Source organism: Streptomyces sp. NPDC057877 (genome assembly GCF_042796855.1).
Taxonomy (GTDB): Bacteria; Actinomycetota; Actinomycetes; order Streptomycetales; family Streptomycetaceae; genus Streptomyces.
Genome location: NZ_JBHVMS010000003.1, coordinates 507,245 through 620,996 on the forward strand (window position 1 = coordinate 507,245; position 113,752 = coordinate 620,996).

The 113,752-nt window shown below is 69.4% G+C and carries 103 protein-coding genes, 3 tRNA genes, 1 pseudogene and 1 riboswitch (2 of these 108 cut by a window edge); of the genes and pseudogenes, 51 read left to right on the top strand and 56 right to left on the bottom strand.

The annotated features are described in order from the left end of the window. On the top strand, positions 1 to 542 hold the end of the coding sequence (locus ACFVQG_RS10075) for an FtsX-like permease family protein (RefSeq protein ID WP_383378963.1). It extends 2,011 nt beyond the left edge of the window; only the last 542 of its 2,553 coding nucleotides appear in the window; its start codon lies off the left edge, out of view; the stop codon is at positions 540 to 542. Between the two features lie 88 nt (positions 543 to 630). On the opposite strand, the gene ACFVQG_RS10080 is transcribed toward ACFVQG_RS10075, so the two are convergent. After that, a tRNA-Leu gene (locus ACFVQG_RS10080) sits at positions 631 to 717 on the bottom strand. A 469-nt stretch (positions 718 to 1,186) separates the two neighbouring features. Here ACFVQG_RS10080 and ACFVQG_RS10085 point away from each other — a divergent pair. From ACFVQG_RS10085 to pknB, 6 genes are all read left to right on the top strand, one after another. Further along, complete coding sequence (locus ACFVQG_RS10085; RefSeq protein ID WP_383378965.1) at positions 1,187 to 2,032, top strand: FhaA domain-containing protein; 846 nt, start codon at positions 1,187 to 1,189, stop codon at positions 2,030 to 2,032. A 10-nt stretch (positions 2,033 to 2,042) separates the two neighbouring features. Beyond that, positions 2,043 to 2,558: an FHA domain-containing protein gene (locus ACFVQG_RS10090; protein ID WP_383378969.1), complete on the top strand. Its 516-nt coding sequence runs from the start codon at positions 2,043 to 2,045 to the stop codon at positions 2,556 to 2,558. Between the two features lie 140 nt (positions 2,559 to 2,698). Next, positions 2,699 to 4,222 (top strand): Stp1/IreP family PP2C-type Ser/Thr phosphatase, encoded by a 1,524-nt coding sequence (locus ACFVQG_RS10095; protein WP_383379759.1) that lies wholly within the window; start codon positions 2,699 to 2,701, stop codon positions 4,220 to 4,222. A 26-nt stretch (positions 4,223 to 4,248) separates the two neighbouring features. After that, complete coding sequence (locus ACFVQG_RS10100; protein ID WP_383378973.1) at positions 4,249 to 5,685, top strand: FtsW/RodA/SpoVE family cell cycle protein; 1,437 nt, start codon at positions 4,249 to 4,251, stop codon at positions 5,683 to 5,685. Further along, complete coding sequence (locus ACFVQG_RS10105; protein WP_383378977.1) at positions 5,682 to 7,154, top strand: peptidoglycan D,D-transpeptidase FtsI family protein; 1,473 nt, start codon at positions 5,682 to 5,684, stop codon at positions 7,152 to 7,154. The genes ACFVQG_RS10100 and ACFVQG_RS10105 overlap by 4 nt, the downstream gene beginning before the upstream one ends. 173 nt (positions 7,155 to 7,327) lie before the next feature. Beyond that, a complete protein-coding gene (pknB, locus tag ACFVQG_RS10110; RefSeq protein WP_383378980.1) occupies positions 7,328 to 9,310 on the top strand; it encodes a Stk1 family PASTA domain-containing Ser/Thr kinase in 1,983 nt (660 codons plus the stop codon). Between the two features lie 64 nt (positions 9,311 to 9,374). Here pknB and ACFVQG_RS10115 read toward each other — a convergent pair whose 3' ends face one another. The 6 genes from ACFVQG_RS10115 to ACFVQG_RS10140 are packed head-to-tail and all read right to left on the bottom strand — an operon-like array spanning position 9,375 to position 13,649. After that, positions 9,375 to 10,127 (bottom strand): class E sortase, encoded by a 753-nt coding sequence (locus ACFVQG_RS10115; RefSeq protein WP_383378983.1) that lies wholly within the window; start codon positions 10,125 to 10,127, stop codon positions 9,375 to 9,377. Between the two features lie 15 nt (positions 10,128 to 10,142). After that, positions 10,143 to 11,315 carry a class E sortase gene (locus tag ACFVQG_RS10120; protein WP_383378985.1) on the bottom strand — a complete coding sequence of 391 codons (1,173 nt, stop codon included), beginning with the start codon at positions 11,313 to 11,315 and terminating at the stop codon, positions 10,143 to 10,145. Beyond that, on the bottom strand, positions 11,312 to 11,950 hold the full coding sequence (locus ACFVQG_RS10125) for an aminodeoxychorismate/anthranilate synthase component II (protein WP_383378988.1): 639 nt from the start codon (positions 11,948 to 11,950) through the stop codon (positions 11,312 to 11,314). Before ACFVQG_RS10125 ends, ACFVQG_RS10120 begins: the two co-directional genes overlap by 4 nt. Beyond that, positions 11,947 to 12,108 (bottom strand): hypothetical protein, encoded by a 162-nt coding sequence (locus ACFVQG_RS10130; RefSeq protein WP_383378991.1) that lies wholly within the window; start codon positions 12,106 to 12,108, stop codon positions 11,947 to 11,949. Before ACFVQG_RS10130 ends, ACFVQG_RS10125 begins: the two co-directional genes overlap by 4 nt. Before the next feature lie 52 nt (positions 12,109 to 12,160). Next, positions 12,161 to 12,847, bottom strand: coding sequence for a class E sortase (locus tag ACFVQG_RS10135; protein ID WP_383378993.1), 687 nt, complete (start codon positions 12,845 to 12,847; stop codon positions 12,161 to 12,163). A gap of 19 nt (positions 12,848 to 12,866) precedes the next feature. After that, positions 12,867 to 13,649, bottom strand: a complete 783-nt coding sequence (locus ACFVQG_RS10140) for a DUF881 domain-containing protein (RefSeq protein WP_383378996.1) — start codon at positions 13,647 to 13,649, stop codon at positions 12,867 to 12,869. A 141-nt stretch (positions 13,650 to 13,790) separates the two neighbouring features. Here ACFVQG_RS10140 and crgA point away from each other — a divergent pair, with 141 nt between their 5' ends. After that, on the top strand, positions 13,791 to 14,045 hold the full coding sequence (gene crgA / locus ACFVQG_RS10145; protein WP_383378999.1) for a cell division protein CrgA: 255 nt from the start codon (positions 13,791 to 13,793) through the stop codon (positions 14,043 to 14,045). Positions 14,046 to 14,364: 319 nt separating this feature from the next. On the opposite strand, the gene ACFVQG_RS10150 is transcribed toward crgA, so the two are convergent. Further along, entirely contained in the window at positions 14,365 to 15,252 is an 888-nt protein-coding gene (locus ACFVQG_RS10150) for a rhomboid family intramembrane serine protease (RefSeq protein WP_383379001.1), read from the bottom strand. 286 nt (positions 15,253 to 15,538) lie between these two features. After that, entirely contained in the window at positions 15,539 to 16,072 is a 534-nt protein-coding gene (locus ACFVQG_RS10155; protein WP_383379004.1) for a peptidylprolyl isomerase, read from the bottom strand. Between the two features lie 317 nt (positions 16,073 to 16,389). Between ACFVQG_RS10155 and ACFVQG_RS10160 the strand changes: the two genes are divergently transcribed. Next, complete coding sequence (locus ACFVQG_RS10160; RefSeq protein WP_383379008.1) at positions 16,390 to 17,097, top strand: DUF5324 family protein; 708 nt, start codon at positions 16,390 to 16,392, stop codon at positions 17,095 to 17,097. A gap of 64 nt (positions 17,098 to 17,161) precedes the next feature. Here the strand turns inward: ACFVQG_RS10160 and ACFVQG_RS10165 are convergent. Then, a tRNA-Ala gene (locus ACFVQG_RS10165) sits at positions 17,162 to 17,234 on the bottom strand. A gap of 180 nt (positions 17,235 to 17,414) precedes the next feature. On the opposite strand from ACFVQG_RS10165, the gene ACFVQG_RS10170 reads away from it, so the two are divergent. Next, positions 17,415 to 17,963, top strand: coding sequence for a helix-turn-helix domain-containing protein (locus tag ACFVQG_RS10170; RefSeq protein ID WP_383379011.1), 549 nt, complete (start codon positions 17,415 to 17,417; stop codon positions 17,961 to 17,963). 106 nt (positions 17,964 to 18,069) lie between these two features. Next, positions 18,070 to 19,815: a serine/threonine-protein kinase gene (locus ACFVQG_RS10175; protein WP_383379014.1), complete on the top strand. Its 1,746-nt coding sequence runs from the start codon at positions 18,070 to 18,072 to the stop codon at positions 19,813 to 19,815. 13 nt (positions 19,816 to 19,828) lie between these two features. Here the strand turns inward: ACFVQG_RS10175 and ACFVQG_RS10180 are convergent, their stop codons facing one another. Together ACFVQG_RS10180 and ACFVQG_RS10185 are read right to left on the bottom strand one after the other, a co-directional pair. Next, the gene (locus ACFVQG_RS10180; protein ID WP_383379017.1) at positions 19,829 to 21,100 is read right to left on the bottom strand and encodes a hypothetical protein; all 1,272 of its coding nucleotides are present in this window, start codon (positions 21,098 to 21,100) and stop codon (positions 19,829 to 19,831) included. Between the two features lie 203 nt (positions 21,101 to 21,303). Beyond that, the gene (locus ACFVQG_RS10185; protein WP_003999697.1) at positions 21,304 to 21,432 is read right to left on the bottom strand and encodes a DLW-39 family protein; all 129 of its coding nucleotides are present in this window, start codon (positions 21,430 to 21,432) and stop codon (positions 21,304 to 21,306) included. A 260-nt stretch (positions 21,433 to 21,692) separates the two neighbouring features. Between ACFVQG_RS10185 and ACFVQG_RS10190 the strand changes: the two genes are divergently transcribed. After that, positions 21,693 to 22,073: a DUF6344 domain-containing protein gene (locus ACFVQG_RS10190; RefSeq protein WP_383379019.1), complete on the top strand. Its 381-nt coding sequence runs from the start codon at positions 21,693 to 21,695 to the stop codon at positions 22,071 to 22,073. Positions 22,074 to 22,336: 263 nt separating this feature from the next. After that, positions 22,337 to 23,329, top strand: a complete 993-nt coding sequence (locus ACFVQG_RS10195) for a hypothetical protein (protein WP_383379022.1) — start codon at positions 22,337 to 22,339, stop codon at positions 23,327 to 23,329. Between the two features lie 14 nt (positions 23,330 to 23,343). Here ACFVQG_RS10195 and ACFVQG_RS10200 read toward each other — a convergent pair whose 3' ends face one another. From ACFVQG_RS10200 to dnaA, 10 genes are all read right to left on the bottom strand, one after another. Beyond that, positions 23,344 to 23,757 (bottom strand): Imm10 family immunity protein, encoded by a 414-nt coding sequence (locus ACFVQG_RS10200; RefSeq protein WP_383379024.1) that lies wholly within the window; start codon positions 23,755 to 23,757, stop codon positions 23,344 to 23,346. 68 nt (positions 23,758 to 23,825) lie between these two features. Beyond that, positions 23,826 to 23,902, bottom strand: a tRNA-Ile gene (locus ACFVQG_RS10205). Between the two features lie 88 nt (positions 23,903 to 23,990). After that, positions 23,991 to 24,803, bottom strand: a complete 813-nt coding sequence (locus ACFVQG_RS10210; RefSeq protein ID WP_383379026.1) for a DUF3566 domain-containing protein — start codon at positions 24,801 to 24,803, stop codon at positions 23,991 to 23,993. A gap of 18 nt (positions 24,804 to 24,821) precedes the next feature. Continuing rightward, on the bottom strand, positions 24,822 to 27,416 hold the full coding sequence (gene gyrA / locus ACFVQG_RS10215) for a DNA gyrase subunit A (protein WP_383379029.1): 2,595 nt from the start codon (positions 27,414 to 27,416) through the stop codon (positions 24,822 to 24,824). A gap of 42 nt (positions 27,417 to 27,458) precedes the next feature. Continuing rightward, positions 27,459 to 29,519: a DNA topoisomerase (ATP-hydrolyzing) subunit B gene (gene gyrB, locus ACFVQG_RS10220; protein WP_383379031.1), complete on the bottom strand. Its 2,061-nt coding sequence runs from the start codon at positions 29,517 to 29,519 to the stop codon at positions 27,459 to 27,461. A 430-nt stretch (positions 29,520 to 29,949) separates the two neighbouring features. Then, positions 29,950 to 30,504, bottom strand: coding sequence for a DUF721 domain-containing protein (locus ACFVQG_RS10225; protein WP_383379034.1), 555 nt, complete (start codon positions 30,502 to 30,504; stop codon positions 29,950 to 29,952). Further along, positions 30,501 to 31,622, bottom strand: coding sequence for a DNA replication/repair protein RecF (gene recF / locus ACFVQG_RS10230; protein WP_383379036.1), 1,122 nt, complete (start codon positions 31,620 to 31,622; stop codon positions 30,501 to 30,503). The genes ACFVQG_RS10225 and recF overlap by 4 nt, the downstream gene beginning before the upstream one ends. A gap of 86 nt (positions 31,623 to 31,708) precedes the next feature. Next, positions 31,709 to 32,584: a phosphogluconate dehydrogenase (NAD(+)-dependent, decarboxylating) gene (gene gnd / locus ACFVQG_RS10235; protein ID WP_383379039.1), complete on the bottom strand. Its 876-nt coding sequence runs from the start codon at positions 32,582 to 32,584 to the stop codon at positions 31,709 to 31,711. 174 nt (positions 32,585 to 32,758) lie between these two features. Beyond that, positions 32,759 to 33,889 carry a DNA polymerase III subunit beta gene (dnaN, locus tag ACFVQG_RS10240; RefSeq protein ID WP_383379042.1) on the bottom strand — a complete coding sequence of 377 codons (1,131 nt, stop codon included), beginning with the start codon at positions 33,887 to 33,889 and terminating at the stop codon, positions 32,759 to 32,761. An 896-nt stretch (positions 33,890 to 34,785) separates the two neighbouring features. After that, a complete protein-coding gene (gene dnaA / locus ACFVQG_RS10245) occupies positions 34,786 to 36,657 on the bottom strand; it encodes a chromosomal replication initiator protein DnaA (protein ID WP_383379044.1) in 1,872 nt (623 codons plus the stop codon). 395 nt (positions 36,658 to 37,052) lie between these two features. Between dnaA and rpmH the strand changes: the two genes are divergently transcribed. The 9 genes from rpmH (at position 37,053) to ACFVQG_RS10290 (ending at position 44,029) form a co-directional block, all read left to right on the top strand. After that, positions 37,053 to 37,190 (top strand): 50S ribosomal protein L34, encoded by a 138-nt coding sequence (rpmH, locus tag ACFVQG_RS10250; RefSeq protein ID WP_003956500.1) that lies wholly within the window; start codon positions 37,053 to 37,055, stop codon positions 37,188 to 37,190. Between the two features lie 21 nt (positions 37,191 to 37,211). Then, a complete protein-coding gene (gene rnpA, locus ACFVQG_RS10255; protein WP_383379047.1) occupies positions 37,212 to 37,583 on the top strand; it encodes a ribonuclease P protein component in 372 nt (123 codons plus the stop codon). Then, on the top strand, positions 37,580 to 37,942 hold the full coding sequence (gene yidD / locus ACFVQG_RS10260) for a membrane protein insertion efficiency factor YidD (protein ID WP_360225122.1): 363 nt from the start codon (positions 37,580 to 37,582) through the stop codon (positions 37,940 to 37,942). The genes rnpA and yidD overlap by 4 nt, the downstream gene beginning before the upstream one ends. A gap of 3 nt (positions 37,943 to 37,945) precedes the next feature. Continuing rightward, positions 37,946 to 39,247 carry a membrane protein insertase YidC gene (gene yidC / locus ACFVQG_RS10265; RefSeq protein WP_383379050.1) on the top strand — a complete coding sequence of 434 codons (1,302 nt, stop codon included), beginning with the start codon at positions 37,946 to 37,948 and terminating at the stop codon, positions 39,245 to 39,247. A gap of 15 nt (positions 39,248 to 39,262) precedes the next feature. Beyond that, the gene (locus tag ACFVQG_RS10270; RefSeq protein WP_383379055.1) at positions 39,263 to 39,775 is read left to right on the top strand and encodes a protein jag; all 513 of its coding nucleotides are present in this window, start codon (positions 39,263 to 39,265) and stop codon (positions 39,773 to 39,775) included. Positions 39,776 to 39,890: 115 nt separating this feature from the next. Further along, a complete protein-coding gene (gene rsmG, locus ACFVQG_RS10275; protein ID WP_383379058.1) occupies positions 39,891 to 40,607 on the top strand; it encodes a 16S rRNA (guanine(527)-N(7))-methyltransferase RsmG in 717 nt (238 codons plus the stop codon). Between the two features lie 340 nt (positions 40,608 to 40,947). Next, positions 40,948 to 42,021: a ParA family protein gene (locus tag ACFVQG_RS10280; protein WP_383379762.1), complete on the top strand. Its 1,074-nt coding sequence runs from the start codon at positions 40,948 to 40,950 to the stop codon at positions 42,019 to 42,021. After that, entirely contained in the window at positions 42,018 to 43,118 is a 1,101-nt protein-coding gene (locus ACFVQG_RS10285) for a ParB/RepB/Spo0J family partition protein (protein ID WP_383379060.1), read from the top strand. Before ACFVQG_RS10280 ends, ACFVQG_RS10285 begins: the two co-directional genes overlap by 4 nt. A gap of 293 nt (positions 43,119 to 43,411) precedes the next feature. Next, complete coding sequence (locus tag ACFVQG_RS10290) at positions 43,412 to 44,029, top strand: GNAT family N-acetyltransferase (RefSeq protein ID WP_383379063.1); 618 nt, start codon at positions 43,412 to 43,414, stop codon at positions 44,027 to 44,029. Positions 44,030 to 44,110: 81 nt separating this feature from the next. Here the strand turns inward: ACFVQG_RS10290 and trxA are convergent, their stop codons facing one another. The 7 genes from trxA to ACFVQG_RS10325 all read right to left on the bottom strand — a co-directional run bounded on the left by trxA (position 44,111) and on the right by ACFVQG_RS10325 (position 54,014). Next, a complete protein-coding gene (trxA, locus tag ACFVQG_RS10295; RefSeq protein ID WP_383379066.1) occupies positions 44,111 to 44,443 on the bottom strand; it encodes a thioredoxin in 333 nt (110 codons plus the stop codon). 40 nt (positions 44,444 to 44,483) lie between these two features. Next, complete coding sequence (gene trxB / locus ACFVQG_RS10300; RefSeq protein WP_383379069.1) at positions 44,484 to 45,452, bottom strand: thioredoxin-disulfide reductase; 969 nt, start codon at positions 45,450 to 45,452, stop codon at positions 44,484 to 44,486. Between the two features lie 181 nt (positions 45,453 to 45,633). Beyond that, positions 45,634 to 46,554: an anti-sigma factor family protein gene (locus ACFVQG_RS10305; protein ID WP_383379072.1), complete on the bottom strand. Its 921-nt coding sequence runs from the start codon at positions 46,552 to 46,554 to the stop codon at positions 45,634 to 45,636. Then, on the bottom strand, positions 46,551 to 47,276 hold the full coding sequence (gene sigM, locus ACFVQG_RS10310; RefSeq protein WP_383379076.1) for an RNA polymerase sigma factor SigM: 726 nt from the start codon (positions 47,274 to 47,276) through the stop codon (positions 46,551 to 46,553). Before sigM ends, ACFVQG_RS10305 begins: the two co-directional genes overlap by 4 nt. Positions 47,277 to 47,300: 24 nt before the next feature. Further along, positions 47,301 to 49,025 (bottom strand): protein kinase family protein, encoded by a 1,725-nt coding sequence (locus ACFVQG_RS10315; protein ID WP_383379079.1) that lies wholly within the window; start codon positions 49,023 to 49,025, stop codon positions 47,301 to 47,303. Between the two features lie 137 nt (positions 49,026 to 49,162). Beyond that, a complete protein-coding gene (murJ, locus tag ACFVQG_RS10320) occupies positions 49,163 to 51,520 on the bottom strand; it encodes a murein biosynthesis integral membrane protein MurJ (protein WP_383379082.1) in 2,358 nt (785 codons plus the stop codon). Positions 51,521 to 51,566: 46 nt separating this feature from the next. Beyond that, entirely contained in the window at positions 51,567 to 54,014 is a 2,448-nt protein-coding gene (locus tag ACFVQG_RS10325) for a DUF6049 family protein (RefSeq protein ID WP_383379085.1), read from the bottom strand. A gap of 211 nt (positions 54,015 to 54,225) precedes the next feature. Here ACFVQG_RS10325 and ACFVQG_RS10330 point away from each other — a divergent pair, with 211 nt between their 5' ends. Next, a complete protein-coding gene (locus ACFVQG_RS10330) occupies positions 54,226 to 55,668 on the top strand; it encodes a CCA tRNA nucleotidyltransferase (RefSeq protein WP_383379090.1) in 1,443 nt (480 codons plus the stop codon). A gap of 113 nt (positions 55,669 to 55,781) precedes the next feature. Here ACFVQG_RS10330 and ACFVQG_RS10335 read toward each other — a convergent pair whose 3' ends face one another. From ACFVQG_RS10335 to ACFVQG_RS10350, 4 genes are all read right to left on the bottom strand, one after another. After that, entirely contained in the window at positions 55,782 to 56,291 is a 510-nt protein-coding gene (locus tag ACFVQG_RS10335) for a hypothetical protein (RefSeq protein ID WP_383379097.1), read from the bottom strand. A 124-nt stretch (positions 56,292 to 56,415) separates the two neighbouring features. Further along, entirely contained in the window at positions 56,416 to 57,678 is a 1,263-nt protein-coding gene (locus ACFVQG_RS10340; RefSeq protein ID WP_383379100.1) for an MFS transporter, read from the bottom strand. A gap of 115 nt (positions 57,679 to 57,793) precedes the next feature. Continuing rightward, on the bottom strand, positions 57,794 to 58,876 hold the full coding sequence (locus ACFVQG_RS10345) for an inositol-3-phosphate synthase (RefSeq protein ID WP_383379103.1): 1,083 nt from the start codon (positions 58,874 to 58,876) through the stop codon (positions 57,794 to 57,796). A 45-nt stretch (positions 58,877 to 58,921) separates the two neighbouring features. Continuing rightward, a complete protein-coding gene (locus ACFVQG_RS10350) occupies positions 58,922 to 59,599 on the bottom strand; it encodes a helix-turn-helix transcriptional regulator (RefSeq protein WP_383379106.1) in 678 nt (225 codons plus the stop codon). A gap of 375 nt (positions 59,600 to 59,974) precedes the next feature. On the opposite strand from ACFVQG_RS10350, the gene ACFVQG_RS10355 reads away from it, so the two are divergent. Both ACFVQG_RS10355 and ACFVQG_RS10360 read left to right on the top strand, forming a co-directional pair. Then, positions 59,975 to 62,671 (top strand): transglycosylase domain-containing protein, encoded by a 2,697-nt coding sequence (locus ACFVQG_RS10355; protein ID WP_383379109.1) that lies wholly within the window; start codon positions 59,975 to 59,977, stop codon positions 62,669 to 62,671. 207 nt (positions 62,672 to 62,878) lie between these two features. Then, positions 62,879 to 64,396, top strand: a complete 1,518-nt coding sequence (locus tag ACFVQG_RS10360) for a glycosyltransferase family 87 protein (protein ID WP_383379765.1) — start codon at positions 62,879 to 62,881, stop codon at positions 64,394 to 64,396. Positions 64,397 to 64,449: 53 nt separating this feature from the next. Here the strand turns inward: ACFVQG_RS10360 and ACFVQG_RS10365 are convergent, their stop codons facing one another. The 3 genes from ACFVQG_RS10365 to ACFVQG_RS10375 all read right to left on the bottom strand — a co-directional run bounded on the left by ACFVQG_RS10365 (position 64,450) and on the right by ACFVQG_RS10375 (position 67,195). After that, on the bottom strand, positions 64,450 to 65,481 hold the full coding sequence (locus ACFVQG_RS10365) for an alanine racemase (protein ID WP_383379112.1): 1,032 nt from the start codon (positions 65,479 to 65,481) through the stop codon (positions 64,450 to 64,452). A gap of 92 nt (positions 65,482 to 65,573) precedes the next feature. Further along, positions 65,574 to 66,695 carry a peptidoglycan bridge formation glycyltransferase FemX gene (gene femX / locus ACFVQG_RS10370; protein ID WP_383379115.1) on the bottom strand — a complete coding sequence of 374 codons (1,122 nt, stop codon included), beginning with the start codon at positions 66,693 to 66,695 and terminating at the stop codon, positions 65,574 to 65,576. Positions 66,696 to 66,880: 185 nt separating this feature from the next. After that, a complete protein-coding gene (locus ACFVQG_RS10375; RefSeq protein WP_383379118.1) occupies positions 66,881 to 67,195 on the bottom strand; it encodes a hypothetical protein in 315 nt (104 codons plus the stop codon). 295 nt (positions 67,196 to 67,490) lie between these two features. Between ACFVQG_RS10375 and rpsF the strand changes: the two genes are divergently transcribed. The 4 genes from rpsF (at position 67,491) to rplI (ending at position 69,209) form a co-directional block, all read left to right on the top strand. After that, positions 67,491 to 67,781, top strand: a complete 291-nt coding sequence (rpsF, locus tag ACFVQG_RS10380) for a 30S ribosomal protein S6 (RefSeq protein WP_003991486.1) — start codon at positions 67,491 to 67,493, stop codon at positions 67,779 to 67,781. Between the two features lie 72 nt (positions 67,782 to 67,853). After that, on the top strand, positions 67,854 to 68,435 hold the full coding sequence (locus ACFVQG_RS10385) for a single-stranded DNA-binding protein (RefSeq protein WP_383379121.1): 582 nt from the start codon (positions 67,854 to 67,856) through the stop codon (positions 68,433 to 68,435). A gap of 72 nt (positions 68,436 to 68,507) precedes the next feature. Then, on the top strand, positions 68,508 to 68,744 hold the full coding sequence (rpsR, locus tag ACFVQG_RS10390; protein WP_003949403.1) for a 30S ribosomal protein S18: 237 nt from the start codon (positions 68,508 to 68,510) through the stop codon (positions 68,742 to 68,744). An 18-nt stretch (positions 68,745 to 68,762) separates the two neighbouring features. Beyond that, positions 68,763 to 69,209: a 50S ribosomal protein L9 gene (rplI, locus tag ACFVQG_RS10395; protein ID WP_383379124.1), complete on the top strand. Its 447-nt coding sequence runs from the start codon at positions 68,763 to 68,765 to the stop codon at positions 69,207 to 69,209. A gap of 87 nt (positions 69,210 to 69,296) precedes the next feature. Here rplI and ACFVQG_RS10400 read toward each other — a convergent pair whose 3' ends face one another. Next, positions 69,297 to 70,634 carry an MATE family efflux transporter gene (locus ACFVQG_RS10400; protein WP_383379127.1) on the bottom strand — a complete coding sequence of 446 codons (1,338 nt, stop codon included), beginning with the start codon at positions 70,632 to 70,634 and terminating at the stop codon, positions 69,297 to 69,299. Positions 70,635 to 71,094: 460 nt separating this feature from the next. On the opposite strand from ACFVQG_RS10400, the gene dnaB reads away from it, so the two are divergent. The 4 genes and pseudogenes from dnaB to ACFVQG_RS10420 all read left to right on the top strand — a co-directional run bounded on the left by dnaB (position 71,095) and on the right by ACFVQG_RS10420 (position 74,937). Beyond that, complete coding sequence (gene dnaB, locus ACFVQG_RS10405) at positions 71,095 to 72,573, top strand: replicative DNA helicase (protein ID WP_383379130.1); 1,479 nt, start codon at positions 71,095 to 71,097, stop codon at positions 72,571 to 72,573. A 6-nt stretch (positions 72,574 to 72,579) separates the two neighbouring features. After that, positions 72,580 to 73,101 (top strand): annotated as a pseudogene (locus ACFVQG_RS10410) (M15 family metallopeptidase); the annotation flags it as partial. Beyond that, positions 73,052 to 73,480, top strand: coding sequence for a VOC family protein (locus ACFVQG_RS10415; RefSeq protein ID WP_383379133.1), 429 nt, complete (start codon positions 73,052 to 73,054; stop codon positions 73,478 to 73,480). The pseudogene ACFVQG_RS10410 and the gene ACFVQG_RS10415, both read left to right, overlap by 50 nt. Positions 73,481 to 73,551: 71 nt before the next feature. Beyond that, on the top strand, positions 73,552 to 74,937 hold the full coding sequence (locus tag ACFVQG_RS10420; RefSeq protein ID WP_383379138.1) for a serine hydrolase domain-containing protein: 1,386 nt from the start codon (positions 73,552 to 73,554) through the stop codon (positions 74,935 to 74,937). 81 nt (positions 74,938 to 75,018) lie between these two features. Here ACFVQG_RS10420 and ACFVQG_RS10425 read toward each other — a convergent pair whose 3' ends face one another. Together ACFVQG_RS10425 and ACFVQG_RS10430 are read right to left on the bottom strand one after the other, a co-directional pair. Continuing rightward, entirely contained in the window at positions 75,019 to 75,471 is a 453-nt protein-coding gene (locus tag ACFVQG_RS10425) for a GNAT family N-acetyltransferase (protein WP_383379141.1), read from the bottom strand. Positions 75,472 to 75,480: 9 nt separating this feature from the next. Beyond that, the gene (locus tag ACFVQG_RS10430) at positions 75,481 to 75,939 is read right to left on the bottom strand and encodes a MarR family winged helix-turn-helix transcriptional regulator (RefSeq protein ID WP_383379144.1); all 459 of its coding nucleotides are present in this window, start codon (positions 75,937 to 75,939) and stop codon (positions 75,481 to 75,483) included. A 142-nt stretch (positions 75,940 to 76,081) separates the two neighbouring features. Between ACFVQG_RS10430 and ACFVQG_RS10435 the strand changes: the two genes are divergently transcribed. Beyond that, positions 76,082 to 77,290 carry an MFS transporter gene (locus ACFVQG_RS10435; protein WP_383379147.1) on the top strand — a complete coding sequence of 403 codons (1,209 nt, stop codon included), beginning with the start codon at positions 76,082 to 76,084 and terminating at the stop codon, positions 77,288 to 77,290. Positions 77,291 to 77,395: 105 nt separating this feature from the next. Next, positions 77,396 to 77,815, top strand: a complete 420-nt coding sequence (locus ACFVQG_RS10440) for a heme-binding protein (protein ID WP_383379150.1) — start codon at positions 77,396 to 77,398, stop codon at positions 77,813 to 77,815. A 66-nt stretch (positions 77,816 to 77,881) separates the two neighbouring features. Here ACFVQG_RS10440 and ACFVQG_RS10445 read toward each other — a convergent pair whose 3' ends face one another. Continuing rightward, positions 77,882 to 78,748 carry a GNAT family N-acetyltransferase gene (locus tag ACFVQG_RS10445; RefSeq protein ID WP_383379153.1) on the bottom strand — a complete coding sequence of 289 codons (867 nt, stop codon included), beginning with the start codon at positions 78,746 to 78,748 and terminating at the stop codon, positions 77,882 to 77,884. A 343-nt stretch (positions 78,749 to 79,091) separates the two neighbouring features. Between ACFVQG_RS10445 and ACFVQG_RS10450 the strand changes: the two genes are divergently transcribed. After that, positions 79,092 to 80,270, top strand: coding sequence for a globin domain-containing protein (locus tag ACFVQG_RS10450; protein ID WP_383379156.1), 1,179 nt, complete (start codon positions 79,092 to 79,094; stop codon positions 80,268 to 80,270). Between the two features lie 17 nt (positions 80,271 to 80,287). Here ACFVQG_RS10450 and ACFVQG_RS10455 read toward each other — a convergent pair whose 3' ends face one another. From ACFVQG_RS10455 to ACFVQG_RS10475, 5 genes are all read right to left on the bottom strand, one after another. Beyond that, complete coding sequence (locus ACFVQG_RS10455) at positions 80,288 to 80,770, bottom strand: NUDIX domain-containing protein (protein WP_383379159.1); 483 nt, start codon at positions 80,768 to 80,770, stop codon at positions 80,288 to 80,290. A gap of 99 nt (positions 80,771 to 80,869) precedes the next feature. After that, positions 80,870 to 81,775, bottom strand: coding sequence for a LysR family transcriptional regulator (locus ACFVQG_RS10460; protein WP_383379162.1), 906 nt, complete (start codon positions 81,773 to 81,775; stop codon positions 80,870 to 80,872). 237 nt (positions 81,776 to 82,012) lie between these two features. Next, on the bottom strand, positions 82,013 to 83,209 hold the full coding sequence (locus ACFVQG_RS10465) for a cystathionine gamma-lyase (protein ID WP_383379165.1): 1,197 nt from the start codon (positions 83,207 to 83,209) through the stop codon (positions 82,013 to 82,015). Beyond that, positions 83,206 to 83,700: a low molecular weight protein-tyrosine-phosphatase gene (locus ACFVQG_RS10470; RefSeq protein ID WP_383379168.1), complete on the bottom strand. Its 495-nt coding sequence runs from the start codon at positions 83,698 to 83,700 to the stop codon at positions 83,206 to 83,208. Before ACFVQG_RS10470 ends, ACFVQG_RS10465 begins: the two co-directional genes overlap by 4 nt. A gap of 4 nt (positions 83,701 to 83,704) precedes the next feature. After that, entirely contained in the window at positions 83,705 to 84,082 is a 378-nt protein-coding gene (locus ACFVQG_RS10475) for a phage holin family protein (protein WP_383379171.1), read from the bottom strand. Between the two features lie 59 nt (positions 84,083 to 84,141). On the opposite strand from ACFVQG_RS10475, the gene ACFVQG_RS10480 reads away from it, so the two are divergent. The 4 genes from ACFVQG_RS10480 to ACFVQG_RS10495 all read left to right on the top strand — a co-directional run bounded on the left by ACFVQG_RS10480 (position 84,142) and on the right by ACFVQG_RS10495 (position 86,669). Then, complete coding sequence (locus ACFVQG_RS10480) at positions 84,142 to 84,459, top strand: cupin domain-containing protein (RefSeq protein WP_383379174.1); 318 nt, start codon at positions 84,142 to 84,144, stop codon at positions 84,457 to 84,459. Between the two features lie 178 nt (positions 84,460 to 84,637). Then, positions 84,638 to 84,850, top strand: a complete 213-nt coding sequence (locus ACFVQG_RS10485) for a DUF5326 family protein (protein ID WP_381610272.1) — start codon at positions 84,638 to 84,640, stop codon at positions 84,848 to 84,850. A 542-nt stretch (positions 84,851 to 85,392) separates the two neighbouring features. Then, positions 85,393 to 86,127, top strand: coding sequence for an IclR family transcriptional regulator (locus tag ACFVQG_RS10490; protein ID WP_383379768.1), 735 nt, complete (start codon positions 85,393 to 85,395; stop codon positions 86,125 to 86,127). A 98-nt stretch (positions 86,128 to 86,225) separates the two neighbouring features. Continuing rightward, on the top strand, positions 86,226 to 86,669 hold the full coding sequence (locus ACFVQG_RS10495) for an SsgA family sporulation/cell division regulator (RefSeq protein WP_383379178.1): 444 nt from the start codon (positions 86,226 to 86,228) through the stop codon (positions 86,667 to 86,669). Positions 86,670 to 86,780: 111 nt separating this feature from the next. On the opposite strand, the gene ACFVQG_RS10500 is transcribed toward ACFVQG_RS10495, so the two are convergent. Next, positions 86,781 to 88,598 carry a YibE/F family protein gene (locus ACFVQG_RS10500; RefSeq protein WP_383379181.1) on the bottom strand — a complete coding sequence of 606 codons (1,818 nt, stop codon included), beginning with the start codon at positions 88,596 to 88,598 and terminating at the stop codon, positions 86,781 to 86,783. 71 nt (positions 88,599 to 88,669) lie between these two features. Then, a riboswitch (TPP riboswitch) is annotated at positions 88,670 to 88,860 on the top strand. Between ACFVQG_RS10500 and thiC the strand changes: the two genes are divergently transcribed. Continuing rightward, on the top strand, positions 88,853 to 90,664 hold the full coding sequence (gene thiC / locus ACFVQG_RS10505) for a phosphomethylpyrimidine synthase ThiC (protein WP_383379184.1): 1,812 nt from the start codon (positions 88,853 to 88,855) through the stop codon (positions 90,662 to 90,664). Its footprint overlaps the riboswitch before it by 8 nt. A gap of 45 nt (positions 90,665 to 90,709) precedes the next feature. On the opposite strand, the gene ACFVQG_RS10510 is transcribed toward thiC, so the two are convergent. After that, positions 90,710 to 91,195 carry a hypothetical protein gene (locus tag ACFVQG_RS10510; protein WP_383379187.1) on the bottom strand — a complete coding sequence of 162 codons (486 nt, stop codon included), beginning with the start codon at positions 91,193 to 91,195 and terminating at the stop codon, positions 90,710 to 90,712. Between the two features lie 154 nt (positions 91,196 to 91,349). Here ACFVQG_RS10510 and ACFVQG_RS10515 point away from each other — a divergent pair, with 154 nt between their 5' ends. Then, on the top strand, positions 91,350 to 91,514 hold the full coding sequence (locus tag ACFVQG_RS10515; protein ID WP_383379813.1) for a thiamine biosynthesis protein ThiC: 165 nt from the start codon (positions 91,350 to 91,352) through the stop codon (positions 91,512 to 91,514). 91 nt (positions 91,515 to 91,605) lie between these two features. Here the strand turns inward: ACFVQG_RS10515 and ACFVQG_RS10520 are convergent, their stop codons facing one another. The 3 genes from ACFVQG_RS10520 to ACFVQG_RS10530 form a co-directional block, all read right to left on the bottom strand. Next, positions 91,606 to 92,463 carry a hypothetical protein gene (locus ACFVQG_RS10520; protein ID WP_383379190.1) on the bottom strand — a complete coding sequence of 286 codons (858 nt, stop codon included), beginning with the start codon at positions 92,461 to 92,463 and terminating at the stop codon, positions 91,606 to 91,608. Between the two features lie 201 nt (positions 92,464 to 92,664). Next, positions 92,665 to 93,765 carry a metallophosphoesterase family protein gene (locus ACFVQG_RS10525; RefSeq protein ID WP_383379193.1) on the bottom strand — a complete coding sequence of 367 codons (1,101 nt, stop codon included), beginning with the start codon at positions 93,763 to 93,765 and terminating at the stop codon, positions 92,665 to 92,667. 336 nt (positions 93,766 to 94,101) lie between these two features. Continuing rightward, on the bottom strand, positions 94,102 to 95,217 hold the full coding sequence (locus ACFVQG_RS10530; RefSeq protein WP_383379196.1) for a LacI family DNA-binding transcriptional regulator: 1,116 nt from the start codon (positions 95,215 to 95,217) through the stop codon (positions 94,102 to 94,104). Positions 95,218 to 95,648: 431 nt separating this feature from the next. Between ACFVQG_RS10530 and hisC the strand changes: the two genes are divergently transcribed. From hisC to ACFVQG_RS10555, 5 genes are all read left to right on the top strand, one after another. Beyond that, positions 95,649 to 96,734 carry a histidinol-phosphate transaminase gene (gene hisC / locus ACFVQG_RS10535; protein WP_383379199.1) on the top strand — a complete coding sequence of 362 codons (1,086 nt, stop codon included), beginning with the start codon at positions 95,649 to 95,651 and terminating at the stop codon, positions 96,732 to 96,734. A 370-nt stretch (positions 96,735 to 97,104) separates the two neighbouring features. Then, positions 97,105 to 98,610, top strand: a complete 1,506-nt coding sequence (locus ACFVQG_RS10540; RefSeq protein ID WP_383379202.1) for a cytochrome ubiquinol oxidase subunit I — start codon at positions 97,105 to 97,107, stop codon at positions 98,608 to 98,610. A 20-nt stretch (positions 98,611 to 98,630) separates the two neighbouring features. Next, positions 98,631 to 99,668 carry a cytochrome d ubiquinol oxidase subunit II gene (gene cydB, locus ACFVQG_RS10545; RefSeq protein WP_383379205.1) on the top strand — a complete coding sequence of 346 codons (1,038 nt, stop codon included), beginning with the start codon at positions 98,631 to 98,633 and terminating at the stop codon, positions 99,666 to 99,668. A gap of 12 nt (positions 99,669 to 99,680) precedes the next feature. Next, positions 99,681 to 103,205, top strand: a complete 3,525-nt coding sequence (gene cydD / locus ACFVQG_RS10550; RefSeq protein WP_383379208.1) for a thiol reductant ABC exporter subunit CydD — start codon at positions 99,681 to 99,683, stop codon at positions 103,203 to 103,205. 111 nt (positions 103,206 to 103,316) lie between these two features. Then, positions 103,317 to 104,369: a peptidoglycan DD-metalloendopeptidase family protein gene (locus ACFVQG_RS10555; RefSeq protein ID WP_383379211.1), complete on the top strand. Its 1,053-nt coding sequence runs from the start codon at positions 103,317 to 103,319 to the stop codon at positions 104,367 to 104,369. Positions 104,370 to 104,380: 11 nt separating this feature from the next. Here ACFVQG_RS10555 and ACFVQG_RS10560 read toward each other — a convergent pair whose 3' ends face one another. The 6 genes from ACFVQG_RS10560 to ACFVQG_RS10585 form a co-directional block, all read right to left on the bottom strand. Then, positions 104,381 to 105,268 (bottom strand): Cof-type HAD-IIB family hydrolase, encoded by an 888-nt coding sequence (locus ACFVQG_RS10560; RefSeq protein WP_383379214.1) that lies wholly within the window; start codon positions 105,266 to 105,268, stop codon positions 104,381 to 104,383. 72 nt (positions 105,269 to 105,340) lie between these two features. Beyond that, on the bottom strand, positions 105,341 to 106,243 hold the full coding sequence (locus ACFVQG_RS10565; protein WP_383379216.1) for an LLM class flavin-dependent oxidoreductase: 903 nt from the start codon (positions 106,241 to 106,243) through the stop codon (positions 105,341 to 105,343). Positions 106,244 to 106,305: 62 nt separating this feature from the next. Then, positions 106,306 to 106,767 (bottom strand): hypothetical protein, encoded by a 462-nt coding sequence (locus ACFVQG_RS10570; protein ID WP_383379219.1) that lies wholly within the window; start codon positions 106,765 to 106,767, stop codon positions 106,306 to 106,308. 21 nt (positions 106,768 to 106,788) lie between these two features. Next, positions 106,789 to 107,349 (bottom strand): RNA 2'-phosphotransferase, encoded by a 561-nt coding sequence (locus tag ACFVQG_RS10575; RefSeq protein WP_383379222.1) that lies wholly within the window; start codon positions 107,347 to 107,349, stop codon positions 106,789 to 106,791. 143 nt (positions 107,350 to 107,492) lie between these two features. After that, complete coding sequence (locus ACFVQG_RS10580; protein ID WP_383379225.1) at positions 107,493 to 109,250, bottom strand: SDR family oxidoreductase; 1,758 nt, start codon at positions 109,248 to 109,250, stop codon at positions 107,493 to 107,495. Next, on the bottom strand, positions 109,247 to 110,095 hold the full coding sequence (locus ACFVQG_RS10585; protein WP_383379771.1) for a M24 family metallopeptidase: 849 nt from the start codon (positions 110,093 to 110,095) through the stop codon (positions 109,247 to 109,249). The genes ACFVQG_RS10580 and ACFVQG_RS10585 overlap by 4 nt, the downstream gene beginning before the upstream one ends. Positions 110,096 to 110,328: 233 nt before the next feature. On the opposite strand from ACFVQG_RS10585, the gene ACFVQG_RS10590 reads away from it, so the two are divergent. The 4 genes in view from ACFVQG_RS10590 to ACFVQG_RS10605 are tightly spaced (at most 10 nt apart) and all read left to right on the top strand, a layout consistent with a single transcriptional unit that may run on beyond the window. Further along, positions 110,329 to 111,306: an ABC transporter ATP-binding protein gene (locus tag ACFVQG_RS10590; protein ID WP_383379774.1), complete on the top strand. Its 978-nt coding sequence runs from the start codon at positions 110,329 to 110,331 to the stop codon at positions 111,304 to 111,306. Beyond that, a complete protein-coding gene (locus tag ACFVQG_RS10595) occupies positions 111,296 to 112,207 on the top strand; it encodes an ABC transporter permease (protein WP_383379228.1) in 912 nt (303 codons plus the stop codon). Before ACFVQG_RS10590 ends, ACFVQG_RS10595 begins: the two co-directional genes overlap by 11 nt. Next, positions 112,204 to 113,115 (top strand): ABC transporter ATP-binding protein, encoded by a 912-nt coding sequence (locus tag ACFVQG_RS10600; protein WP_383379231.1) that lies wholly within the window; start codon positions 112,204 to 112,206, stop codon positions 113,113 to 113,115. The genes ACFVQG_RS10595 and ACFVQG_RS10600 overlap by 4 nt, the downstream gene beginning before the upstream one ends. 10 nt (positions 113,116 to 113,125) lie before the next feature. Beyond that, a protein-coding gene (locus ACFVQG_RS10605) for an ABC transporter permease (RefSeq protein WP_383379234.1) crosses the window boundary here: on the top strand, positions 113,126 to 113,752 show its 5' portion. It continues 93 nt past the right edge of the window; only the first 627 of its 720 coding nucleotides appear in the window; it begins with the start codon at positions 113,126 to 113,128; its stop codon lies beyond the right edge, outside the window.

Here is a 113,752-nt window from a genome sequence, read left to right on the forward strand (position 1 = left end):
GCGCGCCCATCGACCGCGTCGACGTGACCCTCGCCCCGGGCGCCGACCCGGCCACCGTGGCGGCGGCGCTGCGCACGGCGGTCGACGGCACCGGCGCCCGCGTCCTCACCGAGGAGGAGTGGACACGGGACAGCCGCCCGGGCACCGACCGCACCACCCGCCTGGGCTTCCTGCTGGTCCTCGGCATCGCCCTGCTCTACACCGGCATCTCGGTGGCCAACACCATGGTCATGGCCACCTCGGACCGCGTCCGCGACCTCACCGCCCTGCGGCTGGCGGGCGCCACGCGCGGGCAGGTGCTCCGGCTGGTCTGCGCCGAGGCGCTCACGGTGGTGGCGGTGGGGGCGCTGCTGGGCCTGCTGACCGCCGTACTGAACCTGCTCGGCATGGGAGCCGCGCTCGCGGCCCTCTCGGTGCCCACCGTCCCGCACCTCCCCTGGCAGGCGCTCGGCGCCACCACGGCGGCCTGCGCCGTCCTCGCGGTGCTCGCCACCCTCGCCGCCACGGCGCTCGCCCTGCGCGGCACCAGGACCGCCGCCTGAGACTTTGTTCACAGCGCAAGCATCCGGAGAGGCGGGCCCGGACACACGGAACGGGCGGCATCGTCGTCACGATGCCGCCCGTTCCGGATGGTGCGCGAGGGGGGAGTTGAACCCCCACGCCCTTGCGGGCACTGGAACCTGAATCCAGCGCGTCTGCCTATTCCGCCACCCGCGCATTGGGTGTGTCCTCTGGTCCCTTGCCCCTTGGGGCCCGGCGCCTTCCGACACGCAGAACATTAGCACGCTGGCCGGGGTGGATTCACATCCCTTTCCCCGGGCAGAGGACCCCCAACCCGGCACCCCGCGCCACTCCGCACGACACCGCTCCTCCAGAACTCTTCCGTCACGTATCAACCTCGTACCGAGACAGCCCGTCTCCCCAGGAGCCGTACGGAGTCCACAGTCCGGTGCGGGACACTGGTCTTCGGCCGCCTCTACGATCCTTGCCAGGACGACGTCCAAAGAGGAGTTCGAAGGGGGTCTCCGGAGGGAACTTCGGAGGCGTCGACACCCGTCGACCGGGCCGACAGGGGGAACCAGCCGATTCACCGGCGCGTGGATACGATCAGTAAGCAGTACCGGGTAAGCAGTAGCGACACCCGCAGCGGCAAGGGCAACGGCGGCGACGACGGAGGAGGTGCCCCATGGGAGTCCTGAAGAAGTTCGAGCAGCGTCTCGAAGGTCTGGTCAACGGCACCTTCGCCAAGGTGTTCAAGTCCGAGGTGCAGCCCGTGGAGATCGCGGGAGCACTCCAGCGCGAGTGCGACAACAACGCCACCATCTGGAACCGGGACCGCACCGTCGTGCCCAACGACTTCATCGTGGAGCTGAGCACCCCCGACTTCGAGCGGCTCAGCCCCTACTCCGGGCAGCTCGGCGACGAGCTGGCCGGGATGGTGCGCGACTACGCCAAGCAGCAGCGGTACACCTTCATGGGCCCCATCAAGGTGCACCTGGAGAAGGCCGACGACCTCGACACGGGCCTGTACCGGGTCCGCAGCCGTACCCTCGCCTCCTCCAGCAGCCAGGCCCCCGGCGGCCCCGCCGCCGCCCCACCGCAGGCCGGACAGCGGCCCGGCGGCTACGGCTACCCGCCGCAGCCCGCCACGGCCCCGCCCCCCATGCCGTCCGCGCCCCCGCCCGGCGGCGGCTACGGCTACCCGCCGCCCGCCGCCCCGCAGCGCCCCGCCGCCGCCGCGCCGGGTTCCCGCACCAGACACTGGATCGAGATCAACGGCACCCGCCATCAGATCTCCCGCGCGACGCTGGTGCTGGGCCGCAGCACCGAGGCCGACGTGCGGATCGACGACCCCGGCGTGAGCCGACGGCACTGCGAGATCCGGACCGGAACGCCCTCGACGATCCAGGATCTCGGGTCCACCAACGGCATCGTGGTGGACGGGCAGCACACCACCCGCGCTACGCTCCGCGACGGCTCGCGGATCGTCGTGGGCAGTACCACCGTTATCTATAGGCAAGCCGAAGGGTGATCCGGGGGCAATGTCAGAGCTGACCCTCACGGTCATGCGGCTGGGTTTCCTGGCCGTACTGTGGCTGTTCGTGATCGTGGCCGTGCAGGTCATCCGCAGCGATCTGTTCGGTACGCGTGTCACGCAGCGCGGCTCGCGGCGCGACGCGGGGCGCGCGCAGCAGCCCGCGCGCCAGGCCGCCGCGCCTCCGCCCCAGCGGCAGCAGCCCGCGGGCGGCCGTGGGCGCCGTGGCGCCCCCACCAAGCTGGTGGTGACCGAAGGCACGCTGACCGGCACCACCGTCGCGCTCCAGGGCCAGACCATCACCCTGGGCCGGGCGCATGACAGCACCATCGTGCTGGACGACGACTACGCCTCCAGCAGGCATGCCAGGATCTATCCGGACCGGGACGGCCAGTGGATCGTCGAGGACCTCGGCTCCACCAATGGCACGTATCTCGACCGGACGCGGCTGACGACCCCCACACCGATCTCGCCGGGTGCTCCGATCCGCATCGGCAAGACCGTCATCGAGCTGCGGAAGTAGTGCTACATCATGAATGAGCGCGAGCGGAGCGAGCACGCAGCGGCGGTCCACACCCGGGGCCCCGGCGCGCTCCCGACCGGAGGGTGGGCAGTGTGGCTCGACACGATCGGCTGTACCCGGAGCCGACGGGCGAGGTGCGCATGAGTCTGTCACTGCGCTTCGCCGCCGGTTCGCACAAAGGCATGATCCGGGAGGGCAACGAGGACTCCGGATACGCCGGTCCGCGCCTGCTCGCCATCGCCGACGGCATGGGTGGCGCGGCGGCCGGTGAGGTCGCCTCCTCCGAGGCGATCTCCACCATCGTCGCCCTCGACGACGACATCCCCGGCTCCGACGTCCTCACCTCCCTCGGGACGGCCGTGCAGCGGGCCAACGACCAACTGCGGCAGATGGTCGAGGAGGACCCGACCCTGGAGGGCATGGGCACCACGCTCACCGCCCTGCTGTGGACCGGCCAGCGGCTCGGTCTCGTCCATGTCGGCGACTCGCGCGCGTACCTGCTGCGCGACGGGGTGCTCACCCAGATCACGCAGGACCACACCTGGGTGCAGCGGCTCGTCGACGAGGGCCGGATCACCGAGGAAGAGGCCACCACCCACCCGCAGCGGTCGCTGCTGATGCGCGCGCTGGGCAGCGGCGACCACGTCGAGCCCGATCTGTCGATCCGCGAGGTCAGGGCGGGCGACCGGTATCTGATCTGCTCCGACGGCCTCTCCGGCGTCGTGTCCCACCAGACCCTGGAGGACACCCTCGCCAGCTACCAGGGCCCGCAGGAGACCGTGCAGGACCTGATCCAGCTCGCGCTGCGCGGCGGCGGCCCCGACAACATCACCGTCATCGTCGCCGACGTCCTCGACCTCGACACCGGCGACACCCTCGCCGGACAGCTGTCCGACACCCCGGTGGTGGTCGGCGCGGTCGCGGAGAACCAGAACCAGCTGAGCGACAACGGCATCATGCAGACCCCGGCGGGCCGCGCCTCCGGCCTCGGCCGCCAGGGCCAGGGCGGTGGCGGCGGCGAGTTCGGCCCGCCCGGCTCCGGCGACACCACCGGCTACGTCCCGGCGGGCGGCTTCGGCGGCTACGGCGACGACGACTTCGTCAAGCCCAGCGGCGGCCGCAGGTGGCTCAAGCGGTCCTTCTACGGCGTCCTCGCGCTGGCCGTCGTGGGCGGCGGTCTGTACGGCGGCTACCGCTGGACGCAGACCCAGTACTACGTCGGCGTCAACGGCGAGCACGTCGCCCTGTACCGGGGCATCAGCCAGGACCTGGCCTGGGTGTCGCTGTCGGAGGTGGAGAAGGACCACCCCGACATCGAACTCAAGTACCTGCCGCCGTACCAGCAGAAGCTGGTCAAGGACACCCTGGCCGAGGGCAGCCTGAAGAACGCGCAGGCCAAGATCGACGAACTGGCCGTGCAGGCCTCCGCGTGCGAGAAGGAGGCCAAGCGGCGCGAGGCCGAGAGCGAGAACAACTCCAGCACCGGCGAGGGCGAGGCAGGCGGCACCACGGGAACCACCCCGGCCTCCTTCACGTCCAAGGCGTCACCGAGCCCGTCCACGACCCCGTCCCCCTCCCCGTCCGCGACCACGCCCACTCCCAACCCCGGCCCGAGCCTGTCGGAGGAAGAGCAGAAGGTCGTCTCGCTGTGCGGTAAGCAGTAGGCAGCCGTGAGAGGCCCCGTCACACGATGAGCAGTTCACCCAACACGTCGACGCACCACACGTCCACGATCGGCGCGATCGGCGCGCCCAGCCGCCGCAACACCGAACTGGCGCTGCTGGTGTTCGCGGTCGTCATCCCGGTCTTCGCGTACGCCAACGTGGGCCTGGCCATCAACGACGAGGTGCCCGCCGGGCTGCTGAGCTACGGCCTCGGCCTCGGTCTCCTCGCGGGCGTCGGCCATCTCGTCGTCCGCAAGTTCGCCCCGTACGCGGATCCGCTGCTGCTGCCGCTGGCCACGCTGCTCAACGGGCTCGGCCTGGTCGCCATCTGGCGGCTCGACCAGTCCAAGCTGCTCCAGTCCATCGACCAGGCGGGCGGCGCCGCGCCCCGCCAGCTGCTCTACACGGCGATGGGCATCACGCTGTTCGTCGTGGTGCTGATCTTCCTCAAGGACCACCGCGTCCTGCAGCGCTACACCTACATCTCCATGCTGGGCGCCCTGGTCCTGCTGCTGCTCCCGCTGGTGCCGGGCCTCGGCACGGGCTTCTACGGCGCCAAGATCTGGATCCAGGTCGGCTCCTTCACCATCCAGCCCGGTGAGTTCGCCAAGATCGTCCTCGCCGTCTTCTTCGCGGGCTACCTGATGGTGAAGCGCGACGCGCTCGCGCTGGCCAGCCGCCGCTTCATGGGCCTGTACCTGCCGCGCGGCCGCGACCTCGGACCGATCCTGGTCGTCTGGGGCATCTCGATCCTCATCCTGGTCTTCGAGACCGACCTCGGTACGTCGCTGCTGTTCTTCGGAATGTTCGTCATCATGCTGTACGTCGCCACCGAGCGGACCAGCTGGATCGTCTTCGGTCTGCTGATGTCCGCGGTCGGCGCCGTCGGCGTGGCCTCCTTCGAGCCGCACATCCAGCAGCGCGTGGACGCCTGGCTCGACCCGATGCGCGAGTACACGCTCTCCCGCGAGGGCGTCGCCGGCCACTCCGAGCAGGCCATGCAGGCGCTGTGGGCGTTCGGCTCCGGCGGCACCCTCGGCACCGGCTGGGGCCAGGGCCACTCCGAGCTGATCCGGTTCGCCGCCAACTCCGACTTCATCCTGGCCACCTTCGCCGAGGAACTGGGCCTGGCCGGCGTCATGGCGCTGCTGCTGCTCTACGCCCTCATCGCCGAGCGCGGCGTGCGCACCGCCCTCGCCGCCCGCGACCCCTTCGGCAAGCTGCTCGCCATCGGCCTCTCCGGCGCCTTCGCCCTGCAGGTGTTCGTCGTCGCGGGCGGTGTGATGGGCCTCATCCCGCTGACCGGTATGACCATGCCGTTCCTGGCGTACGGCGGTTCGTCGGTGATCGCCAACTGGGCGCTGATCGGCATCCTGCTGAGAATCAGCGACACCGCGCGCCGTCCCGCCCCGTCCCCGGCTCCCAACCCGGACGCCGAGATGACGCAGGTGGTCCGCTCGTGAACAAGCCGCTGCGCCGCGTCGCGGTCTTCTGCGGGCTGCTCGTACTGACCCTGCTGCTCCGCGACAACTGGCTCCAGTACGCCCGCTCCGACGAGCTGGCCACGGACACCGCCAACCGCCGCGTCGCCATCGAGCGGTACGCCACCCCCCGCGGCGACATCATCGTCGGCGGCAAGGCGATCACCGGCTCCAAGCGGGCGGAGGGCGGCGACTTCGAGTACGTCCGCACCTACAGGGACGGCGCCATGTGGGCGCCGGTCACCGGCTACGCCTCCCAGGCCTTCGGCACCAACCAGCTGGAGAACCTCGAGGACCCCATCCTCACCGGCAAGGACGACCGCCTCTTCTTCCGCAACACCCTCGACATGGTGACCGGCAAGAAGAAGGAGGGCGGCAACGTCGTCACCACCCTCAACGCCGCCGCGCAGAAGGCCGCGTACGAGGGCCTCGCGCAGCGCGGCAAGGGCGCGGTGGTGGCGCTCGACCCGGCCACCGGCGCGATCCTGGCGCTGGCCTCCTACCCGTCGTACGACCCCTCGACGATCGCCGGATACTCCGCGGACGACGAGAAGGCCTGGAACAGGCTCCAGAAGAAGAACAACGCCGACGACCCGATGCTCAACCGGGCGCTGCGCGAGACCTACCCGCCGGGCTCCACCTTCAAGGTGGTCACCGCGGCGGCGGCGCTGGAGCACGGCCTGTACGACGGCGCGGACGCCAAGACGGACACCCCGCTGCCGTGGGTGATGCCGGGCACCACCACCGAACTGCCGAACGAGGGCAACATCCCCTGCGAGAACGCCACGCTGCGGGTGGCGCTCCAGTACTCCTGCAACACCGTCTTCGGCAAGGTCGGCTCGGACCTCGGCAACGACAAGATGCTCCAGACGGCCAAGTCCTTCGGGTTCACCTCCGAGCAGTTCACGCCGGTCCGCTCGACGGCGTCCGTGTTCTCCGACGACATGAACAAGTCGCAGACCGCGCTGTCGTCGATCGGCCAGTTCAACACCGCCGCGACCCCGCTGCAGATGGCGATGGTGGCCTCGGCGGTGGCCAACGACGGCAGGCTCATGAAGCCGTACATGGTCGACAAGCTCCAGGCGTCCAACGTCGACACCCTCGCGCAGACCGAGCCGGAGGAACTGAGCCGCCCGCTCTCCTCGGAGAACGCGCAGATCCTCCAGTCGATGATGGAGACCGTCGTCGAGGACGGCACCGGCCGCAACGCGGCGATCGACGGGGTCACCGTCGGCGGCAAGACCGGTACCGCCCAGCACGGCGTCGACAACAGCGAGAAGCCGTACGCCTGGTTCGTCTCGTACGCCAAGACCGACGACGGCGGCTCACCGGTCGCCGTCGCCGTGGTCGTCGAGGACGAGAACGCCAACCGTGACGACATCTCCGGCGGCGGCCTCGCGGCGCCGATCGCGAAGAGCGTGATGGAGGCGGTCATCAACAGCAGGCAGTGAGACGCCCGTCACGTCGGCTTCACAACGGCGCACGTTGCGATACCGGTCCTGTATCGAGTGACGGGCTTGGCCGAGTCCCACAAATAGACCCGGGTACGGTAGGCCCGGACGGGCAGCCTCCGACCGCACGGCCCGTGCCGGTCGGATCCGACGGAGAGGGCTGGTAGGAAGCTATGGAAGAGCCGCGTCGCCTCGGCGGCCGGTACGAGCTGGGCCATGTGCTCGGCCGTGGTGGCATGGCCGAGGTCTACCTCGCGCATGACTCCCGGCTCGGTCGCACGGTGGCGGTGAAGACGCTGCGCGCGGACCTCGCGCGCGACCCGTCCTTCCAGGCCCGGTTCCGCCGGGAGGCCCAGTCGGCCGCCTCGCTCAACCACCCCGCGATCGTGGCGGTCTACGACACGGGCGAGGACTACATCGACGGGGTCTCGATCCCGTACATCGTCATGGAGTACGTCGACGGGTCCACTCTGCGTGAGCTGCTGCACTCCGGCCGCAAGCTGCTGCCGGAGCGGTCGATGGAGATGACCATCGGCATCCTCCAGGGCCTGGAGTACGCCCACCGCAACGGCATCGTGCACCGCGACATCAAACCGGCGAACGTCATGCTGACGCGCACCGGCCAGGTCAAGGTGATGGACTTCGGCATCGCCCGCGCCATGGGCGACTCCGGGATGACGATGACCCAGACCGCGGCCGTCATCGGCACCGCCCAGTACCTCTCCCCCGAGCAGGCCAAGGGCGAGCAGGTCGACGCCCGCTCCGACCTGTACTCCACGGGCTGTCTGCTGTACGAGCTGCTGACCGTCCGGCCGCCGTTCGTCGGTGACTCCCCGGTCGCGGTCGCCTACCAGCACGTCCGCGAGGAACCGCAGTCGCCCAGCGTCTTCGACCCCGAGATCACGCCCGAGATGGACGCGATCGTGCTGAAGGCGCTGGTCAAGGACCCGAACTACCGTTACCAGTCGGCCGACGAGATGCGCGCCGACATCGAGGCGTGCCTGGACGGCCAGCCGGTCGCGGCCACCGCCGCGATGGGCGCGGTGGCCTACGGCGGCTACGGCGACGACAAGCCGACCACGGCCCTGCGCGCGGACTCGGGCGCCGCCACCACCATGCTGCCCCCGATGAACCCGGACGACGGCGGCTACGGCTACGACGAGCGTCCCGACCGGCGCCGCCAGAAGAAGTCCAACACCTCGACGGTCCTGCTGGTCGTCGCGGCGGTGCTGGTGCTGGTGGGCGCGATCCTGATCGGGCGGTGGGCGTTCGGCGACAAAGGCGTGGGCAACGACAAGACCGCTGTGCCCAACTTCGTCGGGCTGTCCCAGGAGGACGCCCAGAAGCAGGCGGAGAACGGCGACCTGACGCTGGAGATCGCCAAGAAGCCCTGTGAGGAACAGAAGAAGGGCTTCGTCTGCGATCAGGACCCGGTGGGCGGCACGACCGTCGACAAGAACACCGTCGTGAACGTGACGGTGTCGACGGGCGCCCCCAAGGTCGCCGTACCGAACGTGATCGACAAGGACGTGGACGCGGCCACGACGATCCTCCAGGACAAGGGCTTCAAGGTCGAGACCAAGACGACCGAGTCCTCCCAGGAGCCGGGCACCGTCCTCAGCCAGGATCCGGACCCCGGTACCGAGCTGGAGAAGAGTTCCACGGTGACCCTCGAGGTCGCCAAGGAAGAGGCCAAGGAGACCGTTCCGGACGTCACCGGTCAGACCTGCGAGCAGGCGCTGGCGCGGATGCAGGAGAACGGCCTCACCGGTTCGTGCGTGGACGAGGCGACCCAGGACGACAACCTGAACGGCAAGGTCATCCGGACGACGCCGACGGCCAACTCCTCCGTCGACAAGGGCTCCAGCGTGACGATCTTCGTCGGCAAGAAGGAGCAGAAGAAGACCGCGGTGCCGGATGTGCGCGGGCGCTCGGTGGCGGAGGCCAAGCAGCTCCTCGGCCAGTCCGGGTTCACCCAGATCCAGTTCGCGCCGAACAGCGACCAGAGCGACACGGCGATCGTCACCGACCAGAACCCGAAGAACGGTGAGGTCGACAACCCCGCGGCCACGGTGATCACCCTGACGACCGTCGGGTTCGGCCAGAACAACGGCGGGAGCAACGGCGGCTTCCTCGGCGGCGGCGACGGCGACTGAGCCACCGCCCGGACAGCACTGAGCCCCGGCACCCTGTTCAGGGTGCCGGGGCTCTCGCGTGGTGTTACCGCAGCTCCGCGGGCGGTGTCCGCCGGTCGTCCACCTCGTCGACGCGGACCAGCTCGCCCCAGACGACGTACCGGTACCGGCTGGTGTAGATCGGCGTGCAGGTGGTCAGCGTGATGTACTTGCCCGCCTTCTTCCTGCCGGATTCCTTCGGTACGGCGTCCAGGACCCGGACGTTGTACTTCGAGGTCTCGGGCAGGGTGGCGTACACCTTGTAGACGTACCACTTGTCCTTCGTCTCGAAGACGATCGGGTCGCCCTTCCCCAGCTTGTGGATGTTGTGGAACTCCGCGCCGTGACCGTCGCGGTGGGCGGCGAGGGAGAAGTTGCCGTTCTTGTCCGAGGTGGGGAGGGTTGCCTTGACCGGGTCGGTGTAGTACCCGGCGACGCCGTCGTTGAGGACGTCGTTCGAGGTGCCCTTCTTGACGAGGATCTCGTCGCTGTTCATCGCGGGCACGTGCAGGAAGCCGATGCCGTCCTTGGTGTCGAGCCCGACGGGGCCCTCGGGCGCGGCGGAGTCGTCGGACGCGGCCCAGTTGTCGCGGACCTTGTCGCCCTCCTGGTCCGCCTTGCGGTCGGCGACCACATTGGTCCACCACAGGGAGTAGACGACGAAGAGACCGAGCACCAGGCCCGCGGTGATGAGGAGTTCACCGAGGACGCTGACCGCCTTGGCGATCCGGCCGGGACGGCGGCGCCGGGGCGCGGGGGCCGCGGGCTGATCTTGGGGGTCTTCGGTGGTCGCTGCCACTGCTGTCCTCTGCCTCTACTCGACGAGCGCATCCGGCTTTCCCTTGCTGCGCGGGCGTTCTTCGACCATCTTGCCCCAGACGATCATGCGGTACTTGCTGGTGAACTCCGGTGTGCAGGTCGTCAGCGTGATGTAGCGGCCCGGCTCGGTGAAGCCGCCGTCCTTGGGCACGGGGTCGAGCACGCTGATGTTGCTCGGCGAGGTCACCGGCAGGATCGAGGCCATCTTGTAGACGTAGTACGTGTCCTGCGTCTCTACGACGATGGGGTCCCCCGGCGAGAGCTTGTTGATGTACCGGAAGGGCTCGCCATGGGTGTTGCGATGGCCCGCGAGGCCGAAGTTGCCGGTCTTGTCGCCGGGCATCGCGGTCTTCAGCGGCTCCTCGCCGTAGTGGCCGACCATGCCCCGGTCGAGCACCTTCTTGCTGCTGATGCCCTCCGCGATCGGCACCGAGACGTCGAGCTTGGGGATGCGCAGGATGGCGAAGCCCTGCCCCGGCTCGAAGGCCCCGGGCTTGCGCTCGCCGCTCTCCCACTGCTCCTGGAGGTCGCTGGCCTCCTTACCGGCCTGCGCGTGCGCCCGTACGTTGGTCCACCACAGCTGGTAGGTGACGAACAGCAGCATCAGCACGCCGGTGGTGATGAACACCTCACCGATCGCGCGGCTGGCGATGACCCCGGCGCTGGGCTTGCGGGCCCGGGCGAGGCGGCGGGCCTCGACGCGGGAGAGGGGGGCGCCGTCCTGCTTCTGCTCCTCCGGCGGCTGGGCGCCGCCCGCATGACGCCGGTGGCGGCGCTTGGCGGCCTTTCTGCGGGCCGCTCGGCCGCCGGGGGCAGGTGCGGGTGCCGGTGTGGCGGATGAGGCCTCAGAGGCGGATGTGGCCGCCTCGGGAGGGTCGGGTATGCGCAGCGCCACGGTCTCGTCGTCGAGCGGTGGCTCCGGCGCGTACGGCGTCTCCTCGACCGGCACGACCGGTTCGACCGGCACGACCGGTTCGACCGGCACGACCTGCTCGACCGGCACGACCGGCTCGACCGGCTGTTGATACGGCGCCGGGTACGGCTCCTGCGGCGCGGCGGCGTAGGCCCCGGCCTGTGGGTCGTACCACTCCTCGAACGTGCCCGGCTCCCCGTACGACTGCTGCCCGTACGGGGAGTCGGTCTCGCGCTCGGGGCGCAGTGCGGTCACGCCGTGGCCCTGCCCACCACCGGGGCGAGCCCCGCCGATCTGGCGACCGCGCCGTGGTCCCCGCACTCCGTCAGCCAGTTGGCCAGCATCCGGTGGCCGTGCTCGGTCAGCACCGACTCGGGGTGGAACTGCACGCCCTCGACGGGGAGTTCGCGGTGTCTGAGGCCCATGATGATGCCGTCGTGGGTGCGGGCGGTGACCTCCAGCTCGGCCGGGACGGTGGGCGGCTCGGCGGCCAGGGAGTGGTAGCGGGTCGCGGTGAAGGGCGAGGGCAGGCCGGTGAAGACGCCCTTGCCCTCGTGCTCGACCAGCGAGGTCTTGCCGTGCAGCAGCTCGGGCGCGCGGTCCACCACGCCGCCGTAGGCGACCTGCATGGACTGCATGCCGAGGCAGACGCCGAAGACGGGGACGCCGGTCGCCGCGCAGTGCCGGACCATGTCGATGCAGACACCGGCCTGCTCGGGGGCGCCGGGGCCGGGGGACAGCAGCACTCCGTCGAAGCCGTCGTTGGCGTGGGCCGTCGACACCTCGTCGTTGCGCAGTACCTCGCACTCGGCGCCGAGCTGGTAGAGGTACTGGACCAGGTTGAAGACGAAGCTGTCGTAGTTGTCCACGACGAGAATGCGCGCGCTCACTGGTTGTCCACCGTCACATCGTTGAAGGGAAGCAGCGGTTCGGCCCACGGGAAGACGTACTGGAAGAGGACGTAGACCACGGCCAGGACCAGTACGAGTGAAACCAGGGCTTTCACCCAGCCGTTTCCCGGCAGATGCCGCCAGATCCAGCCGTACATGCCGTCCCTTCCGTCGCACCACGGCACCACACTCACGCCGTACCGCACCAGACTAACGGCGCAGCGCCCGAGGTTTCCCGGCCTCCACGGGCTGTGTGGAGTCCAGATGCGCCCAGACGATCAGCCGGTGGCTGTGGCCCCACTCCGGTTCACAGGTGGTCAGCGTGAGATACCGGCCCGGCCGCTGGTACCCCGACTTGCGGGGCACGGGATCGATCACCGCGACATCGGTGGGCACCGTCTTGTACGGCCCCTGGTCGATCCGGTACGTGAACCAGGTCGTGCCGTCGGTCAGCACCACCGCGTCGCCGCGGCGCAGCCGGGGGAAGTCCTTGAAGGGGTCGCCGTGGGTGCGGCGATGGCCCGCGACGGAGAAGTTGCCCTTCTGCCCGAGCTGGGCGGTACCGGCGTAGTGGCCGAGCCCCTTCTTCAGGGTGGCGGTGTCGGTGCCTTCGAGCACGGGCTTGTTCCACGTGAAACCAAGACGCGGGATGTACATGATCGCGAAGGGCTTGCCCTGCCGGTACGGCTCCGGCTCGGGTGGGCTGGTGGCGCCGGGTGCGGGGGGCCGCTGCACTACGGCTCCCTGGGCCCACTGTTCCTGGAGCAGCTCGATCTGGTCGTCCATGGCCGAGTCGGCTTTCACACCGGTCCAGAACAGGACATAGCCGACGAACAGCACGATGATCGCGCCCACGGTGATACACAGCTCGCTGACGGTTCTGACGATCAAGCGCACCGGCACCGGCCCCCAGCCGCTACTGCTCCAACGGCTCCGCGTACTGCAAATCCACTGTGCCCGAGTAGCCGGGAAGAGTCACCGCCCCGTCGTCCTCCACTTTCCAGCCGAGGCCGTAGACATTGACGTACACCATGTAGTTCTGGATCGCCGGAGACGCCGCGAGCGCGTCCTTCAGCTTCCCCGGGTCGCCCACGGCGGTGATCTTGTACGGCGGTGAGTAGACGCGGCCCTGGAGGATCAGGGTGTTGCCGACGCAGCGTACGGCGCTGGTGCTGATCAGCCGCTGGTCCATGACCTTGATGCCCTGGGCGCCGCCCTCCCACAGGGCGTTCACCACGGCCTGGAGGTCCTGCTGGTGGATGACGAGATAGTCGGGCTCGGGCTCGGGGTAGCCGGGGAGCTTGGCGGTGGCGTTCGGCGGGGCGTCGTCGAGGGTGACGGTGATCGCCTCGCCCTTGAGATTCTCCGTACCGGCGTTCTCCTCCAGGGCGCCGAGCCTTTTCTCGTCCGCCTCGGTGATGCCGGTGTCCCGCTCGCCCAGCGACTCGACGTCGTCGCGCAGGGCCGCGTTGGACTCCTCCAGCTCTCCGTTGTTGTGGCTGCGCTCATGGATCAGGTCGGAGAGCTTCAGCAGGGAGGCGTCCGTGCGGATGTTGGTGCCCTTGGCCGTGTTGAAGCTGGTGAAGAAGATGAGCCCCGCGAGCGCGAAGACGCCCACCGTGAGCACACGGACGGGCCGGAATCCCCCTCTGCGTTCAGGGCTGGATCCGGTGCGGGGGGAGTCGGCAGAATTGCTCAACGTACCCTTATCTCCTTCGGCGCCACGGAAGCACTACGCTAACGGACACCCGGGGGAGCGCTCAGTGTCCCCTTGTACGCTGCCCCGAGCCCGACCCAGTTACCTGCGCGGCCACGCAGCGCATCGACAGGAGAGACCCTCGTGCCGAAGTCACGTATCCGCAAGAAGGCCGACTACACGCCGCCGCCGTCCAAGCAGGCGACCGCGATCAAACTGACCAATCGGGCTTGGGTCGCGCCCGTCATGCTGGCGATGTTCCTGATCGGGCTGGCCTGGATCGTCGTCTTCTATGTGACGGACGGTTCGCTGCCCATCGATTCGCTGGGCAACTGGAACATCGTGGTCGGCTTCGGCTTCATCGCGGCGGGATTCGGCGTCTCGACGCAGTGGAAGTAGCGCGGCGGAACTAGCTCTGCCCAGGGCTATCCGCTGAGTTATCCACAGGTCGGGGGAATTTCCACACCTCACCTGGGGAAAAGACGACGATCTGTGGATAACTCATCGAGGGTTGACGCCGGTACGACTGACACACCGGCTTCGGACGTTCGTTCGACTCACCTGGAGCCCCCTCCTGACCTGCGGAAACACGGGTCGGTGACAGGGGGCACAGTTGTTCTGGCGTGACCACGCACACTGTGCACAAGATCCGGCACAGGCTGTGGACAACGGGACTTCAGCGGGGGTCAACGGGCCTTCGGCGGGGGTCAGCGGGCCTTCAGGTGAGCTGGAGCGTCCGCAGGATTGTCATGCCTACGACTATCAGCAGCACCAGGGCACAGGTCCCGTACTGCACCAGCGCCCGCCGCTCACGCGGGGCGTGCACCATGGCGTAGCCCACGATGACACCGGCGATCAGGCCGCCGATATGGGCCTGCCAGGCGATGTTGAACGACGGGTTGAAGGTGAAGATCAGGTTGATCGCCAGCAGGGCGATCACCGGGCGCATGTCGTACCGGAGGCGGCGCATCAGCACGGCGGTCGCGCCGAAGAGACCGAAGATGGCACCGGAGGCACCGAGCGAGGCCGTGGACGGGGACTCCAGCAGATACGTCAGCGCGCTGCCCGCGAGACCCGAGACCAGGTACAGCGTCAGGTAGCGGGCCCGCCCGAGGGCCGCCTCCAGGGGGCCGCCGAGCCACCACAGGCTGAGCATGTTGAAGGCGATGTGCCAGATCTCCACGTGCGCGAACATCGAGGTGAACAGGCGGTACCACTCGCCCTCCGCGACACCCTCCGTGGGCCCCCAGGGCGCGGGCGGCCACTCACCGATGAGGACGAACTGGTCACGCAGGGACGACGAGGACCGCAGGGCGATGAACACCGCGACGTTGATCACCAGCAGGATCTTGGTCACCAGGCGGGGATCGGCGACCACCGTGCCCCCGGCCAGGGTGCGCGGCCGGGACGCGCTCGGCGCGGCTCCCGAACCGGAGCCTCCGCGGACACATTCGGGGCACTGGAAGCCCACCGAGGCGCTGATCATGCACTCCGGGCAGATGGGACGGTCACAGCGGGTGCAGCGCACGCCGGTCTCGCGGCCCGGGTGCCGATAGCAGGAGGGCACGCTCTGAGCGTCCGGTGAACCGCTTGCGGCCTGCTCCATGAGATCCCCTCTGAGGTCGTCCGGGACTCGTCGCCCGGCACAGTGCCATGCCCCGCCCATCTTTACGGATGAGCGGGGCATTTGGTTCCCAGCGGGACGCTTCGGCCCCGGGCGGGGATGGTCCGGGCTTCCGACCGCCTCGGATGTGCGGGTTCAGGCCCGGCGGCGCAGGCCTGACGGCCTCGGACCTGCTGCCTCACTGACGGCCCCGGACCTGTTGCCTCACAGACGGCTTCAGACCTGCTGCCTTACCTGCGGTCTGAGACCTGCTGCCTTACCTGCGGTCTCAGACCTGGCGGCTCTCGATGACGACCGACTCGATGACGACGTCCTTGAGCGGGCGGTCCGTGCGCGGGTTGGTCTGCGCGGTCGCGATGGTGTCGACCACCTTCTGGCTGGCCGCGTCGGTGACCTCGCCGAAGATGGTGTGCTTGCGGTTCAGCCACGCCGTGGGGGCGACGGTGACGAAGAACTGCGAGCCGTTGGTGCCCGGACCGGCGTTGGCCATCGCCAGCAGGTAGGGCTTGTCGAAGCGCAGGTCCGGGTGGAACTCGTCCTCGAACTGGTATCCGGGGCCACCCGTGCCGTTGCCCAGCGGGTCACCGCCCTGGATCATGAAACCGCTGATCACCCGGTGGAAGACCGTGCCGTCGTAGAGCTTGTCCGTGGACTTCTGGCCGGTGGCCGGGTTGGTCCACTCCCGCTCGCCCTTGGCGAGCTCGACAAAGTTCTTGACCGTCTTCGGCGCGTGCTCCGGGAACAGCCGGACGTCGATGTCGCCGTGGTTGGTCTTCAGGGTGGCGTAGAGCTGCTCAGCCACGATCTGCCTTCCGTTGTCCTCTGTGACCCCCCGATCCTCGCACGACCGGTCGCCCGGAGTCGCCCGCCGCCCGATGACCGACCTCCTTACGGGCGCGTCGCTTGCGGAAAACCGGCCGAGTGGACCCAGGACACGGGCGCGCGGCGACAATCCGTGGCATTGTCGACGACAAGCTCCCGTTGCCCCATATTCATCCGCTATTGCAGTTGATTGTGACCCGGATGCCCGCCCGCGCATGCCCCGTCACCCACCGGCAGGCATGATCCGTAAAAGGGTGGAAAGTCGAAATACCGTACGCCACCGAGGAGGAGGATCCCGTGACCCGCATGGACAGCGTGCGCGCCGCGACCGGCTCGGCAAAGGACAGCGTGCTGCACGCCGCGGAAGTGGTGGCGCCCTACGCCGACACGGCCAAGGACAGGGCCGCACACTACGCACAGGAGGCACGCGTACGGCTCGCGCCCAAGATGACGCAGGCCACCGAACAGGCCCGCCTTCAGTACGAGGCCCATCTCGTCCCCCGGCTGGACCAGGCCCGGTCCCATGTACCGCCGAAGGTCGACCTGGCCGCGCACGAGGCCGCCGCCCGCACCCGAAAGGCGGCCCGGCAGGCCGCCGTCTACTCCAGGCCGAGGATCGAACAGGCGGTGGCCGCGGCCGGGCCCGTCCGCGACGAGGCGGCCTCACGCAGCGCCGCCGCCCTCGCCGCACTGCGCGGTCAGGTCACGCCCAGGGAGATCGAGAAGCTGGTCCGCAAGCACGAGCGCCGGGCCAAGGCCGGACGCGCCGCCAGGGCGCTGCTCGTCCTGGGCGCCCTGGCGGGCGGCGCCTTCGCCGCCTGGAAGTGGTGGGACAAGCAGGCCAACCCCGACTGGCTGGTCGAGCCGCCCGCCGCCACCGAGGTCCCCGAGTCGGGCCGCCTGACGTCTGTCGACGGCAGCGGCCAGTCCGACCTCGACCCCGAGGTCCAGGCCAAGGAGGCCAAGGAGGCCGAGGACGCCACCAACCGCGAAGACCGCGGCTGACGCCCCACAGAAAAGCCCTCCGAACCGCGTTCCCGCAGTTCGGAGGGCTTTTTCCGGTGCTCTGTGGAGCCTAGGGGAGTCGAACCCCTGACATCTGCCATGCAAAGACAGCGCTCTACCAACTGAGCTAAGGCCCCGGAAGGGAAACATCCCGCCGGAAGAACCGCTATCCGGTGGACGCCGCAGACCAGAGTACCGGGTCCTCCCCGGGATCTCGCAAAAGGATTAGGGGTCCCCGCGAACGACCACTCTCCGTAAGATGCTCGGCGTGGTTCGCGGCAGCGAAGCACGTCTTGGGGAAGCGATGGGGAGACGCAATGGACGCCGCACAGCAGGAAGCCACCGCAAGAGCGCGGGAACTGCAGCGGAACTGGTACGGGGAGCCGTTGGGGGCGCTCTTCCGTAAGCTCATAGACGACCTGGGCCTCAACCAGGCTCGTCTTGCGGGGGTACTGGGACTGTCCGCACCGATGTTGTCGCAGCTGATGAGCGGTCAGCGCGCGAAGATCGGCAACCCGGCAGTCGTGCAGCGGGTACAGCTGTTGCAGGAACTGGCCGCGCAGGTCGCCGACGGCAGCGTCAGCGCCGGCGAGGCCACCGACCGCATGGAGGAGATCAAGAAGTCCCAGGGGGGCTCGGTGCTGAACACCACCACGCAGACGACGAACAGCTCGGGGGCGCCCACCGTCAAGCGTGTGGTCCGTGAGATTCAGTCACTGCTGCGCTCGGTCGCCGCCGCGGGCGACATCATCGACGCCGCGGACACCCTCGCCCCGACCCACCCGGAACTGGCAGAGTTCCTCCGGGTCTACGGCGCGGGCCGCACCTCCGACGCGGTCGCGCACTACCAAGCGCACCAGAGCTGAGCCCACGGCCCGGTCGCCGTGGGGGAACGGCCGCCGGGCCTACGCCGGACCCGGCCCCGGACCAGGGTGAATCCGGGGAGACCAGGGGGAGGAGCAGCGCGCAGCGATGGGTGAGGTGTTCGCCGGCCGGTACGAACTGGTCGACCCGATCGGACGCGGAGGCGTCGGCGCCGTCTGGCGCGCCTGGGACCACCGCCGTCGCCGCTATGTGGCCGCGAAGGTCCTTCAGCAGAGCGACGCGCACTCGCTGCTGCGCTTCGTCCGCGAGCAGGCGCTGCGCATCGACCACCCCCATGTGCTCGCGCCCGCCAGCTGGGCCGCCGATGACGACAAGGTCCTGTTCACCATGGACCTGGTGGCCGGTGGTTCGCTGGTCCATCTCGTCGGGGACTACGGCCCCCTGCCACCGCCTTTCGTCTGCACCCTCCTTGACCAACTGCTGGCCGGACTGGCCGCGGTCCACGCGGAAGACGTCGTCCACCGCGACATCAAGCCCGCCAACGTGCTCCTCGAGGCCACCGGCACCGGCCGCCCGCGGCTGCGGCTGTCCGACTTCGGCATCGCGATGCGGCTCGGCGAACCCCGCCTGACCGAGACCAACCTGGTGGTGGGAACCCCCGGCTATCTCGCGCCCGAACAGATGATGGGCCACGAACCGGACTTCCCCGCCGACCTGTTCGCCGTCGGCCTGGTCGCGCTGTACCTCCTGGAGGGTGCCAAGCCGGACGCCAAGGCGCTCATCCAGTACTTCGCGGAACACGGCACCCCGGGCGCGCCCCAGGGCATCCCCGAGCCCCTCTGGCAGGTCGTGGCCACCCTGCTGCAACCGGACCCACAGGCTCGCTTCCGCACCGCCACGGGAGCGCGCAAGGCGCTCGCTGCCGCCGCCGAACTCCTGCCGGAGCCGGGCCCCGACGACGAGCAGATCGAGGTCTTCGACCAACTCGGCCCGCTTCCGGCGGGGTTCGGTCCTGGTGGGCCGCTGAAGAGGGCGCCCGGCGTGGCGCCGGAGCTTGGGGGACGGGCCGGTACGGGGGGCGGTGCTTCTGGTGAGGGGGAGGTGGGCTCCCGGTCGGGGGCGGGGGCCGGGATGGGGACGGGTGTGCCGCCTGGCGCGGGCACCGGTGCAGGTGCCGCGGGTACGGAGGTAGGCGCGGGTCCAGGAGTAGGCAGGAGCCCGGCTTCCGGGGCTGCTCTGGCGGCGGATCCTCGGACTCCCCGGCCGAGCGCTCCCCCTCAGCAGCCTCAGCAGCCTCAGCAGCCTCAGCAGCCTCAGCAGCCTCAGCAGCCGCCGAGTGTGTCGGACACCGGCAGCTTCCACTTGCCGCCACCGCCACCGCGGAACGCTCCCCCCGTCCCTCAGACGCCCACGCCACCGCCGTACGAACCCGCACAGCCCTACTCGCGGATAGAGAGACAGGGACAGGCACAGGCGGAGCAGCGCCTGCCACGCCCGCAGGATCCGTCCTTCCATGCCCATACCCCTCCTCCGCACGCCCCGGCTCACGACCCGACGACACAAGCGATGCGGCATCGCGCTGATGCCTCTACTGCTTCGTACACCGCTCAGGACCCGCAGGTTCCCAATCCGGCGGAACCACTTTCCTGGCCCCCGTCCCGCCCCCAAGCCGACAGCAGGCACCACCCAGACCACCCAGACCGCAAAGAACGCCCAGATCACCTGGCGCACCCAGACCACCTAGACCGCCTAGACCGCCCGGACCGCCGAAACCGCCGCCGAGGCCGTCGCGCCGCCCGCCGCCCCGGCCCGCCCGCCAAGGTGGCGATCCCGCTCCTGCTCCTGGCCCTGGCCTGCTATGCCGTCGGCTTCTGGGCGCTGACCCGCATCTGACGCGAAGGGCCGACTACGCCGAGGCCCCCCGGCGCCGCGCCGTCACCGTCCACACCCCGAGCCCGCCCAGCAACAAGGTCCCGCCTCCGATCCCGCCCACGGCGAGCACCGTCATGGCGACACCGCCCCCGTCGCCCTCCGCACCACCGCCATCGCCGCTACCGCCCACCGCACCGGAGCCACCCCCCGCAACGACCTCGAAAAGCCCCTCCGGCACCGGCTCCCCGGCATAGCCAGGCCCGTCCTGAGCAGCCCCCTCGACCCCCACCCGCAGCGTCAGCCCGAACGGCCCGTCGCCGAAGTCGTCCGCCACCCGGGAGGCGAGGTGCACGGCGAGGTAGTAGGAACCGGCGAACCGCATCCCGCTCACCTCACCGGCGACGGCGTGCCGGTTGGCGTGGTCCACGGGCGGCAGTGGACCGATCGCGGCCGACTTCTGCCTGCCGTTGTAACTGACGCTCCTCTCCTCGACCGGCCCGCGAGCGGGGTTGTAGAGGGAGATGTCCAACGCGCCGATGGAGAAGCCGGAGCCGTCCGGTGCTGCCGCGCTGTCGAGTTCGGCGGTGGCGTGCAGTTGCTGGCCCCAGTCGACAGGCACCTTGTAGAAGATCGTCTGTCCGGGGGCGATCTCGGTGGACCAGGCGCCGTGGCCGATCGCGGTCGCCGTGGCGAAGCCCTCGCCGCCCGCCCGGCGTCCGGTCCGCCCCGTGGGCGGCTCCGGGGAGGCGGAGTCCCATTCCCCGGGCGCCTCGGTGGCCTCGCTGGAGGTCAGTCCCGGCTCGGTGACGGGGGCCAGCTCCAGGTCCCAGACGTCCGACGCCGAGACCGCCGTATCGGTCCGCTCGACCACCACGTAGTACGTCCCCTCGCCCTGGCACCGGGACGAGCCGGAGGACGACACCTCGCGCATGCCCCACACCGCGACCGGGTGCGGGCTGCGGGCGGCGCCGAAGGTCGCGCTGTCGAGAGGGGAGCAGGAGACACCGTCCGCGTCCTGGAGGGAGACCTGGAGCCGGTCGGTGGGCGAGAGTGTGGCGCCGGGGCCGGGTACGGCGGTGGCGGAGACGTACGCGTTCTCGGTGGCGCCGAGTTCGAGTCGGAAGTAGGCCGTCCCGCTGCGGAGCGTGCTCTTGAAGGTCTTGCCGGGCACCAGGAGCGCGGCGTCGGTGGTGCCGGTGGCCGCCGGGACGTCCAGGGCGTCCGGGGCGAAGGCGTATCCGCGCGGTGCGCTGGGGACGGCCGACACGGCCTGCGTAGGCAGCGTCGCGGCGGCACAGAGCGCCACGGCCCCCACGAGGGCCCCACGCGCGCGTGCCGATGAGCTACCACGCCCCGCCCCCGCGCGCCACCGCTGTGTACGTCGACCCATCACGCGCCACCCCTCGTCGTCACCGCGCCCGTTCCGACCGTGGCCCATCCTGCCGCACACGCAAAACCCCGACCGTAGTGACGGCCGGGGTCTGTCTGTTCAGTATCGGATGTCGATGCTCACGAACCCGTGGGCACGGAGTCAGTCGCCTCCGTCCACAGATCCTGCTCGGCGCGATCCGCCTGGATCTGGCGGTACACGAGGAGCCCGCCGATGGCGGCCAGTGCGACCAGGAGAAGCTTCTTCACCGCGCGACCTCGTCTTTCCTTGACGTAGGGGACCTCTGGCGCCCGACTATACACACCGGCCGATATCGGCCGGTGACCTGCGCCGGACCCTCAACTCGGGCCTCCCACCGCGTACATCTCCGCGAATTTCCGGCCCTGCACCCATCCGAGTGGTGTTCATCGGAACATCGACGCGCCACGGGCGCAGGTCCACCACTTCGCGGCCCACATACACATCATGAGGAAAGTACGCAAATCGCCCAACCCGAAAGTGAGGGGCCATGGCCCGCACCAAGGTCATGAAGCTGTGGAACGTCCTCGTCACCGCCTTCATCACGCTGTTCACGGCGCTCGGACTCATCACCACGACCACCGCCGCCGCGGTACCGCAGAGCGAGCCGACGCGCAACAGCGCCGCGGACCACACGCCCCCGACGGCGACACCGGGTACGACGCCCGCCTGGGTCTGGTCCCACGCGAGAGCGCTGCCCCCCACGATGAAGCAGCGCATCCGCGCGGAGGCCCACGGAAAGACCCCGAGCTGCCGCCACCTCCCCGTCCCCGACAGGGACGCGGAAGCCGCCCAGGAGGCCGGACACCCCTGCGAGGACGAGACGGCCCCCGAGGATCCCGAACCAGCGGCATCCCCGCTCCACCGCTGACCCTCCCAGGCCCCTCCTGCCCCACCCGTCACCACCGTCGTCACGGCGATCTTGCGTACAGCACTTCCTGCCACCCTGCACGACGTTCACGACCCGAAGGCCCGGCCCGGCGCACCCCGCCGAAGCCGGGCCGTCGGCATGCGGCCCTCACACCCCTGTACTCCCTCACACCCCTGTGCTCCCTCACCCTCGCGCATTCGATAACACGTTCGATATCGTGAAGAATGAGAAGCTGGAGAAGGAAGCACAGGGAGGTGGACGGCATGACATCCGAAGCATCGACGGTGATGCACGTACGCGGCCCCGACCACCTGCCCGAGGACACCTACCGCCAGTTCCTGGAGCAGCTCGCCGAACTGTCCCCGGTCGTCCAGGCCCTGCCCCCGAGCGCGGCCCTGGTGGAACTGAAGGGCGCGCTGCGCTACCACGGCACGAACGCGCGGGGCCTCGGCGAGATCCTGCGGATTCGCACGGTCTCCCGCCTGGGCGTGGACGTGCGGGTCGGCATCGGCCCGTCCATCACGGTCGCGGCCACCGCTTCCGCCCAGGTCCCGCTCCCCGGCGGCGTCCTCACCGTCTCCCCCGGCGAGGTCACCGACTGGCTCGCCCCGCTGCCCGTCGAGGCCCTGCACGGCATCGGCCCCCGCCAGGCCGAGGCGCTGCGCGACTACGGCATTCACCGCGTCGGCCTGCTCGCCGCCGTGCCCGCGGCCACCGTGCAGCGTCTGCTGGGCGGCCGTGCCGGACGCCTGGCCGCCGACCGCGCGCGTGGCGTCGACCCACGCCCGGTCACGCCCCGCGCGCTGCCCGCCTCCGCGACCGTCACCCACGCCTTCCCCCGCCACACCCTCGACGGCGCCGAGGTCCGCGCGGCGCTCCTCGGCCTGGTGGGTCAGCTGGGCCACGACCTGCGCCACACGCACCAGTCGGCAGGCGCCCTGACCCTCACCCTGCGCTTCCCCGACGGCACCGACTGGACCAAGTCCCGACGCCTCACCCAGCCGTCCGCGCACGACGACGACCTGCGCACCACGGCCTACCGCCTGATCGACGCCGCGGGCCTGCAGCGCGCCCGCGTCACCGCCCTCGCCCTGCGCGCCGACGACCTCCTCGACGCCGCCCGCACCCCCGAGCAGCTCACCCTCGACGACGCCCGCGAGGCCCGCCTGACCGCCGAGGAGACCACCGACCGCATCCGCGAGCGGTTCGGCCCCCACACCATCGGCCCGGCCACGACCTTCCGCCACGCCTCCTGAGCGACGCCGGGGCGCTACCCGACGGTGAGTCCCGGACGGGCATCCGCTCGCCCGTACCCCAAGATCCGCGGCAACACCTCACGCAGGCGCGCCACGTCCTCCACCGGCGCCCGAAGCACGACCTCGATGACGTCGTCCTCCAAGCCCAGTTCGTCCAGCGACGCGGGATCCAAGGTCACCCGCAACACCTCCCGCCCCCACTCCACCGCGCGCACGCAGCCGTAGGCGGTGTCCTGGTCCGGCGTCACGAGGCAGTACGAGTCCATCCCCAGCGCTATCGCCTGCGCATCGGGCTCCCCAAAACCGCACATGAAGTGCAGAGAGAAACCCTCCTCGTCCTCCGACTCGGCCACACCCGCCTGCACGCACGCTTCCTGGTCCGGGTCATCGATCCCCCAGGCGATCCGCGCGATGAACCTGTACGCCATGCACGTTTTCTAACAGACGCCACTGACAACAAAGACCCCCAGCCGATACCGGCTGAGGGTCTTTTCGCTGGTGGGGCTAACAGGATTTGAACCTGTGGCCTCATCCTTATCAGGGATGCGCTCTAACCAACTGAGCTATAGCCCCGCCGCGCTCTGCGGTGTACGTCCCGCGCGCTGACTCCTGAAGATTAGCGCACGACCGGGGCAGTCCCAAAATCGATAGTCGCCGGGCCTCACTCGTCCTCGGCGAGGGTCAGCTCCACGCCGCCGACGAAGCCGGCGGAGAGGTTGTAGATGAACGCGCCGAGGGTCGCGAGGGCCGTCGCGAGGACGACATCGATGACCGCGATGATGGCCGTGAACATCAGGACGTTGGGCAGCGACAGGAAGGCCTGGAGGTCGAAGCCGTTGGATTCGTTGGAGCCGGTGGCCTCGGAGATCGTGCCGCCGACCGTCGAGAAGACCCCCATGGCGTCCATGACCATCCACAGCACGGCCGAGGCGACGATCGTGCAGATGCCCAGGGCGATGGAGAGCAGGAAGCTCACCTTCATCACCGACCACGGGTCGGCCTTGGCCACCCGCAGCCGCGCCTTGCGGACGCGCGGAGTGGTGCGCGCGCCGGTGCGCGGGCGGCGCACGCCCCCGGGGGCCGCAGGGGCTGCCGGGGCTCCGGCGACCGCTGTCTGCGCACCCTGCGCGCCACCGCCCTGCGGGGCGTAGGCCTGCGGCGGGTGGTAAGGCCCGGCGGGCTGCTGCGGCTGCCGCTCTCCGGGGAGCGGAGAAGCCGTCTGCTGGGACGCGGCCGGCGGCTGCGTCTGGCCGCCGGGGGCGGCCGGGCCCGCTCCAGCGGCGTACTGCTGGGTCTGCGGACCTCGGGTGTCCGTCACAGTTCCCCCCTGGGATCCATGCGTCTGTTGTGCGTACGAGGATGATGCCGACTCGCTGTCACGCGTGGCGGTGCCACGGGCGCCGCCGTCCGTCTCCGTGCCGGTCGTAGAACCGGTGGACGTTCCGGTCGATCCGGCGCCCGTGGCTCCGCTCACGCTGACTCACTCCTCGTGCTACTCGGCCGGGGGCACCTCGCCCTCGTCCGTGCCGGTGGTCTCGGGCACGTCGGTGGTCTCGTCGACGGCCACGTCACCGTCGACCTCCTCCGCCTCGCGTCCCGCCTCGGCGTTGCGTGCGATGCCGACGACGGCATCACGCTTGCCCAGATTGATCAGTTGGACGCCCATGGTGTCACGGCCCGTCTCCCTGACCTCGTTGACTCGCGTACGAATCACACCGCCGCCCAGCGTGATGGCGAGGATCTCGTCGGTCTCCTCGACCACCAGCGCGCCGACGAGCGATCCACGGTCCTCGACGATCTTGGCGGCCTTGATGCCGAGGCCGCCGCGACCCTGGACGCGGTACTCGTCGACAGCGGTCCGCTTCGCGTACCCACCGTCGGTAGCAGTGAACACGAACGTACCGGGTCGAACAACATTCATCGAGAGCAGCTCGTCGCCCTCGCGGAAACTCATGCCCTTGACGCCCGAGGTCGCACGGCCCATGGGGCGCAGCGTGTCGTCCGTCGCGGTGAACCTGATCGACTGTGCCTTTCGGCTGATCAGAAGCAGATCGTCATCAGGCGAGACGAGTTCGGCTCCGATCAGTTCGTCGTCGGTTCCGTCCTCCCGCTCCCGCAGATTGATCGCGATCACGCCACCGGAACGCGGCGAATCGTAATCCTTCAGCGGCGTCTTCTTGACCAGGCCCGCCTTCGTGGCGAGCACCAGGTACGGCGCCGCCTCGTAGTCGCGGATCGCAAGGATCTCGGCGATCGCCTCGTCCGGCTGGAAGGCCAGCAGGTTGGCGACGTGCTGGCCGCGCGCGTCCCGTCCGGCGTCGGGCAGCTCGTAGGCCTTGGCGCGGTAGACGCGGCCCTTGTTGGTGAAGAACAGCAGCCAGTGGTGGGTCGTGGAGACGAAGAAGTGGTCGACGATGTCGTCTTCCTTCAGCTTCGCACCGCGTACGCCCTTGCCGCCGCGCTTCTGCGCCCGGTAGTCGTCCGTCTTGGTGCGCTTGACGTAGCCCCCGCGCGTGACGGTGACGACGATGTCCTCCTCGGCGATGAGGTCCTCGATGGACATGTCACCGTCGTAGGGGATCAGCTGCGTCTTGCGGTCGTCGCCGAACTTCTCCACGATCGCCGCCAGCTCCGCGCTGACGATGCCGCGCTGGCGGACCGGGGAGGCCAGGATCTCGTTGTACTCGGTGATCTTGGCCTGAAGCTCGTCGTGCTCCTGGACGATCTTCTGGCGCTCCAGGGCGGCCAGTCGGCGCAGCTGCATCTCGAGGATGGCGTTGGCCTGGATCTCGTCGATCTCCAGGAGGCTCATCAGGCCGCCGCGGGCGATCTCGACCGTGTCACTGCGCCGGATCAGCGCGATGACCTCGTCAATGGCGTCCAGGGCCTTCAGCAGGCCGCGCAGGATGTGCGCCCGCTCCTCCGCCTTGCGCAGCCTGAAGCGCGTACGGCGGACGATGACCTCGATCTGGTGCGTCACCCAGTGGCGGATGAACGCGTCCAGGGAGAGCGTGCGCGGGACGCCGTCGACCAGGGCCAGCATGTTGGCGCCGAAGTTGGTCTGGAGGTCCGTGTGCTTGTACAGGTTGTTCAGTACGACCTTGGCGACCGCGTCCCGCTTCAGGACGATGACGAGGCGCTGGCCCGTGCGGGACGACGTCTCGTCGCGGACGTCGGCGATGCCGCCGACCTTGCCGTCCTTCACCAGGTCGGCGATCTTCTGCGCGAGGTTGTCGGGGTTCACCTGGTACGGCAGCTCCGTCACCACCAGGCACTGGCGGTTCTGGATCTCCTCGACCTCGACGACCGCGCGCATGGTGATCGAGCCACGGCCGGTGCGGTAGGCCTCCTCGATGCCCTTGCGGCCTACGGCGAGCGCGCCGGTGGGGAAGTCCGGACCCTTGATGCGCTCGATGAGCGCGTCCAGCAGCTCCTCGTGGGAGGCTTCGGGGTTCTCCAGGTACCACTGGGCGCCCGCGGCCACCTCGCGGAGGTTGTGCGGCGGGATGTTGGTGGCCATGCCGACCGCGATGCCCGCCGAGCCGTTGATCAGCAGGTTCGGGAAGCGGGAGGGCAGGACGGTCGGCTCCTGGGAGCGGCCGTCGTAGTTGTCCGTGAAGTCGACGGTCTCCTCGTCGATGTCGCGGACCATCTCCATCGACAGCGGCGCCATCTTGCACTCGGTGTAGCGCATGGCCGCCGCCGGGTCGTTGCCCGGCGAGCCGAAGTTGCCGTTGGAGTCCACCAGCGGCATCCGCATCGACCACGGCTGCGCGAGGCGGACCAGCGCGTCGTAGATCGAGGAGTCGCCGTGCGGGTGGTAGTTGCCCATGACGTCGCCGACCACACGGGCGCACTTGTAGAAGCCGCGCTCGGGGCGGTAGCCGCCGTCGTACATCGCGTACAGGACGCGGCGGTGGACGGGCTTGAGGCCGTCACGGACGTCCGGCAGCGCGCGCGAGACGATGACGGACATCGCGTAGTCGAGGTAGGAGCGCTGCATCTCCGTTTCGAGCCCGACGGGCTCGACGCGCATGCCCAGGGCGTCACCCTCGGTCGTCGTCACGGGAGTGTTCTCGTCGGTCATTGCTGGTGAAGGTCCTTCCTGGTGCGGTCAGCTGAGACCGACTCAGATGTCGAGGAAGCGGACGTCCTTGGCGTTGCGCTGGATGAACTGGCGGCGGGCCTCGACGTCCTCGCCCATCAGGACCGAGAACAGCTCGTCGGCCTGGGCGGCGTCGTCGAGGGTGACCTGGCCGAGGACGCGGTGCTCCTGGTCCATCGTGGTGATGCGCAGCTCCTCGGCGTTCATCTCGCCGAGACCCTTGAAGCGCTGCACCGAGTCCTCCCTGATGCGCTTGCCGGCCTGGCGGCCCAGCTCGATCAGGGCGTCACGCTCACGGTCGGAGTACGCGTACTCGAAGTCGTCCTTGCCCCACTTGATCTTGTAGAGCGGGGGACGGGAGAGGAACACGTGCCCGGCCTCGACCAGCGGCCGCATGAAGCGGAACAGGAAGGTCAGCAGCAGGGTGTTGATGTGCTGGCCGTCGACGTCGGCGTCCGCCATCAGGATGATCTTGTGATAGCGGAGCTTCTCGATGTCGAAGTCCTCGTGCACGCCGGTGCCGAAGGCGGAGATCAGCGCCTGGATCTCCTGGTTCTGCAGGATCTTGTCGATCCGCGCCTTCTCGACGTTGAGGATCTTGCCGCGGATGGGCAGGATCGCCTGGTACTCCGGGTTGCGGCCGGACTTGGCCGAGCCGCCGGCGGAGTCACCCTCGACGATGAAGATCTCGCACTTGCTGGGGTCGTTCGACTGGCAGTCGGAGAGCTTGCCCGGCAGGGACGCCGTCTCCAGCAGCCCCTTGCGGCGGGTCAGGTCGCGGGCCTTGCGGGCCGCCACGCGCGCGGTGGCCGCCTGGATGCCCTTGCGGACGATGTCCGCGGCCTCGTTGGGGTTGCGGTCCAGCCAGTCGTTGAGGTGCTCGTAGACCGCCTTCTGCACGAAGGTCTTGGCCTCCGTGTTGCCCAGCTTGGTCTTCGTCTGGCCCTCGAACTGCGGTTCGCTCAGCTTCACCGAGATGATCGCCGTCAGGCCCTCGCGGATGTCGTCACCCGTGAGGTTGTCGTCCTTCTCGCGGAGCAGCTTCTTGTCGCGCGCGTACTTGTTGATCAGGTTGGTGAGCGCCGCGCGGAAGCCCTCTTCGTGGGTACCGCCCTCATGCGTGTGGATGATGTTGGCGAAGGAGTACACGCCCTCGCTGTAGCCGCTGTTCCACTGCATGGCGACTTCGAGGGAGAGGGCCTTGTCCTTGTCCTCGGCCTCGAGGTCGATCACCGACGGGTGCACCACTTCGCCCTTGCGGGAGTTGAGGTACTTCACGAAGTCGACGATGCCGCCCTCGTAGTGGTAGGTGACGGCCTTCGCTTCCTGCTTCTCGTCCGCACCCGCCTCGTCCGCCCCGGCCGTGGCCCTGGCCGACTCGCGCTCGTCGGTGAGTTTGATCGTCAAACCCTTGTTGAGGAACGCCATCTCCTGGAAGCGCCGCGAGAGCGTCTCGAAGGAGTATTCGGTGGTCTCGAAGATGTCGCCGTCGGCCCAGAAGGTGACCGACGTCCCCGTCTCCTCGGTGGCCTCGTGCTGGGCGAGCGGCGCCGTGGGGACACCCATCTTGTAGTCCTGCGTCCAGCGGTGGCCGTCGGTCCTGACCTCTACGGCGACCTTCGAGGACAGCGCGTTCACGACGGAGACGCCCACGCCGTGCAGACCACCGGAGACCGCGTAGCCGCCACCGCCGAACTTGCCGCCCGCGTGCAGCACGGTCAGCACGACCTCCAGGGCGGGCTTGCCCTCGGACGGGACGATGCCCACCGGGATGCCACGGCCGTTGTCGACGACGCGCACGCCGCCGTCGGGGAGGATCGTCACCTCGATGGTGTCCGCGTGGCCGGCCAGCGCCTCGTCGACGGAGTTGTCGACCACCTCGTACACGAGGTGGTGCAGTCCCCGCTCACCGGTGGAGCCGATGTACATACCGGGTCGCTTGCGGACCGCGTCCAGACCCTCGAGGACGGTGATGGCGCTGGCGTCGTACGAAGCCGTGACCTCGCCGTTCGAGGCGATGGCCGCGGCGGGGACGCCGGCGTCGGTGGACGGGATGTTCTCGTTGGGGTTGCCGGAATCGGCCACGAAGCGCCCTTTCTGGCACAGCACGAGCCGGGCTCGTCGGCGGGTTGCCGGAGCGGCTGCGGCATGTTGCGGTGGTAAGCCTTGATCAGCGTTGCTCAGCTTTTCCCGGACGGTCCCCACGTTCGGGGCGGGATTGTCTTCCAGTCTACCGGTAGCACTGACAGTGATGGGGGTTTGCCGGTACCTGAGTCCTCATGTGCCGCCCTAAATGACGCTCGCCCGACTCCCGATATGTGGATGGGGGCTCCAAGAGGCTCACAGAGGCACTCAGCGCTTCGAGGTGTCAACCCTTCGCTACTCAAGGGTCAGGTCGCGATTCGCAACTGTGTGCGCCCGTGCGCGCCGCGTCGTCCGCCGGGACATAACGGGCGTCCGCGGGACATGCCGAGAACACCCGCGTGACTTTCGTCACCCGGGTCTCACCAGCGCATCAGCCGTACGTGTCGCCGGGCCCAGTGCTCCCGGGAGCGCGCAGCGGGCCGTAGCGGCGGGCGGGGCCGCCGGGGCCGAGGACCTTGATCTGCCGCACCGCGCCGTGCCCGAGATCCTCGTTCAGCCGGGCGACCAGCGTCGGCGCCAGCAGCCGCAGGTTCGTCGCCCAGGCCGTGGAGTCGCAGCGCACGACCAGGACGCGCTCGTCCTCGTCGTACCGCTCGGGCACGCAGTGCTTGGCCACGTCCTCGCCGACGATCTGCGGCCAGCGCCCCATGACCCCGCCGACCGCCGCCGGAGCCTCCCAGCCGCGCTCGGTGATCAGCCGGTTGATCGCCGAACCGAGCGCCATCGGATCACGGCCGTCGGCGCGCGCGCCGGAGCGCAGCCCGCCCCGACGCGCCTGTTTGCGCTGCCGTACCGCGTCTCCACGCGCGCGTGCCTGCTCCCGCGCCGCGCGCAGCGCCACGCGCGCGAGGTCGACGCCCGAGGGCGCCTCCCTGCCGGGCCCCGCCGCGGCGGGGGTGCCGTCCGCCGGTGTGTTCTCGCTCATACGCGCTCCACCACCCCGCCGGACACCGCGTACCGCGCGCCGCTCAGCACCTGCGGTACGTCGTCGTCGACCGCGGCCGTCACCAGCACCTGCTCACCGGGCGCCACCAGCTCCGCCAGCCGCTCCCGGCGCCGGGAGTCCAGCTCGGCGAACACGTCGTCGAGGACCAGCACCGGCTCGTTGCCCTCGGCGCGCAGCAGGTCGTAGGAGGCAAGCCGCAGCGCCAGCGCGTACGACCAGGACTCGCCGTGCGAGGCGTACCCCTTCGCGGGCAGCTCACCGAGCTTGAGGAGCAGGTCGTCCCGGTGCGGACCCACCAGGGTGACGCCCCGCTCGATCTCCTGCTTGCGGACCTCGGCGAGCGCCGCCGTCAGCTGCTCGTACAGCGCCTCGCGCGTGTGCGCCTCGCCCGGCGCCGACGGCTTGTACTCCAGGGTCACGGGTCCGCCGCCGGGCGCCAGTTGCTCGTACGCCTTGTCGGCCAGCGGCTGGATCGCCGCGATCAGGTCGAGCCGCTGGGCGAGCAGTTCGGCGCCCACGCGCGCGAGGTGCTGGTCCCAGACGTCGAGGGTGGACAGGTCCATCGAGCGGCCACCGTGGCGGCGGGCCAGCGCGGCGGACTTCAGCAGGGTGTTGCGCTGCTTGAGGACCCGGTCGTAGTCCGAGCGCACCCCGGCCATCCGCGGGGAGCGGGCGGTGATCAGCTCGTCCAGGAAGCGGCGCCGCTCCCCGGGGTCGCCCTTGACCAGGGAGAGATCCTCCGGCGCGAACAGCACGGTGCGTACGATGCCCAGGACGTCACGGGGTCTGACCTGCGAGGACCGGTTGATGCGGGCGCGGTTGGCGCGGCCGGGGTTCAGCTCCAGCTCGATCAGCTGCTGGCGTTCGCCCTGCCGCACCTGCGCCCGGATCACCGCGCGCTCGCTGCCCATGCGGACCAGCGGGGCGTCGGAGGAGACGCGGTGGCTGCCGAGGGTGGCGAGATAGCCGACCGCCTCGACGAGGTTCGTCTTGCCCTGTCCGTTCGGGCCGACGAAGGCCGTGACGCCCGGGTCGAGCGGGACCTCGACCCGGGCGTAGGAGCGGAAGTCGGCCAGCGACAGATGCGTGACGTGCATGGTCGTTCGCCGACCTCCCCCGGCGTAGCGTTCCCGGGTTTCCCCGGGTCCTGGGCTGCAGGCTCCGGGTTTCCCCAGCCTGTGGATTACTTCTTCTCGACCGCGTGGCCGCCGAACTGGTTCCGCAGCGCCGCGATCATCTTCATCTGCGGAGAGTCCTCCTGCCGCGAGGCGAACCGCGCGAAGAGGGACGCCGTGATCGCGGGCAGCGGCACGGCGTTGTCGATGGCGGCCTCCACGGTCCACCGGCCCTCGCCGGAGTCCTGTGCGAAACCGCGCAGCTTCTCCAGGTGCTCGTCCTCGTCGAGGGCGTTCACGGCCAGGTCGAGCAGCCAGGAGCGGATGACCGTGCCCTCCTGCCAGGAGCGGAAGACCTCCCGGACGTCGGTCACCGAGTCGACCTTCTCCAGCAGCTCCCAGCCCTCGGCGTAGGCCTGCATCATCGCGTACTCGATGCCGTTGTGGACCATCTTCGCGAAGTGGCCCGCGCCGACCTTGCCCGCGTGCACGGACCCGAAGTCGCCCTCGGGCTTCAGCGCGTCGAAGACCGGCTGCACCTTCGCCACGTTCTCCGCGTCGCCGCCGTACATCAGGGCGTAGCCGTTCTCCAGGCCCCAGACGCCGCCGGAGACGCCGCAGTCGACGAAGCCGATGCCCTTGGCGGCCAGCTCCTCGGCGTGCTTCTCGTCGTCCGTCCAGCGGGAGTTGCCGCCGTCCACGACGACGTCACCGGGCTCCAAAAGCTCCGCGAGCTGGTCGATCGTGGTCTGGGTGGGCTCGCCCGCCGGGACCATCACCCAGACCACGCGCGGGCCGCTGAGCTTGCCCACAAGCTCTTCCAGGCTGTGGACATCGGCGAGATCCGCGTTGCGGTCGTAGCCGAGGACGGTGTGGCCCGCGCGGCGGATCCGCTCGCGCATGTTGCCGCCCATCTTGCCGAGGCCGACGAGACCAAGCTCCATCAGTTGTGCTTCCTTAGGTTCACGAGGTGGCGTTACGGCCGTCCGCGCCGCGGGATTCCGGGCCCGCGGCACATTCGTACCTGCGTCCGAGCCTAAACCCGGACGCTCGCGCACACCTGTGGGCATACGCGCTCATACGTACACCCCACCTGCGGCTTCCCGCGGAGCGCTCGGTCAGCCGCTCAGCCGGACCGGCATGATCAGGTACTTGTAGGCGTCGTCCGCCTCCGCGTCCACCGCGGGCTTGCCGCTGAGCAGCGCGGGCTTGGTGGACGTCGTGAAGGACAGCTGCGCCACCGGCGAGTCGATCGCGCTCAGGCCGTCCAGCAGGAACGTCGGGTTGAAGGCGATCGAGATGTCATCGCCCTCCAGCTGGGCGTCGACCCTTTCCACAGCCTGTGCGTCGTCGCTGGAACCGGCCTCCAGGATGAGCACGCCCTGCTCGAAGCTGAGCCGGACCGGGGTGTTGCGCTCGGCGACCAGGGCCACGCGCTTGACGGCCTCCACGAAGGGGGCGGTCTCGATCACGGCGACGCTGTTGAACTCCGTCGGGAACAGCGTGCGGTACTTCGGGAGGTCGCCCTCCAGCAGCCGGGTCGTCGTCCGGCGGCCCGCGCCCTCGAAGCCGATGAGGCCCTCGCCCGCGCCCGAGCCGGACAGCGCCAGCATCACGCTGTCGCCGCTGGTGAGCGCCTTGGCGGTGTCCAGGAGCGTCTTGGCGGGCACCAGGGCGACCGCGGAGGCGTCGGGGTTCTCCGGCTTCCACAGGAACTCGCGGACCGCGAAGCGGTAGCGGTCGGTGGAGGCCAGCGTGACGGTGTCGCCCTCGATCTCGATGCGCACACCGGTCAGGACGGGCAGCGTGTCGTCACGGCCCGCGGCGATGGCGACCTGCTGCACGGCGGAGGCGAAGACCTCGCCCGGGACGGTGCCCGTGGCGTTCGGCATCTGCGGCAGCGCGGGGTACTCCTCCACAGGCAGGGTGTGGAGGGTGAAGCGGGAGGAGCCGCAGACCACCGTCGCCCGTACACCGTCTGTGGAAATCTCCACCGGCCGGTTGGGGAGGGCGCGCGAGATGTCCGCCAGCAGACGGCCGGAGACGAGGACCGTGCCCTCCTCCTCGACCTCCGCCTCGACGCTCACCCGCGCGGAGACCTCGTAGTCGAAGCTGGACAGGCTCAGCTGGCCGTCCTCGGCCTTGAGGAGCAGGCCGGCGAGCACAGGCGCCGGCGGACGGGCCGGGAGGCTGCGCGCCGCCCAGGCCACTGCCTCCGCGAGTACGTCGCGTTCCACCCGGATCTTCACGGTTAGCCGCCTCCTGCTGTTGCCGGCGCTTCTCGCCCTGCTTCGCTTCGTCGTCTGTCTCGGTGTCGTGGGTCCCTGTGACGGGAAGGACACCGGGGAACAGTCTGACGCACGGCACTGACAGTAGGTGCCTCTCGGGGTCAAGTCGTGACGAGGGGCAGCCGGGCACCGAAGGGCGAGTTGTGCACAGGACCCGCTTCGAAACGAATTCCCCGCTCTAACTGGTTGGGAGTAGTAGTAGGGCCTGTGGATACCGTGGATAACTTCGTTTTCCCAGCTCAGAGCGGGAATTTTGTCCACCGGCCCTGTGGGCGGAGGCGGTGGACAACCGGGCCCTTCTGTGGAGAACAGAAAGTTCTGCACACCCCGTGCACAGGTTGGGGCGAGTTCTCCCCAGCGCCGTCCCCAGCTTTACCCATCTTTCCCACAGCCCAACCAGGCACCTTTGTGTGACGCGCTTCACTCGACGCGGTGACGAGGTGCGTCGTGTTGCCGAACAGTGGACAGAGCTGTGGAGAAACCGGGGATCGCTGGGGACAATCGGCCTCAGCCTGTGGGTTGCCCGTGGACAACTCGGTGCACAGGCTGTGGATCACTTCTTCGTCCACAGGTTGTGGAGATCCTTCGTCCACGGATCCACAGGGACCTGACCTGGTCTGATGGTCTTTCAACAGGCCTGCCTGTGGACACGATCTGGACAACTTCGCAGTCCCCAGGATGTGGACGACAGAAAGTCGCCGAATCTGTGGAGAGTGGCCGTAACCCGGCAGGTAATCGAACAGCGGGTGGCGCGCCGTCGACGAGCGCCGGGACGGCCGGAACGGCGAAGGGCGCCCCCGGATGTCCTCCGAGGGCGCCCTGGACGCCGTATGAGCGGCTCTGTGAGCCGTTGTGGGTCAGCCGTTCTTGATGCGGTTCGTCAGCTCGGTCACCTGGTTGTAGATCGAGCGGCGCTCGGCCATCAGATTGCGGATCTTGCGGTCGGCGTGCATCACCGTCGTATGGTCCCGGCCGCCGAACAGGGCGCCGATCTTGGGCAGCGACAGGTCCGTCAGCTCACGGCACAGGTACATGGCGATCTGGCGGGCCGTGACGAGCTGGCGCCCGCGCGAGCTGCCGCACAGGTCCTCGACCGTGAGGCCGAAGTAGTCGGCCGTGGCGCTCATGATGGCCGTCGACGTGATCTCCGGCGTCGCGTCCTCGCCGCCGGGGATCAGGTCCTTGAGGACGATCTCCGTCAGACCGAGGTCCACCGGCTGCCGGTTGAGCGACGCGAACGCCGTCACCCGGATCAGCGCGCCCTCCAGCTCGCGGATGTTGCGCGAGATCCGGGAGGCGATGAACTCCAGCACCTCCGGCGGGGCGTTGAGCTGCTCCTGCACCGCCTTCTTGCGCAGGATCGCGATGCGCGTCTCCAGCTCGGGCGGCTGGACGTCGGTGATCAGGCCCCACTCGAAACGGTTCCGCAGCCGGTCCTCCAGCGTGACCAGCTGCTTCGGCGGCCGGTCGCTGGAGAGCACGATCTGCTTGTTGGCGTTGTGGAGCGTGTTGAAGGTGTGGAAGAACTCCTCCTGCGTCGACTCCTTGTCCGCCAGGAACTGGATGTCGTCGACGAGCAGGATGTCCATCTCGCGGTAGCGCTTGCGGAAGCTGTCGCCCTTGCCGTCGCGGATGGAGTTGATGAACTCGTTGGTGAACTCCTCCGAGCTGACGTACCGCACGCGCGTGCCGGGGTACAGGCTCCGCGCGTAGTGCCCGATCGCGTGCAGCAGATGCGTTTTGCCGAGCCCCGACTCCCCGTAGATGAACAGGGGGTTGTACGCCTTCGCGGGCGCCTCGGCGACGGCGACCGCCGCCGCGTGTGCGAAGCGGTTCGAGGCGCCGATGACGAACGTGTCGAAGAGGTACTTCGGGTTCAGCCGTGCCGTCGGCTCACCGGGGCCGGACGCGGGCGCGGGTTGCGCGGCCAGCGGGCCGGGGGCGCCGCTGGAGGCGGGCAGCTGGGAGCCGACCGGGCCGCCGCGGTGCACATGCCCCGAACCGGCGGGCGGCTCCGGCCGCTCACGACGGCCGTCGCGCTGGTCGTAGTCGCCGCGTGACGGCTCGTACTCGCCGCGCTGCTGGTCGTAGGAGGGGCGGTCCACAGGCTGTGGGCGGTAGTCCTGGGAGCCGTAGGCGTCCTGTGAGCCGTATGAGTCCGGTGGTCCGTACGACTCCTGCGGCGGCGACGCGTACGGGTCCCGCTCCGGGAAGCCCAGGCGCTGCTGCTGCCAGCCGTAGTCGTCCTGGCCCTGGCGGGGCCAGCCACCGGGCTCGGGGCGCTGGTACTCGGACGGGTAGGCCGGGCGGGCGGTGGGCAGCTGGTCACCGGGGCGCTGGTCGGCGCGGTGACGGCCGTAGCCGTTGTCGTACGGGGCGGAGGGCAGCTCCGGCTCCTCGTAGCGCGACTGCGGCGGGGGGGACTGCGATGTCGGCGGGGCCGGGGGCTCGCCCGCGGAGTCGTCGACGGTGATCGCGATCCGGATGGGACGGCCGCACTCCCGGCTCAGGGTCTCGCTGACGATCGGTGCGAGACGGCCCTCCAGTACGCCTTTCGCGAATTCGTTCGGTACGGCGAGCAGAGCGGTGTCCGCGACCAGCGCCAGCGGCTGACAGCGCCGGATCCAGTGCTCGTCCTTGGCCTCGACCCCCTGCCCGCGGCCCTCGCCGAGAAGCTGATCCAGTACTCGCGGCCACACTGCGGCAAGATCGGCGGGTACGTCAGCCACAGGGCACGCTCTCTCATAGATCCCACGAACGTGTGGTTCGTCGGACGGGTCGGGATGTAAATCGGGTGGGGTGGGGACAAGGGAACGAATCGGAGTTCAGCCAAGGTAGTCAGGGCGACGGGTGCGGTTCAAGTTGTTGTCCCCAGCCTGTGGATAGTGTCTCCCGCTGACCCCTGGTTTGACCGAATGGCGCAGCCGCGCGTACCGTAACCAGGTCGAGTTGTCGATGGCTGCTGCCGCCTGCCTCCGATGGGCACAGATCACGTCCCCGCCAGTGTGGGGTAGTCCGGTGATCGGAAAGCGGTGCACTCGGGCGTAACGCGAGCTACTCGTGGGCGCACGGTGACAGCCAGGACGGCACCCCGCCAACCCCGATTTCTTTCTGGAGCCCCCGAGTGAGCAAGCGCACCTTCCAGCCGAACAACCGTCGTCGCGCGAAGACCCACGGCTTCCGGCTGCGTATGCGCACCCGTGCCGGCCGCGCGATTCTCGCGTCCCGCCGTAGCAAGGGTCGCGCCCGTCTGTCCGCCTGATCCCGGTCAGGTCATGACGTCGTGCTGCCCACCGAGAACCGGCTGAGGCGGCGCGAGGACTTCGCGACCGCGGTACGGCGAGGACGCAGGGCCGGACGCCCTCTCCTCGTCGTCCACCTACGAAGCGGTGCCACGGACCCGCACGCGCCTGGGGAGAGCGCTCCCCCGACGCGTGCGGGTTTCGTCGTGAGCAAGGCGGTGGGTGGCGCGGTCATACGCAACAGAGTCAAGCGCAGACTGCGTCACCTGATGCGCGAGCGAGTCACCGACCTGCCCCCCGGTAGCCTGGTAGTCGTACGGGCGTTGCCCGGGGCGGGTGACGCCGACCATGCACAGCTGGCCCGAGACCTGGATGCCGCGCTTCAGCGGCTGCTGGGAGGGGGTGCGCGATGAAGTACCCGCTGCTGGCGCTGATCAAGCTCTACCAGTGGACGATCAGCCCGTTGCTCGGGCCCGTGTGCAAGTACTACCCGTCGTGTTCCCACTACGGCTACACGGCCATAGACCGGCACGGCGCGATCAAGGGCACGGCGCTCACCGCCTGGCGCATCCTCCGGTGCAATCCGTGGTCGCTGGGCGGTGTGGACCATGTCCCGCCGCGCAAGCGCCCGCGGTGGCACGAAATGCTGCGCGGCGCATGGCGTGCACGCAAGGGCGGGCCCTCCGCCGCCGACCCGGCCACCGAGGGACAGAATTCTGTGAGTCCTTCGAGCCCGGCCGCAGAGACCTCGTCCCATGCCCAAGGAGCATGATTAGTGGACACGATTGCCAGCCTCTTCAGCTTTATCACCACACCCGTCTCGTGGGTCATCGTCCAGTTCCACAGTCTGTACGGTGCGATCTTCGGCCCTGACACGGGCTGGGCCTGGGGCCTGTCCATCGTGTCCCTCGTGGTGCTCATCCGTATCTGCCTGATCCCGCTCTTCGTGAAGCAGATCAAGGCGACGCGCGCGATGCAGACGCTCCAGCCGGAGATGAAGAAGATCCAGGAGCGCTACAAGAACGACAAGCAGCGCCAGTCCGAAGAGATGATGAAGCTGTACAAGGAGACGGGTACCAACCCGCTCTCCTCGTGCCTTCCCATCCTGGCGCAGTCGCCGTTCTTCTTCGCCCTGTACCACGTGCTCAACAGCATCGCGTCGAACGACACCATCGGTGTGATCAACGAACGGCTGCTGGAGAGCGCGCAGAAGGCGCACATCTTCGGTGCCCCGCTGGCCGCGAAGTTCACCGACAGCTCGTCGAAGGTCGAGGCGCTCGGCTCCTCGATCACCGATGTGCGGATCGTGACCGCGATCATGATCGTCCTGATGTCGCTGTCGCAGTTCTACACGCAGCGCCAGCTGATGACGAAGAACGTCGACACCACGGTGAAGACGCCGTTCATGCAGCAGCAGAAGATGCTGATGTACGTCTTCCCCGTCATCTTCGCCGTCTTCGGCATCAACTTCCCCGTCGGTGTCCTCGTCTACTGGCTGACCACCAACCTGTGGACCATGGGCCAGCAGATGTACGTCATCCACAACAACCCGACCCCGGGTTCCAAGGCCCAGGCCGCCTACCTGGAGCGCCTGCACAAGTACGTCACGCACCACAGCAAGGCCCGTGGGCGCCGCGACCGGACCATGATCAAGGCGATCGTCGCCAAGGGCCGGGACCGCAACGAGTACGAGCGCAAGTTCATCAACGGTCTGACGAAGGCGGGCCTCGCCGCCCAGGCCGACGGCAGCGTGGTCAAGAGCGAGAGCGCGGTCGCCGTCGCGACCGAGGACGGTGCCACCACCACCGCCACTCCCAAGCGTCAGCAGCCCAAGCGGCAGCCGAAGTCCAAGCGCCAGTCCGGCGGCGCCAAGCCCGCCGGTGGCGGCGAGAAGTCCTCGTCAGCCGCTGAGGGCGACAAGTCCTCGTCGACGACGTCGCTGAGCAAGGACGACGAGCCGCAGGACGCCAAGCCGTCCGGATCCGCCGGGAAGGCGAAGTCCGGCGGCGGCCGAAGCCGGGCCCAGTCCGGTCAGCGCAAGGGCCCGCAGCGGCCCAAGTCCCCGACCAAGAAGTAAGAAGGAGTCCATCCCGTGACGGAAGGCACCACCTCCGCCGCTGCCGAGGGCGCAGACACCCTGACCCGCCTGGAGCAGGAGGGCGACATCGCGGCGGACTACCTCGAGGGTCTGCTGGACATCGCCGACCTCGACGGTGACATCGACATGGACGTCGAGGGCGACCGCGCCTCTGTCTCGATCATCAGCGACACCGGCAGCCGTGACCTCCAGAAGCTGGTCGGCCGGGACGGCGAGGTGCTGGAGGCGCTCCAGGAGCTGACGCGTCTGGCCGTGCACCGGGAGACCGGTGACCGCAGCCGACTGATGCTGGACATCGCGGGCTACCGGGCCAAGAAGCGCACCGAGCTGTCCGAGCTGGGTGCCAAGGCGGCAGCCGAGGCCAAGAGCAGCGGTGAGCCCGTCAAGATGAAGCCGATGACGCCGTTCGAGCGCAAGGTCGTGCACGACGCGGTCAAGGCCGCGGGCCTGCGCAGCGAGTCCGAGGGCGAGGAGCCGCAGCGGTTCGTCGTCGTGCTGCCCGCCTGAGCGGTCCCTACTTCCTCCGGCCCCGTCTGTTGCGCAGGCGGGGCCGGACTTTGTCAGCCTGGTAGTTCTGGACACGGCGCTCGGCGCGCCGATGCGGTACGGAAGGACGGTCCCCGTGACGGAGGCAGCTGAACTCCCCCCTGTGCCCGAGCAGGCCCGCGATGTATTCGGCGAGCGCTTCGGGGATGCGGTCCGGTACGCGGAGCTTCTGGCCGAGGCGGGAGTGCAGCGCGGGCTCATCGGTCCGCGTGAGGTGCCCCGGCTGTGGGAGAGGCATCTGCTGAACTGCGCGGTGCTCTCCGAGGTCGTGCCCGAGAGCGTGACCGTGTGCGATGTCGGATCGGGGGCCGGACTGCCCGGCATCCCGCTGGCGCTCGTCCGCGACGACCTGAAGATCACGCTGCTGGAGCCGCTGCTGCGGCGTACGAACTTCCTGACCGAGGTCGTCGAGCTGCTCGGCCTCGATCATGTGACCGTCGTGCGAGGGCGTGCCGAAGAGGTCATGGGCAAGTTGCCGCCGGTCCATGTGGTGACGGCGCGGGCCGTGGCGCCGCTGGACCGGTTGGCCACCTGGGGCATCCCGCTGCTCCGCCCCTACGGCGAGATGTTGGCGCTCAAGGGCGACACCGCCGAGGAGGAGCTGAAAAGCGCGGCGACCGCGCTGAGCAAGCTCGGCGCGGTGGAGACGTCCATCCTGCATGTGGGTGAAGGCGTCGTGGACCCGATGTCCACCGTGGTGCGTGTGGAGGTCGGGGAGAGCCCGGGTGGGGTGCGGTTTGCGGCCAAGAGGGCCAAGGCGGCACGGACGGGAAGAGCGCGCCGCCGCCGCTGATCGCTCAGGGCTACAGGTCGTACTCCACACAAGCTGTCAAACCTACGCATGCCGGAGTGTCTCCCGGGCGCGGCCCTGGCCGCTGTGCATCGTGTTTCACGTGAAACGTCGCTCACTGCTGCACGGCATCATCAGTCGCGGCCGCGCTGCGGCCGAACCTCGCGACCGTAAGCCTCTCGGCTCGCTTGGCGAGGCTTCTTCCGCTTCTTCCGCACCTACCGCTCCTCCTGCATCCGCTCCTTCCGATGACCCTCCGGTGCCCCATCGGGGCACGGAGTTGTCCACAGAGGTGGATTTCTCCACAGAACACCAGGCCTCACTGGTTCACGACCCCGAAGGCATGGGAGGCTCTGTTCATTGCGAGCCTGAAGTCGAGGAGAGTGAATCCTTGCGGTCCGACGCCAACATCGCGGGACCGATGACCGATCCGGTCCCCGGTCCCCGTACCGAGTCGATGGGGGACGATGTTTCACGTGAAACACCGCCCCCGATGGACGACACTCCCATCGGTCGTGCTGCCCAACTGGCGGTTGAGGCTCTGGGCCGCGCGGGCGAGGGTCTGCCGCGGCCCGAGCAGACCCGTGTCATCGTGGTCGCGAACCAGAAGGGTGGCGTGGGCAAGACGACGACAACCGTCAACCTTGCCGCGTCGCTGGCGCTGCACGGCGCCCGTGTCCTGGTGATCGACCTCGACCCACAGGGAAATGCCTCCACCGCGCTGGGGATCGACCATCACGCCGAAGTTCCTTCCATCTACGACGTGTTGGTGGAGAGCAAGCCGCTCTCGGAGGTGGTCCAGCCTGTCCCCGATGTCGAGGGTCTCTTCTGCGCACCCGCCACGATCGATCTCGCCGGTGCGGAGATCGAGCTGGTGTCCCTCGTGGCACGCGAGAGTCGCCTCCAGCGGGCCATCCAGGCCTATGAGCAGCCGCTGGACTACGTCCTCATCGACTGCCCGCCCTCGCTCGGTCTGCTGACGGTCAACGCGCTCGTCGCGGGCCAGGAGGTGCTCATCCCGATCCAGTGCGAGTACTACGCGCTGGAAGGGCTGGGCCAGCTGCTGCGCAATGTCGATCTGGTGCGGGGGCACCTCAACCCCACACTGCATGTATCGACGATTCTGCTCACCATGTACGACGGCCGGACGCGCCTCGCGTCCCAGGTCGCGGACGAGGTGCGCACCCACTTCGGTGACGAGGTGCTGCGGACGAGCATTCCTCGCTCGGTCCGTATCTCCGAGGCGCCGAGCTATGGGCAGACGGTGCTGACCTACGATCCAGGATCGAGCGGTGCCCTCTCCTACCTTGAGGCAGCACGGGAAATCGCGCTGAAGGGCGTGGACGTCGGCTACGACGCGACGCACGCCCATATCGGCGCTCAGAGCGATCAGAGCATGGTGGAGGGGATTCAGTGAGCGAGCGACGGAGGGGGCTGGGCCGGGGACTTGGCGCACTGATCCCTGCCGCACCGACCGAGCGGACACCGGCCCAGACCGCGGTCGGGGGCACTGCTTCCCCGTCACCGACGGCGGTCCCGGTGCTGACGACCGACCGTGGGGTGGCCGCGGCGAAGGTGGCCACACTGCCGCCTGTTTCACGTGAAACAGAGGAGCCATCGATCAACGGCGCTGCGGAGGCGCCCGCGACCGTCATGGGTGCCCACTTCGCCGAGATCCCCCTTGAGGCCATCACGCCCAACCCTCGGCAGCCGCGTGAGGTCTTCGACGAGGATGCGCTGCAAGAGCTGGTCACCTCCATCAAGGAGGTCGGCCTTCTCCAGCCCGTCGTCGTACGGCAGCTCGGCCCGGGCCGCTATGAGCTGATCATGGGCGAGCGGCGGTGGCGGGCCTGCCGTGAGGCGGGGCTGGAGGCGATCCCGGCGATCGTGCGGGCCACGGAGGACGAGAAGCTCCTCCTGGACGCCCTGCTGGAGAACCTGCACCGGGCGCAGCTGAACCCGCTGGAGGAGGCGGCCGCCTACGACCAGTTGCTGAAGGACTTCAGCTGCACGCATGACCAGTTGGCGGATCGGATCGGGCGCTCCCGCCCGCAGGTCTCCAACACCCTGCGGCTGCTGAAGCTCTCTCCGGCGGTGCAGCGGCGGGTGGCGGCCGGAGTGCTCTCCGCGGGCCATGCCCGGGCGCTGCTGTCTGTGGAGGACTCCGAGGAGCAGGACCGGCTGGCGCACCGGATCGTGGCCGAGGGCCTCTCGGTGCGGGCCGTCGAGGAGATCGTGACCCTGATGGGCTCGCGGCCCGCGGCGACCCAGCGCTCCAAGGGACCGCGGGCCGGTGCCCGGGTCTCCCCGGCGCTGGCCGACCTCGCGACCCGGCTGTCCGACCGCTTCGAGACCCGGGTGAAGGTCGACCTGGGGCAGAAGAAGGGCAAGATCACCGTCGAGTTCGCTTCCATGGAGGACCTGGAGCGGATCCTCGGCAGCCTCGCTCCCGGCGAGGGGCCCGTGCTCCAGCGGAGCCTTGAGGACGACGAGTCCGAGGAAACAGACGTCTGAGCCGTCTTGGTGCGGGCCGTGTCCGGTGTGTCCCGGACAGGGCCCGCACTTTGCTTTTTGGCGGTATCGGCGGAATCGCTTCGTGGATACGATGCGATCGGGTAGAGCGCAGCCACCTGACAGCCAGCTCTGAGGGGAGGCGGGACCGTGCGAGCAATGAGCCGGACCGGACTGGTGAGCGCGGGACTGGGGTTGGGCGCGGTCGGTGGATTCATCGGCAGTTTGCTCAGAGAACGGAGCGCTCTGACAGCCGCCCGCGATGCGGCGGGTGCAGGAAGCGAGGAACAGCTTTCATGGGGCGTCGGCTCGTACCGCTCACGCTGGACAACCTTCAGGACCTACCCCAGCGCTGTCGCTCGTGCGTCTTCTGGGAGCTGGACCCAGTCAGCGGTGAGGCCGCGGTAAAAGCGGGCACGGCCGCGCTGGAGAAGGAAGCCTGGATCTCCGCGGTGCTGCTGGACTGGGGGTCCTGCGGTCGCGTTGTCTATGTCGACGACGTACCGGTGGGCTTCGTGCTGTACGCGCCCCCCGCCTATGTGCCCCGCTCGACGGCGTTCCCCACGAGCCCGGTCGCGCCTGACGCGGTGCAGTTGATGACCGCGTACATCGTTCCGGGGTTTAAGGGGCAGGGGCTGGGCCGGGTGATGGTCCAGACCGTGGCCAAGGATCTGCTGCGCCGGGGCTTCAAGGCGATCGAGGCCTTCGGTGACGCGCGGTGGGAGGAGCCCGCCTGTGTCCTGCCCGCGGATCATCTGCTGGCGGTGGGCTTCAAGACGGTCCGGCCTCATCCGACGTATCCGCGGCTGAGGCTTGAGTTGCGGACGACGCTCTCCTGGAAGGAGGACGTCGAGATGGCGCTGGACCGGCTGCTCGGTGCCGTGCAGAAGGAGCCAGTGCTACGGCCGCTGTGACACGAAGACGGGCCGCCCCTGTGGGGGGCGGCCCGTCTTCGTGTTTCACGTGAAACATTGCCGTCGGCTCGACGGCGTCGATCACTCGGTGATGAAGTCCTCGAGGTCGCGAAGGATCGCGGCCTTCGGCTTGGCGCCGACGATGGTCTTGGCGACCTCACCGTTGGAGTAGACGTTCAGCGTCGGGATCGACATCACGCCGTACTTGGCCGCCGTACCCGGGTTCTCGTCGATGTTGAGCTTGACGATCTCGATCTTGTCGCCGTGCTCCCTGGCGATCGCCTCCAGGGACGGAGCGATCTGGCGGCACGGTCCGCACCAGGCGGCCCAGAAGTCCACCAGGACAGGCTTGTCGCTCTTGAGGACGTCCTGCTCGAAGGAGTCGTCGGTCACGTTCTTCAGGGTGCCGGCCACGGCGGGCTCCTTAACTGGTTGTTGCGTGGGGTGATGAGGGTCAGACAGCGGTCTTCTCGGGCTCGGCCACTTCCTCGTCCGCGAGGGCGGCGAGGAAGCGCTCGGCGTCGAGTGCGGCGGAGCAGCCCGTGCCCGCCGCCGTGATCGCCTGGCGGTAGGTGTGGTCGACCACGTCACCGGCACCGAAGACGCCGGTCAGGTTCGTCCGGGTCGAGGGGGCGTCCACCTTCAGGTAGCCCTCCTCGTCGAGGTCGAGCTGGCCCTTGAACAGCTCGGTGCGCGGGTCATGGCCGATCGCGATGAACAGGCCCGTCACCGGGAGGTCGGACAGCTCGCCGGTTTTGATGTTGCGCAGCTTCAGACCGGACAGCTTCGGGTCGCCCTGGATCTCGGCGACCTCGCTGTCCCAGACGAAGGTGATCTTCGGGTCGGCGAAGGCACGCTCCTGCATCGCCTTGGAGGCGCGCAGGGTGTCACGGCGGTGCACGATCGTCACGGACCTGGCGAAGCGGGAGAGGAAGGTCGCTTCCTCCATCGCGGTGTCACCGCCGCCGATCACGGCGATGTCCTGGTCCTTGAAGAAGAAGCCGTCACAGGTGGCGCACCAGGAGACACCGCGCCCGGAGAGCGCGTCCTCGTTCGGCAGACCGAGCTTGCGGTGCTGGGAGCCGGTGGCGACGATCACGGCCTTCGCGCGGTGGACCGTGCCGGAGGTGTCGGTGACGGTCTTGATCTCACCGGACAGGTCGACGGAGACGATGTCGTCAGCGATGAGTTCGGCACCGAAGCGCTCCGCCTGGGCCCGCATGTTGTCCATCAGTTCGGGGCCCATGATGCCGTCCTGGAAGCCCGGGAAGTTCTCCACCTCGGTGGTGTTCATCAGAGCACCACCAGCCGTTACGGCTCCCTCGAAGATCAGGGGCTTCAGCGACGCGCGCGCGGTGTAGAGCGCCGCCGTGTAACCGGCGGGCCCGGAGCCGATGATGATCACGTTACGAACGTCGCTCACGGCTTGATTCCTCGTCTCTTGACTGAATCGCTCGACCGGTGGAGCCCCTTGCGGACTCTCACCCCACCCAACGGATCCTAAGGGGCGCGCATTCCCACTGTGTCCGGGCACACGGGGAAGCGTTCCGTGTACGGATACCCCAGGAATCGGAGACGGTTCGACGGAAAGGGCCGCCCGCAGGTCAGGGCCGCGGATACGAGTGCTTCAGCAGCACCCTGGACTTCACCGACGACTGATCCACACAGGTCGCGTCCACGAGGTAGGCGGTGACCCGGGTCGGGTCAGCGGCGTCGGGCAGCACGACGAGCAGGGCGTGTGTTCCCCGGTATGTGCCTTCCTTGGCGGCCAGGGCGGCATCCGCGCCGTCGATGCTCTCCAGGACGCACTCGGGGACGGTCACCGAGTCTTCCTTGAGGAGACCGGTGGCATCGGGGCTCGGGACGGACTCCACACCGAAGCCACCGGGGGAACGGGAGCCACCGCGAGGGCTCTGCTGCCCCGCGAGGAGATCCGCGACCTGCTTCTTCAGCCGGTCCTTGGAGAAGGTGTCCGTGGAGGTGGACTGCTCTCCGTGGGCGGTGGTGTCGGGCTGGCCGCCGCTCAGTGACGACCACAGGACGGAGCCGAGTCCCAGGGCCGCGGCCGAGAGGACAGCGCCCAGGACGACGGTCCTGCGTCGGCCGCCCCGCTGACGGCCCTTCCGCCCCGGGCCCGTGGAGGAGACCCGGGGATGTCCCGCGGGACGGTCCGCTGTCGATGTTTCACGTGAAACACGAGCGCTGTCGTCCTCGCCCGTGGGAACCCGGGACGCTTCGACAGGTGTACTGGCTGGCGCCTCGGGCGCGGAGGCGTTCAGCAGCGCCTCAGCGGCCAGGGCGGCGTCGATCCGCCCGGCGACCTCGGCAGGCATGGGTGCGGGGCCCGGCAGGGTGCCGAGCAGTCCGCGGATCTCCTCCAGTGAGGCATGGACGTCGGCGCAGAGGTCGCACTCCTCCAGATGCCGTCGTACCTCGCTGGTCCGGGTCGGGGAGAGCAGTCCTTCGGTGAGGTCGGAGATCTCGGAGACGTCCGGGTGCTCCGCCGAGTCCGTCGTGGATGTCACGCTCGCCCACCTCCGCCCTTCACAGCAGCTGAATCGCTTGGCCCTGGATCTCGCGGACCGTCGTCGCGCGGTCCGGCTGCCGGTGGGACGGATGTCCCCTGCGTCCGGTTCCGTCGCTCCCCCTGTGGTCTGCCGTCGTCGGCGTTCCCCGGTCGCAGATGGGTGAGCAGCGGCAGGAGTCTGGCCCGGCCCCGGGCGCAGCGGCTCTTGACCGTACCGACCGGAACATCGAGGACGCGGGCGGCCTCGGCGACCGGGTAGCCCTGCATGTCCACCAGGACGAGGGCGGCCCGCTGGTCCGCCGGGAGGGTGCCCAGCGCGGCGAGGAGCTGGCGGTGCAGGTCGTTGCGCTCAGCCGGGGCCGAGGCCGACTCGTGCGGCTCCAGGAGCTGCTCCAGCCGCTCGGTGTCGTCCACCGGCGAGGTCTTCCGGGAGGCGGCCTTGCGGGCCCGGTCGAGACAGGCGTTCACGGTGATGCGGTGCAGCCAGGTCGTGACGGCCGACTGGCCGCGGAAGGTGTGGGCGGCCCGGTAGGCGGAGACGAGGGCGTCCTGGACGGCGTCAGCGGCCTCCTCGCGGTCCCTCAGCGTGCGCAGCGCCACCGCCCAGAGCCGGTCACGGTGGCGCCGTACCAGCTCGCCGAAGGCTTCGGGGTCGCCCTTGACATGGCGGGCGAGGAGGTCCTGGTCGCTCACATCGCCGTATGCGATGTCCTTAGCCATCGGGCCCCCTCGCCTTCGGCCGACTCAGCCCGTGAACTTCAGGTCCGTGATGGCCTGCTTGTAGCCCGCGCTGCTGTAGCCGTCCGTGGGTGCGTTCGGGACGGCCGTGATCCACAGCAGTACGTACTGCGTCTTCACTGTCTTCGACGCCTTCACCGTGAGAGAGGTGCCGCTCGTGCTGGCGGTTCCGACCTTCGTCATCCCGTCGATCCCCGTGGACGGGGACAGGGAGTCGGTGGCGTAGAGGACGGCCGTCGTGTGGTCACCGGCGTACCGAAGGCTTATCGAGGCGGCGGAGACCTCCTGGGAGGAGCCGAGATCGTAGACGATGCCCACGCCAGGCTTGTACGGAGCGAGTTCCGGGCCGTCGGTGTAGCGCTTGGTGCGCCAGAACGTGGAGCTGTCGCCGTCGTAGGTGTTGCCGACGTCCTCGGCCGCCTGGGCGTCGCCGCTCGCCACGTACTCCTGAGCGGCCTCGATCGTCAGCGGCTTGGTCGGCTTGGGCTTCTCGTTGCCCTTGTCGTCGTCCTCCGTCGTCTGCGTCTGGTTGGTGTCGTCGGCCTTGTCCCCCTGCTGCATCAGCGCGTCGGCCAGCTGCCAGCTACCCAGGCCGAGGGCGGCGATCAGCAGGGCGGAGACGGCCCACTTCAGTGCCTTGCCGGTACGGCTCTGGAGCGGGGGCGGCGGGGCCGGTACCGGCTGGGTGGCGCCAGGGGGCGCGGTGCGGCCGTAGGTGCCCTGCTGGTAGGTCGTGCGCTGGTACTCGGGCGGCGCGGTGAACGCGGGCTCCGGCGGGCGGATGCGGGGCATCTCGCCGATCGCCTTCACCAACTCCTCCGGCGTGGTGCACGCCGACTCATGACGGGAGGCGGTGGCGCCGTCGTTGACCAGCGCGCGCATGGCCAGCTCCGACAGGCCGCGGTGGACACCGGCGCGCACCTGGTCGGGGGCGATGAGACCGACGTCCTTGGGCAGCCCCGACAGGCCGTAGGCGTCGCTCTCGTACGGCCAGCGCTGGGTGAGCGCCGCGTACAGCAGGGCGCCGATCGCCTCGGTGTCGGTGCGCTGCGGGGTGTCCGAACTGATGCCGCGCAGGGCGGCGTTGACGGCGAGGCCGCGGATGCGCCACTGGCCGGTGGAGGCCCGCAGTACGGCGTTGGGGTTCAGCCGCAGATGGGCGAGGCCCTCGCGGTGCGCGGCGGCCATGGCACCGGCCACCTGGCTGACCATCTGGTAGGCGTCGTGCGGCTCCAGCGGGCCCGCGGACAGCAGAGTGGTCAGTTCGGTGGCGTCGGGCAGCCATTCGTGGACCACGTAGACGAGGTCGTTCTCCTCGACCGCGTCCAGCACCTGGACGAAGCGGGGGTCGCCCAACAGGGCGGAGGAGCGGGCGGCGGCGAGCACGGACCGGGCCCGGGAATGGTCCGCGGGCAGTACATGGACGCCGACGGCGCGGCGGAGTTTCTCGTCGACCGCACGCCAACTGCTGAAGCCGTCCAGACGGGTGACGCACTCCTCGAGGCGGTAGCGTCTGGCGAGCTTGTGACCGCTGTGCAGTTCGGGCGGTGAGGTCTTACCGGGACCGTCGGTCCCGCCCCTCCCCGGTGCCTCGTCGTTCTTCGTGTCCCGCTCCAGGTTCTGGGCCACCCCGTCGGCCGTGGACTGGTCCGCCTGATCCGCCTTGGCGGTCAGCGGCTTGTCGCCGCTGCTGTCTGCCACGTCGACGGCAGCCGTGCTCCGTTCCGCCACCGTCGTTCCTGCCTCCCCATCCATCGCGCGCCGTTCGACCCCGTGCGCGCCGTCCGACGCCGAAACCAATTGTGCCCACAGTCCGCCGCTATGCACGACACACGATGGCGGACGATGGTTGTGCGCTTACCCCCGAGTCAGCGCCCCAGACGCCCACGAACCATGCCGACGAGCGAGTTCAGCTCCGCCACCCGCATTTTGCGGGCGCCGACGTAGAAGACGATGAGCAGTACCGCACCACCGGCCAGCAGCGCGGCGAAAGACCCGGCGACTCCCTGGCCGAGTACCTGGGTGATGCCGTAGCAGGCGGCCCCGGCGAGCAGCGCCGCCGGTACCGAGGCGATGCTCAGCCGGGCGTAGGTGCGCAGCACCCGGGCCCCGTCGAGATCGCCGCCGAGCCGCATCCGCAGCCGCCGCCAGGCCACACCGACGCCGATCACATAGGCCAGGCCGTACGAGGCGGCCATGCCGACCACGGCCCAGCGCGGCGGCAGCAGGACGAAGCAGAGCGCCGACGCGCCCGCGTTGACCGCGGCGACGATGACCGTGTTGTAGAAGGGCGTGCGGGTGTCCTCGTAGGCGTAGAAGGCCCGCAGGACGACGTACTGCACGGAGTACGGGATCAGTCCGAGGCCGAACGCCATCAGCATGTAGCCCATGTTCGTGGCCGCGCCGCTGCCCGAGGAGCCGAAGATCAGGGTGCACATCGGGACGCCGAGCGCGACGAACCCGAAGGCCAGCGGCACGATCGCGACGGCCGTGGTGCGCAGGCCCTGAGAGATGTCGTCTCGGACGGCGCCGCCGTCGTCCTCGGCTGCCGAGCGGGAGATACGCGGCAGCAGGGCGGCCATCAGGGAGACGGTGATGATGGCCTGTGGCAGGCCCCAGATCAGCTGGGCGTTGGCGTAGGCGCTGAAGCCGGTGCCGGGGATGCTGGTGTCGGCGACGGCCGCGGTGGCCAGCTGGGTGACGACGAGCGCGCCCGCCTGGTTGGCGAGGACGAACAGGATCGTCCACTTGGCGAGCATCGCGGCCTTGCCGAGGCCGTGGCCCTTCCAGTCGAACCGCAGCCGCAGCCGGAACCCGGTCTCGCGCAGGTACGGGATCATCGCCAGTGCCTGGACGACCAGGCCGAGCAGGATGCCGAGGCCGAGGAGCTGCTGGCCCTCCGGCGGGATGCTCGTGACCTTCATGCCGGAGTGCTCGGCGGAGCCGTACACCCACAGGAACATGGAGAGCGTGACGATGATGACGACGTTGTTGAGGACCGGCGTCCACATCATCGCGCCGAAACGGCCACGGGCGTTGAGGATCTGACCCATCACCACATGGATGCCCATGAAGAAGATGGAGGGCAGGAAGTAGCGGGTGAAGGTGATGCCGACCTCGTTGGCCGCGGGGTCGCTCGCCACGGAGTTCGACAGCGCGCGGATCAGCAGGGGCGCCGCGAACATCGCGATCAGGGTGAGCAGTCCGAGCGCCACCATGACCAGGGTCAGCAGGCGGTTGGCGTAGGCCTCGCCGCCGTCCTCGTCGTCCTTCATGGCGCGCACGAGCTGCGGCACGAAGACGGAGTTGAGGCCGCCGCCGACGGTGAGGATGTAGATCATCGTCGGCAGCTGGTAGGCCACCTGGAAGGTGTCGCCGAGGAGGGCGGTGCCGAGGGCCGAGACGATCAGGGCCGAGCGGATGAAGCCGGTCAGGCGGGACACCATCGTGCCCGCGGCCATCACGGCGCTCGACTTCAGCAGGCCGCCCGCCCGGCCGCTCCTCTTCGGAGCGGAGGCGGGTACGGGGTCGGGTGCTTCCGCCGCCGTGGGTGAGGGTGTCGCAGCCGGGGCCGCGGGCTGTTGGGCGTAGGCGCCCGCGTTGCCGTACTGGCCCGCGGGGTACTGACCGGCGCCGTACGGGCCCGCGTTGTACGGTCCCGCGCCGGTCGGGTCAGCCGGTCCCGGGCCCATGCCCGGCTCGGCCGCCTGGCCTGGTACCGCGGGGTGGTCCGTCGGCGGGTACTGGTGCTGGTGCGTCCCGCCCTGCTGCTGGTCCCGGAACAGGTGCGCGAAGGCGTCCGGCTGCCGACGCTCCGCGCCGGACTGGCTGACCAGGTCGTCGACGCCCACGTACTGCGTGTTGCGCGGGTCGTCGCCGTACGGCAGGTACTGGGTCGGGCCTTCCGGTTCGGGCGCCGGGGTCTGGGCCCAGACACGCGGGTCGGGGGCGTACGGCGAGGGGGGAGGCTGGGCGTACAGCTGCTGCGGCGGCGGATAGGTGCCCGGGGGTGGCGGAGGGTGCGCGGCGCGGTCGTAGAGCGCCTCGCCGACCGGGTCCTGCGCCGAGAGGTCCTGCGCCCGGTAGGGATCCTGGTCGTAGGCGTCCTGGAGGTACATGTCCGCCGGGTGCTGCGGGGGCACCTGGCCGTGCTCGGGCGGCGGGCCCTCGGGGGAGCCCGAGCTGCCCGTGGCCTGGCCACGGTCACCGTCGTACGGCGCGTTCATGCTTACCCCACCTCATCGGGTCCCGGCCCCACCGGCCTCGGCGTCCTCAACGGTCCACTCTCTCACCCGTCCCGGACGGGTCGGCGCTTTCCGCTGGGGTGTCCGGCGTCGGGTCACTCGGCTGCTGCGGGTCGTCTGCCCCGGCGTGCGTGCCGGACTCCTCCGTGTGACGTCCCGCGGGGTCCTCGGGGTTTCCCGGGTCGCCGGTGGAGTCGTCGGTGCCCTCCGCACCGGCCGCCGCCTTGGTGTCCTCGGCCTCTTCGGCCTCTTCGGCTTCCTCGACCTCTTCGGCTTCCTCGGCCCGGCGGGCGGCGGCGCGCTTGCGCTGGGTGTACATACGGAAGCCCGCGAGGACGAGCAGCAGCACACCGCCGCCGATGACCAGCATCACGGTGGCCGTGACCTCGGTGACCTTCACATCGAACGTGACCGGCGCCCCGTAGGCCTGGCCGTCCTCCGTGAACAACTGGGCCACCACGGTGACCCGGCCGTTGGCGTTGGCGGACGTGGTGAACTTCACCGACTGGCTGTGCCCGCCGGAGACCGTCACGGGCTTCTCGGAGTAGGCGTTGCCGCCGATCTCCAGCCGGGTCGGGCTGGTCGAGGTGAGCCGCAGCACCAGGTTGTCGACGCCCTGCACCAGGTTGTTCTGCACGGTCACCGGGATGACGGCGCTGCGGCCGGAGAGCTTGGTCTCCGACTTGTCGATCAGTCTGACCTGGTCGGTCAGATCGTCCAGATAGCTTTCCACGCCGTCGCGGAAGGCGGTCGCCTCGGCCGCCCGGCCGCGCCACGACGTGGACATCTCACGGTTTATGGCCCGCCCGAAGGGGGTCACCACCCGGGACTCGTCGCTGAGGATCACCTTGAAGTGGTCGAGCTTGTCCTGAGTGGTCGCGACCTGCTCGAAGGTCGCGCGCGGCAGCTCCCGCTTGCGTAGCGACGAGGGGTACGAGGAGCCCGACGGCACCTTCGTGGTGGCCGCGGGGTCGGGCTTGGCCTGGGCGGTCGCGGTGAGGTCCTGGGCTTCGGACCAGGTGCCACCCTGCAGAGCGGTCACCGCCTCGGCCATCGCCCGAGCCTGGCTCGGGGTCGGCATCCGCTGCGGGGCGACCACGATGCTGCGCTGCTTGCCCGTCTGGAGGTTCAGGCTGAGGCTCTGGGCCAGGAACCGCTGTACGGCCAGCGTGGTCGCGGACGCCCTCGTCAGATCCCCCTGGAACGCCGTCGACAGCCGCGAGTCCGCGACCACCGCCGTGGTGCCACCGCCGATCGGACGGGCCGCGGAGGGCGTGTACGGCAGGCCGCCGGTCTCCTCCAGGCTGTCGCTGCGCGCGATCACCTTGTCGGCTCCGGCGGAGGTGGCGACCTTGACGATCGACGGGTCCACGGCGCCGTTCACCGGCCACGCGAAGTCGGTGCTCGGTGTCACGTGCAGCACGGACCGTACGGTGGTGGCGGCGACGTCGGTGGCGTCCTTGAGGTGGCTCAGCGAGCCGGTGACGGCGGTGCCGTTGTGGGCGAGGGAGGCCAGGTCGGGGTCGCCGAACGGCAGGGCGACGACCTCCTTGCCCGCGACCGCCTTCTGCAGCTGGGCGAGCCACTGCTTGGCGACGGCCTGGTGGGTGCCGGGCGTGGTGGTGTCGCCCTCGCCCTGGATCTCGTAGCCGCGTGTCATGGCGTCCACGGAGGCCAGCAGGTCCGGGTCGATCACCCAGGTGACGTCGAGGTCCCGGCCCAGCGACACGAGCTGCTCCAGACGGCCGCCCGCGGAGATCTCCTTGGTCAGGTCGTCATTGCTGAAGACGGGGGTCTGCTGTTCGTTCGACCCGGTCTCCGCCGTCATGTGGGAGCTGGCCATGACCGGCCACAGGAAGGTCGTCTTCGTGGTCCGGTCGGAGCCGTCGGGCTGCCACGGCAGGAAGGTCCGCTGGATGCCGAGCACCTGCTCCCACGGCTGCGCGGACGTCTCGCCGGACAGCGAGACGCCGAGCTGGTAGACCCCGCTGTTCCCGAGGTCCAGCTCCTCGACCGGCACCGAGATGCTGAAGCGCTGGGCGACGCCCGGGGTCAGCTTGTCGAATTCCTGGGCGTGGGAGTCGTCGACCTCGACGCCGTCGGTGCCGAAGGCGTAGTCGGTGCGCTGGGAGACGCTGTCGATCTCCGAGCGGGTGGTCAGCTCGGGGCCCACCCGCAGATCGACATGGGCGTCCGTGATCGGCTGCTTGCCCTTGTTCGTGACGGTGCCCGAGACGGTCAGGGTGTCGTCCTCGCCGGGCACGGCGGGGCTGAGCGAGTCCAGGGCGACGGCCACCGTGCGCGAGCCCGAAGCCTCCTTGGCGGAGGTCTGCACGGCGGCGTCCGCTGTCTGGGGGGCGGGAAGCTGGAGCAGACCGGCCAGCAGCGGGGCGCTCGCGATCAGGGCTGCGGTGCGCCGCAGCCAGGGGCGGGCAGGTGAAGGACCGGTCCCCTGGAAGTCTGGCGCCTCGGCCACGCGCTCGCCCGTCCCTCTTCGTCGTCAGTGGTCGTCGCAATGTGCGTCCACGCATGGTAACGATGCCCGCTGAGGGGAAGTGCCGCGGACTGTGTCACAAGATCGTAGAAGTCGGCGTGCCGACCCGTATGTATACGTATAAAGGGGAACGCCGTCCTGCGCCGGTCAGGGGCGCGCTTGCCGGTGTCCCGGCCACGTACCCTGTCTTGTTGTGCCGAACGCCAACGAAGACAAGCTCAGTGTCCCGAACCAGGTGCAGTTCCGCGCGGCCGACGAGTCGCTGACGGTCGCGCCGGTCGCCGACGACCTCGCGCGCCGCTTTGCCGCGGCCGGATTCTCACTCGCCCTGGTCGGCGGCTCGGTCCGGGACGCGCTGCTCGGCCGGCTCGGCAACGATCTGGACTTCACCACCGACGCCCGCCCCGAGGACGTACTGAAGATCGTCCGGCCCTGGGCGGACGCGGTGTGGGACGTCGGTATCGCCTTCGGCACGGTCGGTGCCCAGAAGGACGGCTACCAGATCGAGGTCACCACCTACCGCTCCGAGGCCTACGACCGCACCTCGCGCAAGCCCGAGGTGTCGTACGGCGATTCCATCGAGGACGATCTGGTCCGGCGTGACTTCACGGCCAACGCGATGGCGGTGGCGCTGCCGCAGAAGGAGTTCATCGACCCGTACGGCGGGCGCCACGATCTCGCGGCGCGGGTGCTGCGCACCCCGGGTACGCCGGAGGAGTCCTTCTCGGACGATCCCCTGCGGATGATGCGCGCGGCGCGCTTCGCCGCTCAGCTCGACTTCGAGGTGGCGCCCGAGGTCGTGACGGCCATGACGGAGATGGCCGGACGCATCGAGATCGTCTCCGCCGAGCGGGTCCGGGACGAGCTGAACAAGCTGATCCTCTCCGCGCACCCGCGTAAGGGCCTGGCCCTGCTCGTCGAGACCGGTCTCGCCGACCATGTGCTGCCGGAGCTGCCCGCCCTGCGGCTGGAGAGTGACGAGCACCACCGGCACAAGGACGTCTACGACCACACGCTGATCGTGCTGGAGCAGGCGATGGCGCTGGAGGAGAACGGCCCCGACCTCACCCTGAGGCTGGCCGCGCTGCTGCACGACATCGGCAAGCCGCGCACACGGCGCTTCGAGAAGGACGGCCGGGTCTCCTTCCACCACCACGAGGTGGTCGGCGCGAAGATGACCAAGAAGCGCATGACGGCGCTGAAGTACTCGAACGAACTGGTGAGGGACGTCTCACGGCTGGTGGAACTCCATCTGCGGTTCCATGGCTATGGCACCGGCGAGTGGACCGACTCCGCCGTCCGTCGTTATGTCCGTGACGCCGGGCACCTGCTGGACCGGCTGCACAAGCTGACCCGCTCGGACTGCACGACCCGCAACAAGCGCAAGGCCGCCGCGCTGTCCCGGGCGTACGACGGCCTGGAGGACCGCATCGCGCAGCTCCAGGAGCAGGAGGAGCTGGACTCGATCCGTCCCGACCTCGACGGCAACGAGATCATGCAGATCCTCGGCATCAAGCCCGGCCCGGCCGTCGGTCGCGCCTACAAGCACCTGCTGGAACTGCGGCTGGAGAACGGCCCGATGGAGCACGACTCCGCCGTGGCGGCGCTGAAGGAGTGGTGGGCCGAGCAGAGCTGAGGCTGTGAAGCGAGGTCATGTTTCACGTGAAACATGACCTCCGCAGGACCTCCGCCCAGACGTGAAGGGGGCCGGTGTTTCACGTGAAACACCGGCCCCCTTCACCGTCCGCTCTACTTCTTGTGGTCCTTCAGGCAGAGCAGGAAGTTGCTGCCGTCGCCGGACTCCGTGTACGAGTACTGGAAGTCCTTGGCCTCCTCCGCGCACTTGCTCTCGGCGGTGAGCGCGGAGTACGAGCCCTCGACCTTCGCCAGGACGACGAACTCGGCGTCCGCGGAGCCGCAGTCGACGACCTCGAGGTCCGGGTTGTTGTCGTCGGTGCTGCCGCGGTGCATGCAGTCACCCACGGCCGCCGTGTTGGCGTCGTCGCGGCTCGATATGAAGGCGCCGACGGCCACACCAACGACGATCAGCGCGATGACGATGTTCTTGATCGTCTTGAAGCTGAGCTTGCGGCTGGGCTGCGGCGGGACGGGGGCGTACGGCGCGGCGCCCTGCGGCGGGAAGCCGGGCTGGCCACCCTGCGGCGGGTACGGCGCCTGGGGCTGTCCCTGGGCGTACGGATTCTGGCCCTGCGGCTGGTTCTGCGCGAACGGGTTGCCCTGGGACGGCGGAGTAGACACTTGGGGGTCCCCCTTGAACATAGGTGCGTGGCGCGAGTACGTCGCGCCATAAGACCCACGTAAGTTATCGGCCCCCACTGACAACTCCCCACCCAAATACGCCTCTGTGTCACTGATGTGACACTCACCGGCGTTCAAAGCGGGCCATAGCCACCGCAACCGTTCCGTAGATAACGGCCACCGTTACCACCAGCACGGCCGAGCGGCCGTCCGGCGGGAGCATGAGGGCGGCCATTCCGGCCGCGCCGACGAAGGCGACGTTGAACAGGACGTCGTAGACGGAGAAGATCCGGCCACGGAAGCCGTCCTCGACCGAGGACTGCACGACGGTGTCGGTGGCGATCTTCGCGCCCTGGGTGGTCAGGCCCAGGACGAAGGCCGCGACCAGCAGCGGGACGGTGGCGAACGGCAGGCCGAGGACGAGTTCCAGGACCGCGGCCGCCGCCGCGCACACCACGATCCAGCGGCCGGGACCGAGCCGCGCCGCCGCCCACGGCGTCACCACGGCCGCCGCGAAGAAACCGGCGCCGGACACGCCGACCGCCAGCCCCAGCAGGGCGAGCCCGTCATCCGTGTCGGAGGTCAGGGCGTACCGGCAGAGCATCAGCAGCGTCACGGTCAGGGCCCCGTAGCAGAACCGCATCAGCGTCATCGACGCCAGCGCCCAGGCGGCCTCCCGGCGCGGCGGCTCGGCGAGGTGCCGTACGCCCGCCGCCAGGTCCCGGGCCGTCCCGGCGACGGCCACCAGCAGCCGGGGCTGCACCAGGCGCGCGTCCGGCCCGAGCAACGCGACCGCGATCCGCAGCGAGGCGAGGGCCGCGCACAGATACAGTCCCGCGCCCAGCAGCACCACGGCGGCGTCGGAGTCCGACACCAGCAGCCGTACGACGAAGGCGAGGCCGCCGCCCGCGGTGGCGGCGAGCGTGCCCGCGGTCGGGGACAGGGAGTTGGCCATCACCAGACGCTCGGGGTCGACGACGCGTGGCAGCGCGGCGGACAGCCCGGCGAGGACGAAGCGGTTGACGGCGGTGACGCACAGGGCGGAGACATAGAACAGCCAGTCCGGGACCCCGCTGATGATCAGCGCGGCCGTCACCGAGGCCAGCGCGGCGCGCAGCAGATTGCCGTAGAGGAAGATCTGACGGCGGCGCCAGCGGTCGAGCAGGGCGCCGGCGAAAGGGCCGACCAGGGAGTACGGCAGCAGCAGGACCGCCATCGCGGAGGCGACCGCGGTGGGCGAGGTCTGCTTCTCCGGGGAGAAGACGACATAGGTGGCGAGGCCGACCTGGTAGACGCCGTCGGCGCCCTGGGAGAGCAGTCGTACGGCGAGCAGGCGCCTGAAGCCCTGGAAGCGCAGCAGGACGCGTAGATCGCGGACGACGGCCATGGGCACAGCCTCACATACCGAAGGGTCCCCAGGTGTACGACCCGGGGACCCTCAGCAGCTCACGGGAGCCTGTGACAGCTCACTGGAGCTTCAGCAGCTCACAGGGAGAGCCTGGTCAGCGCTCGACCTCGCCCTGGATGAACTTCTCGACGTTCTCGCGGGCCTGGTCGTCGAAGTACTGGACCGGCGGGGACTTCATGAAGTACGAGGACGCCGACAGGATCGGGCCGCCGATGCCGCGGTCCTTGGCGATCTTCGCGGCGCGCAGGGCGTCGATGATGACACCGGCCGAGTTCGGGGAGTCCCAGACCTCGAGCTTGTACTCCAGGTTCAGCGGAACGTCGCCGAACGCGCGGCCCTCCAGGCGGACGTAGGCCCACTTGCGGTCGTCGAGCCAGGCGACGTAGTCGGACGGGCCGATGTGGACGTTCTTCTCGCCCAGCTCCCGGTCGGGGATCTGGGAGGTGACGGCCTGCGTCTTGGAGATCTTCTTGGACTCCAGGCGGTCACGCTCGAGCATGTTCTTGAAGTCCATGTTGCCGCCGACGTTCAGCTGCATGGTGCGGTCCAGGATGACGCCCCGGTCCTCGAACAGCTTCGCCATGACGCGGTGCGTGATGGTGGCGCCGACCTGCGACTTGATGTCGTCACCGACGATCGGGACGCCCGCCTCGGTGAACTTGTCCGCCCACTCCTTGGTGCCGGCGATGAAGACCGGGAGGGCGTTGACGAAGGCGACCTTGGCGTCGATGGCGCACTGGGCGTAGAACTTCGCCGCGTCCTCGGAGCCGACGGGCAGGTAGCAGACGAGAACGTCGACCTGCTTGTCCTTGAGGATCTGGACGACGTCGACCGGCTCCTCGGCGGACTCCTCGATGGTCTCGCGGTAGTACTTGCCGAGACCGTCGAGGGTGTGGCCGCGCTGGACGGTCACGCCCGAGTTGGGCACGTCGCAGATCTTGATGGTGTTGTTCTCGGAGGCGCCGATGGCGTCCGCGAGGTCGAGGCCGACCTTCTTCGCGTCGACATCGAACGCGGCGACGAACTCCACGTCACGGACGTGGTACTCGCCGAACTGCACGTGCATCAGGCCGGGGACCTTGGACGCCGGGTCGGCGTCCTTGTAGTACTCGACTCCCTGCACCAGCGACGCGGCGCAGTTGCCCACGCCGACGATGGCTACGCGAACCGAACCCATTCCGGTTGCTCCCTGTGTGTACTCGGTGAGGCCCTGACGGGGACCTCACGTGGCGGTGTCGTCGGGCGAATCCGGCCGGGGTTCGTCCCCCGGCCGGGGCAGGCCGCCCGTCGCTCCAGATGTGGTGTCCTGCTGAGCGGACCCCCCGGTGGCGGTACCCCTGAGGTCCCGCCCGGCCCGCTCGCTCTCGATCAGCTCGTTCAGCCAGCGCACTTCGCGCTCCACGGACTCCATGCCGTGGCGCTGGAGCTCGAGGGTGTAGTCGTCGAGGCGCTCCCGGGTGCGAGCCAGGGAGGCGCGCATCTTTTCGAGGCGCTCCTCCAGCCGGCTGCGGCGGCCCTCCAGTACGCGCATGCGTACGTCGCGTGAGGTCTGCCCGAAGAAGGCGAACCGTGCGGCGAAGTGCTCGTCCTCGTACGCGTCGGGGCCCGTCTGTGAGAGCAGCTGTTCGAAGTGTTCCTTACCTTCTGCCGTCAACCGGTAGACGATCTTGGCCCGGCGGCCCGCGAGGGTGGCCGCGGCCTCGGTAATGTTCCCCGGCTCCTCGATCAACCAGCCGTTGGCGACCAGCGTCTTGAGGCAGGGGTAGAGCGTCCCGTAGCTGAACGCGCGGAACACACCCAGTGAAGTATTGAGCCGTTTGCGCAGCTCATAGCCGTGCATCGGAGATTCGCGGAGCAGGCCGAGTACGGCGAACTCGAGGATCCCGGAACGCCGGCTCATCGTCGCCTCCTCTCTGCCGCGGGGATTCCGTGAACGGTCTTTATGTCGTGCTGATGTATCGACTCGATACATCAGCACGATAGAACGACGGTCCTGATGCGACAAGAGGGGGGACAGTGAACGGCGTCACATCACTGATTCGCCACAAGCAAGTTGCCGGATTTGGGGTGAACTTAGGGGCCGGGGAGGTTTACAGGCTGCGTAGTCTGTGCGGCATGCACACCACCGGGAACCGAGTTGCGCCAGGGGGCGTCCCTGTCCTCGGTGCAGTACGGGTGAATGCGGTAACGGCCGCATCCGTACTTCGGGGGGACCGGAAACCAGCCGCCGTTTCCAGGCGCGCAGAGGTGCGCCTGCCCGAGGAGTAGTCGTTCGATGAGCGAGCACCGTCGCAAACCGCCGCAGCCGCAGGGAGGCGGACGTGCCGCGGCCCGACGCGGACAGTCCGGCTCGTCCTCCGGCCGCCGCGCGGCACCGCGAGGCGCCACCGGATCCCCCTCCGACTCCTATGGGTCGGGGCCCCATGGGGGTGAGGAGCGTTCCTTCGGTGGCCGCGCCGAAGCCCGCCGAGCAGCCCAGAGAAGCGGAGGGGGCCGCCGTAGAGCGGCCGAGCCCGGACGCGGCGGCAGGCGCGCCGCTCCCGGTGGCCGCGCGGCCGATCCCGGTAAGAAGCGGCTGATCGACTACCCGCGTGCGGGACGGTACGGCTGGCGCCGCTGGGTGCCGTCCTGGAAGCTCGTCTCCGGTCTGAGCCTCGCCTTCTTCGGCAGCCTGGTCGCGATCGCCGGGGTCGGCTACGCCATGGTGAGCGTGCCGGACGTGGCACAGACCGCGACGGCCCAGAACAACGTCTACTACTGGGCCGACGGCTCCGAGATGGTGTCCACCGGTGGTGAGACCAACCGGCAGATCATCAACCTGTCGCAGATCCCCAAGGAGATGCAGCTCGCGGTCGTCTCCCAGGAGAACAAGACCTTCTACAACGACAGCGGCATCGACCCGAAGGGCATCGCCCGCGCCATGTTCAACATGGCCCGCGGCGGTGACACCCAGGGTGGCTCGACCATCACCCAGCAGTACGTGAAGAACGCGATGCTGGACGACCAGTCGCAGACTGTCACCCGCAAGTTCAAGGAGTTGTTCGTCTCCATCAAGGTGGGCGCGTCGGTCTCCAAGGACGAGATCATGGCCGGGTACCTGAACTCGGCCTACTACGGCCGCAACGCCTACGGCATCCAGGCCGCCGCCCGTGCGTACTTCAACAAGGACGCCATCGACCTCAACCCGGGTCAGTGCGCGTTCCTGTCGGCCACGCTGAAGGGCGCCACCTACTACGACCCCGCGGGCGCCACCTCCATCGACCCGGTCAACGCCACGCCCGAGAAGAACAAGCGGCGTGCCAAGCTCCAGATGCAGGACACGCTGGACAAGATGGTCGAGCTGGGTCACCTCGACGCCGCGACGCGGGCCAAGTACACGGACCTGCCCAAGGTCCAGAACCCGCGCTCCAACTCCGCCCTGAGCGGCCAGACCGGTTACATCGTCGACCTCGTCAACGCCTACCTGGTCAACAACAGCGAGAAGACCGGCATCACCGAGCGCAGGCTCCGTGAGGGCGGTCTGTCGATCCACACGACCTTCAAGAAGGACAAGGTCGCGGCGCTGGAGAAGGCCGTCAAGAAGGTCGAGAAGGCCAACATCGACCCCAAGGAACGCCCCGACACGGACACGCACGTCCAGTTCGGCGGGGCCTCCGTCGACCCGGCGACCGGTGGGATCGTGGCGATCTACGGCGGTACGGACGCCACCAAGCACTTCACCAACAACGCCGACGTCACCGGTGCCCAGGTCGGTTCGACGTTCAAGCCGTTCGTGCTCGCGGCGGCGATGAAGTGGGGTGTGCGGGATCCCGACGGCCCCGAGGTCCAGGCGCAGGACGAGCGCACCGTCGTCTCCCCGAAGAGCCTGTACAGCGGCCAGAACAAGTTCAAGATCAAGAACTATGACGGCTCCGTCTGGCACGACGAGGACGGCAAGGAATGGCTCCAGGTCAACGACGGTGACAAGTCGCTGGGAACCCCGCCCGACTACAAGATCGATCTCCGCGAGGCGATGCAGTTCTCCGTGAACTCCGCTTTCGTGCAGCTCGGCATGGACGTCGGCCTGGACAAGGTCAAGGAGGCCGCGGTCGACTCGGGCATCCTGGACAACAGCCTGGTGGGCGCCACCTTCCCGTCCTTCTCCATCGGTATCTCCGACCCCAGCGCCATCCGCATGGCGGGCTCGTACGCCACCTTCGCCGCCAGCGGCCAGCAGCGGGCCCCGTACTCCGTCACCAAGGTCACCAGCAAGGACGGTCCGGTCTTCACCCACGAGGTGGAGACCAAGCAGGCCTTCACCTCGCTGGTCGCCGACAACGTCACCGACGTGCTGAAGACCGTGGTCGAGGACGGTACCGGTACCAACGCCCAGCTGCCCGGCCGTGACGTGGCCGGTAAGACCGGTACCACGGACGACAACAAGTCCGCCTGGTTCGTCGGCTACACGCCGCAGCTGTCGACCGCGATCAGCATGTTCCGGTACCCGGACGACGAGACCATCAAGGACCGCAAGTTCCTGGAGATGTACGGAACGGGTGACCAGGACTCGATCCACGGTTCGTCGTTCCCGTCCGAGATCTGGCAGGCGTACATGTCGGACGCCCTCAAGGGCGAACCGGTGAAGAAGTTCCCCAAGCCGGAGCCGATCGGCGAGATCGTCAACGAGGAGACCGCGAGCCCGACCCCCTCGGTCACCGAGACGGAGGAGGAGAGCCCGACCCCGACCCCGTCGCCCAGCAAGACGAAGAACAATCCTCCCGCGCCTCCCACGCCGACCGAGTCCTGTGACTCCTTCTGGGGCTGCGAGGGCGACGACGGCGGCAACGGCAACGGCAACGGTGGCGAGGAGACCGGCGGCACCGACGAGACCACCTCACCCACACCGACGATCACGGAGACCGGTGACGACGGCGGGGCGAACGGCAACGGCGGGAACGGCAATGGAGGCCTCTTCGGGGGTGACACCACCTAGCGGCCGTTCGGAGGCGACGTCGCTTGTCCATCACCCGGAGGCGGCGTCGCCATTCCTCGCTTGGACACGATGTCGCTTGTCCGGCATTCGTCGGCGGCATCGCTTATCCGCCGTATGACCCGGCACGGGTGTTTCACGTGAAACATGGGGCCGCCGCACCGACCAGGTGCGGCGGCCCTCGCCGTGTTCTCAGACGGGTACGGCAGGATGTGCCCCATGCCCAGTGCAGAGACGACACAAGCGAGCGCACGCCGATCCGACCTGGTGCAGCCCACGCGGGCCGACGAGGTCGCGGTGACCGGCAGTGAGCTGATCGGCGGCCCCATCGGCAGGCGCGCCCTGCTCGGGACGTCCTGGTGGACGCCCGTACGGGTGATCGCGCTCGTGGCGATCGGCATGTTCGCCCTCGGCCTGGTCCAGAAGGCCCCCTGCTACAACGGGGGCTGGTTCTTCGGCGCCAGTTCGCAGTACACGCACGCCTGCTACTCGGACATCCCGCACCTCTACAACGGCCGTGGCTTCGCCGACGGGCTCGTGCCGTACTTCGACCGGCTCCCCGGTGACATGGAGTACCTGGAGTACCCGGTGCTCACCGGCGTCTTCATGGAAGTCGCGGCTTGGCTCACACCGGGCAGCGGCAGCATCCAGGACCAGGAGCAGTGGTACTGGATGGTCAACGCGGGGATGCTGATGATCTGCGCGGTCATCATCGCCGTCTGTGTCTCCCGCACGCACACCCGGCGGCCCTGGGACGGTCTGCTCATCGCCCTGGCCCCCGCCTTCGCGCTGACCGCGACCATCAACTGGGACCTGCTGGCCGTCGCCCTCACCGCCGCCGCGATGCTGATGTGGTCACGAGGACGCTCGCTCGCCTTCGGCGTCCTGCTGGGGCTCGCCACGGCCGCCAAGCTCTATCCCTTCCTCCTGCTCGGCCCGCTGCTCGTACTGTGCTGGCGCGCGGGCAAATGGCGGGACTTCGGAAAGGCGCTGGCGGGCGCGGCCTTCGCCTGGCTGGTCGTGAACCTTCCGGTGATGCTGCTGGCCTTCGACGGCTGGTCGAAGTTCTACACCTTCAGCCAGGAGCGCGGCGTCGACTTCGGGTCCTTCTGGCTGATCATGGCCCAGAACTCCAGTGATCCCCTGAGCACCGAGACCGTCAACTCGCTCGCGATGTTCCTGATGCTGCTGAGCTGCGCGGGCATCGCGGCGCTCACCTTCACCGCCCCGCGCCGACCGCGCTTCGCTCAGCTGGCCTTCCTGATCGTCGCCGCGTTCATCCTCACCAACAAGGTCTACTCGCCCCAGTACGTCCTGTGGCTGGTGCCGCTGGCCGTCCTCGCCCGGCCCAAGTGGCGGGACTTCCTGATCTGGCAGGCGTGCGAGGTGGCGTACTTCCTCGGCATCTGGATGTACCTCGCTTACACGACCAGCGGAGACGCCCACAAGGGTCTGCCGACCGACGGCTACCACTGGGCCATCGGCCTGCACCTGCTCGGTACGGCTTACCTGTGCGCCGTCGTCGTACGCGACATCCTCATGCCGGAGCGGGACGTGGTGCGCCGGGCGGGTGACGACGACCCCTCGGGCGGTGTCCTGGACGGGGCCGACGACGTGTTCGTCCTCGGTTCGGCGGCCCGTTATCGGCCCCGGCACGCTGTGCACGCCGGGGAGGGGGCGGAGGGGCCTCAGGTGAACTGGGGCGGGCAGGCCGACGGGGAGCGGTGAAGAGGCGTGGCGGCGGCGGCTGAAGGACCGCCGCTGGTGTCAGGGCGTCGGCGCTAGCGGTCCACCAGGCGGTCGAACTGCGTGGTGGTGTGGCGGAGATGGGCCACCAGTTCGTCGCCCACCTTCGGCTCCGGCGCGTCCGAGGGCACGAACAAGATGGAGACCTGCATGTGCGGCGGCTCGGCGAACCAGCGCTGCTTGCCGCCCCAGACGAACGGGGAGAGGTTGCGGTTGACCGTGGCCAGACCGGCCCGGGCGACGCCCTTGGCGCGCGGCATGACGCCGTGCAGCGCCTTGGGGGCCTCCAGGCCCACCCCGTGCGACGTTCCGCCCGCCACGACCACCAGGAAGCCGTCCGAGGCCACCTTCTGCTGCCGGTAGCCGAAGCGGTCGCCCTTGGCGACCCGGGTGACGTCCAGGACGGCGCCGCGGTACTCGGTGGCCTCGTGGTCCCCCAGCCACAGCCGGGTGCCGATCCGGGCCCGGAAGCGGGTCTGCGGGAACTGCTGCTGGAGCCGGGCGAGTTCCTCGGCCTTGAGGTGGCTGACGAACATCGTGTGCAGCGGCAGCCGGGCCGCGCGCAGCCGGTCCATCCAGCCGATGACCTCCTCGACGGCGTCCGAGCCGTCGGTGCGGTCCAGCGGCAGATGGATCGCGAAGCCCTCAAGACGGACGTTCTCGATGGCGGCGTGCAGTTGCGCGAGGTCCTGCTCGCTCACGCCGTGCCGCTTCATCGAGGACATGACCTCGATGACCACGCGGGCCCCCACCAGGCCGTACACACCGTCGATCGACGATACCGACCGGATGACCCGGTCCGGCAGCGGCACGGGCTCCTCGCCGCGCCGGTACGGCGTCAGGACCAGCAGGTCGCCGCCGAAGAAGTCCTTGATGCTCGCGGCCTCGTACGTCGTGCCGACGGCGAGGACGTCCGAGCCCAGCCGAGTGGCCTCCTCCGCGAGCCGCTCGTGGCCGAAGCCGTAGCCGTTGCCCTTGCAGACCGGGACGAGCCCCGGGAACTGCTCCTGCACGTGCTTGTGATGCGCCCGCCAGCGCGCGGTGTCGACGTAGAGCGTGAGCGCCATGGCCGGACCTGGAACCTTTCTCGTGGCTGCGGTGTATCAGAGGTGTGGAAGCTATGGAACCAATGGATGCTATGGAACCAAACGTCCGGGGCTCAGCGGCGGGACATGTAGATGTCGAGCGCCTTGTGGAGCAGCTTGTTGAGCGGGAAGTCCCACTCGCCGAGGTACTCGGCGGCCTCACCGCCCGTGCCCACCTTGAACTGGATCAGACCGAAGAGATGGTCGGTCTCGTCCAGCGAGTCGGAGATGCCCCGCAGGTCGTAGACGGTGGCGCCGAGCGCGTAGGCGTCCCGCAGCATCCGCCACTGCATCGCGTTCGAGGGCCGGACCTCACGGCCGATGTTGTCCGAGGCGCCGTAGGAGTACCAGACGTGGCCGCCGACGACCAGCATCGTCGCAGCGGCCAGGTTCACGCCGTTGTGACGGGCGAAGTACAGCCGCATCCGGTTGGGGTCCTCGGTGTTGAGGGCCGACCACATGCGCTGGAAGTACCCCAGCGGGCGCGGGCGGAAGTGGTCGCGCACAGCGGTGATCTCGTACAGCCGCTGCCACTCCTCCAGGTCGTGGTAGCCGCCCTGGACGACCTCCACGCCCGCCTTCTCCGCCTTCTTGATGTTGCGGCGCCACAGCTGGTTGAAGTTCTTGTGCACCTCTTCCAGCGACCGGTTCGCCAGCGGCACCTGGAAGACATAGCGGGGCTGCACATCGCCGAACCCGGCGCCGCCGTCCTCGCCCTGCTGCCAGCCCATACGGCGCAGCTTGTCGGCCACCTCGAAGGCCCGGGGTTCGATGAAGTCGGCCTCGATGTCCCGCAGCCGCTTCACGTCCGGGTCCTGGATGCCCTTCTTGATGGACGTGGCGTCCCAGCGGCGGATGACCACCGGCGGGCCCATCTTCACGGAGAAGGCGCCCTGCTGCTTGAGGTGGGCCAGCATCGGCTGGATCCAGTCGTCCAGATTCGGCGCGAACCAGTTGATGACCGGGCCCTCGGGGAGGTAGGCCAGATAGCGCTTGATCTTGGGAAGCTGCCGGTAGAGGACCAGACCCACACCGACCAGCTCACCGGTGCGGTCATCGAACCAGCCGAGGTTCTCGGAGCGCCACTCCGCCTTCACGTCTGCCCAGGCCGGGACCTGCATGTGACTCGCCGCCGGCAGGCTCTGGATGTAGGCCAGATGCTGCTCGCGGCTGATGGTCCTCAAGGTCAGGCTCATTCGGGGCGCTCCTCGGGCTGGTGTGTCCCCATGGGGTCAGGGGCTCCGGCTCTCGCGCCGAAGCCTACTGCGCCCCGGGAGCGCCCCGGATGGGCACACGGAAGCTTCGCCCGGCCCACGGCCTACCGGAGTACACGGAGGCGTCGTGCAAGAGCGGCGCCCGCGGGCTCGGGGACGCCTCGCGCTCAGCCGACGACGCCGCCGAAGAGTCCGCCGTGCGCCATCCCGAGGAAGAAGCCGACGGCTGCGGCGCCGAGCCCCAGAACCAGGCCGAAGCGTTCGCGGGTCGTCTCCGAGACCCACTGCCCGTACGCGCCCGCCATGATCCCCAGCAGGCCCGTCCAGGAGCTGAGGAGATGCAGGTCGTGGAACATCGCCGAGATGAAGGCCGTCAGTCCGAGCACCAGCGTCACCGCGAGCAGGGTGTCCTGGAGCGGATGACGCCTGCCGTCCGTGGCGAACAGAGAGCCGGCGGTGTTGGGTCGCATTGCCTGTGCCATGGGGCACCTCCTGCGGAAGACGGCGCACTGTAGCGCCATACACACCCGATGTGTACAGATTGACCGCCTCCCCGGCCGGATTTCAACCGGAAGCAGCTGTGCGGGTACTCTGTACCCTCTGCACCGGTGTCTGCCCACACCGAGTCGGCGACGCGTCAGGTACCCGTCCCGGCCTACCTGGGAAACCGCCGACCGGCCTCGATTGTCAGTGGCGGCCGATACCGTTGCGTACGCATCACAACCCTCCTGCCACGGAACGACCGTGGCCGCTGAGTCCAAAGGAGGTGGGTTCCACATGCGTCACTACGAGGTGATGGTCATCCTCGACCCCGACGTCGAGGAGCGCGCTGTCTCCCCGCTGATCGAGAACTTCCTCTCTGTCGTCCGTGACGGCGGCGGAAAGGTAGAGAAGGTCGACACCTGGGGTCGTCGTCGTCTCGCGTACGAGATCAAGAAGAAGCCCGAGGGCATCTACTCGGTCATCGACCTTCAGGCCGAGCCTGCGGTCGTCAAGGAGCTCGACCGCCAGATGAACCTGAACGAGTCGGTCCTCCGGACCAAGGTCCTCCGCCCCGAGACCCACTGAGCTTCCGCTCAGCCGATCTCGGGATCCGAGTAGTACCAGCAGCCAGCAGCAAACCCGCCGAGAGGTTCCCCCATGGCAGGCGAGACCGTCATCACGGTCATCGGCAATCTTGTCGATGACCCCGAGCTGCGCTTCACCCCCTCCGGTGCGGCGGTCGCGAAGTTCCGTGTCGCGTCCACCCCCCGCACCTTCGACCGTCAGACCAATGAGTGGAAGGACGGCGAGAGCCTCTTCCTGACCTGCTCGGTCTGGCGCCAGGCGGCGGAGAACGTCGCCGAGTCGCTCCAGCGAGGCATGCGCGTCCTCGTGCAGGGCCGACTGAAGCAGCGGTCCTACGAGGACCGTGAGGGCGTCAAGCGCACGGTCTACGAGCTGGACGTCGACGAGGTCGGCCCCAGCCTGCGCAACGCCACGGCCAAGGTCACCAAGACCAGCGGTCGCGGTGGCCAGGGTGGCTACGGCGGCGGTGGCGGCCAGCAGCAGGGCGGTGGCTGGGGCGGCGGTCCCGGCGGCGGCCAGCAGCAGGGCGGCGCCCCTGCCGACGACCCCTGGGCGACCGGCGCACCCGCCGGTGGCCAGCAGGGTGGCGGCGGTGGCTGGGGCGGCGGCTCCGGCGGCTCCGGCGGCGGCTACTCGGACGAGCCCCCCTTCTAGACCTTCGGGTCCACGGCCTTCGGGCCGAGGGCGGGCGGTATCCAAACTTCTTGATCACACAGGAGAAACACCATGGCGAAGCCGCCTGTGCGCAAGCCTAAGAAGAAGGTCTGCGCATTCTGCAAGGACAAGGTCACGTACGTGGACTACAAGGACACGAACATGCTGCGGAAGTTCATTTCCGACCGCGGCAAGATCCGTGCCCGCCGCGTGACCGGCAACTGCACGCAGCACCAGCGTGACGTCGCCACGGCCGTCAAGAACAGCCGTGAGATGGCGCTGCTGCCCTACACGTCCACCGCGCGCTAAGGGAAGGGTGACCGACTCATGAAGATCATCCTCACCCACGAGGTCTCCGGCCTCGGTGCCGCGGGCGACGTCGTCGACGTCAAGGACGGTTACGCTCGCAACTACCTGATCCCGCGGAAGTTCGCTATCCGCTGGACCAAGGGTGGCGAGAAGGACGTCGAGCAGATCCGTCGTGCTCGCAAGATCCACGAGATCCAGACCATCGAGCAGGCCAACGCCGTCAAGGCGCAGCTCGAGGGTGTCCGGGTCCGCCTGGCCGTCCGCTCCGGCGACGCCGGTCGTCTCTTCGGTTCCGTCACCCCGGCCGACATCGCCTCGGCGATCAAGGCTGCCGGTGGTCCCGAGGTCGACAAGCGCCGCATCGAGCTGGGCTCGCCGATCAAGAGCCTGGGCGCCCACGAGACGTCCGTGCGTCTGCACCCCGAGGTTGCCGCCAAGGTCAACGTCGAGGTCGTCGCGGCCTGATCGCCGCGCTCGGCTTGAACAGCTGAGAGGGGCCGCACCCTGCGGGGTGCGGCCCCTGTTGTTTCACGTGAAACGCGGTGAGTGTGCTCAGCGCGTCGCGCCGGTGACGAGCCAGCGGCCCGAGCGGGTGCGTACCCACAGGGTGAGCATCCGGACCGCCATCATCAGGTTCATCGCCACCCAGAGCGCGGTGAGGCCACCGCCGAGGGCGGGCACGAGGAGCGCGACGGGAGCGAAGACCGCCAGGGTGAGCAGCATGGCCCAGGCGAGATAGGGACCGTCCCCCGCACCCATCAGTACGCCGTCCAGGACGAAGACCACCCCACTGATGGGCTGGCAGACGGCCACGACGATCAGTGCGGGCAGCGCGGCGTCCTTCACCAGGGGGTCGCTGGTGAACAGGGGCAGGAACACCGGGCGTGCCACGACGACCAGGATCCCCAGGACAACCCCGGCCGCGACGCCCCACTGGACCATCCGGCGGCAGACATCGCGGGCGCCCTGGGCGTCACCGGCGCCGAGGTACCGCCCGATGATGGCCTGCCCGGCAATGGCGATGGCGTCGAGGGCGAAGGCCAGCAGGCTCCACAGCGACAGGATGATCTGGTGCGCCGCGATATCGGCATCTCCGAGGCGGGCGGCAACCGCCGTGGCGATCATCAGGATCGCCCGCAGCGACAGGGTGCGCACCAGCAGCGGCGCCCCGGCCTGAGCGGATGCCCTGATGCCGGGAAGGTCGGGGCGCAGCGCGGCGCCGTGCTTGCGGGCGCCGCGGATGACGACCGTGAGGTACACGGCGGCCATCCCGCACTGGGCGATGACCGTGCCCCAGGCGGAGCCCGCGATGCCCAGGTCGGCGCCGTAGACGAGGCCCACATTGAGGGCGGCGTTGGCGACGAACCCGGCGATGGCGACATACAGGGGCGTCCTGGTGTCCTGGAGCCCGCGCAGCACACCAGTGGCGGCGAGGACCATGAGCATGGCCGGGATGCCGAGGGAGGAGATCCTGAGGTAGGTGGTGGCATACGGGGCCGCGGTGTCGGAGGCGCCGAACAGTTCGACGAGGGCGGGTGCTGTGGGCAGGACTACGGCGATGACCGCCGCGCCGAGCAGCAGGGCGAGCCAGATGCCGTCGATGCCCTGGCGGAGCGCGGCCTGGAGGTCGCCCGCGCCCATCCGTCGGGCGACGGCCGCGGTGGTGGCGTAGGCGAGGAAGACGAAGACGCTCACGGCGGTCGTGAGGAGGGCGGAGGCGACGCCGAGCCCGGCGAGCTGGGCGGTGCCGAGGTGGCCCACGATCGCGCTGTCGGCCATGACGAACAGGGGCTCGGCGACCAGTGCGCCGAAGGCCGGAACGGCCAGCGCGACGATCTCTCGGTCATGCTGGCGCCGTGCGGCACGGGGGGTCGCGGAGGCCTGTGTCATGAGCACCAATCTAATCGTCCACAGGTAAGAGATGTAAAGGGTATACGACCCTTACGGCCGGTCGCTTGGCGTGTACTCTCACACACAGTCAGAAACGATCTTGAGCCGACTGGGGAAGTTTTTGTTCTGCACAGCCGGTGGATGGGAAAGCCGCAGGTCAGAGCCGATTTGTGAGGGAGGCTCTGAGCTTGTTCACAGGCCTGTCCACCGGGTCGTGCACAGGTTTCGCCGAGTTCTCCACAGCATCAGGGCCGTCGTCCACATGGCCTGTGGATAACCAGATTGGCTGACGGTGCCGGGGGGCCTACGGTTGTCCGGCGCCCGCTCCGTTCGTCGGCAGCCAAACCAATACAAAACCGACGCGTCGCAAGTGGAGTTGGGCTTCTCGGATTGTCGGTGCCGTGCCGTAGAAATGAGGGGCACGGCGAGGTCCGCTCGGCGGACGGGAGGAGGTGGCTCGGTGAGTATTTCCGAGCCCTTGGACGACCCGTGGGCCGACAGCGGTCCCAGTGATCGTCTGCCCGCTTCCCGCCGCCGCGGCGACGGGGGACGGGGCCGGGACGAGCAGCACGACCGTGGGCCGGACGGCAATGGATGGGACGGCGGTGGTTCGTCCTTCGAGCGGGTGCCGCCGCAGGACCTCAACGCCGAGCAGTCCGTCCTCGGTGGCATGCTCCTGTCCAAGGACGCCATCGCGGACGTCGTGGAGATCCTCAAGGGCCATGACTTCTACAAGCCCTCGCACGAGACGATCTACCAGTCGATCCTCGACGTCTACGCCCGTGGGGAACCGGCCGACCCGATCACCATCGCCGCCGAGCTGACCAAGCGCGGCGAGATCAACAAGGTCGGCGGGGCGGCCTATCTGCACTCGCTGGTCCAGACGGTGCCGACCGCGGCGAACGCCGAGTACTACGCGGAGATCGTGCACGAGCGCGCGGTCCTGCGCCGGTTGGTGGAGGCCGGGACCCGGATCACCCAAATGGGATACGCGGCCGACGACGACGTCGACGAGATCGTCAACCGTGCCCAGGCGGAGATCTACGCGGTCACCGAGCAGCGCACCAGCGAGGACTATCTGCCGCTCGGCGACATCATGGAGGGCGCGCTCGACGAGATCGAGGCGATCGGCTCGCGCAGCGGTGAGATGACGGGCGTGCCCACCGGGTTCACCGACTTCGACTCGCTCACCAACGGTCTGCACCCCGGCCAGATGATCGTCATCGCCGCGCGTCCCGCGATGGGCAAGTCGACGCTTGCGCTGGACTTCGCCCGGGCGGCATCCATCAAGAACAACCTGCCGAGCGTCATCTTCTCGCTGGAGATGGGGCGCAACGAGATCGCGATGCGTCTGCTGTCGGCGGAGGCCCGGGTCGCCCTGCACCATATGCGCTCCGGCACCATGACCGACGAGGACTGGACGCGCCTCGCGCGCCGGATGCCCGATGTCTCTGCGGCACCGCTCTACATCGACGACTCACCGAACCTGTCGATGATGGAGATCCGGGCCAAGTGCCGTCGGCTGAAGCAGCGCAACGACCTTCGCCTGGTGGTCATCGACTACCTCCAGCTGATGCAGTCGGGCGGCTCCAAGCGCGCCGAGAGCCGCCAGCAGGAGGTCTCGGACATGTCCCGAAACCTCAAGCTGCTCGCCAAGGAGCTGGAGCTGCCGGTCATCGCGCTCTCCCAGCTGAACCGTGGTCCCGAACAGCGCACGGACAAGAAGCCGATGGTCTCCGACCTGCGTGAGTCGGGCTCCATCGAACAGGACGCCGACATGGTCATCCTGCTGCACCGCGAGGATGCCTACGAGAAGGAGTCCCCCCGTGCCGGTGAGGCGGACCTGATCGTGGCCAAGCACCGAAACGGCCCCACGGCGACGATCACGGTCGCCTTCCAGGGCCACTACTCGCGGTTCGTGGACATGGCACAGACCTGATCCGCTGTGGTGGGGTATCGCCCGCCGTCCCTGCAGCGTCACTATTTCGACGCATACGAGGACCAACTGCGGGCCGACCACCCGGACTGGTCGGTTGAGCAGGTCCACTCGGTGGCCATCCGTTACGTGTCTCAGCCGGAGACCGCACCCCGCAGCGCAGGCGCGGCGGTTGACTTGACGCTCGCAGACGCCGACGGCCGTGAACTCGACATGGGCACCCACATGGACGCGACTCCCGAGGAGAGCGCGGGCGCCTGGTGTACGCAGGCCGACAACATCAGCGGCCAGGCCCGCTCCCATCGGGACATCCTGGGGACGGCGCTCACCGCTGTGGGCCTGGTCCACTACCCCACGGAGTGGTGGCACTGGTCATACGGAGACGGCTACTGGGCCCTGATGACAGGAGCGGACGCCGCCCTCTACGGGCCCAAGGAGCTGGGTCAGCACTACCGAACACAGGCGCCCATATGGTGGCCCGATGACATCGATCAAGAAAGTCCAAGTCACCTTCGACTGCGCGGAACCTGAGCGCCTCGCCCGCTTCTGGTGCGAGGTGTTGGGGTACGTCGTGCCGCCGCCACCGAAGGGGTTTGACACCTGGGACGATTACCAGCGCTCTCTGCCGCCCGAACAGCGGGATTCATGGTTCGCCTGTGTGGATCCCTCGGGGGTAGGCCCGCGGCTGTACTTCCAGCGTGTTCCCGAAGGGAAGGCGGCCAAGAACCGGGTGCATCTCGATGTGCGGGTCGGCACCGGGCTCGTCGGCGAGGAGCGGCTTGCCGCGCTTGAGGCCGAGTGCGCGCGGCTGGTCCCGCTCGGTGCGGTACATGTGCGAACGCTGTACGACGGCGAGGACGCGTGCATTCCGATGCTGGACATCGAGGGCAACGAGTTCTGCCTCGACTGAGGAGCGGCGGACGAGCCTCGCCCCGCGCAAATGCGCTCGACGTGTGCTTTCCCGCAGGGTGGACTGAGCGCATGACGACTTCTGAAGAGGACTTGCTTCCGGGGACCCGGCGGGCGTTGCTGCACCGGATTGCCGTGGCCCAGGCGGAAGGGCGTGCGCCGTCGCTGGTGGCGACCGTCGTCCGGGATGGGCGGGCGGTCTGGCACGGGGCGCGGACCTCGGTGGACGGACATGGTCCGGATGAGCGTGTGCAGTACCGGATCGGGTCGATCACCAAGACCTTCACCGCTGTCCTGGTGCTGCGGTTGAGAGACGAGGGCCTGCTGGATCTCGGTGATCCGCTGGAGAAGCATCTGCCGGGCACCGGTGTGGGTGAGGCCACGATCGCCGAGTTGCTCGCCCACAGCAGTGGGCTCGCGGCCGAGTCGCCCGGGCCGTGGTGGGAGCGGACGCCCGGGTCCCTGCGTCCAGAGCTTGCCGATGTGCTCGGAAAGCGTCCCTTCCTGCATCCGGTGGGCCGTAGGTTCCACTACTCGAACCCCGGCTACACGTTGCTGGGCGCGCTGGTTGAGAAGGTGCGGGGCGCCTCCTGGGAGGAGGTGCTTCAGCGGGAGGTGCTTGAACCCCTGGAGCTGAGGCGTACGAGCGTACGGCCGCAGGCTCCCGCGGCGGGCGGTTGGGCGGTGCATCCCTGGGCGGACGCGCTGTTGCCCGAGCCAACCGAGGACTTGGGGCGGATGGCGGCGGCCGGGCAACTCTGGTCGACCACGGCCGACCTGGCGCGCTTCGCCGTCTTCCTGATGCAGGGCGACGACCGGGTGCTGAGCGCGGAGACCGTACGGGAGATGCGTGCACCGGCCGCGCCCGGCGAAGCGGCGGATGTGGCGGACGGTGTCTCCTACGGGCTCGGTCTGCAGATCCAGCACCGTGACGGGCGGCTGTTGGTGGGGCACTCGGGTTCGCTGCCGGGGTTCCTGGCCAGCCTCACCATTGCCGCGGCGGATGATGTGGCGGCGGTGGTGCTGACGAACTGCACTTCTGGACCGGTGGTGTCGGCGGTGGGCGCCGATCTCGTACGGATCGTCGCCGAGGCCGAGCCGCGGATCCCGGAGCCATGGCGACCGCTGCGGGAGGTTGAGCCGACCACGCTGGAGTTGGCGGGGCAGTGGTACTGGGGGACGTACGCCTTCGGTCTGCGGGTGACCGCCGATGGACTGATCTCGCTGGAGCCGCTGTCCGGCAACGGTCGCCGCTCGCGGTTCCGGGCGAACGACGATGGCACCTGGACGGGGCTGGAGGGCTACTACGCCGGTGAGCTGCTGCAGGCCGTACGGCGGGTGGACGGGAGCGTGAGCCACCTTGACCTGGGGTCCTTTGTGTTCACCCGTCAGCCCTATGACGAGGGGGCGTCGGTGCCGGGCGGAGTGGACCCCGACGGCTGGCGGGGAGTCGGCTAGCGCTTGGCCGTCCGTGCCGCCCTGCGCCCTGTTTCACGTGAAACAGGGGGCTCTTGACTGAGGGCAGGGCGCTGCCTGCCCTCAGAGCGGGAGCTTGAAGCCGGTGTGCGAGGCCTGGAACCCGAGCCGCTCATAGAAGCGGTGGGCGTCGGTGCGTGTGTTGTCTGAGGTCAGTTGCACCAACTGGCAGTTCTGTCGCCGGGATTCGGCGATGGCCCACTCGATGAGCTGGGTGCCCAGGCCGCCGCCGCGCGCGTCGGGGTGGACGCGGACGGCTTCGATGATCGACCTGGTGGCACCACGCCGTGACAGCCCTGGAATGACGGTGAGCTGGAGTGTGCCGACGACGCGGTCCTCGCGGACGGCGACGACCAGGTGCTGGTTCGGGTCGGCGCTGAGGCGTTCCAGGGCGGCTCGGTAGGGGGCCAGATCGCCCGGGGACTCGCGCTGGGCGCCCAGTGGGTCGTCGGCGAGCATGCCGACGATCGCGGGCAGATCGTCGGCGACTGCGGCTCGTATTTCAAGATCTCCCATGCCCGCACCCTAGGCGGGCACGTTCAACGACTCCACGACCCTCACCAGCGGGGCCAACTCGGGATTCCTGGCGGCCTCGTCGAGTGCTTCGCGCAGGGCGGCGTCATTGGTGGGCCGTGCCTCGTTCAGCAGCTTCAGCCCGGCCTCGGTGACGTTGGTGTAGATGCCGCGGCGGTCGGTGGGGCAGAGGTAGCGCTCCAGGAGGCCGCGGTCCTCGAGGCGGGTGACGAGCCGGGTGGTGGCGCTCTGGCTCAGGACCACCGCGTCGGCGACCTGCTTCATCTGGAGATGGCCGCCGTCGCCGTCGTGCTGTCGGCTGAGGACGTCGAGCAGGGAGTACTCGCGCACGCTGAGGGTGTGGTGGCTCTGCAGGGCGCGTTCGATGTGTGCCTCGATCCTGCCGTGGAGCAGGGAGAGGGCGCACCAGCCCTGGGCGAGGGCGGTGAGCGCGGGGTCCGTCGCTGTCATTGGCGTGTTCCTCCGTCCCGGAGCGGCTGGGTTCAAGGATAGGGCAGTGCCGCAATAGCCCGCCGTTGCATATAGCCCGCGTCTGCAAGTATTGTGGTCGCACGTAAAGCGCTCCTGCAATCACTTGGGAAGGTACCCTTCCATGCCTCTCGCGCTCCTGGCCCTCGCGATCGGGGCCTTCGGCATCGGCACGACCGAGTTCGTGATCATGGGCTTGCTGCCCGAGGTCGCGGGCGACTTCGGAGTCTCCATCCCCACGGCTGGTTTCCTGGTCACCGGATACGCCCTCGGCGTGATGTTCGGCGCCCCGCTGATGACCGTGCTCGGCACCAAGGTCTCCCGCAAGCGGATGCTGATGCTGCTGATGGGCCTGTTCATCGTCGGCAATCTGCTCTCCGCCCTGGCCCCGGCCTTCGCGGTCATGCTGATCGGCCGCGTGGTCGCCTCACTCGCCCATGGAGCCTTCTTCGGCATCGGCTCGGTCGTGGCGGCCGAGCTGGTCGCCCCGGACAAGAAGGCCGGTGCCATCGCCATGATGTTCACCGGACTGACCGTCGCCAACGTCGTCGGTGTCCCGCTCGGCACGCTCGTCGGACAGTCCGTCGGCTGGCGCGTCACCTTCGGCATCGTCGCCGGACTCGGTGTGCTCGGCCTGTTCGGTATCGCCCGGCTCGTCCCGGACCTGCCCAAGCCGGAGGGCGTACGGCTGCGTCACGAGGTGGCCGCCTTCAAGAACGTCCAGGTGCTGCTCGCCATGGCGATGACCGTGCTCGGCTTCGGCGGTGTCTTCGCGGCCATCACCTACATCGCGCCGATGATGACCGACGTCACCGGATTCGCCGAGGGCTCCGTCACCTGGCTGCTGGTCCTCTTCGGACTCGGCATGGTGGGCGGCAACCTGATCGGCGGCAGCTTCGCCGACCGCGCCCTGATGCCCATGCTCTACGTCTCTCTGGGCGGCCTCGCCGTCGTCCTCGCGCTGTTCACCCTCACCGCGCACAACAAGATCCTCGCGGCCGTCACCATCGTGCTGGTGGGCGCGCTGGGCTTCGCCACCGTCCCGCCGCTCCAGAAGCGCGTCCTGGACCAGGCGCACGGCGCCCCGACGCTGGCCTCCGCCATGAACATCGGCGCGTTCAACCTCGGCAACGCCCTGGCCGCCTGGCTCGGCGGCCTGGTGATCGCAGGCGGTCTCGGCTACACCGCCCCCAACTGGGTGGGCGCGCTGCTGGCCGCCGCCGCCCTGGGCCTCGCGGTCCTGTCGGCCGCCCTGGAGCGCCGTGACAGTGCCCCCAGCACCGTCGTAGCGGCTGGCGTTCCCGCCGAGCAGCGGACTCCGGCTCCTCACTGACAGCCGGACACCGCACCGCCCCCTGACACACGCGGGGCCAGGGCCGTCCCCGCAACCGAGCCACCCCTGTACGTCACGCTCAGCACCCGCAAGGAGATCACCCCCATGAGCACCACCACCGTCACCCCGCTGACCACCCAGGACGCCGAGACCCTCGTCACCGCGGCCCACCGCGCCGCCGAGGCCGCGGGCGTCACGGTCAGCGTGACCGTCCTGGACGCCGGTGGTCATCTGCTCGCCTTCCGCCGCGACGACCGAGCCGTGCTGATCTCCGGAGAGACCAGCACCCGCAAGGCCTACACCGCGCTGCAGCTCAACGCCCCCACCGCCGAACTGGTCGACGCGGTCAAGCCGGACGGGCCCTTCCACACCCTGCCTACCGCCCTCGACCGGCCGCTGCTGTTCATCGCGGGAGGTATCCCCGTCCACCGTGACGGTCGTCTGGTCGGCGCCCTCGGAGTCGGCGGCGGGGCGCCCGAGCAGGATCACGTCTTCGCCACGGCCGCTGTCGAGGCGCTGGCCTGACGGCGGCTCGCGAGCACGGAGCAACGCCGGTTCCCGATGCGGGGACCGGCGTTCCCGTTTCCCGGTTCAGCCCGCGGCCACCGTCAGTGGAGCGAAGCGCCGACTCCAGTCCCCGGGCAGTTCCGCGGTCCCGTAGGTCATGACCGCGTTGAAGGCGACGGATACCAGACCGCGCTCCTTGACCCAGGCCAGCAGCTCCTCGTGCCGCACATCGATGTCGGTGCGCAGAGGGCGGTCGGTGTGGGCGGCGAGGGAGGCGATGAGCGCCTTCGCCGTCTCGGTGTCCCGGGCGATCAGCGGGCCCACCACATGGGTGTCCATGTTGGGCCAGGCGGCCGCGTATCCGATGATCTCGCCGTTCTCCACGGCGACCCGCACCCGGTCGGCGAAGGCGGGCAGCCGGGTGATGATGTGCGTGCGATCCGGGCCGAAGGCCTGGGTGTCCAGCCGCAGAATCGCCGGGAGGTCCTCGGCGGTGGCGGGGCGCGTGGCGACCGCGGGCTCCGGCCCACCGGCCGTGAAGCGTCCGCGCACCATTTCCGCCCGGCCGACGGTCTTGAAGCCGAGTTCCTCGTAGAGCGGGCGGCCGTGCGGCGTCGCGTGCAGCGTCAGGGGAGTCGTACTCATCGATGAGATGACATGGCGCATGAGCCTGCGGCCGATGCCCTGGCGGGCATGGCGCTCGGCGACCAGAACCATGCCGATGGCACCCAGGTCGGGCCGGTCCGGCACCCCGTACTCCGTGACGACACATGCGCTGACAAGGCCGCCGTCGGGGTCGTCGATGCCATATCCCTTCCCGGCCGTGAGGAGAAATCCCCACTTGTGTTCCTCGCGCGGCCACCCCCGGTCCTCGGACAAGTCGGCGCAGGCGGGGAGATCGCGCAGCGTCAGTCGGCGGATGGGGAGAGCGGCGAGGGGAGGAGTAGGCACGCAGGTCAGGCTGTCAACGTATGCCGTTGGCGTCCACCTGTTTCGGAAGAGAGGTACGGGCTTTTGGCCGTGCGGAACCCGGGCACACAGCGTTCGCGCAGGTACGAGGTGTTTCACGTGAAACATCAGCGAACGACGGGCATCCGGCCGTCGTGGGCCGGAACTGTGAGATGCCCGTGAATCGGTATGACGCGCCCGGTAATGGGGGGAATTGATGGTTCGCTCCTCGGTCAATCACCGCGTGGGGAAGGTGTGACTTGTGTGCCTGGCGGTGGCCGGTATGGTCGACTCCGGTTCCAGGGGAATGGACCGAATGCGGCCGCGTTTCGAGGCGAGGCAGACCATGGACGCTCCGACCACCATGTCGGCGGACGACGGCGCTTCCGGCGGGGGCGGCTGGTTCACCTCGCGCGAGCCCTCCCCGGACGCCGTCCTCGTCCGCCGGACCATGGACGAGATAGCCCCAGTGGCCGACGAGGTCACCTCCTACTTCTACGCGCTGCTTTTCGTACGCGCCCCCGGCTTACGCCCTCTGTTCCCGGCCGCGATGGACGCCCAGCGGGACCGCCTCTTCAGGGCGCTGCTCACTGCCGCCGAGCACATCGACCACCCCGACACCCTCGTGAGCTACCTGCAGAACCTGGGCCGGGGCCACCGCAAGTACGGCACCCGACCCGAGCACTATCCGGTGGTCGGCGAGTGTCTCATCGGTGCGCTGAGCCGCTACGCGGCCTCCGTCTGGGACGAGCAGACGGAGGCCGCCTGGATCCGCGCGTACACGACGATCTCGCAGGTGATGATCGACGCCGCGGCGGCCGACGCCGTGCGGACCCCGCCCTGGTGGTACGCGGAAGTCGTCTCACACGACCTCAGGACGCCGGACGTGGCGGTCGTCACCGTCCGCCCCGACCAGCCCTATCCCTTCCTGGCCGGGCAGTACACCAGTGTGGAGACCCCCTGGTGGCCGCGCATATGGCGGCACTACTCCTTCGCCTCGGCGCCCCGCTCCGACGGACTGCTGACCTTCCATGTGAAGGCGGTCCCCGCGGGCTGGGTCTCCAACGCCCTGGTGCACCGCGCCCGTCCGGGCGACATCATCCGCCTCGGTCCAGCCACCGGATCGATGACCGTGGACCACACCACCAGCAGCGGCCTGCTCTGCCTTGGCGGTGGCACCGGCATAGCCCCCATCAAGGCGTTGGTCGAGGATGTCGCCGAACATGGCAGGCGCCGACCGGTCGAGGTGTTCTACGGCGCCCGCACCGACGATGACCTGTACGACATCGACACGATGCTCCGGCTCCAGCGGGCGCACCCCTGGCTCGCGGTCCGCGCGGTCGTCGACCAGCGGGCGCGCGCCCAGCTCCCCGATGCCCTCCGTGGCTTCGGCCCCTGGAACGAGTACGACGCCTATCTCTCCGGGCCGCCCGGCATGATCCGCAGCGGTGTGCACGCCCTGAGGGCAGCCGGAGTCCCGACCGAGCGGATACGCCACGACGCGCTCGAGGAACCCGCTGGCTGATGCCCCCGCCTCGCGTGTCAGCCCAGGTCGGGGGCGTGCATCGCCCGTACGCCCTCAATATTGCCGTCGAGGTAGTGCCGTAGCGACAGCGGTACGAGATGGACGGAGGCGATTCCGACGCGGGTGAACGGCACTCGTACGATCTCGTACTCGCCCGCGGGTTCGTCCACTTCGGGGCCGTGGCGCAGGGCCGGGTCCATGGACTCCAGTCGGCAGACGAAGAAGTGCTGCACTTTTACACCGGTCGCACTGGCGTCCTCGCCGATGTGCTCGACGGTGTCCACGAAACAGGGCACGACATCGGTGATCTTGGCGCCGAGTTCCTCGTACACCTCGCGGTGCAGGGCGTCGACGACGGTGGTGTCCCCCGGTTCGACTCCGCCACCGGGAGTGACCCAGTAGGGATCCACACCGGGCTTGGTGCGCTTGATCAGGATCAGGTCGCCACCGTCCAGCAGAACGGCGCGGGCGGTGCGCTTGACCACGGGTCGGACGGTCATGGAAGAAATGTGGCCCGCTTGGTTCCACGTGAAACATCGCGAAAGATCACCGGGCGGGCTCAGGGAGCGAGTACTCCGGGGAGCTTCTCGGCAGCTTGGTCAGTCCCAGGCGGTGGCGGCCCGCTGAAGCCACTCATGGGCTCGCGCGATGTGCGGCATGGCCAGCGTCCCGGTACGCACCACCAGGAAATACGTGCGCAGCGGGGGCACCGGGGGCTCATGGAGGGCGACCACATCACCGCGTTCGAGAGCGGACGCGCAGAGATACCGCGGCAGCACCGCGAGCCCGGCGCCCGCGCTCGCGCAGGCGAGCACGGCGCGCAGGTCGGGCACGATGACGGTCCCGGAGGCGGAGGGGCGGCAGTCGAAGACGGAGGCCCAGTAACGGGAGACGAAGGGGAGCGACTCATGCACCTCGACGACGGGCACGTTCTCCAGGGCGAGCGCGCCCTTGCCGCGCAGCGTTCCCGGGCCGATCTCCTTGTGCCAGCGGGGGGCGGCGACCAGGACGTGCTCCTCGTCGCAGAGCGCGGTCGCGGTGAGCAGGGCGCCGCGTGGCTGGGCCGTACTGATGGCCAGATCATGGTGTCCGGCGGACAGCCCCTCCAGAGCCTCCTCCGCGTTGCCGAACGACGCGCGCAGCGCGAACCCCTGCCCGTCGTCACCGGTCAGCTCCACGAGCGCGGGCAGCGCGCGCTCGGCGGTGAACTCCGGTGGCCCGGCGAGATGCAGGGTGCGTAAGGAGGAGTCGTCATCGAGCCCGGTCTCGGCGATCTCCACCAGGGCGTCGAGATGCGGTGCCGCCTTGTGGGCGAGTTCGTCGCCGATCATTGTCGGGGTGACGCCCCGCGCCTGTCGTAGGAACAGCGGGCGGCCGAGTTGTCGTTCCAGAGTGCGAATCTGTGCGGTGACGGCGGGCTGGGACAGGCCCAGCAGAGCGGCGGCGCGGGTGAAGGAACCGGCCCGGTGCACGGTGACGAACGTGCGCAGTAAGGCCAGATCCATGGCGGGCCATCCCCTTCTCCCTGCCCTGTTCAGCTGATCAGTCCTCCGGGCAGGGCCCAACTATAAATAAGTCGATAGGTCTCTGCCGCTACTGTGATTGGACACTGACACAGAGTCAACTAGCCTTGTTCGCGCGGTTCTTCGCGCGCGGAACCGAGGGCGGTCCGAGCCACGAGGGGGGAGGCTCGGACCGTCCGTTCTACGTACCCGGCGCTCCTGCGGTCGTCGGGGCAGAGGTCACTTCGCCGACTCCTCCAGCGCCCGCAGCACATCGGCCACCAGGTCCTCGGGGTCCTCGGCGCCCACCGACAGCCGGATGAAGCCCTCCGGCACCGCGTCCCCGCCCCAGCGACCGCGTCGCTCGGCCGTGGACCGCACCCCACCGAAGCTCGTCGCGTCGTCCACGAGCCGCAGCGCCTCGAGGAAACGGTCCGCACGCGCGCGCGTGGGCAGCGCGAAGGACACCACGCAGCCGTAGCGCAGCATCTGCTGCGAGGCGATCTTGTGCGAGGGGTCGTTCGGCAGCCCCGGATAGCGCACGGCGAGAGGCTCGGGCCAGTCGCGCAGCGCCTCGGCGACGGCGAGCGCGGTGGTGTTCTGCCGGTCCACGCGCAGCTGGAGGGTGGCGATCGACCGGTGTGCGAGCCACGCCTCCATGGGACCGGGAATCGCCCCGACGATCTTGCGCCAGCGGCGTACGGCGGCCATGGCCTCGCTGTCGCGCCCGGCGACGTACCCCAGAAGGATGTCCCCGTGCCCGGTCAGCTGCTTGGTGCCGCTGGCCACGGAGAAGTCGGCGCCGAGGTCCAGCGGGCGCTGCCCGAGCGGCGTCGCGAGCGTGTTGTCGACCGCGACCAGGGCCCCACGCGCGTGTGCCGCCTCGACCAGCCGTCGCACGTCGCACACATCGAGGCCGGGGTTCGACGGCGTCTCGATCCACAGCAACCGGGCGCCGTCGAGAACGTTGAGCTGGGCGTCGCCGCCGGTCGGCGCGGTGCGCACCTCGATGCCGTACGCCTCCAGCTGTGTGCGCACCAGCGGCAGTGCCTGATAGCCGTCGTCGGGCAGCACGACCGCGTCCCCGGCGCGCAGCTGCGAGAAGAGGACGGAGGAGATGGCGGCCATGCCGGAGGCGAACACCAGCGTCTCGACGCCGTCCGCGCCCGGCGCCTCCAGCTCGCCGATCGCCTGTTCGAGACGGGTCCAGGTCGGGTTCTCGTCACGGCCGTAGGTGTACGGGCCCGTCGGATCGCCCGGCAGATGGAAGTGCGCGGCGAACACCGGTCCGGGCAGGGTCGGCTCGTACTTCACCGGCTCCGGCAGCCCGGCCCGCACCGCGCGAGTGCCGTCACCGCTCGATGCCGCCCCGGAATGACCGGCACGCGCGCGTGCACCGTCGTCGCGCTGCCCCGTACCGCTGTTCGACTCACTCATGCCGCGCGTCCCTCCACTTGCTCGCGTACCGCGGCGAGCAGCCCCGTGCTCGCCGTCTCCACCATCTCAAGGCACTCCTCGAAGCCCTCCCTGCCCCCGTAGTAAGGGTCCGGTACGTCGAGGTCGCCGGTGTCCGCGGTGGGGTCGTACGAACGCAGCAGCCGCACCTTGGCCGCGTCCTGCTCGGTGGGGGCGAGGCGGCGCAGGGCCCGCAGATGGCCGGAGTCGAGGGCGATGACGAGGTCGAGACGGGCGAACCAGGACGCGTGAAACTGGCGTGCGGTGTGCTCCGCGGCGTAGCCGTGCTCCTCCAGTACGGCCACCGTGCGCGGATCGGCGCCCTCTCCCTCGTGCCAGCCGCCCGTCCCGGCGCTGTCGGCCTCGATCACGTCGTCGAGCCCGGCCTCCGTCACGCGCGCGCGAAAGACGGACTCGGCCATCGGGGAGCGGCAGATGTTGCCGGTGCAGACGAAACAGACGCGGTAGGTCATGCCCTCAGTCTCCGTCAGGCAGGACGACGTTCAGCGCCCAGGAGACGATCGAAATGATCAGGCCGCCCAGGACGGCGGTCCAGAAGCCCTCCACATGGAAGCTGAGGTCGAGCTTGTCGGCCAGCCATGAGGTCAGCAGCAGCATCAGTGCGTTGACGACCAGCGTGAACAGGCCCAGCGTCAGGATGAGCAGCGGCAGGCTCAACAGCTTCACGACGGGCTTGACCAGGAAGTTGACGAGTCCGAAGATCAGTGCGACCAGAAGCAGGGTGCCGATCTTCTTGCCGGTGCTGTCACCGGTCAGTGTGATGTCGCCGACCAGCCACACGGCGACTGCCAGGGCAGCCGCGTTGGCGATCGTCTTGACTAGGAAATTCATCATGTGTCTGATCGTGGCAGACGAGATCGGCTACGAGCACGGGTGTGAGGGCGACGAAAACAATGAAGGCTTTCCGGCTTGACGAACTGGAGGCGGAGCGCGCCGCCAACGACGGTGCGTACCTTCAGTTCCTGCGGGAGCGGAACATGTCCGTCGGCCTGTACGCGCTGGACGCGGGCGCCCAGGACCCGCAGCAGCCGCACAACCAGGACGAGGTGTACTTCGTCGTCAGCGGCCGTGCCGCGATCACTGTCGGCATGGAGACCACGCAGGTGGCGCGCGGCAGCGTCGTCTACGTCCCGGCCGGAGTGGCCCACAAGTTCCACCACATCAGCGAGGACCTGAGGGTCCTGGTGGTGTTCTCACCGCCCGAGGGATGAGCCGCGGCCTCCGGGTTCCCTAGGGGATCGGTCAGGGGAGGACAAGGGGTGCGAGGCCCCCGCTCGGGCCCCCTGGCGTCCTAGCATCGAGGCAGGACAAGAAAAGGGTCGGCAACGAAAGTGCCGGCCGTCACCAGGCCCCGGCAACTGCGACGGGCGGAGAGACAGGACGAGGGCAATGCGAGAGATCTTCGCGGGACTTCCGTGGTGGGTGAAGTGGATCGCGGTGCCGGTCATCGCCCTGGTCGTGTTCGGCGGCCTGATAGCCAGCGTCATCGGCTTTGTGATCGGCCTGCTGTTCAAGGTGCTGGTCTTCGTGGCCCTGGTCGGTGGACTCATCTACGTCGTACGGAAGTTCACCTCCAGCTCCTCGTCACGCGGCGACTGGTGAGCGGGCCGGGCGACCCATGAGAGGTGCGGCGCCCGGCCACCGAGGAGCCCCGAAGGGCGGCTGGTGGCGGCGGCGTGGACAGGGTGACCGGTGACGGGTGGCGCGGGTTCCCTCGCGAGGGGGAAGTTTCCCGCGCAGGAGGCCTGTGAGCGGTAGCGGGCGGTTAGAGTCCAGAACTCACACGCGGGGAAGGACCCCGCGCGCGGCGCACACCCCCTCCCGTGTCTTCCCGCACGGGCAGCCCTTTCCCGCTTCGGGAGTGACCCTTGGCCACGGTTGACACCGCACCCGCCCCAGCCCACACAGAAGCCCACGCACCCCCCACATCCCTCCTGACCGCGGCCCCCACCCCGGGACTGCGCGTCAGACCCCCTGAGCAGCCCTCCCCGTCCGGAGCCCCGTCCAGCCCTCGGCAACGGACGGCGCCCGCCGCGGCCGTAGCCCCGAGATGCTCCTCCGCACAGCCGCCCACGCGGTCCTCCGCACAGCCGCCCGCGCCGTCCTCCGCGCAGGAGCCTGCGCCGTCGAACGCCACCACGCTCATCAGCTCCGTACAGCGCGCCATGCGTCTCCTGGAGTGCGTCGCCGGACACGAGCACGGCGCGCCCGCCAAGCAACTGGCCCGCGAGACCGGCATCGCCCTTCCCACGACGTACCACCTACTGCGCACGCTCGCCCACGAGGGCTATCTGCGCCGGGAGAAGGGGCTGTTCTTCCTCGGTGCGGCGGCCGAGCGGCTGAGCAGCAGCGGAGCACAGCAGAAACGTCGCAGCACCGTCATCGAGGCGCTCGCACATTGGCGGGATTCCATCGGTGTCCCCATCTACTACGCGCTCTACCGCGACGGCGAGATCGAGGTCATGTGCGTCTCCGAGTCCCCGGGCACCCCGGCGGTGGAGGAGTGGGCCGACTTCCGGGAGACCGGGCACGCACACGCCATCGGGCAGTGTCTGCTGTCCCAGCTGGACGAGGACTCGCGCCGCGATCACCTCGGCCGCTACCCCGTGGAGTCAATCACCCCGTACACGGTCCCCGACAGCCACAGCCTGCTACGACGGCTGGAGCGGACGCGGCGAATGGAACCGGTGATCGAGCGGCAGGAGTACGCGCTCGGGACGGTGTGCGCGGCGATTCCGATCACCATGGGTGCCACTGCCGCGACGATGGCGATCTCCCTCCCGGCCCATCAGACCGACCGGCTGCTGCCCGCTGTCCGGCGGTTGCAGGACGAGATCGGGCAGCTGCTCGGCTCGCTTGCGATCTCTATCAGTATCTGAAAACTCACTCCTTGTGATCTGGTGTGTACGTTCAGCAAGATGCAGCCAGTGTCAGGGGTACTTTCCCGGCCAGTCGACGGCAAATGACGGGGTAGGCGATGCGCGAGTCCGTACAGGCGGTTCAGGCAGAGGTCATGATGAGCTTTCTCGTCTCCGAGGAGCTCTCTTTCCGCATCCCGGTGGAGCTGAGCTATGAGACCTGTGATCCCTATGCCGTGCGGCTGACCTTTCACTTGCCCGGTGACGCGCCGGTGACCTGGGCGTTCGGGCGGGAGCTGCTGATCGACGGGGTCGGTCGGCCGTGCGGCGAGGGCGATGTGCGGGTCACGCCGGTCGAACCCGAGGCGCTGGGGGAGGTACTGATCCGACTCCAGGTGGGCGCCGACCACGCCCTGTTCCGGTCGTCGTCGGCACCTCTGGTGGCCTTCCTCGACCGCACCGACAAACTGGTCCCGTTGGGCCAGGAGGGTGCGCTCGGAGACTTCGACGCGCATCTCGACGAGGCGCTGGACCGCATCCTGGCGGACCAGGGAGCGGGGTGAAGCGTTACGCCAGGCAGGTGGCGTAACGCTTCGCCTGACGGGGACGTAGAAACGCTTCTTCAGGGGCGGGCGGCATGGTGCGCCTGGCCCACGTCCCCCCTTCCGCCCGCGTCAGCGCTTCCGACGGCGTCCCCTGCCGCCGAGCACCGGAGCCGGGCGGTTCCCGGCCGGTACGGCTTCCGGGACCGGCCCTGGACCCGAACGGTCGGCCGCGACCACCAGGGCCGCCAGGGCCGTGGTGACCGGTACCGACGCCACCAGGCCGATCGAGCCCACCAGCGTGCGCACGATCTCCTCCGCGACCAGCTCGCTGTTGGCGACCGTGCCCACGCTGCTCTGCGCGATCGAGAAGAGGAGCAGCAACGGCAGCGCGGCACCGGCGTAGGCGAGGACGAGTGTGTTGACCACGGACGCGATGTGGTCGCGGCCGATCCGGATGCCCGCGCGGTACAGGCCTCGCCAGCCCATCGTCGGATTCGCCTCGTGCAGCTCCCAGACCGCCGACGTCTGGGTGACCGTCACATCGTCCAGGACACCGAGCGACCCGATGATGACACCGGCGAGCAGCAGACCGCTCATGTCGATCTCCGGATACAGGCCGTGGATCAGACCGGTGTTGTCATCGGTGTTGCCGGTGAGCGCGGCCCAGTCGATGAACAGCGAGCCGAGGACGCCGATCAGCAGCAGCGAGATCAGGGTGCCGAGCACCGCCACGGACGTACGCGCCGACAGCCCGTGGCACAGATACAGCGCCATCAGCATGATGGCGCTCGACCCGATGACCGCCACGAGCAGCGGGTTCGAGCCCTGGAGGATCGCGGGCAGGATGAAGAAGTTCAGCACCAGGAAGCTGGTGGCCAGCGCGATCAGCGACATGACACCCCGCAGCCGCCCGACGACCACGACGACGACCGCGAAGATCCCGGCGAGCATGGCCAGGGGAAGCCTGCGGTTCACGTCGGTCACCGAGTACTGCAGGTCCTCCGGCGCCGAGGGCTCGTAGGCGACGACGACCTCCTGGCCCTCGTGCAACTGCCGTGACTGGTCCGGCTGCACGATCTCGGTGAACGTCCGGCCGCTGTCCTTGCCGGTGTCGATCCGGATCGTCGCCCTCTTGCAGGTGCCCTGCGCCTGTTGCTGCGCGGAGGACCCCTCGGCGGTGGAGGTGTCGCCAGTCGGCGGGGGAGCCGAGCCGTTCACCGAGGAACAGCTCACGCTCTCGACCTTGGTGACCGTGGCCTGCTGGGTCTGCCGGTCGAAGCCGACCCCGGTGCGCTCGTGCGGCGGGGCGCCGCCGGGCCACAACACGGCGAGCCCGACCACGACCGCGGCGGCGAACGGGATGAGGACGGCCGCGATCACCTTGCGCAGGTGCTTGGAGACGGGGGCGGCGGGGCCATGACTGTGCGAGTGCCCGTGCCCACCGCCGCCGTGTTCACCACCGTCTCCGTGGCCGCCGTGCCCACCACCGTCTCCGCGGCTGCCGTGCCCACCACCGTTGCCGTGACCGCCGTGACCGCCGTGACCGCCGTGACCGCCGTGACCGCCCTGGCCCCCGTGGCTTCCTTGCCCTCCCGCTCCGTCGCCGCCGTACCCACCAGGCCCGCCGCCCTGGCCGCCCTGGCCGCCCTGGCCACCATGGCCGCCATGTCCTCCGGATCCGAGCCCGCCATTGCCACCAGCCGCACCCCCGGCCCCATGGCCCCCGGGCGCCCCGTGCCCACCTCCGGGCCCGTGACCGCCCGCGCCGCCGAACCCGGGTCCGTGTCCGGCCCCGCCACCGGCTCCGGGCCCGCCGCGAGCAGTCGCGCCGGGCCGCGCCGAACCGCCCGCCTGACCAGGCCCGTTGCCGGTTCCAGGGCCGGTGCCGGGACCGGATCCGCGAGGTGGTTCGGGCGGCGGGAACGGAGGATGATGCGTCGTGGTCACCGACCGATCATCGCAAGAACGGCAGGGGCCCTCTGTTCACCGCGCCCGAATTGACGCTAGCGTGGAGTCACCTTTGTACACGCGGGAGCTCGGAGCACCGGGCTGAGAGGGCGCTGACCTCCGTCCCAGCGATGTTTCACATGAAACATCAACTCGAGGCGAGTGATGTTTCACACGAAGCATCCATGGACGGAAACCGCTGCGTCGACCGCCGAACCTGTTACCGGGTAATGCCGGCGTAGGGAGTAGGTCTCATGGCCAACAAGGACGTACGCACGCCTGCCTCCAAGCAGCTCTCCAGCGACACGGAGCCTGCCGAGGCCGGGAAGTCCATCGGCTGGCACAAGGCGTATGTCGGGGGCTCCCGCCCTGACATACAGGTGCCGGTCCGTCAGGTGCATCTCACCAACGGGCAATCAGTGACGTTGTACGACACATCGGGCCCGTACACCGATCCACTGGTCGACACCGACGTCCGCAGGGGCCTGCCGCCGCTGCGGGAGAACTGGATCATCGCCCGCGGCGACACCGAGGAGTACGCGGGTCGCCCGGTCCGTCCCGAGGACGACGGCATCAAGCACACCTCGCCGCGCGGCGGTCTGCGCAATCTCGACGCGGTCTTCCCCGGCCGACCGCGGCAGCCGCGCCGTGGCCGCGACGGGAACGCGGTCACTCAGCTCGCGTATGCCCGCCGGGGCGAGATCACGCCGGAGATGGAGTACGTGGCCCTCCGCGAGAACGTCTCCGCCGAGGTGGTCCGTGAGGAGATCGCGGCGGGCCGGGCCGTGCTGCCCGCGAACGTCAACCACCCCGAGATCGAGCCGATGATCATCGGCAAGCGGTTCCTGGTGAAGGTCAACGCCAACATCGGCAACTCGGCGGTGACCTCCTCCATCGAGGAGGAGGTCGAGAAGATGACCTGGGCGACCCGCTGGGGCGCCGACACGGTCATGGACCTGTCCACCGGCCGCAACATCCACACCACCCGCGAGTGGGTGCTGCGCAACTCCCCCGTTCCCATCGGCACGGTGCCGCTCTACCAGGCCCTGGAGAAGGTCGACGGCCGGGCCGAGGAACTGACCTGGGAGATCTACAAGGACACGGTCATCGAACAGGCCGAGCAGGGCGTGGACTACATGACGGTCCACGCGGGCGTGCGGCTGCCCTACGTCCCGCTGACGGCGAACCGCAAGACCGGCATCGTCTCCCGCGGCGGCTCGATCATGGCCGCCTGGTGCCTGGCGCACCACAAGGAGAGCTTCCTGTACGAGAACTTCGAGGAACTCTGCGAGATCCTCGCCGCCTACGACGTCACCTACTCCCTCGGTGACGGCCTGCGGCCGGGCTCCATCGCGGACGCCAACGACGAGGCGCAGTTCGCGGAGTTGCGGACGCTCGGGGAACTCAACACGATCGCCAAGCGTTTCAACGTACAGACCATGATCGAGGGCCCGGGCCATGTCCCGATGCACAAGATCAAGGAGAACATCGACCTTCAGCAGGAGATCTGTGATGAAGCTCCGTTCTATACGCTCGGCCCGCTGACGACGGACGTCGCGCCTGCGTACGACCACATCACCTCCGGCATCGGTGCCGCGATGATCGCCTGGTGGGGCACGGCCATGCTCTGCTATGTCACGCCCAAGGAACACCTGGGCCTACCCAACCGTGACGACGTCAAGACCGGCGTCATCACCTACAAGATCGCCGCCCACGCAGCCGACCTCGCCAAGGGGCACCCAGGTGCACAGGAGTGGGATGACGCGCTGTCCGACGCCCGGTTCGAGTTCCGGTGGGAGGACCAGTTCAACCTGGCCCTCGACCCGGACACGGCACGCGAGTTCCACGACGAGACCCTCCCGGCCGAGCCCGCCAAGACGGCGCACTTCTGCTCGATGTGCGGGCCCAAGTTCTGCTCGATGAAGATCAGCCAAAGCATCACAGAGCGGTTCGGTGGTGCGGCGGCCGAGGGGGCCTCTCAGGAGGAGATCGCGGAGGGGATGCTCCAGAAGTCGAAGGAGTTCGCGGCCAGCGGGAACAGGGTGTACCTGCCACTCGCGGATTGATGTGCGGTCAGGCGCTGTCCCGCATCGCAGGGCAGCGCCGTGCGCTCACCTCGACAGTGCCCAGATGATGAGGAGTGGGCCGTAAACCGCCACCAGGGCACGCAGGAGTCGTCTCCACTCGAACGTCACGTCGACCCGGACCGGGCTGTCGCTCTCGCCGTGGTGGGCCTGGGACGCCGTGAGGTGCGCCTCCGCAAGCAGCCGAAAGGCTCTTTGGTGGGTCCGGTATCCGGTGAACGCCCCCAAGAGCGAACTGCCGAAGGCGACCGAGCCGAGGGTGCGCCCATCGTTCAGGGTGATGGTCAAACCATCGTCGACCGTCACCTGCGCGACATCGTTCCAGACAACGGTCGAGGTCAGGAGGAAGTTGGTGACGGCCACGCGGTCGGCGGTGATGCGGATCGCGGAGTCCCACCCGAGCGCCCAGAGGAAGATCGCCATGCCACCGAGCAGTACTGCCGCTGGTGGTTCTTCGTCCAGTGGCCCCATGACCACAGAGGCGAGGGCATAGCTAACGATCGCGCCGGTCACGGGCAGCCACGCATACACGGGCCGTCTGATCACCCGCGTCCGCATCGCTGACCACCCCCGAGAACGATTCTCCACACCGGACAGGAGGCCGAGTCAAGATCGGTCAGGTTGGAAGGCAATCGCTCAACTACCGTGGGCCGGGCAGCACGAGAGAATGAACACAGCCATCTCCGGAGTACTGCTGTCGTCGATGAAGATCTCCCAGGACATCCGCCACGAGCACGGCGGGACACAGACGGAGATCGAGCAGGGCATGGCCGAGAAGTCGAAGGAGTTCGTCGCCGCGGGGAACCGGGTGTATCCGCCCCTCGCGGACTGACGGCGCGAGGCGCACGGCGCCGTGCTCTCCCCGCCGTTCGCTGCGGGGGAGCGCGGCTGCCGCTCAGGGCGCTGCCGTTCAGGTGCGTGGACTACTCCGGCTTGTGCTCCGGGCCGCCGAAGTCGGGGCTGGTGTAGTCCGGGCTGGTGTAGCTGGGGCGGGAGCCCCGGCCGTCACTGGGGCTGGTGAAACCGGGCCGGTCGTAGCCCAGGTGGGGCATGCGACCGGCCGAGGCCGACCGGGTAGTGCGGTGCACGGCCGGGTCGGGCTCGATGAGGGCCTCCCGCAGGAAGGGGACGATGCCGCGTTCCAGCAGGGCCTCGTGCCAGGCTTCCCTGGCCTGGGCGACCTCCTCGTTCAGTTCCGCGTACGGTCCCGCCTCGAGGGCGGGCCGGTTGCGCAGGGCGGTGAGGAGCAGTCCGACGGCGGCGACCAGGATCGCGACCGCGGTGACGGCGCCGAACACCCAGCCGGTGGTGACCATGGACTGGGCGATCTCCGGTCCGGGGTCCAGCATCTTCAGGACGTAACCGACGAGCAGGAAGATCGCCGCGGCGGTTCCGGCGAGTACGGGGGCCAGGACCGCGATGACGGCGACAGCCCCCGCTCCGGCGGTCTCGGCGACCTCCCCCATGGTGGCGGCGAGACCCATCGCGCCGTGACCCGGTTCCGGGGAGCCGGATTCGCGTACGGATGACGAGCTGGGCGGCGCCGGTTGGCGCAGCTCCTCTCGGACCTTCACATAGTGCTGGTACTCGGTGGCCGCGGCCGCCGTGATGAGCGCGGAAGCGCCCAGTGCCATGGTGCGCAGTTGTTCGGGGTTGAGCCGCTGTCCGACAGCGGCCAGTTCCGGGCGGTGTGGTGCGGAGCGCAGCGCCTCATCGAGGATCCGCTCGTAGTCCTGGCGGTCCTCACTGAGCAGGTGCTGCGGAACGCTGTTCATGTGCATCCCCCGATGCTCCGTAGGGCTTGGGGCTCGCACGCTGACGAGCCGTCGGGCAGAAACGGAGGGGAGCCTGCTACGGATAAGCCGATGGTAGAGCGGTGACGGCGCGCGGTGACAGGGGGTTTGCAGAAATTGGGCCCTGGCCTGGTGCGGCCTGCGCGGTCTCCGGTCGTCCTCCGTCGGGGGTGCCTGCCCGAGGAATGCTCACATATCCAGCGGAAGTTGCTGGACCAGTAGCTTTCCGGCCATGGTCACCCCGCCGTCCATGGCGATGGCCAGGCCGTCTGCGTAGACATGCGGCCCTTCGACCACGGGACCGCCGTTGTCCTCGCCGTCCTCGGAGCCGACTTCGCCGAGCAGATAGGGAATGGGGCTGTGGCCGTGAACGATCCGGGTGCCGCCGTACGTATCGAGCAGGGAGCGCACGGCGTCGGCGCCGCCCTCGTCGCGGAAGGAGAACCGCTTGGTGAACTTGCGGAAGAGGTCCCAGACCTCGTCCGCGTCATTGCGGGTGAGGGTCTCGCGGACGGTGTCGTTGACTTCCTCGATGGAGCGGCCGTAGTCGAGATAGGCGGTGGTGTCGGAGTGGACGAGCAGATGGCCTTCGACCTCCTCGACCGCGTCGAGGCGGGCCATCCACTGCAGATGGTGGTCCTGGAGGCGGTCCATGTCGGTCTTCTGGCCGCCGTTGAGCAGCCAGGCCGCCTGGAAGGTGGCGGTGCCCGCGCCGGAGTTGACGGGGGTGTCGCCGAACCGCTTGGCGCCGATCAGCAGCAGCTCGTGGTTGCCCATCAGGGCCTTGCAGTAGCCGCCCGCGGCGGCGGCCTCGGCGGACAGCCGCATCACGAGGTCGATCACGCCGATGCCGTCCGGGCCGCGGTCGGTGAAGTCGCCGAGGAACCACAGCCGGGCGGTGCCCGCGCACCACTGTCCGGCGGCGTCGATCAGGCCCTTCTCCCGCAGGGCCGCCAGCAGCTCGTCGAGATAGCCGTGCACGTCCCCGACGACATACAGGGGGCCCGGCCCGGCGCCGGGCGGCGCGGCCGGGGCGGGCGCGGGGTCGACGGTCACCTGAAGCGTGTCACCCCGGTTGATGACGGGCAGGTCGCGCTGGGTGGGCGTGTACTCGGCCGGGTAGTTCACCGGCTCGGTGACGGGACCGGCCGCGGCCTCGTCGGGGTGGGCACCCTGGGGGTACGGACCGGTCTGGTGGACGTACGCGGGCACTCGGAAGTCCCGCAGTGTCGCCGTCCGCTCCACCTCGGGTCCCTGACCGGCCCCCTGAGTCATCGACCCCTCCACCATCGCGCCGCAGCTGCACCGCTTCGGACTGCCTGGTCGCAGCGGCCCGCGGTGTCGTGGGCCCATCATAGGAATGCGGATCGTGCCATGTGATGACCCAGGGGTGGTGAATCGGAGCAAGAGTCCAGTTCAACGCGGCTTTCGCCCCGATTGGCCTGGACTTTCTCCGGGCGGGTGGCCACTCATGGGCCACCCGGAGGAGGGAGGGGCGACAGTGGTGGATGTGACACGCGGCGCGAACACGTCCGGCGCCCGACCCGGTCGTACGCCTTGACGGGGCCGACGGGTCAGGTCCCCAGCCCGCGACAGACCCCGCTCCTACCCTCGGCCGACAGCCCCCTACTCCCCCTTCTCAGGCGACCGCGGCGGACTGACGGTCGTACGGGACGGCCGTCGCTGGGACGACGTCCGCACGATCAGCTCCGTCGGTATCACCTGCTCCACCGGCTGGTCCGACTCGACGCCCTCGATGGCGTCGATGAGGAGCTGCACCACGGCCGTGCCGATCCGGCGGGGCTTCAGGGAGAGCGTGGTGATGGGCGGTTCGGTGTTGGCGTAGACGGTGGACTCGCTGCAACAGACCAGAAGCAGGTCGTCCGGTACGCGCAGGCCGTAACGACGGGCGGCGGCGAGCAGATCGGTGCCGTTCGGGTCGAACAGGCCGTAGACGGCGTCGGGCCGGTCCGGGCGGGCGAGCAGCCGGTCGGCGGCCACGGCGCCCGCGCACGGGTCATGGGCGGGGTAGGCCTCGTAGACCGGGTCCTGGCCGACGCGTTCGCACCAGCGCAGGTAGGCCGTGGTGGACAGGTGGGTGTAGGTGTCGGTGGTCGTGCCGGTCAGCAGGCCGATGCGACGGGCGCCCGCGTCGGCCAGGTGGTCGAGGATGCCGAGTACGGCCGCCTCGTGGTCGTTGTCGACCCAGGCCGTGACCGGGAGCGCCCCGGCCGGGCGGCCGTCGGAGACGACCGGTAAACCCTGCCGGACCAGTTCGCTGACCACCGGGTCCTGGTCGGAGGGGTCGATGACGACCGTGCCGTCCAGGGCGACGTTCGACCACACGTCGTGGCGTGAGGTCGCGGGGAGGATGACGAGCGCGTAGCCACGGGCGAGCGCGGCGGAGGTGGCGGCGCGTGCCATTTCGGCGAAGTACGCGAACTCGGTGAAGGTGAAAGGTTCATCCCCGTACGTCGTCACGGTCAGGCCGATCAGACCGGACTTGCCGGTACGGAGTGTGCGGGCGGCGGCCGAGGGACGGTACCCCAGCCGGTCGGCGACCTCGCGGACATGGCGGCGGGTGGCGTCCGGGAGCCGGCCCTTGCCGTTGAGGGCGTCGGAGACGGTCGTGATGGAGACTCCGGCGGCGGCGGCCACGTCTCTGATGCCCGCCCGGCCCGGCCGGCTGCCTCGACGTGAGGTTTCCGCGCGGCTCACCTGGTGCTTCCCTGCTGCTGTCATGGCGAGCCGATAGTAGGGCTCATGAGGTGGGGTAGTGCGGACGCATATGCACCCGTTGACAGGCACGTTTCTGCATGGTCGTTGTGGCTCAATCCCCTTGGAAAGCGAGGGAGTTCGGCCACTTCACAGCAGGAGGTGACTTGTCGGCGCGTACCGGCCTGCCAAGCAGTCGATGTTTCGAAGAGGTCTCAACTCACCTTCACGGGTGATGCGCGCCACGGCGTGAGCCACCGGCGCATAGATATATGCAGGGCGCGCCCCCCGGTTCGTACGCCTTCATGCACCTTCATGCGGACCTCACCCCGGCGCGGCCCCGCGGGGCGGGCGAGGTCGGCTCCGACCTGTACGCAGTGGCGCCGAATCCTCATAAGGTGAGGAGTATTGGAAGCCGGCGGTGTCAGGCGTCGCCGGTGGTCGCGAGGAGGACTGCGGTGAGCGAGACGAGCCCCAAGCTGCGCGCCCAGCTGGAGGGTATTCCCAGCTACAAGCCGGGCAGGCCCGCGGCGGCCGGCGCCGACGGGCCCGTGGCCTACAAGCTGTCCTCCAACGAGAACCCGTATCCGCCGCTGCCCGGCGTGCTGGAGAGCGTGACCGCGGCGGCGGCCTCCTTCAACCGCTACCCGGACATGTTCTGCACGGCGCTGATGGACGAGCTGTCGGATCGGTTCGGTGTGCCCGTCTCGCATCTGGCCACCGGCACCGGTTCGGTCGGTGTCGCCCAGCAGCTGATCCAGGCGACCTCCGGCCCGGGCGACGAGGTGATCTACGCCTGGCGCTCCTTCGAGGCGTACCCGATCATCACGCAGATCAGTGGCGCCACCTCCGTGCAGGTGCCGCTGACGCCGGGTGATGTGCACGACCTGGACGCCATGGCGGACGCGATCACCGACCGCACCCGGCTGGTTTTCGTCTGCAACCCGAACAACCCCACCAGCACCGTCGTACGACGGGCCGAGCTGGAGCGCTTCCTGGACCGGGTGCCCGGTGATGTGCTGGTGGTGCTGGACGAGGCGTACCGCGAGTTCATCCGTGATCCCGAGGTGCCGGACGGTGTCGAGCTGTACCGCGACCGGCCCAACGTCTGTGTGCTGCGGACCTTCTCCAAGGCGTACGGCCTCGCCGGACTGCGGGTCGGCTTCGCCATCGCCCATGAGCCCGTCGCGGCGGCGCTGCGGAAGACGGCGGTGCCGTTCGGGGTGACCGCGCTGGCGCAGGAGGCGGCGATCGCCTCGCTGCGGGCCGAGGACGAGCTGCTCGGCCGGGTCGGCTTGGTGGTGTGCGAGCGCAACCGTGTGACCGAAGGGCTGCGCGCGCAGGGCTGGACGGTGCCCGAGACGCAGGCCAACTTCGTGTGGCTGCGGCTGGGGGAGCGTACGACGGCCTTCGCGGCGGCGTGCGAGCAGGCGGGCGTGGTGGTGCGGCCGTTCCCGGGTGAAGGGGTGCGGGTGACGATCGGCGAGGCCGAGGCGAACGACATCTTCCTGAAGGTGACGGAAGGGTTCCGCAAAGAGATGTAGGGCTTTTCGCGCAGAGATGTAGGGCTTTCTGCGCAGAGCTGAAGCGCTTTCCGCGCAGAGCTGTAGGGCTTTCCGCAAGGAGCTGCAGGGCACGAGCGCTCTCCAGCACACGTTTGGCACCGGGCTCGCGCGGCGGCATCACGTCGCCCCGCGAGCCCTTCGTCCTGTCATGGGCCGGACAGGCCACACCCGCCCGGGACCGTCGGCTCGGCTTGAGTACCCCCCGCCTCTCAGCGGTCGAACGGCCATGCGTCATAATTGCTTGTGAATGTGAACGCGTTCACAAGCGTGTCCCGGTTGCTCCGTCGGTGTGCGTGACAAAAGGGGCAAGTCGCCGCGGTTCCCACGGCGAGGTAAGGAGAGTGACGACGTGGAATTGGCTTTGGCGCCGGAGACACTGGCGCGATGGCAGTTCGGTATCACCACCGTCTACCACTTCCTGTTCGTTCCACTGACGATCTCCCTCGCCGCCCTCACGGCAGGACTGGAGACCGCGTGGGTGCGCACGGGCAAGGAGAAGTACCTCCAGGCGACCAAGTTCTGGGGAAAGCTTTTTCTGATCAATATCGCGATGGGTGTCGTCACCGGCATCGTGCAGGAGTTCCAGTTCGGCATGAACTGGTCCGACTACTCACGGTTCGTCGGTGATGTCTTCGGTGCTCCCCTCGCCTTCGAGGCGCTTCTCGCCTTCTTCTTCGAGTCCACCTTCATCGGTCTGTGGATCTTCGGCTGGGACAAGCTGCCCAAGAAGATCCACGCCGCCTGCATGTGGATGGTGTCCATCGGCACGGTGCTGTCGGCGTACTTCATCCTGGCGGCCAACTCCTGGATGCAGCACCCCGTCGGCTTCCGGTTCAACGAGGAGAAGGGCCGCGCCGAACTCACCGACTTCTGGCTGGTCCTCACCCAGAACACCACCATCGCCCAGGTCTTCCACACCCTCTCGGCGGCCTTCCTCACCGGCGGCGCCTTCATGGTGGGCATCGCGGCCTTCCACCTGCTGCGCAAGAAGCACATACCGGTGATGCGCACCTCGCTCCGCCTGGGCCTGGTCACCCTGACCCTCGGCGGTCTGCTCACCGCGGTCAGCGGCGACCACCTTGGCAAGATCATGTACGAGCAGCAGCCGATGAAGATGGCCGCGGCCGAGGCGCTGTGGGACGGCGAGGGCCCGGCGCCCTTCTCGATCTTCGCCTACGGCGATGTCGACGAGGGGCACAACAAGGTCGCCCTGGAGATACCCGGACTGCTGTCCTTCCTGGCGCACAACGACTTCGACACCTATGTGCCGGGCATCAACGACACCAACGAGGCCCTTCAGGAGCAGTTCGGCCCCGGTGACTACAAGCCCATCGTCCCCGTCGCCTACTGGGGCTTCCGCTGGATGATCGGCTTCGGCATGGCGTCCCTGACCCTCGGGATGCTGGGGCTGTGGCTCACGCGGAAGAAGTTCCTGCTGCCCGCCGCGATGCGGACCGGGGACGACGAGGTGCCGCATCTGGTGCTGCTGAAGAAGCCGCTCGGCTCCCGGCTCACCCGGCTGTACTGGCTGCTGGCCCTGTGGACGATGGCCTTCCCGCTGATCGCCAACTCCTGGGGCTGGATCTTCACCGAGATGGGCCGTCAGCCCTGGGTCGTCTACGGGCTGTTCCAGACCCGCGACGCGGTCTCCCCCGGTGTCTCCCAGGCCGAGGTCCTCACCTCGATGATCGTCTTCACCGCGCTCTACGCGATCCTCGCCGTGATCGAGGTCAAGCTGCTGGTGAAGTACGTCAAGGCCGGACCGCCCCAGCTCACGGAGGCCGACCTCAACCCGCCCACGAAGATCGGCGGCGACGTCCGTGACGCCGACAAGCCGATGGCCTTCTCGTACTAGGCCGAGGGAGCTGCACAGTCATGGAACTGCACGACGTCTGGTTCGTCCTGATCGCCGTCCTGTGGATCGGCTACTTCTTCCTGGAGGGCTTTGACTTCGGAGTCGGCGTCCTCACCCGGCTGCTGGCCCGCGACCGGGCCGAGAAGCGGGTGCTGATCAACACGATCGGGCCCGTCTGGGACGGCAACGAGGTCTGGCTGCTCACCGCCGGTGGCGCCACCTTCGCGGCCTTCCCCGAGTGGTACGCCACCCTCTTCTCCGGCTTCTATCTGCCGCTGCTGGTCATCCTGGTCTGTCTGATCGTCCGTGGTGTCGCCTTCGAGTACCGGGCCAAGCGCACCGAGGAGCACTGGCAGCGCAACTGGGAGACAGCGATCTTCTGGACCTCGCTGATCCCCGCGTTCCTGTGGGGTGTCGCCTTCGGCAACATCGTGCGCGGCGTGAAGATCGACCGGGACCTGGAGTACGTGGGCGACTTCTGGGATCTGCTCAACCCGTACGCGCTGCTGGGCGGCCTGGTGACGCTGACGCTGTTCACCTTCCACGGGACCGTGTTCGTCGGGCTGAAGACCGTCGGCGACATCCGGGAGCGGGCGCGGAAGCTGGCGCTTCAGGTCGGGGTCGTGACCGCCGCCCTGGCGCTGGTGTTCCTGGTCTGGACCCAGGCCGACAACGGTGACGCGGCCTCGCTGGCGGCGCTGGTCGTGGCCGTGGTGGCGCTGGTGGCGGCGCTGGGTGCGACCCGGGCCGGGCGCGAGGGATGGGCGTTCATGTTCTCGGGGCTGACCATCGTGGCCGCGGTCGCGATGCTCTTCCTCACGCTCTTCCCGAACGTGATGCCGTCCTCGCTGAACGAGGAGTGGAGCCTCACCGTCACCAACGCCTCCTCTAGCGCCTACACCCTGAAGATCATGACCTGGTGCGCGGGCATCGCCACTCCGGTGGTCCTGCTCTACCAGTCGTGGACGTACTGGGTGTTCCGCAAGCGGATCGGCACCCAGCACATCGCACCCGAGTCACCCGAAACACAGCACATCGCATCCGAAGTCACCCACTGAGGTGTGTTTCACGTGAAACCAATCGATCCGCGTCTGCTGCACCACGCCCGCGCCACCCGGCTGTTCCTGATGGCCGTGGTCGGCCTGGGCGTGGTGGGAGCGGTGCTCGTCATCGCTCAGGCGATGCTCATCGCCGAGACGGTGGTCGGCGCGTTCCAGCACGGGATGTCGGTCGCCGAACTCCGCACTCCCCTGTTGCTCCTGGCCGCCGTCGCCGGTGGCCGGGGCCTGGTGGCCTGGCTCACCGAACTCGCCGCGCACCGGGCGAGCGCGGCGGTGAAGTCCGAGCTGCGCGGGCGGCTGCTGGAGCGGGCCGTACGGCTCGGCCCCGGCTGGCTGAGCGGACAGCGGACCGGATCGCTGGTGGCACTCGCCACCCGGGGTGTCGACGCCCTCGACGACTACTTCTCGCGCTATCTGCCGCAGTTGGGGCTCGCGGTGGTGGTGCCCGTGGCGGTGCTGGCGCGGATCGTCACCGAGGACTGGGTGTCCGCCGCGATCATCGTGGTGACCCTGCCCCTCATCCCCCTCTTCATGGCGCTGATCGGCTGGGCCACCCAGTCCCGTACGGACCGCCAGTGGCGGCTGCTGTCCCGGCTGTCCGGGCACTTCCTGGACGTGGTGGCCGGACTGCCGACCCTGAAGGTGTTCGGGCGGGCGAAGGCCCAGGCCGAGTCGATCAAGCGCATCACCGGTGAGTACCGGCAGGCGACGATGCGGACCCTGCGGATCGCCTTCCTGTCGTCCTTCGCCCTGGAACTGCTCGCCACCATCTCGGTCGCACTGGTGGCGGTCACCATCGGCATGGGGCTCGTCCACGGCGAGATGGACCTCTACACCGGCCTGGTCGTCCTGATCCTGGCGCCCGAGGCGTATCTGCCGCTGCGGCAGGTGGGCGCGCAGTACCACGCGGCGGCGGAGGGCCTCTCGGCCGCCGAGGAGATCTTCTCGGTGCTGGAGACCCCGGTCCCGGAATCGGGGAGCCGCCCGGTGCCGGGCGGGCAACTCGCCTTCGAGCAGGTGACCGTCCGCTACCCCGGACGGACCACCGACGCGGTCTCCGGGGCGTCGTTCACCGTGGCGCCCGGCGAGACGGTGGCCCTCGTCGGCCCCAGCGGCGCGGGGAAGTCCACGTTGCTGAACGTACTCCTGGGCTTTGTGCCCCCGACCGGCGGACAGGTGCGCGTCGGCGGCACCGACCTCGCCGACCTCGACCTGGAGCAGTGGCGCTCGCGCATCGCCTGGGTGCCGCAGCGGCCCCACCTGTACGCCGGGACGATCGCCGAGAACGTACGGCTGGCCCGGCCCGACGCGGCCGACGACGCCGTACGACGGGCCCTCGCGGACGCGGGGGCGCTGGAGTTCGTGGACGCGCTGCCGCAGGGCGTCGAAACCGTGCTCGGTGAGGACGGCACCGGGCTGTCCGCCGGGCAGCGGCAGCGGCTGGCGCTGGCCCGGGCGTTCCTCGCCGACCGGCCCGTACTGCTTCTCGACGAGCCGACGGCCGCGCTGGACGGGGCGACCGAGGCGGAGGTCGTGGCGGCGGTACGGCGACTCGCGGCCGGGCGGACCGTACTGCTGGTGGTGCACCGGCCCGCGCTGCTCGAGGTCGCGGACCGCGTGGTCCGGCTGACGGAGGTGACGGCGCCCATCGGACCGGCCACAGCGCCGACCGGAACGGGTGCATCCCCGGCGCCCACCGACCGGGAAACGGCGCCCGAGGCCCTCCCGATCGAGGCGGAGCCGACCGGCGACCCGGCCGAGGAGGCCATGGAGACCGAGCGCACCGCCGGTGTGCTCGCCCGCGTCCGCGCGATGTCCCGGGCCCGGCACGGACGGCTCGCCCTCGCGCTGCTGCTCGCCAGCCTCGCGCTGGCCAGCGCCGTCGGGCTGATGGCGGTCTCCGGCTATCTGATCTCGCGGGCCTCGCAGCAGCCGCCCGTGCTCTATCTGATGATGGCGGTGACGGCGACCCGTGCCTTCGGCATCGGGCGGGCGGTGTTCCGGTACGCCGAGCGGCTGGTGTCGCACGACGCCGTGCTGCGGATGCTGGCCGACACCCGGGTGGCCGTGTACCGGCGGCTGGAACGGCTGGCGCCCGCCGGACTGCGTCGTACCCGCCGGGGCGATCTGCTCTCGCGGCTCGTCGCCGATGTGGACGCGCTCCAGGACTACTGGCTGCGCTGGCTGCTGCCCGCCGGGGCCGCGGCGCTGGTGTCGGCCGCCACCGTCGGCTTCACGGCGTGGCTGCTGCCCGAGGCCGGTGCGGTACTGGCGGCCGGGCTGCTGGCGGCCGGTGTCGGTGTCCCGCTCCTCACCGGCGCCGTGGCACGGCGCGCCGAGCGCAGGCTGGCGCCCGCCCGCGGGGTGCTGGCGACCCGGGTGACCGATCTGCTCACCGGCACCGCCGAACTGACCGTCGCCGGTGCGCTGCCCGCGCGCGGCGCCGAGGTACGGCAGGCCGACGGCAGGCTGACCCGGATCACCTCCCGCACGGCCACCGCCACCGCGCTGGGCGCCGGGCTCACCGCCCTGATCTGCGGTCTGACCGTCGCCGCCGCTGCCCTGGTCGGTGCGCGGGCGGTCGCGGACGGGCGGCTGACCGGTGTGGCGATGGCCGTCGTGGTCCTCACCCCGCTGGCCGCCTTCGAGGGTGTCCTCGGGATGCCGCTCGCGGTGCAGTTCCGGCAGCGCGTGCGCAAGAGCGCCGAGCGCGTGTACGAGGTGCTGGACGCCCCCGAGCCGGTGCGGGAGCCGGAACAGCCTCGGCAGGCGCCCGTGTCGCCGTTCCCGCTCGTGCTCCGGGACCTGACCGCCCGGCACGCCGGGCAGGACCGGGACGCGCTCGCCGGGGCCGACCTGCGGCTGACGCAAGGGCGCCGGGTCGCGGTGGTCGGACCGTCCGGGTCGGGCAAGTCGACGCTGGCGCAGGTGCTGCTGCGGTTCCTGGACGCTCGCGCGGGTTCGTACACGCTGGGCGGTGTGGACGCGTACGGCCTCGACGGCGATGACGTACGGCGGCTGGTCGGGCTGTGCGCGCAGGACGCGCACCTGTTCGACAGCTCGGTGCGCGAGAACCTGCTGCTGGCGAAGAAGGGCGCGAGCGAGGCTGAGCTGCGCGACGCGCTCGCGCGGGCCCGGCTGCTGGACTGGGCCGACGGTCTGCCGGACGGCCTGGACACGCTGGTGGGCGAGCACGGGGCGCGGCTGTCCGGGGGGCAGCGGCAGCGGCTGGCGCTGGCCAGGGCGCTGCTCGCCGACTTCCCCGTGCTCGTCCTCGACGAGCCCGCGGAGCATCTCGACCTGCCGACCGCCGACGCGCTGACGACGGATCTGCTGGCGGCCACGGAGGGCCGTACGACGCTGCTCATCACCCATCGGCTGGCCGGTCTCGAGGCCGTGGACGAGGTGATCGTGCTGGACGGCGGACGGGTGGTGCAGCGCGGTACGTACGCGGAGCTGGCCGCCGTCGAGGGGCCGCTGCGGGAGATGGCGGCGCGGGAGGCGGAGTCGGAGCTGTTGGTCGGCGTGGGATGACGGCGCGCCCGTGGCGTTCGGTCGTACGACTGGGCCATCCGGGACCGGCCGTCCCCCGGGCGTACGACTTGAACGAGACCCGGGGCGCCTCGCGGGGCCACGATCGCTCACATGCGCTCACCTCGCCGCCGACCGCTGCTCGTACCGGTGCTGCTGTGCGCGCTCGTCGTGTTCGTGTCCCGGCCCTCCGGCGCCTCGGGCGGCGCGGACGGCGTCAGTGGCTCCGGGATCAGCGCCGAGGTGGCACGGCTGTACGAGGAGGCGGCGGTGGCCACCCAGCAGTACGAGGCGGGGCGGCGGGAGGCCGAGGCGCAGCGGGAGCGGGCCCGGGAACTGGAGGGGCTGCTGGACCGGCAGCGGCGGGAGATCTCGGTCCTGCACGAGGACCTGGGCCGGATCGCACGCGCCCAGTACCGCACCGGCGGTGGGCTGCCGGTCGCGGCGCGGATGCTCCTGGCGGACAGTCCGGAGGAGTTGATGCGCGGTCAGCACGCCGTGTGGCAGGCCGATCTCGCCGTCAACAACGCGATCGGCAAGAGCCGTCGGGCGGAGGCCCGGCTGGCCGCCGACGAGGCGGAGGCCAGGGCGGAGTGGGAGCGGCTGGACCGGCGCAATGCCGAACTCGCCGACATGAAGGGCGCCCTGCAGCGGAAACTGGAGGAGGCCCGGGAGCGGTTGCAGGGGCAGGCCGACGTCTCGGCCGCCGCGGGTTCCTGCCGGGGCGCGGTCCGGCTCGACCAGCCCGAACCGAGCTTCACGCGCGCGTGGGTCGCGCCGGTGGAGACCTACGAGATGTCCGCCGGGTTCGGCAGCGGCGGCTCGCGCTGGGCGAACCGGCACACCGGACAGGACTTCGCGGTGCCGATCGGCACGCCGGTGCGGGCGGTCGGCGAGGGCAGGGTGGCGAAGGTGACGTGCGGGGGCGCCTTCGGCATGCAGGTCCTGGTCCAGCATCCGGGCGGCTACTACACGCAGTACGCCCATCTCGCCGCCGCCGCCGTCGACCAGGGGGAGCGGGTGCGGACGGGGCAGTGGATCGGCCAGTCGGGCTCGACCGGCAACTCCACGGGACCGCACCTGCACTTCGAGGTGCGGGTCACCCCGGAACTGGGCTCGGGCGTGGACCCGGTGGCCTGGCTGGCGGCGCGGGGAGTGGAGCTGTGACCCAACGGCCACTACCTCCGCCGCGCCACCATCCGTTCGATGACCACGGCCACGCCGTCGTCGTTGTTGGCGACCGTACGTCCCGACGCCGCCGCGATCACGTCCGGGTGTGCGTTGCCCATGGCGTACGACTGCCCGGCCCAGGTGAGCATCTCGACGTCGTTCGGCATGTCCCCGAAGGCGACGACCTCCTCGTGCGAGATGCCGCGCTCGGCGCAGCACAGGGCGAGGGTGCTGGCCTTGGAGACGCCGGGGCCGCTGATCTCCAGCAGGGCGCTGGGGCTGGACCGGGTGACGGTCGCGCGGTCGCCGATGGCGAGCCGGGCGAGGGTGAGGAAGCCGTCGGGGTCCAGGTCGGGATGGAAGGCGAGGATCTTGAGCACCGGTTCGTCGGCATGGGCGGCGCCCGGTGCGAGCAGCCGTTCGGCCGGTTCCAGGGTGTCCGGGACCTCCAGGTGCATCCTGGGATAGTCCGGCTCCTGGTGGAAGCCGTACGTCTGCTCGACGGCGTACACCGTGCCCGGCGCCGCCTCACGCAGCAGTCGTACGGCCTCCAGCGCGTTCTCCCTTGCCAGCTCGCGGACCTTCACGAACCGGTGGGTGCCGGGGCCGCCGTGCAGGTCGACCACGGCGGCGCCGTTGCCGCAGATGGCGAGGCCGTGGCCGTGGACATGGTCACTGACGACGTCCATCCAGCGGGCCGGGCGGCCGGTCACGAAGAAGACCTCGATGCCCGCCTCCTCGGCGGCGGCCAGCGCGGCGACCGTCCGTGGGGACACCGACTTGTCGTCGCGCAGCAGGGTGCCGTCGAGGTCGGTCGCGATCAGCCGCGGCGGCACGGCGGAGGCCTGGGTCTCGGGCTGTCGAGTCGCTGAGGTCACCCGGCCATTGTCCCGCATATGCCCGCACGGCCGTGCGGGAGTCCGCACATGTGAGTAAATGAGGCCCTGTGTAGGTGGGGGAAGGTCCGCTCAGCGCAGCTGCGCCGGGGCCTCCATCGCGATCTGCTCGAACACCTTCTCCTCGGCGGCGAAGTCGGAGTCCGGGATCGGCCAGTGGACCACCAGCTCGGTGAAGCCCAGCTCCTTGTGGCGCCCGGCGAAGTCCACGAACGCGTCGAGGGACCGGAGCGGGCGGCCCCGGTCCGGGGTGAACCCGGTGAGCAGGATCTTGTCCAGTTCGGACACGTCCCGGCCGATGGCGGCGCAGGCGTCGGCCAGCTTCTCCGCCTGCCCGCGGATGGCCTGGACCGACTGCTCCGGCGTGCCGTTCTCGAACAGCCTGGGGTCACCCGTGGTCACCCACGCCTGCCCGTACCGCGCGGCGAGCTTCAGTCCGCGCGGGCCGGTGGCGGCCACCGCGAACGGCAGCCGGGGGCGCTGCACACAGCCGGGGATGTTGCGCGCCTCGTGCGCCGAGTAGTAGTCGCCCTCGTACGACACCGAGTCCTCGGTCAGCAGCCGGTCGAGCAGCGGCACGAACTCGGCGAACCGGTCGGCACGCTCACGCGGCGTCCAGGGCTCCTGGCCCAGCGCGGTGGCGTCGAAGCCGGTGCCGCCCGCGCCGATACCCAGCGTGACCCGGCCGCCGGAGATGTCGTCGAGGGAGATCAGCTCCTTGGCGAGGTTCACCGGGTGCCGGAAGTTCGGCGAGGTCACCAGGGTGCCCAGGCGCATCCGCTCGGTCACGGCCGCGGCGGCGGTGAGCGTCGGGACAGCCCCGAACCACGGTCCGTCCCGGAAGCTGCGCCAGGACAGATGGTCGTAGGTGTAGGCGGAGTGGAAGCCGAGTTGCTCGGCCCGCATCCAGGTCGAACGGCCGCCGTCGTGCCAGCGGCGGTACGGCAGGATCACGGTGCTCAGGCGCAGACTCATGCACCGAGGGTATGCGGACGCCCGGGCTTGCCTCTGAAGTCCCGGTGTTTCACGTGAAACAGTCACCGCACGCGGCTGCTCAACCACGGAGTGAGGTGGATCATCGCCATGAACTCCTTGTGCGTGCGGTCACCGGGCAACGGCACGATCAGGAAGTAGCCGGGCGGGAAGCGCCGCCCCTTGACGTAGGCGAGGCCGTCGAAGACGGAGCGCAGGAACGCGGGCACGTCGTCGCGCGGGATGTCGGGGCATTCGACGCCCTCCACGGTGATCAGCGCGTCGTCGTCCGGATAGAGCCGCACGCTCAGCCGGGGCAGCCCGCCGAACTCGAGGAACGCCTCGTGCGGCAGCGAACCGTCCGGGTCGGCGATGACGCCGATGCCCGCGGCGCTGCGGCGGGAGGTCTGGTCAGCGCCGATGTCATGGCTGACCTCGATCTCACGGCCGTACTCCGCGGCGATGGCCCGGAGGACGGTGACGGCGGCCTCGGTGCTGGGGAGGTGCTGGTCCATACCTCTGATCATGGCCCGGAAGACCGGCGTCTGTCAGTGCGCCTTGGGAAAGCGCAGGTAACCCGGCGGTACGGCCTTCGTCAGCCACACCCCGTTCGCGCTCACCCGGAACTCATGGCCGTCGCGGTGCATGGCCGCGGCGTCCACCGAGAGCACGACCGGACGGCCGCGCCGGGCGCCCACGCGGGTGGCGGTCTCCCGGTCGACGGAGAGGTGTACATCGTGCCGGTTCATGGGCCGCAGGCCCTCGGCGCGGATGGCGTCGAGATGGCGGGCGACGGTGCCGTGGTAGAGGTACGGCGGCGGGGTGGCCGTGGGCAGTCCGAGGTCGACCTCGATGCTGTGGCCCTGGCTGGCCCGGATGCGGGTGCCGTCGACCGCGAAGCGCTTCTTGTCGTTGTGGGCGACCACGTGGTCCAGCTCGTCCCGGGTGAACCGGAAGCCGTGGGCGGTGGCCGCCGCGATCAGCACGTCGATCTCGACCCAGCCGCCTTCGTCCAGCGTGAGGCCGATCCGCTCGGGCTGGTGACGGAGGTGCTTGGAGAGGTACTTGGACACCTTCACGGTGCGTCTGTCATCGAGGCTTTCGCTCATGCCCTCAGGGTGCCGGGCGAGACATGGATCACGCACATTGTTTTGCGGACGAGGTTTGATCCACAACCAACACCGGTTATCCACAGGCGGATTGGCCTTCCTGTGGACAACCGCGTCGACGCGTCCCGGCTCAACCGGCCTTTCTACACAGGGGGTTCCATTCGCGCGATCGCCCGCAGCGCCCCCGGCATGAACCGGTGCAGCAGCCGCAGCCCACGCGCCTCCGCGGTCACCGGCACGACCGCCTCGTTGCGGACGACGGCGCGCAGGATCGCGTCGGCGACCTTCTCCGGCGGGTAGTTGCGCAGTCCGTAGAGCCGGGCGGTGCGCTTCCGGCGCCGCCGCTCCTCCTCGGGGTCGACGCCCGCGAAGCGGGCCGTGGAGGTGATGTTGGTGTTGACGAAGCCGGGACAGATCGCGGTGACCCCGATCCCCTGGCCCGCCAGCTCGGCGCGCAGGCACTCGCTCAGCATCAGCACGGCGGCCTTGGAGGTGCTGTAGGCGGGCAGCGCCTTGGAGGGCTGGTAGCCCGCCGCTGACGCCGTGTTGACGATGTGGCCGCCCTGGCCGCGCTCGGCCATCTGCCGCCCGAAGAGACGGCAGCCGTGGATGACACCCCAGAGGTTGACGTCGAGCACCCTGCGCCAGTCCTCGGGCGTGGTGTCGAAGAAGGAGCCCGCCAGGCCGATCCCGGCGTTGTTGACGAGCACGTCGACCACGCCGTACTCGACGGCGACCTTGGCGGCGAGCTTCTCCATGGCCTGCTCGTCGGAGACGTCCACCGTCTCCGCCCAGGCGGCCGGGGCGCCGAGCAGCCGGGACATCTCCGCGGTGCGGGCCGCGCTCTCGGCGTCCCGGTCGACGGCGACCACGCGCGCCCCGGCCTCCGCGAAGGCGTACGCCGTGGCCCGGCCGATGCCGCTGCCCGCGCCGGTGACCAGCACCAGCTGCCCGCCGAACCGCTCGGCGTGGCGCCCGGTCGCCGCCGGTGCGGGACGGCCCCCTTCGTTCACGGTCACGAACTCCGTGATCCACGCGGCCAGCTGGTCGGGACGGCTGCGCGGCACCCAGTGCTTGGCGGGCAGGGTGCGCCGGGTCAGCTGCGGGGCCCACCGCTCCAGGTCGTCGTACAACCGCTCGGACAGGAACGCGTCGTCCACAGGCGTGATGAGCTGCACGGGCGCGTGCGCGTACGCGTCCTCGCGCGGGCGGCGCAGCCGCGGCCGGATGTTGTCCCGGTACAGCCAGGCGCCACGGGCCGCGTCCATCGGCAGGGAGGCGGTCGGGTACCCGTCGCCGGGCACGCGTTCGACGCGCTCCAGCAGCTTCGGCCAGACCTTGCCGAGCGGGCCGCGCCAGGCCAGCTCGGGCAGGACGGGCGTGTGCAGCAGGTAGATGTACCAGGACTTGGCGCCCTGGCCGAGGAGCTGGCCGACCCGGCGCGGGGTGGGGCGCTTGGCGCGCCGCTTGATCCAGTGGCCGAGGTGGTCGAGGGACGGCCCCGACATCGAGGTGAAGGACGCGATACGGCCCTCGGTGCGGCGGACGGTGACGAACTCCCACGCCTGCACCGAACCCCAGTCGTGGCCCACCAGGTGCACCGGCCGGTCCGGGCTCACGGCGTCGGCGACGGCCAGGAAGTCGTCCGTCAGCTTCTCCAGCGTGAACCCGCCGCGCAGCGGTTGCGGTGCCGAGGAGCGGCCGTGGCCGCGAATGTCGTACAGGACCACGTGGAAGCGGTCGGCGAGGCGGTGGGCCACCTGTGACCAGACCTCCTTGCTGTCCGGATAGCCGTGCACCAGGACGACCGTGGGCTGCGCGGGGTCGCCCAGCTCGGCCACGCACAACTCCACGCCCCCGGTCCGCACCCAGCGCTCCCGCGCCCCCTTGAGCACCGTCACTCCTCCTCCGCCCAGCGCCGCACGTGCGGCAGGTCGTCATCCAGCCAAAAAGCGCTCTCCTCGGGATCCCGGGAGTCGGTGACGACCAGGATCTCCTCGAACTTGGCCCCCGTGCCCCGGAAGCCGAGATGGGGTTCGACCGCCCACAGCCCCGGCTGCGGCGGATGGTCGGAGAAACGGTACGGCGACCACAGCGGCGACCAGCCGTCGCGGTGACCGTGCAACGCGTCGGCGGCCAGCCCCCTCAGGGACCGCGCACCGAACCCGAACAACCGTGGCGACCAGGGCCGTTCCCGGACCCGGCCCACCTTGTGGGCGATCACGCCGAAGGGGTAGGCGCGGTGCCGGTTGGCGTAGCCCTGGCGGACCATGAGGCGGTCCACGTCCTCGTAGATCTCGCGCAGCGACCGCCGCTCGCGCACCTCGCGCAGGATCAGCTCCCGGTGCGCCCTGAGGTCGGCCATCAGCCTGTCCTGTACGGGGTTGGGGCCGAGCGAGCCGGAGTAGCCGATGTCGGCGGTGTAGCCCTCGTACACGGGGGCCATGTCCAGGATGAACGGCATCCCGGGCTCCAGCCGCCGGTTGGTCGGGAAGAACTGCAGGGGGATGCGGAAGTTCACGAACGCCGTGCGGTCCCCGAACCAGGCGAAGGGCAGATGGAACCAGTCCCGCACACCCCGCTCGCGCAGCCACGCGCGCTGCATTCGGGCGGCCTCACGCTCCGTGACACCCGGCTTCAGCTGGGCCGCGACGGCCTCCGCGCAGGCATAGGCCAGCCGCTGCACCTCCCGGAATCCCCGCAGCTCAGCGGAGAGGTCACGGGGAGATGCCGTGGCCACCGTCATCGTCATGCGCCCGCCCTTCGACTGCGGTACGTGCCCGTAACTTGACCCCCGTGAATCTTCCAGTTGTTAGAGAAAGCGTCAATAGGGCGGTCGGCGCGGGGTTCGTCACCCCGCCCCGTAGCTCTCAGGCAGGGCATCCCCTACGGGCCCGTAATACTCGAGAGTGACGGCAAGACAGCTCTGCGGTCTGACGACCAAACGTGGTGTCCGTCACTACTGTCGAAGACGTGACTGTGATCGCGACCGAAAGCCTGAGCAAGCGGTTCCCCCGGGTGACCGCGCTTGACCGGCTCTCCGTGGACGTCGGGCCCGGTGTCACCGGACTCGTCGGAGCCAACGGCGCCGGCAAGTCGACACTGATCAAGATTCTGCTGGGCCTCTCCCCGGCCAGCGAGGGCCGCGCCCACGTGCTCGGACTCGACGTCGCCACCCAGGGCGCCGACATCCGCGAGCGCGTGGGATACATGCCGGAGCACGACTGCCTGCCGCCCGACGTCTCGGCCACCGAGTTCGTCGTCCACATGGCACGCATGTCCGGCCTGCCGCCCACCGCCGCGCGCGAGCGCACCGCCGACACCCTGCGCCACGTCGGCCTCTACGAGGAGCGGTACCGCCCCATCGGCGGCTACTCCACCGGCATGAAGCAGCGCGTCAAGCTGGCCCAGGCGCTCGTCCACGACCCCAAGCTGGTCTTCCTGGACGAGCCGACCAACGGCCTCGACCCCGTCGGCCGCGACGACATGCTCGGCCTGATCCGCCGCATCCACACCGACTTCGGCATCTCGGTGCTGGTCACCTCGCACCTCCTGGGCGAACTGGAGCGCACCTGCGACCACGTCGTCGTCATCGACGGCGGCAAGCTCCTGCGCTCCAGCTCCACCACCGACTTCACCCAGACCACCACCACCCTCGCCATCGAGGTCACCGACACCGACGAACACCCCGACGGCACCCGCGCGGTCCGCGAGGCGCTCCACGCGCGCGGGATCGACGTCCTCGACGGCAGCGGCGGCCTCCCGGGCGCCGGACACATCCTGCTGCTCACCGCGGAGGGCGAGCAGACCTACGACCTGATCCGGGACGTCGTAGCCGATCTGGGCCTCGGCCTGGTCCGCATGGAACAGCGGCGGCACCACATCTCCGAGGTCTTCAAGAACGCCGACAGCGAACCCGCTGAGGAGCGGAAGGAGGCCGTGGGCCATGGCCGTTGACCACCCCGTCGCCACCCCACCGGGCGGCGACGAGACCCGCATCCACAACATCGGCTACCGCAGCTACGACGGCCCCCGCCTCGGCCGCGCCTACGCCCGCCGCTCGCTGTACTCGCAGTCCCTGCGCGGCGCCTACGGCCTCGGCCGCTCGGTGAAGTCCAAGGTGCTGCCGATGCTGCTGTTCGTGGTGATGTGCCTGCCCGCGGGCATCATGGTCGCGGTCGCCGTCGCCACCGACGCCAACGACCTGCCCGTCGAGTACACCCGCTACGCGATCATCATGCAGGCCGTGATCAGCCTGTACGTCGCCGCGCAGGCACCGCAGTCCGTCTCGCGCGACCTGCGCTTCAAGACCGTGCCGCTGTACTTCTCCCGGCCCATCGAGACCGCCGACTACGTCCTCGCGAAGTACGCGGCGCTGGCCTCGGCGCTGTTCGTCCTCACCGCGGGCCCGCTGCTCGTGCTCTACATCGGCGCGCTGCTGGCCAAGCTCGACTTCACCGACCAGACAGAAGGCTTCGCACAGGGACTCGTCTCCGTGGCACTGCTCTCCCTGCTCTTCGCCGGACTCGGTCTGGTGATCGCCGCGGTCACCCCGCGCCGCGGCTTCGGCATCGCCGCCGTCATCGCCGTACTGACCATCTCCTACGGCACCGTCTCCGTCGTCCAGGCCATCGCCTACGAGCAGTCCAGCACCGGCGCGATCGCCTGGCTCGGCCTCTTCTCGCCGACCACACTGATCGACGGAGTGCAGTCCGCCTTCCTCGGCGCGCCCTCCGCCTTCCCCGGCGGGGAGGGCCCGGGCAACGCCGAGGGAGCCCTCTACGTCCTCGTCGTCCTGGGCCTCATCGCCGCGTGCTACGGCCTCCTGACGCGCCGCTACCGAAAGGTGGGCCTGTGACCACGCTGAGCATCGACCACGTCTCCCGCTGGTTCGGCAACGTGGTCGCCGTCAACGACATCACCATGACCATCGGCCCCGGCGTCACCGGCCTGCTCGGTCCCAACGGCGCCGGAAAGTCCACCCTCATCAACATGATGGGCGGCTTCCTGGCCCCCTCCACCGGCTCCGTCACCCTCGACGGCCAGCAGGTCTGGCGCAACGAGCAGATCTACCGCCACATCGGCATCGTCCCCGAGCGGGAGGCGATGTACGACTTCCTCACCGGCCGCGAGTTCGTGGTCGCCAACGCCGAACTGCACGGCCTCGGCGCCAAGGCCGCCCAGCGGGCGCTGGCCACCGTCGAGATGGAGTACGCCCAGGACCGCAAGATCTCCACCTACTCCAAGGGCATGCGCCAGCGCGTGAAGATGGCGTCCGCGCTGGTCCACGACCCGTCGCTGCTGCTGCTCGACGAACCCTTCAACGGCATGGACCCCCGCCAGCGCATGCAGCTGATGGACCTGCTGCGGCGCATGGGCGACGAGGGTCGCACGGTGCTGTTCTCGTCGCACATCCTCGAGGAGGTCGAACAGCTCGCCTGGCACATCGAGGTCGTCGTCGCCGGACGGCACGCGGCCAGCGGCGACTTCCGCAAGATCCGCCGACTGATGACCGACCGCCCGCACCGCTACCTGGTCCGCTCCAGCGACGACCGGGCGCTGGCCGCGGCCCTGATCGCCGACCCGTCGACGTCCGGCATCGAGGTCGACCTGGCGGAGGGCGCGCTGCGCGTCCAGGCCGTCGACTTCGGCCGCTTCACCGCCCTGCTGCCGCGCGTCGCGCGCGACCACGGCATCCGGCTGCTGACGGTCTCCCCGTCCGACGAGTCCCTTGAGTCCGTGTTCTCGTATCTGGTCGCGGCGTAGGAGGCCGAAGATGTACGACCCCACAGTCGCCCGGCTCACGTACCGAGCCCTGCTCGGCCGCCGCCGGGCCCTCATCCTCGGCGCGCTGCCGGTGCTGCTGATCGCGATCTCCATCGCGGTGCGCGCGCTCGCCGGAGCCGACGACCAGACCGCGGCGGACGTCCTCGGCGGGCTCGCCCTCGCCACCATGGTGCCGATCATCGGTGTCATCGCGGGCACGGGTGCGATCGGGCCCGAGATCGACGACGGCTCCGTGGTCTACCTGCTGTCCAAGCCGCTGAAGCGACCGACGATCATCTCCACCAAGCTGTTCGTCGCCATCGCGGTGACGATGGTGTTCTCCGCGCTGCCGACGCTTATCGCGGGACTGATCCTGAACGGCAACGGCCAGCAGATCGCCGTCGCCTACACGGTCGCCGCGCTGGTCGCCTCCATCGCGTACGCGGCGCTGTTCCTGCTCCTTGGCACGGTGTCGCGGCACGCGGTGGTCTTCGGTCTGGTGTACGCGCTGGTCTGGGAGGCCCTCTTCGGCTCCCTGGTGCCCGGCGCGCGCACGCTCAGCGTCCAGCAGTGGTCGCTGGCCGTGGCGCACGAGATCGCCGACGGTTCGCTGGTGACGTCGGACGTCGGGCTGACG

Bases quoted from the DNA above. Each gene is read 5' to 3' on its own strand.
- ACFVQG_RS10375 (WP_383379118.1), bottom strand. From the start codon at position 67,195: ATGGCACAGGCAATGCGACCCAACACCGCCGGCTCTCTGTTCGCCACG.
- rpsF (WP_003991486.1), top strand. From the start codon at position 67,491: ATGCGTCACTACGAGGTGATGGTCATCCTCGACCCCGACGTCGAGGAG.
- ACFVQG_RS10495 (WP_383379178.1), top strand. From the start codon at position 86,226: ATGCGCGAGTCCGTACAGGCGGTTCAGGCAGAGGTCATGATGAGCTTT.
- thiC (WP_383379184.1), top strand. From the start codon at position 88,853: ATGGCCAACAAGGACGTACGCACGCCTGCCTCCAAGCAGCTCTCCAGC.
- ACFVQG_RS10450 (WP_383379156.1), top strand. From the start codon at position 79,092: ATGGACGCTCCGACCACCATGTCGGCGGACGACGGCGCTTCCGGCGGG.
- ACFVQG_RS10460 (WP_383379162.1), bottom strand. From the start codon at position 81,775: ATGGATCTGGCCTTACTGCGCACGTTCGTCACCGTGCACCGGGCCGGT.
- ACFVQG_RS10175 (WP_383379014.1), top strand. From the start codon at position 18,070: ATGGGTGAGGTGTTCGCCGGCCGGTACGAACTGGTCGACCCGATCGGA.
- ACFVQG_RS10475 (WP_383379171.1), bottom strand. From the start codon at position 84,082: ATGATGAATTTCCTAGTCAAGACGATCGCCAACGCGGCTGCCCTGGCA.
- rplI (WP_383379124.1), top strand. From the start codon at position 68,763: ATGAAGATCATCCTCACCCACGAGGTCTCCGGCCTCGGTGCCGCGGGC.
- ACFVQG_RS10340 (WP_383379100.1), bottom strand. From the start codon at position 57,678: ATGGCCGTCGTCCGCGATCTACGCGTCCTGCTGCGCTTCCAGGGCTTC.
- ACFVQG_RS10455 (WP_383379159.1), bottom strand. From the start codon at position 80,770: ATGACCGTCCGACCCGTGGTCAAGCGCACCGCCCGCGCCGTTCTGCTG.
- ACFVQG_RS10355 (WP_383379109.1), top strand. From the start codon at position 59,975: ATGAGCGAGCACCGTCGCAAACCGCCGCAGCCGCAGGGAGGCGGACGT.
- ACFVQG_RS10520 (WP_383379190.1), bottom strand. From the start codon at position 92,463: ATGCACATGAACAGCGTTCCGCAGCACCTGCTCAGTGAGGACCGCCAG.
- ACFVQG_RS10360 (WP_383379765.1), top strand. From the start codon at position 62,879: ATGTGCCCCATGCCCAGTGCAGAGACGACACAAGCGAGCGCACGCCGA.
- recF (WP_383379036.1), bottom strand. From the start codon at position 31,622: ATGCACGTCACGCATCTGTCGCTGGCCGACTTCCGCTCCTACGCCCGG.
- ACFVQG_RS10525 (WP_383379193.1), bottom strand. From the start codon at position 93,765: ATGGTGGAGGGGTCGATGACTCAGGGGGCCGGTCAGGGACCCGAGGTG.
- rpsR (WP_003949403.1), top strand. From the start codon at position 68,508: ATGGCGAAGCCGCCTGTGCGCAAGCCTAAGAAGAAGGTCTGCGCATTC.
- ACFVQG_RS10170 (WP_383379011.1), top strand. From the start codon at position 17,415: ATGGACGCCGCACAGCAGGAAGCCACCGCAAGAGCGCGGGAACTGCAG.
- ACFVQG_RS10095 (WP_383379759.1), top strand. From the start codon at position 2,699: ATGAGTCTGTCACTGCGCTTCGCCGCCGGTTCGCACAAAGGCATGATC.
- ACFVQG_RS10440 (WP_383379150.1), top strand. From the start codon at position 77,396: ATGAGCACCACCACCGTCACCCCGCTGACCACCCAGGACGCCGAGACC.
- gnd (WP_383379039.1), bottom strand. From the start codon at position 32,584: ATGGAGCTTGGTCTCGTCGGCCTCGGCAAGATGGGCGGCAACATGCGC.
- ACFVQG_RS10435 (WP_383379147.1), top strand. From the start codon at position 76,082: ATGCCTCTCGCGCTCCTGGCCCTCGCGATCGGGGCCTTCGGCATCGGC.
- yidD (WP_360225122.1), top strand. From the start codon at position 37,580: ATGAAGTACCCGCTGCTGGCGCTGATCAAGCTCTACCAGTGGACGATC.
- ACFVQG_RS10130 (WP_383378991.1), bottom strand. From the start codon at position 12,108: ATGTACGGCTGGATCTGGCGGCATCTGCCGGGAAACGGCTGGGTGAAA.
- ACFVQG_RS10430 (WP_383379144.1), bottom strand. From the start codon at position 75,939: ATGACAGCGACGGACCCCGCGCTCACCGCCCTCGCCCAGGGCTGGTGC.
- ACFVQG_RS10425 (WP_383379141.1), bottom strand. From the start codon at position 75,471: ATGGGAGATCTTGAAATACGAGCCGCAGTCGCCGACGATCTGCCCGCG.
- ACFVQG_RS10385 (WP_383379121.1), top strand. From the start codon at position 67,854: ATGGCAGGCGAGACCGTCATCACGGTCATCGGCAATCTTGTCGATGAC.
- ACFVQG_RS10560 (WP_383379214.1), bottom strand. From the start codon at position 105,268: ATGCGGGACAATGGCCGGGTGACCTCAGCGACTCGACAGCCCGAGACC.
- ACFVQG_RS10465 (WP_383379165.1), bottom strand. From the start codon at position 83,209: ATGAGTGAGTCGAACAGCGGTACGGGGCAGCGCGACGACGGTGCACGC.
- ACFVQG_RS10515 (WP_383379813.1), top strand. From the start codon at position 91,350: ATGAACACAGCCATCTCCGGAGTACTGCTGTCGTCGATGAAGATCTCC.
- ACFVQG_RS10150 (WP_383379001.1), bottom strand. From the start codon at position 15,252: ATGGAGCAGGCCGCAAGCGGTTCACCGGACGCTCAGAGCGTGCCCTCC.
- ACFVQG_RS10485 (WP_381610272.1), top strand. From the start codon at position 84,638: ATGCGAGAGATCTTCGCGGGACTTCCGTGGTGGGTGAAGTGGATCGCG.
- ACFVQG_RS10480 (WP_383379174.1), top strand. From the start codon at position 84,142: ATGAAGGCTTTCCGGCTTGACGAACTGGAGGCGGAGCGCGCCGCCAAC.
- ACFVQG_RS10570 (WP_383379219.1), bottom strand. From the start codon at position 106,767: ATGATCAGAGGTATGGACCAGCACCTCCCCAGCACCGAGGCCGCCGTC.
- ACFVQG_RS10555 (WP_383379211.1), top strand. From the start codon at position 103,317: ATGCGCTCACCTCGCCGCCGACCGCTGCTCGTACCGGTGCTGCTGTGC.
- ACFVQG_RS10350 (WP_383379106.1), bottom strand. From the start codon at position 59,599: ATGAGCCGGCGTTCCGGGATCCTCGAGTTCGCCGTACTCGGCCTGCTC.
- ACFVQG_RS10085 (WP_383378965.1), top strand. From the start codon at position 1,187: ATGGGAGTCCTGAAGAAGTTCGAGCAGCGTCTCGAAGGTCTGGTCAAC.
- cydB (WP_383379205.1), top strand. From the start codon at position 98,631: ATGGAACTGCACGACGTCTGGTTCGTCCTGATCGCCGTCCTGTGGATC.
- ACFVQG_RS10415 (WP_383379133.1), top strand. From the start codon at position 73,052: ATGACATCGATCAAGAAAGTCCAAGTCACCTTCGACTGCGCGGAACCT.
- pknB (WP_383378980.1), top strand. From the start codon at position 7,328: ATGGAAGAGCCGCGTCGCCTCGGCGGCCGGTACGAGCTGGGCCATGTG.
- ACFVQG_RS10290 (WP_383379063.1), top strand. From the start codon at position 43,412: ATGGGGCGTCGGCTCGTACCGCTCACGCTGGACAACCTTCAGGACCTA.
- ACFVQG_RS10090 (WP_383378969.1), top strand. From the start codon at position 2,043: ATGTCAGAGCTGACCCTCACGGTCATGCGGCTGGGTTTCCTGGCCGTA.
- sigM (WP_383379076.1), bottom strand. From the start codon at position 47,276: ATGGCTAAGGACATCGCATACGGCGATGTGAGCGACCAGGACCTCCTC.
- ACFVQG_RS10585 (WP_383379771.1), bottom strand. From the start codon at position 110,095: ATGACGGTGGCCACGGCATCTCCCCGTGACCTCTCCGCTGAGCTGCGG.
- murJ (WP_383379082.1), bottom strand. From the start codon at position 51,520: ATGAACGCGCCGTACGACGGTGACCGTGGCCAGGCCACGGGCAGCTCG.
- ACFVQG_RS10400 (WP_383379127.1), bottom strand. From the start codon at position 70,634: ATGACACAGGCCTCCGCGACCCCCCGTGCCGCACGGCGCCAGCATGAC.
- femX (WP_383379115.1), bottom strand. From the start codon at position 66,695: ATGAGCCTGACCTTGAGGACCATCAGCCGCGAGCAGCATCTGGCCTAC.
- ACFVQG_RS10530 (WP_383379196.1), bottom strand. From the start codon at position 95,217: ATGACAGCAGCAGGGAAGCACCAGGTGAGCCGCGCGGAAACCTCACGT.
- ACFVQG_RS10345 (WP_383379103.1), bottom strand. From the start codon at position 58,876: ATGGGTTCGGTTCGCGTAGCCATCGTCGGCGTGGGCAACTGCGCCGCG.
- ACFVQG_RS10575 (WP_383379222.1), bottom strand. From the start codon at position 107,349: ATGAGCGAAAGCCTCGATGACAGACGCACCGTGAAGGTGTCCAAGTAC.
- ACFVQG_RS10100 (WP_383378973.1), top strand. From the start codon at position 4,249: ATGAGCAGTTCACCCAACACGTCGACGCACCACACGTCCACGATCGGC.
- ACFVQG_RS10190 (WP_383379019.1), top strand. From the start codon at position 21,693: ATGGCCCGCACCAAGGTCATGAAGCTGTGGAACGTCCTCGTCACCGCC.
- ACFVQG_RS10420 (WP_383379138.1), top strand. From the start codon at position 73,552: ATGACGACTTCTGAAGAGGACTTGCTTCCGGGGACCCGGCGGGCGTTG.
- ACFVQG_RS10280 (WP_383379762.1), top strand. From the start codon at position 40,948: ATGGGAGGCTCTGTTCATTGCGAGCCTGAAGTCGAGGAGAGTGAATCC.
- ACFVQG_RS10365 (WP_383379112.1), bottom strand. From the start codon at position 65,481: ATGGCGCTCACGCTCTACGTCGACACCGCGCGCTGGCGGGCGCATCAC.
- gyrA (WP_383379029.1), bottom strand. From the start codon at position 27,416: ATGACCGACGAGAACACTCCCGTGACGACGACCGAGGGTGACGCCCTG.
- ACFVQG_RS10225 (WP_383379034.1), bottom strand. From the start codon at position 30,504: ATGAGCGAGAACACACCGGCGGACGGCACCCCCGCCGCGGCGGGGCCC.
- ACFVQG_RS10195 (WP_383379022.1), top strand. From the start codon at position 22,337: ATGACATCCGAAGCATCGACGGTGATGCACGTACGCGGCCCCGACCAC.
- ACFVQG_RS10595 (WP_383379228.1), top strand. From the start codon at position 111,296: ATGGCCGTTGACCACCCCGTCGCCACCCCACCGGGCGGCGACGAGACC.
- ACFVQG_RS10565 (WP_383379216.1), bottom strand. From the start codon at position 106,243: ATGAGTCTGCGCCTGAGCACCGTGATCCTGCCGTACCGCCGCTGGCAC.
- ACFVQG_RS10470 (WP_383379168.1), bottom strand. From the start codon at position 83,700: ATGACCTACCGCGTCTGTTTCGTCTGCACCGGCAACATCTGCCGCTCC.
- ACFVQG_RS10200 (WP_383379024.1), bottom strand. From the start codon at position 23,757: ATGGCGTACAGGTTCATCGCGCGGATCGCCTGGGGGATCGATGACCCG.